The sequence below is a fragment of the Brachybacterium tyrofermentans genome (assembly GCF_039526165.1).
GTDB lineage: Bacteria > Actinomycetota > Actinomycetes > Actinomycetales > Dermabacteraceae > Brachybacterium > Brachybacterium tyrofermentans.
In genome coordinates this window covers 114,050-227,256 of record NZ_BAAAIR010000038.1, presented here as the reverse complement: position 1 = coordinate 227,256, position 113,207 = coordinate 114,050, and the positions used below count along the sequence as shown (strand labels likewise).

Sequence of the window (113,207 nt, the reverse complement as noted above, 5' to 3'; positions counted from 1 at the left end):
CTCGTCCTGGGCATGGTCATGTTCCTCGTGGTCCTCGCCCTGGATGCGGTGTTCTCCCTGAGCGGTCGCCGCTCCTTCTCGGTCTTCTACTGGACCTACAACATCGGCCTCGTGGTGACCGTGGCGATGCAGGCCGTGCGCGGGTTCCTCACCCTCGACGGCCAGGACCCCGCCACCACCAGCGCCGCCATCCCCGGCATCGCGGGCCTGGGGCACATGCTCCTGACCGTCGGACTCGTGGCCCTGTTCGTCGCCGTGCGCGCCGGCATCAAGGACCGCACCGCAGCCCTCGAGAAGACCGCCGCCACCGTCTGACCTCTCCACAACACAAGCCCGTGGCTCGTTCCGGTCATCCCGGGTCCGCGACTCGGCTGCTGCGTACCCACTGGCGCCATGTGTGCAGGCTCCGCCCTCTACGGCGAACCTGCACACATGGCGCCAGTGGATGCGTCGCCGTGAGCGCCACAGTGCCACAGGGGCATAGGGCGTTCCAGGGCATGACCACAGGTCCTGCACAGAGCATTCATCCGCAGTCCTCCCGGCGTCGACCGTGCGCCGGGTAGAGTCCGAAGCACCCGCACGGCATCGCCCGACCCGTCACGATCGGGCACCCGGATGCGCGGGATGGATCGACCCCGACGACGACGACGGAGGCCTTCATGACCAGCACTGCCAGCACCCCCACCGCCCCGGACCGCAACCTCGCCCTCGAACTGGTCCGCGTGACCGAGGCGGCCGCCATCGCCGGCGCCCGCTGGGTGGGCGCGGGGGACAAGAACCGAGCCGACGGCGCGGCCGTCGATGCCATGCGCACCTTCATGGACACCGTGCGGATGAACGGCACCGTCGTGATCGGCGAGGGCGAGAAGGACGAAGCGCCCATGCTGTTCAACGGCGAGAGCGTCGGCGACGGCACCGGTCCCGACGTGGACGTCGCGGTCGACCCGATCGACGGCACCCGGCTCACCGCACTCGGCTACAACAACGCGCTCGCCGTGTTCGCCGTCGCCGAGAAGGGCAGCATGTACGACCCCTCCGCCGTGTTCTACATGGAGAAGATGGTGGTGGGCCCCGAGGCCGCCGACTACGTCGACCTGCGCCTGCCGGTCGCGCAGAACATCACCCTGGTCGCGAAGGCTCTGAACAAGCCGGTCAGCCAGGTCACCGTGTGCGTGCTCGAGCGGCCGCGCCACGAGCCCCTGGTGCAGGAGATCCGCGACGCCGGCGCACGCGTCAAATTCATCATGGACGGCGACGTCGCCGGAGCGATCGCGGCCGCGCGCGGCGCCGGGGTGGACATGCTGCTGGGCACCGGCGGGACCCCCGAGGGGATCATCGCCGCCTGCGCCGTGAAGGCCACCGGCGGGATGCTCCAGGGCCGGCTCGCCCCGATCGACGACGCCGAGCGGCAGAAGGCGATCGATGCCGGGCATGACCTGGACCGGGTGCTCACCACATCGGACCTGGTCACCACCGACAACTGCTACTTCGCGGCCACCGGCATCACCGACGGCGACCTGCTGAAGGGCGTGCGTTTCCAGCAGGACCGCCTGATCACGGAGTCGATCGTGATGCGGGCCCAGTCCGGCACCGTGCGCATCGTCGAGGCGGAGCACCGTGTCGAGAAGTGGGACCGCTGGCTCTCGGAGTGAGCGAGGCCCGTCCAGCGGCCCCGTGGCGCAACGACCAGGGCGGGGCCCGCTGACCAGGGCGGGGACCGCTGACCAGGGCGGGGACCGCTGACCAGGGCAGCGCCCGCTGGCTCGGGCCGTGTGACGGCGGCTGAGATCATTCTGTGACACGCACTGCAGTAGCAGTCAACCTGACCATAACCACCCCTAAGGTGACCGTATGGCCTCCCCTGTTGAAGACATCCGCGTCGCCGTCGACCTCATCGTCCTGACCCTGCGGGCAGACGCCCTCAACGTCCTGCTGGTCCAGCGCGAGGACGACCCCCACCGGGGCGCCTGGGCGCTCCCAGGCGGTTTCATCGAGCTCGAGGAGGACCTCGACGACGCCGCCTACCGGGTGCTCGCCGACGAGGCCTCGCTGGGCAGCAGCGCCGTGCACCTCGAGCAGGTCCGCACCTTCGGCACCCCGCACCGCGACCCCCGCGCCCGCGTCATCTCGGTGGCCTTCATGGCCCTCGGCGCCGATCTGCCGGACCCCGAGCGCGGCGACGACGTGGCCGACGCCCGCTGGTGGCCCATCGCCGAGCTGGCCGACATCGACCTGGCCTTCGACCACGCCGAGGTGCTCGAGTGCTCCATCGAGCGCGCCCGCGCCAAGCTCGAGTACACGACGCTCGCGGTGACCTTCCTGCCCGAGGAGTTCACCATCTCCCAGCTGCGCGGGGTCTACGAGCACGTGTGGGGCACGACCCTGGACGCCGGCAACTTCCATCGCAAGGCCACCCGCACCGAGGGCTTCCTGGCCGAGCTCGACAGGCACGCCGCCCCCACAGGCGGCCGCCCCGCCCGCCTGTACTCCGCGGGCCCCGGCACCTCCCTGGTGCCGCCCCTGCTGCGCGCGGGGGAGTGAGCCGGCGGCGGGCCGCGATCGCCTCCGGGTGATCGCTCCGGGGTGATCACTCGGGGATCGACGCCGCAGACCATGGCAGGATCGACCCGTGACCCTCGACGCCGCCCTCACGCACCCCGACCCGCGCAAGACCGCGATCGCCGCCGCCTTCGCGGCCCGCCGGGAGGACGTGCTCACCGTCGCGCGGGCGATCCACGCCGACCCAGAGACCGCCTTCACCGAGCAGCGCGCGCACGACCGCTGCGCAGACCTGCTCGAGGGCGCCGGGTTCGCCGTCGAGCGCGGCATCGCGGAGCTGCCCACCGCCTTCCGCGCCACCCTCGGCACCGGCTCCCTCGTCGCAGCGCTGTGCGTGGAGTACGACGCCCTGCCGGAGATCGGCCACGGCTGCGGGCACAACCTCATCGCCGGCGCCTCGCTCGGCGCGGCCCTCGCCCTGGCCGACGTCGTCGACCAGCTGGACGTGACGCTCCTGGTCATCGGCACGCCAGCCGAGGAGCACGGCGGCGGCAAGCAGCTGCTGATCGACCGCGGCGTGTTCGACGGCGTGCACCTCGCGCTCATGTCCCACCCCACCCCGCACACGGACACCTATGACGTGCTGGGCTCCACGAGCCAGGCCGTCGGCCGCTGGCGCGCCACCTTCACGGGCCGCGGGGCGCACGCCGCCGCGAACCCGACCGACGGGATCAATGCGAACGACGCCGCCGTGGTCGCCCAGGTCGCGGCCGGCCTGCTGCGCCAGCGGGTGAAGGACGGCCAGCGCCTGGCCCTGGTGCCCCAGCAGGGCGGGGTCACGAACATCGTGCCGGAGACCGCCGTGGTCGATTTCGAGTGCCGGGCGCTGACGATGCCCGAGTTCGAGCAGCTGCGCACCCAGCTCATCGCCTGCTTCGAGGCCGGCGCGGTCGCCACCGGATGCACGCTGGAGATCGAGGCCTCCGAGCCCACCTACGAACCGCTCCAGCAGGACGAGGTGCTCGGCATCTCCTGGAACGAGGCGATGGCCGCCCTGGGGCGCCCGCTCGCCGGATCGCTCGGCGTCATGGCCGCCTCCACCGACATGGGCAATGTGTCCCAGCGGGTCCCTGGCCTGCATCCCTTCGTCGGCATCACCGGCGCGGGCGGCGCCCTGCACACCCGCGAGTTCGCCGCGCACGCCGCGAGCGAGGAGGGCTACCTCCTCCTGGACGACTGTGCGGTCGCGATGGCCTGGGTGATCCAGGACGTCGCCACCAGCCACACCCGGCGCCCCCTCGTGCTCGAGCGGGCGGCCCAGCTGGCAGAAGAGCACCGGGGGCGTGGCGCTGCCTCGGCCTGACGTCCCCGGACTTCGCACGGCCCGATCAGAGCCGGGTCAGCGCCTCTCGGCCAGCCCCTCGAGGAACTCCAGCTGGCGGCGCCTGTGCTGCCACTGACCGTGCTCATGCCCGTCGAACGGATAGCTGCGCAGGCTCTTCCGAGCTCCCGCGTAGGCCTCGTAGGCGACCAGCACGCCAGCCGGCGGGCACACCGGGTCCAGCATGCCGACCGCGAACAGGGCGGGGGCCTGCGCACGGGAGGCGAAGTGCACTCCGTCGAAGAACGACAGCGTGTGCAGAACGGCCTCCTCGTCTCCGCGCCTGGTGCGCAGGTAGTCACGGATCTGGGTGAACGGTCCGTCCGCGGCGGTCTGGACCGAGCGGGGGATGTCGCACAGCAGCGGCACCTCGACGAGCGCGCCCGCGATGCCGTCGCTCAGCGCCGCGGCGGCCAGGGCGGTGACGCCGCCCTGGCTCCCGCCCGAGACGACGAGCGGCCCGGCCCCGTGCCCCTGACGTGCACGCACGGCATCGACCGCGCACACGGCATCGGTGAACAGGCGGCGGTAGTAGTACGTCTCCGGCTGCTGGATCCCTGAGGTCATGCGGCCGACGATCTGCGGCCCGCTGCCCACGGGGTCCGGGGTATCGCCCGCCGAAGCGGGCCCGGTCTGCCCGCGGTTGTCCATCACGAACGTGGACCAGCTGGCGCTCGGCAGCAGCGTCCACTGCTCGGGGATCCCGCGGCCGGTGTTGTTGCCCAGGAACTGGATCACGGTCCCGCGCGATGCGCCGTGCGCGGGGGTCAGCATCCACCCCTTCACGGGATGTCCGTCGAACCCTGCGACGGTTACGTCCTCGACGTCGATGGTGCGCAGCGGCGACTCCACCGGGTCGAAGCGGGCTGCGTCGCGGCCCGCGTGCTCGACGAGAGTGGTCCGCCAGAACGCGTCGAATCCCTCCGGGCCGGTGCTGAGGGGGCTCGTGCCGGCGGGGCCGGTGCCGACGGGGCGGCCCGGACGGTGGGGAGGTGCCGGGGAGTCGCCCGTCGGCTCGGTCGGTGTCGCCATCGCCCCACGATAGATCTGCACAGAATGTGCATCAAGGGTTGACGTCGTTGAACTACAGTGCAAAAGTTGTGCACCGCCCCAGGATCTCGACCCACGCACCGCCGCGTCGGAAGGTTGTCGCATGCTCCCTGCATCCGGACTCTCCCTGAGCCGCCGGCAGTTCGCCGGCGCGATGGGCGCCGCGGCCGGCACGGCAGCCGTCGCCGGGTGCTCGTCCGGCTCGTCGAAGGACATGGACACCCTCCAGGTCTGGGGAGGCATCCCCGCCGAGAGCGGCCCGCAGGCCGTGATCGACCGCTTCCAGGAGGAGCACCCGGGCACCCACGTCACCTACACGCGATACGTCAACGACGATCGCGGGAACCTCACGGTGAACACCGCTCTGCAGGGCGGCGTCGACATCGACGTCTTCTTCACCTACGGCGTCCCGAACCTCACCATGCGCACGAACTCCGGCCTGGCCGCGGACGTCGGCGATCTCGTCCGCGCCACTCCCGAGCTGGAGATCTTCCTGGACACCGAGGACCCCAAGGCCCTCATCGACGGCGACCAGATCACCGCGCTCGCGACGACGCGGATCCCGCAGATGGTGCTGTTCAACGAGGACCTCCGGGAGAGCGCAGGGATCGAGCTGCCCACGCAGTGGACCGTCGAGGAGTACCTCGAGATCATCCGCGCGCTCGCCGACGACGGGAAGTACGGCACCTATGTGCTGCCGGACCTCGCCCGCATCGAGCTCGGCCCCAATTACCGGTTCACCGACAGCGGGGACTCCAACTTCTCCCACCCCGCCTTCCTGGAGCATTTCGAGCTGGCCGCGGAGCTGATCCGCGATGGCGTGCTCTATCCCTGGTCGCAGGCGCTGGCCCGGCAGCTCGAGGCGTATCAGCAGAACAACTTCATCGCCCAAGACTTCGGGCTGTGGACCACGGCTCCCTACTCGCTGCGGTTCCTCACCGACCAGGAGGAGTACCCCCACGACTTCAAGGTCGCCTGCGCGCCCGTGCCGACCCTGGACGGCAACGACTGGAACACCGGCGAGTACGGGGCCTTCATCCAGATCAACTCCAAGAGCCCCAAGCAGGAGCTGGCCTGGGAGTTCTGCAAGTTCTGGCTGCTGGAGAGCGCGCAGGACGTGGTCAAGGCCGGGTACATCTCCCTGCTGGGCGACGTGGGGGACGACGAGCTCCTGGACGGGATCCTCGGGGAGGGCGCCGAGGAGTTCTTCGACGTCGACTCCTTCCGCCGCACCCTGTTCGAGGACCAGCCGCGCATGCACCTGGACACCGAGTTGACCGCGTACACGGAGATCACGCAGAAGTACGAGCAGCAGCGCGACGTGTGCTGGCTCCTCGAGCGGTCACCGCAGCAGGCCATCGAGAACGTCGACACCAATGCCCAGGCGCTCATCGACCGGTTCGAGGGGGACTGACATGGCGATCGTCGACACCAGGATCGATGCGGCCGACGGGCCCGCCGCCGCAGCGGGCGGGCGACGCCGGCGACCCACGGGCCGCGCGCCCTCGGAGCCGAAGGCGTACGTGGGATGGCTCTTCATCGCCCCGAACCTGCTGGGGGTGCTGGCCTTCACCTTCGTGCCCCTGATCTCGGTGGTGCTGCTCTCCTTCACCCGCTGGAACCTCGTCTCGGGGTTCGGTGGCATCGAGTTCGTGGGCCTGGACAACTTCCTCGCGGTGTTCCAGGACCCCACCTTCTGGCGCAGCCTCGTGACCACGATCGTGTACGCCGGGGTCGCCGTGCCGCTGACCCTCGTCGTCGGCCTGGCGCTCGCGCTCGCCCTGAACCGGGACATCCCGGCGCGGGGCCTGCTGCGCGCCGCCTTCTTCGTCCCGTACATCGTGAACATCGTGGCGATCGGCATGACCTGGCAGATGCTGCTGGATCCTGAGGCAGGCCTGGTCAACCAGGTGCTCGGGGTGTTCGGGGCGGAGAACCTGCCGCAGTGGTTCGCGTCCTCGAACTGGGCGCTGCCCGCACTGATCCTGGTGACGATCTGGTCCCAGGCCGGCTACGCGAACCTCATCTACCTCTCGGCGCTGCAGGACGCCCCCACCCAGCTGTACGAGGCGGCCCGCATCGACGGGGCCGGGCGCTGGGCGTCGTTCCGGGCGATCACCTGGCCGTCCCTGCTGCCCACCACGGTGTTCCTGCTGGTCACGCTGTTCGTCGGGATCTCGCAGACCTTCGGCATGATCGCCCTGATCACCAACGGCGGCCCCGGGGACTCCACGACCACGCTGTCGTTCTACATGTACCAGACCAGTTTCCAGTTCTACCGGTTCGGCTATGCCTCCGCCGTGGGCCTGGTGACCTTCATCGGCATCTTCGCCATCATGCTCCTGATGTGGCGAGCCCAGCGAGGAAGGGCGCTCCATGACTGACTCGACGGCGACCACGACGACCACGCCCACCGGCGGTGGGCCGGGCCGCGGCCACGGCACCGGGGCAGGCGCCGACATGGCGAAGCGGCAGGCGCTGCGCACGCGCCGGGACCGCGTGCGCCGCTGGTCCTGGGGCATCCCGATGTGGATCCTCGCCCTGCTGTTCCTGCTGCCCTTCGCCTGGATGATCTCCACCTCGCTGAAGCCGGATGTGGAGGCCTTCAGGATCCCGATGCAGTGGATCCCGGACCAGCCGCGCTGGGAGAACTACACGGAGGTGCTGTTCGGGGAGAGCTCGATCCTCATCCCCTTCGGGAACTCGGTGTTCGTCGCGGCGCTGCGCGTGCTCGGCGAGCTGACCACCGCGACCCTGGCCGGCTACGCCTTCGCCAAGCTCCGCTTCCCCGGCCGCGGCAAGGTGTTCATCGCCTATCTCGCCACGTCGCTGATCCCGGCCCAGCTGCTGCTGGTGCCGCGCTTCGTGTACTTCGAGAAGCTCAGCCTGTACGACACCCTGTGGGCGCTGATCCTGCCGGGCATGTTCACGGTGCTGGGGACCTTCCTCATGCGCCAGTACTTCATCTCCCAGCCGGACGAGTTCGCGGAGGCCGCACGGCTCGACGGCGCGAACGAGTTCCAGATCTTTGTCCGGATCTACCTGCCCAATGCGATGTCGATGATCAGCGCACTGGCGATCCTCACGTTCGTCTGGTCCTGGAACGACTACGAGACCCCGCTGGTGTTCCTCTCCACCCCGGAGAACTACACCCTGCCCATGGGGCTGACCAGCTTCACCGATGAGAACGGGGCGATGGCGGCAGGCCTGTCGATGGCGGCGTCGGTCATCTCGATCGTCCCGATCCTGCTGGTGTTCCTGATCTTCCAGCGCCGGTTCGTGCGCGCCATGACCGAGAGCGCGCTGAAGTAGCAGGCGTGCTGAGGGAGCAGCCCTGTGCCGTCCTCGCCGAGCACACTGGGGGAGGGCCGTCGGCCACGACCGCTCCGGATCCTCCGTCGGCGGCCGGTCCGACGATCCGGCCCGATGTCCCTGCCCGACGACCCAGCTCGTCGGCCCTGCCCGACGACCCGGCCCGACGGCCCTGCCCCACGACCAGGCCCGTCGACCTCCTGCCTCCCGCGACTGCACAAGGACCACTGCCCATGAGTACCACCCCTGACCCCGCCGCCTCCCCGTCGGCGCTGCAGCGCCTCCGGGAGGAGCTGCCGCAGCTCAACCCCGGCAACCGGCGGATCGCCGAGGCGATCCTCGCCGATCCCCTTGCCGCGGGCGACTCCTCGATCACCGCGCTCGCGGAGTCCGCGGAGACCTTCCCCGGCGCGGTCTCCCGCTTCGCCCGCAAGCTCGGGTATGCGGGCTTCCCGGCTCTCCGCGCGGCGATCGCCCTCGACAACGGCCGGGCGGCGCAGTCAGGCTGGGAGCGCGACATCGGCACGGCGATCACGCCCGCCGATTCCCCCGGGGACGTCCTGGACATCCTCGCCGGGACCGCGGCCCGCGCGCTCCGCGACGCCGCCGCCGTGATCGACCAGGCCCAGGTCGAACGCGCGGCCGACGCCATCACCGCGGCCGAGCGCGTCCACCTGCACGGCGAATGGGGCGACTCCATCGCTGTGCGCGAGCTCTACCTGCGGCTCCAGCGGATCGGCGTCGCCGTCTGGTGCCATGAGTCCGGGCCGCGCACCCTCGATCTCGTCTCCCGCACCTTCACCGAGCGGGACGTCGTCCTGGTGCTCAACCGCTCCGGGAAGGACAGGACCGCGCTCGAGCTGCTCCGGAGCGCCGAACGCGCCGGGGCGACCACGATCGCGGTGCACGGCGTCCCCGGCTCCGCCCTCGAGCAGGCGGCCGACATCCCGCTCTACACCGGCATCCGCAACGGAACGGTATGGACACAGCACTTCGCGGGCCGCGCGAGCGACACCCTGCTCACCAGCATGCTCTGGCTGCTCGTCGCGCAGCGGCGCTCGGCCGACCCCACCATGCGCTTCGTGGACGACGGGACCCTGCAGCCGCACACCCCCGCCGCTCCCCATCGCGACCACAGCTGACGACCCCACCACCCCACCTGCTGGAAGGAACCCCATGCTCACCGAATCCGTCACCACCGACATCGTCGTGGTGGGAGGAGGCCTCGCCGGAGTTTGCGCCGCGATCGGAGCCGCCCGGCAGGGCAGCCGCGTCGCCCTCATCCAGAACCGGCCCGTGCTCGGCGGGAACTCCTCGAGCGAGGTGCGGGTGTGGGTCTGCGGTGCCACGGCACACGGCATCCACCTTTTCGCCCGCGAGACCGGGATCATGGGCGAGCTGTACGTCGAGAACCAGTTCCGCAACCCCGACGGCAACCCCTACTACTGGGACCTGCTGCTGCTGGAGAAGGTGCGCGCCGAGCCCGGCATCGAGCTGTTCCTCAACACCGATGTCACCGAGGTCGAGGCCGACGGGCCCGAGGACGCCCGGGTGATCCGGTCCGTCACCGGATGGATGAGCGGTTCCGAACGGCGGATCACCGTCACCGGTGCGTCGGTGATCGACTGCAGCGGGGACGGACTGGTCGGGCACCTCGCCGGCGCGGAGGTCATGCGGGGGAGCGAGCCGCGGGAGCAGTTCCAGGAGTCCTGGGCGCCCGAGCAGGCGGGGGAGGACATGCTCGGCTCGACGATCCTCTTCTACACCAAGGACGTCGGGCATCCGCAGAAGTTCGTCGCCCCTCCCTTCGCGATCGACATCGCGCAGACCGCGATCCCGCAGAACCGGGTGATCCGCCAGACGATGAGCGGCTGCGACTTCTGGTGGATCGAATGGGGCGGCCACCTCGACGTCGTCCACGACAACGAGCGGATCCGCGACGAGCTGCAGGCCGTCTGCTACGGGCTGTGGGACCACATCAAGAACTCCGGGCAGTACGACGCGGACACGCTCAGCCTCGAATGGGTGGGGGCCGTGCCGGGCAAGCGCGAATACCGGCGCTTCGTCGGCGATCACGTCCTCACCCAGCACGACGTGCTCGGGCAGACGGAGTTCGAGGATCGGGTCGCCTTCGGCGGCTGGTCGATCGACCTCCACCCCGTGGGCGGGGTGTACGCGAGCGAGAAGGGGTCGCGGCACTGGCACCCCGACGGGAACTATCACATCCCGCTGCGCTCGCTCTTCTCGCACAACGTCTCCAACCTGTGGATGGCCGGGCGCGACATCAGCGCCAGCCACGTCGCCTTCGGCAGCACCCGGGTGATGGCCACCTGCGCCATCCTCGGCGAGGCCGCCGGCATCGGCGCCGCGGTCGCCGGCCGCCTCGAGGTGAGCCCCCGCGACCTCGCCGCCGACCATGTGCCCGAGCTGCACCGGGCGATGGTGCGGGCCGACGCCTCGCTGCTGGGCGTCGTCGACGACGACCCGGCGAACCTGGCGCTCGGCGCCGCGGTGAGCGCGTCCTCCTCGAAGACGGTGCTCGGCTCGACGCGGAGCATCGGGCGGTTCACCCTGGATCACGACCTCGCCCTCGTGCTGCCGGTGGACCCGGAGCTCGGCGTGGTGGAGATCCTGGTCGACGCCGCCGAGGGCACCGAGCTGCACGTCGAGCTGCACAGCGTGGGCAGACCGCAGAACTATCTGCCGGCCGCCCGCGAGCGCAGCGTCGTGGTCCCCGTCCCGCAGGGGCGCTCCTGGGCGCGGGCGGATCTGGGGTGGGAGCCGGGCGAGGCGCAGAACGCCGTCGTGGTCCTGCGGCGGAACCCGCAGCTCGAGGTCCATCAGGCCGATCGGGTCGAGCCCGGCACCGTCACGATGCGGCACCGGGACCTGCCGGCGGATGAGGCGACCCCCGAGCAGTGGCGGTACTGGAAGGAGACCCTGCACGGGCACGGCATCTGCTTCCGCGCGACGTCCCCCACCCGCGTCTTCGACCCCGAGCAGGCGGTCGGCGGCTACGCACGGCCCTACGGCGGCCCCGCGATGTGGGTCTCGGCCGACGCCGCCGAGGACCCGCAGCCCTGGCTGCAGCTGGACTGGCCGGCCGCGCAGGAGATCACCACGGTCGACCTCGTGCTCGATGACGATGTCAACGAGGACCTCATCAACCTCCACCATCACCGCACCCCGGACGACACGATGCCGACCCTGGTGCACACCGCCCGCGTGGAGGCGCGTGTGGATGGGCAGTGGCAGGAGATCGCCCGGATGGAGGAGAACCGCGAACGCCATCGGACGTTCCCGCTCGCCCGCCCGGTGCGCACCGACTCCGTGCGCGTCGTGGTCGACGAGATGAACGGGGCTCCGACCGCGCGCATCGTCTCGCTGCGGGTCTACGGGGACTGAGGGCCGGCGGCGCAGGCCGGGAGGTGAGGGTCGGGGAACGAGGAGTGAGGAGCGCGGAGTGGAAGAGCGGGGAGTGAGGAGCGGAGGCTGACGGGCGAGCCATCGGGTGCCCGTCACATCATCATTGAAGTTTCATCTATTTGGGCGCATGATGGTCATGACACCATCGATCGGAAGGATCGCCCCATGAACTCCTCGCCCCTGACCATCCCCTCCACGACGACCGGCGCGGTCGACGGGCGGCACTTCTCCTCCGACCTCGCCATGGATGCCGTGACGCTGCGCGTCGGCGACCTCGAGCTCATGAGCTCCTACTACGAGAACGCCCTCGCCCTCACTCCGATCGAGGAGCAGGCCCGCGTGAACGGCGAGATCCATCGGGTCCTCGGCCGCGGCGCCGTCCCCTTCGTGCGCCTCGTCGCCACGCCCGGCCTGCCGGGCGTCGACCCCCGCCAGGCAGGCCTGTTCCATACCGCCTTCCTCTTCGAGGACCAGGCCGCGCTCGCCGGCACCGTGCTGCGGGCGGCCCAGGATCCGCGGTCCCGTTTCGCGGGCTCCAGCGACCACCTCGTCTCCGAGGCCTTCTACTTCGCCGATCCCGAGGGCAACGGCATCGAGCTGTACTGGGACCGCCCCCGCGACCAGTGGACCTGGACCGATGGCCAGGTCGCGATGGACACCTTGCACCTCGACCCCAGCGCCTACCTCCGCGAGCACCTGACCGACGAGGTCACCGCCGCGCCGAGCGTGCGCCCGGGCATCGTGGGCCACGTGCACCTGCAGGTCGGCGACGTCGACTCGGCCCGGGCTTTCTACGTCGACACCCTCGGCTTCGAGACCACCGTGGGCTCGCACCCCGGCGCGCTGTTCGCCGCAGCCGGCGGCTACCACCACCACGTCGCGATGAACACCTGGAACAGTCGCGGGGCCGGTCCCCGCGCCACCTCGCTCGGCCTGGCGGACGTCGCCATCACCGTCCCCGGCCGCGAGGACCTCGACGCCCTGACCGCTCGCCTTTCCGGCGCCAAGCTCTCCTTCGCGGACGACGGCCGCTCCGTGAACGTGCGGGACCCGTGGGGCACCCCCGTCACTGTCAGCCTGCCCGGGACCAGCACCGAGGAGCTCCTGGCCCGCTGAGCCGCCGACCCGCCCGTGTCGGGTGGGTCGAGCAGGCGCGGATTGGCCGGGGTGGGGGATGCCCGGGGAGGCCGCCGTTCGGTGGTGAGGGGGAGCAGTCGACGTATTCGTGGAGCGAGCGCCATAAACGGGTTCGTTGCACGAATAGGTCCCGTACTTCCGTGGGCCGCATGCTGCCGCATGCTGCCGCAGACTGCCGTGAGCCGTGAGCCGTGAGCCGTGAGCCGTGAGCCGTGAGCCGTGAGCCGTGAGCCGTGAGCCGTGAGCCGTGAGCTGTGAGCCGTGAGCCGTGAGCCGTGAGCCGTGAGCTGTGGGCTGTGGGCCTGTGCGGTCAGGGTCAGTCGCAGGTGCCGTCCGCAGCGCACGCGGCGCCGCCCTCGACCTCTACGCCGAGCAGTGAGGACAGCGAGAGCAGCGGAGTCGAGCCTTCTGAGGCGCTCGAAGTCCGACCGTCCGCTGCCGCTGCTGCTGCCGGTGTGACAGCCGTGCCGGCCGGGAGGGTCGTCGCCTCCGGCCCCGCCGTGCCGGCCCGACGATCCGTCGCGTCGGGTCGCTGGTCCGTCCCCTCGGGCCGCTGGCCCACGCCGGTCATGACTGCGCCGGCTCGGCCCGGGTCTCCTCGGCGATCTGCCGCAGCGCCTGGCGGAAGGCGTCCAGCGGCAGGGCTCCGGGTGCGGTGTACGTGTCGTTGAACAGGAAGAACGGGACGCCGCGGGCGCCCATCTGCACGGCCTCGCGCACATCCGCCTCGACCTCGGCATCGTGGGTCCCGCCGGCGAAGGCGGCCCGAGCGGCGTCCTCGGGCAGGCCGGCCTGGACCGCGCGCGCCACGACCGTCTCGACGTCGAAGGGGTTCGAGGCCCCAGTGAAGTAGCCGCGCTGCAGGTCCATGAAGTAGTCCGTCGCCGCGTCGACGCCGCTGGCCTCGCGGATCGCCTGCAGCACGCGATGCACGCCGCGGGTGTTGGCCATGGGTCGGCCGATCACGTACTCGCGGCCGAGCTCCTTGGCCATCTCCTGGATCTGCGCCTCCATCTCGCGCACCTTCTCCTCGGGCATGCCCTTGGCGGCGACCAGGTGGGCGATGTTGTCGCGCACGGTGTCGGCGGGGGAGGTGGGGTCCAGCTCGAAGGAGTGGGCGCGCACATGCACCTGGCCCTCGAGGCCTTCGGCGGCGATCGCGTCGTGCAGGCGGGACTCGCCGATGTAGCACCAGGGGCAGACGACGTCGGTCCACACGTCGACGGTGATCAGCGGCTCGGTGGCGCCCGTCGGGGTGCTCGGGCCGGTGGTGCTCTCGGTCATCGTGCCCTCCATGGTGGGGGTGGGTGCGCAGTGGTCCCGCGCCAATCCCTAGATGCTTGAAAACGGTACTACGAAGGCTGTGCTCCGGCGAGTGTCGAGATCACGTTTCGCGTCCGGCACAGCGCGGTCGACGCGATCAGCAGGCCGCGGTCTCTGGTCGGCGCGCTCTGAGAAGTTGACCTCCTCGGCCGACCATCGGACGCGGTCACCGGTCACACTGGGTGTGACCCGACGGACGGTGCCACACTGGACGGTGCCCGTCGCCGCACGGCGAGCCCGCCCCGATGATGACCAGGATGCTCATGTCCCCGCTGAACTCCCCTCTCGAACCCTCTGCGGGCGCCCCCGCGGCTACGGAGTCGGTCCTGCGAACCCTGGAGGTGCTGCGCTGATGAGCTCGCGCAAGAATCGGAATCAGAAGACGGGTCGCAAGAGCGCCGGCGGACCGACGAGCCCTGCCGCGCAGACGCCCGCCTCTCCGTCCATGTCGACCTCGGCGGAGGTTGACGAGCTGGACTTCGCGGACACCCCGGTCTCAGCAGTCGAGGCTGATGGCGCGGATCTCGCGAGCACCCCGGTCTCAGCTGTCGAGGCGGATGATGTCGACCTCGCCGAGACCACCCTGTCCGCTGTCGAGGCGGACGCCATGGACGCCCCGGTCGAGTCGGCGGATGGCGAGGCCAGCGCTCCTGTCCAGTCCCCGCGCTTCCCCTCGTGGGCGATGGAGACGGAACCTGATGCATGGTCCGCGTCGGACCCCTCGGACGAGACGGAGGTCCCGAGCGAGCCCCTGGCAGCCCCGATGGGCGGCGCCCCGGTGACGCCGGAGGCCGCGTGGTTGCAGGACGGCGCCGACGTCATCGACGCCCCGAACGCGACCGTCGCTGATGCTGATGCTGATGCTGATGCTGATGCTGATGCTGATGCTGATGCTGATGCCGGACCCGAGCTCGAGACTGAGGCCGAGACCGGCCAGGCGGACGAGCCCGAGGTCGAGTACCAGGTCGAGGGCGAGCAGTCCGGCAGCCCCGCGCCCGATCTCGAGCAGTCCGGCGCCCCTGGGCCCGACCTCGCCCCCGAACCCGAGTCGAGCGACGGGCCGGGTGCCCAGTCGGGACTGTTCGATCCGGAGGAGGGGAACCGCTGGACCGTCGTCGACGAATCCGCGGGCAGCGCCACGGACGAGCGCGACGAGCCGGGGGAGCAGGCGCCCCAGGGCGGCCCGTCCACAGAGGCGGACGCCGAGTACGACGACGAGGGCGCGACCAGCGATGCCCCGTTCGCGGCGGCCGGCAGCGCGTCCTCGGAGCTCCCGTCGGTCAACGACGAGGCGGCACCCGGATCCGTCCCGGGCACAGCGGATACGGCAGGCACGTCCCCGTCCCCGCACGGTGCGGACTCGGACGCCGCGGCCGACGCCAGCGTCGATCCGAACAGCTCGGCCGACGACACCCTGCCGGCCTTCCCCGTTCCGGTGACGATGTCCCCCAAGGCCAAGAAGTTCGGCTGGGCGCGGGAATCGCTCCTGACCGGTGAACCGGCACCGAGCGCGGACGGCGCCCCCGAATCGCGCTCGCCGAGAGCCGAGAAGGCCAAGAACCTGTGGCGCAGCGTGAGAGGGGCGACGGCCGGCAGGCCGGCGGTCGAGGGAACAGGCTCTGCCGACGTCGGGGAGCACGGCGGATCCACTGTGCTTGGAACCCCTGTCAGTCCGGCGTCCTCCGCGGTCTCCGGGACGTCCGCGAGCACCGCACCTCCGACCGGAACGCCGTCGCCGGCCGCTTCCTCATCGACCGCAGCTTCGGCGGCATCGACCGGCTACACGGGATCGACAGCGGCCACCACGGCTTCCGCGACGAACAGCACGGCCGGCACGCCGGGCACGGCCGCCGCGACCGGCACTCCAGGCACGACCGGCACTGCCGACGGGTTCTCCTCGGCGAGCACCCCCGAGGAGGACGGGCCCACCGGCCGGTTCCATCACGTCCTCCAGGTGCTCAGCCCGTACCTGCGCAGCCACCGCGCCGCTCTGCTCACCGGGGCGATCGCCCTGCTGCTGAGCGTGTGGCTGCTGGTCGCCCTGCCCTTCCCCCTGAAGTACGCGGTCGATGCCGCGGTCGCCTCCACCGGGGCCGATCTGCCGGCGCTGGCCGAGCTCACGGGTGATCCTGGACGCCGACTCACGGTCGGCGTGCTGCTCTTCGCCCTCCTGCTGATCCTGCAGGTCGCGACCCGGTTCACGGCAGTCGCCGCGCTCGGCCGGGTCGGGGTGCGGATCGCCACCAGTCTGCGTTCCCGGCTCCTGTCCCATCTGCACCGCCTGACACCGGGCGCCGAGGGGCGGCCCTCCTCGGGCGCGTCACCGGCCCGGCAGGGCGAGGCCGGCGAGGACGACGTCGTGCGGCCTCTGATCGAGGACGTCGCGACCCTGCGCGACCTGCTCTCGCACTCCGGTCCGCGGGCCGCCGCGAGCATCCTGACCCTGCTGACCCTGCTGGTGGTGACGGTCATCGTCGCGCCCCTGGGGGCGCTCGTGCTGCTCGTGACCGGGCTGCTGTACACGGCGGCGATCGGCCTGTCGATGCGCCGCAGCCGTTCCGCCGCGGCCAGCGCCCGCTCCGAGGCCCGCATGCTCGCCGACACCGCCGACGAGCTCGTCGCCGCCACGGGCACCGTGCAGACCTACGGCCTGGAGACCCGCTCCTCGCGCGGGCTGACCGAGGCGGGCCTCCGTGCCGGCCGAGCCCTGACCCGGTCCCGTCGCATCGACTCCCTGCAGAGTCTGCTCACACAGCTCGTGGCCGGGATCGGCGTGGTCGGGACCCTGCTCCTGTGCGGGTCGCGGGTCGCGGCCGACGCCATGACCCCCGGCGATCTCGTGCTGGTCCTCGTCGATGTGCTGATCCTGCTCGTCGTGCTGCGCGATCTGCTGGAGAACATCGGCTCCCTGCAGGGCGCCCCCGCCGCGGGAGATCGCATCGCCGACCTGCTCGACCGTGAGGCCGGGATCGCCGAGCCCCCGCGCACCCAGCCCGTGGACCGCGTGGGCGGCGAGATCGTCTTCTCCGCCGTGAACACGGCCCTCAGTACCTCCGACAGCACCGCCGTGAGCACCGCCGACAGCCCAGCCGCCGACGCAGCGGCGAGCACTGCGGGCGGGACCGGCGGTCACCTGTTCGACACGGTCTCCCTCGTGGTCCCCAGCGGCCAGCACGTGGCCCTCCTGGACCGGGAGGGTCGCGAATCCGCCGCCCTGATCGCGTACCTGCTGCGCTTCGACGAGCCCGACACCGGCCGCGTCCTGCTGGACCGCTACGACACCCGTGCCGTCTCCCTGGGCGATCTGCGTCGCCAGCTCGCCGTCGTCCAGCGCGAGCCGGTGCTGTTCACCGACACCGTGCGGGAGAACATCCGCATCGGCCGCCCCGATGCCACCGACGACGAGGTGCGCGAGGCCGCCCGCAAGGCCGGGATCGACGATGTGATCGCCCAGCTCAGCCGCGGCTTCGACACCGTGCTGGTGCGCCGCGGCGATGTCCTCACCGACGGTCAGCGACGCCGGGTCGCGATCGCTCGTGCCCTGCTGCGCGACGCCCCGATCGTGGTGCTGGATGCGGCCGACGCCGGGCTGTCGGGCGCCGAGCGACGCCCGGTCCTCGCCGCTCTGGCGGCTCTGACCGAGGGGCGCACGGCGATCGTGCGCAGCCGCGATCCCGAGACCGTGACCGCCATGGACCGCGTGCTGTGGTTCGAGGGTGGCGAGGTCCGCGAGGACGGCGGGCCGTCGGCCCTGGGGGCGGACCCCGACAGCCGCCTCGCGACCTGGCTGCGCGCCCAGGACGAGACCGTCAGCTGAACCGCGCTCGCGCCTGAGTCCTGCCTGCGACCTCGCGGATCTGTCGCCGGCACTCGTCGGCCCCGCTGCACGGTGCGCGCTGCCCGGCGCCCGGTGCCTGCGGGCGCTGCGGCGGCGACGATCTGTCGCAGGACCCTCGACTCCGCGCCACCGCGCGGCCACGTCCCTGACACCTGACGGGGCCACGCTGGATCCACTGTCCGGGCCCCGCGGGGTTCGTCGGCCGTACCGGAGATCCCCCGGGGCAGCGCGAGAAAGCGGGTCCGCGATGAAGATCTCCGTCATCGGTGTGGGGTACCTCGGCGCCGTCCACGCCGCCAGCATGGCCGAGCTCGGGCACGAGGTGATCGGCCTGGACGTCGACCTCCGGCGCCTCGAGAGGCTCTCCGCCGGCGAATCGCCCTTCCATGAACCAGGGTTCCCCGAGATCCTGCGTCGCGGTCTGGCCACCGGCCGGCTGCGCTTCACGGCCGACATCGACGAGCTGGCCGACGCCGATGTGCACTTCCTGGGTCTGGGCACCCCGCAGCGGGCCGACGGGTTCGGCGCGGACCTCACCGCCCTGGACGCCGCCGTCGGCTCCCTCGCCGCGGTGCTCCCGGCCCGCGCCGGGGTCAGCACCCTGGTGGTCGGGAAGTCGACCGTTCCCACCGGCACCGCCCGTCGCCTCGCAGGCCGTCTGGAGCAGATCGACGGCGTGCACCTGCTGTGGAACCCCGAGTTCCTGCGCGAGGGCTTCGCGGTGCGGGACACCCTCGAGCCCGACCGGATCGTCTACGGCGTGCGCGACCCCGAGGTCGCCGGCCCGGAGATCGCGATGCTCGACGCGGTCTACGCGCAGATCCTCGATGGGCCCGATAGGCCCGACAGGCCCGAGGGCGGAGTGCCGCGCCTGGTCATGGGCTACGAGGCCGCCGAGCTGGTGAAGGTCTCCGCGAACGCCTTCCTGGCCACCAAGATCTCGTTCATCAACGCGATGGCCGAGCTGTGCGAGGCGACCGGCGCCGACGTCACCGACATCTCCCGCGCGCTCGGCATGGACGACCGCATCGGGAACAAGTTCCTGCGCGCCGGCGTGGGCTTCGGCGGCGGCTGCCTGCCCAAGGACATCCGCGCCTTCATCGCCAGCGCCGAGGACCTCGGCGCCGGGCAGGCCCTGGGGTTCCTGCGCGAGGTCGACGCCATCAACCAGCGCCGACGGGTACGCGTGGTGGATCTGGCCCGCGAGATGCTCGGGACCCTGCGCGGCCGACGCATCACCGTGCTCGGCGCCGCCTTCAAGCCCGACAGCGACGACGTGCGCGACTCCCCGGCCCTCGAGGTCGTCTCGCGCCTGATGGCCGCCGGCGCGCACGTCACGGTGACTGATCCGGAGGCGCTCGAGAACGCCCGTCGCCGCGTCGAGGGGCTGGCCGCTGTGCAGGACACGGCCGAGGCGCTGCAGGACGCCGAGCTCGTGCTGCTGCTCACCGAGTGGCGCGAGTACCGCGACCTGGACCCGATCGCCGCCGCACAACTCGTCTCGACGCCGCGGATCATCGACGGCCGCACCGTGCTCACCCCGAGCGAGTGGCGTGCGGCTGGGTGGGAGTTCCAGGCGCTGGGCCGCCCCGACGCCCCGACCACGCTGCCCGCGGATGATCGGTCGGTCCCCGTTGCGGACGCCCTGATCGACGCCGCGGCGCAGGCATAGGGCCGAGGCCGCCGGCTCAGACGTCCTGAGCTGTCTCCGCCGGGAGCTCGGCGTCGTCGCCCTCGGCCTCGTCCTCCTGCAGTACACGACGCCGTTGGACGATCGCGCCGACCAGGCCCAGGACCACGCCGAACGCCAGCCAGCCGCTCAGCCACAGCAGGTCCCCGCGCGGATCGATCCAGCCGCCGCCGATCGCGGCGCGGAAGGCGTCCACGGCGTGTGTCATCGGCAGGTACGGGTGGATGGCCTGGAAGAACGGCGGCAGCGTGGCGACGGGATAGGTGCCCCCGGCGCCGGAGATCTGCAGGGCGATCAGCACCAGGGCCACGAACTTGCCGACCGGGCCGAACAGCGCCCCGAAGCCATGGTTCAGGGCCACGAACACCAGGCTCGTGAGGCCGGCCAGGCCGAACATCAGCGGCAGGTCCTGCACGGTGATCCCGACGCCCCAGTGCAGGGCGGTCACTGCGATCGCGGCCTGCACCAGGCCCAGCAGGAACGCGGGCACCAGCCCGCCGGCGAGCAGTCGGAGGGCGCCCACGCCGCGGGAGGCGGCCTCGGCGGAGAACGCCGGCATCATGAGGAAGATGGCCATGCCGCCCACCCACAGGCTGATCGCCAGGAACAGCGGGGCCAGGCCCTCGCCGAAGCGCGTCAGCTCGTGGTCTCGCTCGAAGCTCATCTGCACGGCATCCGAGGCGGTCCCGGCGAGCTCCTCGCTCTCCTCATCGGTGTAGGAGGGCACCTCGTCCTCGGCGTCGTCCAGCCCGTCGCGGAGCTCGACGGAGCCGTCCGCGAGCTGTCCTGCGCCGTCGTCCAGATCCACGGCGCCGTCCGCGAGGTCCCCGGCCCCGTCGTCGACCTTCCCGGCGCCCTCGGCGAGGGTCCCGGAGCCGTCCTCGAGGTCACCGGCCCCGGCGGCGAGCTGCTCGGCCCCGGACCGAGCATCTGAGGTGCCGCCGGCCAGCTGGTCCGCTCCGTCGGCGAGGGCGGCGGATCCGCTCGCCAGGTCGTCGGCGCCGGTGCGGGCGGTGCTCACGCCGTCGGTGTACCGGCCCACGCCGGAGGCCAGGTCCTGAGCCCCGGTGCTCGCGGTGTCGGTGGCCTCGGCGAGCTGCGTGGCGCCCGAGGCGACGTCCTGCGCGCCGGAGTTGAGCAGGTGCACGTCGTCGGCGCCCTGCTGGAGGGTCTCGTAGGCGTCGGGCAGGGCGACGGCCGCGGAGCGTGCCTGGTCCGTGAGGTCCGCGGCAAGATCGCTCGCGGAGGATCCCTCGGCGGGGTCCGGGACGGCCGCGCCGGCATCCTCGCGCAGCCCGCCCAGCGAGGTGCTCAGCGTGGAGGCGTCCTCGGCGAGCGTGCCGGTGGAGCCGGAGAGCCGGGCGGCGTCCTCGGCGAGGGTGCTGGTGGTCGTGGAGAGGTCATCGGTGTAGGTGACGATGCGGTCGGCCGCATCGGTCATCCCGGCGGCGGTGTCCGCGACGTCGGTCGTCTGCTGGGCGGCGGTCCCGGCGGCCTCGTCCGCGGTGCTCGCATCCGTCGCGGCCTGCGAGGCGTCGTCCCGGGCGCCCTGCGAGGACTCCGAGACGCCGGCGAGCTCGTCGCAGAAGGCGGCGTCGGCCCCGGATTCCTCGCAGCGGGCGGCGAGGTCGTCGACCGAGCCCGTGTAGGACTCGACGGAGCTCGAGGAGGTCGCGGCGCTGTCCGCCGCAGTCCCGGTGGAGGTCGCCGTGTCCTGCACGGAGGTGTCCAGGGCGGTGACGTCCTCCTGGATCGTGGCGGCGCCGTCCTGGAGGGTGCGGGCATCGCCGGCGCGGTCCGCGGTGTCCTCGCTGAGGGTCTGGGCGGCCCCCGCCACGTCGGTCGCGGTGCCGTCCAGGGAGCTCGCTGCATCAGAGAGGGTGCCAGCATCGGTCGCGGGCTGATCGAGCAGTCCGGACACGTCCGTGGCCGCGGCGGCGCTCTCGAGGTCGTCGATGGCCGTGACGAGGTCGTCGCTGGTCTGCTGCACGCTCTCGGGGGTCACCCCGATCTCGTCGGCCCGCTGCTGGGCGGCGGCGATGGTGTCGTCGAGCTGCTGGGTGCCGTCGGCCACCTGGCCCGCTCCGTCGGCGAGGTCGGAGGCCCCGGTGGCGAGCTGCTCCGTGCCCGTGGCGAGATCATCGGCTCCCGTGCGCAGCGGGCGCCCGTTCTCGTCGAGCTCGACCAGGCCGGAGCTGAGCTGCTGCGCCCCCGTGGTGAGGGTGGCGGTCCCGTCCTGCAGGTCGACGGCTCCGTCGGCGAGGTCGCCCAGGCCCACGACCAGGTCGAGGCTGCCGCCGTGGAGGGTGGTGGCGCCGTCGGCGAGCTCGCCCGCACCGCCGGCGAGCTCGGAGGTGCCGTTCTTGAGATCGCCGGTGCCGGTGACGAGGTCGTCGGTGCCGCCCTTGAGCTCGGAGGAGCCGTCGGCGAGGTCGCCGGCCCCGCCGGCCGCATCGGAGATGCCGTCGTGGATGGTCGTGAAGCCCACGTAGATGTTGTCGAGGTACTGCTCGAGCACGCTCGAGCGCAGGGAATCGGTCAGGGCGGTGCCCACCGACTTCGTGAAGTTGCCGCCCACGTAGTTGGCCGAATCGTTGGTGGTGACGGTCAGCAGGGCGGGCGCGGCCTTCTCGGCGTCGCCGCCCAGGGAGGAGACGTTCGCGGAGAAGTCCGCCGGGATCTCCACGGTGGCGCCGTAGGTGCCGTCCTCCAGGCCGCGGTGGGCCTCCTCCGGGGAGACCTCGACGAAGTGGAAGACGTTCTCCTTGTCCATGTCGAGCAGGGTGTCGGTGAACTCCTGGCCCACGTCGATCGTGGTCTCCTCGCCACCCGGAGGCGTCGTGGTCGCGCCCTCGTCCTCGTTGACCACAGCGGCGGTGACCTGGTTGAGGTTGTTGCTGGGGTCGAGGAAGGACCAGGTCATGTTGCCGGAGTAGATCAGCGGCACCAGGGCCAGGCCCACCACGAACAGTGCCGCGATCGGCTTCTTCCACTCCGACGGGAGCAGGGCCGTGGCACCGCGGCCGGTGGCGGCGATGCCGCGCCCGGTGGCGGAGAAGGCACGGCCGACGGCGCGTGCGGCGGAGCCGATGGCGGACGCGACGGCACGGACCGCCGTCGAGAGGGCGGTCAGGAGAGCTCGAAGAATTCCCATCACGGGAAGTACGATACAGAGGTGTATCGAGTTTGGATATCACCCAGAAGTAAGTGTGGTGGGGGAGACGTGGGGAGCGCTCAGGAGGGCAGCTCCACCACCCACGGCTCGTGCACGAGGGCTGACGGGTCCCAGCGTTCCAGGAAGTCCGCGGCGGTGCGACAGCCGGGCAGGCCCAGGGAATCACCGATCCGGCCGACGACATCCGCCGTGCTCTCGCCGCGCTCGAGGCGGTCGCGCAGGGTCACGGCCCCGTCGCGCTTGGCCAGGCGCGCCCCGTCGGTGTTCACCGCGAGCGGCACATGGGCGTACGTGGGTTCCTCCAGCCCCAGCAGCTGCGCCAGGTACGCCTGGCGGGGCGCCGAGCTGAGCAGGTCGTCGGCCCGCGTCACCTGGTCCACCCCGGCCGCCGCGTCGTCGACCACGACCGCCAGGTTGTAGGCGACCACGCCGTCGCCGCGGCGCAGCACCAGATCATCGACGGATCCGGTGACCGTTCCGGCCCAGAGGTCCTGGACCGTCCAGTCGCGCGTCCCGGCACGCAGGCGCAGCGCCGGTTCCCGCCGCAGCTCCCGCATCCGCGCCCGGCCGGCCTCGCGGGCGGCGGGCGAGAGCTCACGGCAGGTGCCCGGATAGGCCCCGGGCGGGGCGTGCGGAGCGCTCGGGGCGTCCTGGATCTCCCGCCGCGTGCAGTAGCACTCGAAGACCAGATCGCGCTCGACCAGGTGGGTGATCGCGGCGTCGTGCGCGGATCCGCGCTCGGACTGCCGCACCACCTCGCCGTCCCAGTCCAGGCCGAGGGCGGCGAGATCCTCGAGCTGTCGCGCCGCGGAGTCCTCCTGCACCCGGTCGAGGTCCTCGATGCGCAGATGGAAGGCCCGGCCGGTGCGTCGGGCGAGGGTCCACGCCAGGATCGCGGTGCGCAGGTTCCCCAGATGCAGATCGCCGCTGGGGGAGGGGGCGTAGCGCCCGGCCCCCGGTGTCGAGGAGGGGGTCGTTGCGGCCGGGGCATCCATGGCGCCCTAGTCTAGGGGTGCCGCGCCGTGTTCAGGGTGTGGCCGTGCCGTCCTCGGGGTCGCTCGGAAGCTCGATCCGTATCCGGCCCGTCTCGAGGAACGAGGCGTCGGGGCGGTCCTCCACGAGGCTCGTGTCCTCCTGCTCCGAGGCGATCTCGATCCCGGAGACCCTCTCGTTCGCGCCCGGGAAGTATTCCGGCAGCGAGGGCACGCCGCCGGGTCGAAGGGGATTCCTGCGCATCGTGACCACTCTTCCGTCGTCCGTCGTCCGCTGCTGGCCGCCGGGCGCCGCAGCCTGCCGGTCGCTGCAACCTTCTGGTCGCTGCTGGCCGTCGGGCGCTGCCGCCTGCGGGTGATCGCGACGCCGGCCTCTGCGAGCCTGTGGCTCAGAGGGTACGCGGCGGGGTCCGACCGGGAGGGCGGATCAGCAGGATGTCCCCCTCCCGGCCGCCGGGTGCAGCCCGACCCGGCGGGGCCGGGGCGAAACCGAGCCGTGCGGCGAGGGAGCGCGAGGGGCGGTTCGCCTCGGCGGTCACGGCGATCACCTCGTGGTCGGCGCCACCGAGACGGGGATCGGTGAGCACGGCGGCCATCGCCTCGGTGGCGATGCCGTGCCCGGTCGCCGCAGGGGTCAGCCGCCAGTAGGCGCTGAGGGACTGCTCGCCCTCGTGCTCGAGGTGCGTCAGGCCGACGACGCCCAGCAGGCCGGAGGGAATCGCCGCACCGCCCGTCTGCTGTATTGGTGCTGGTGCTGGTGCTGGTGCTGGTGCTGGTGCCTGTGCTCGCGCCCGCACCGTGAGGTAGCCGGTGCCGTGCTGCTGCCACGCCTGGATCCACCGGTCCAGCACCCAGCGCATCTGCTCACGGTCGGTGAGCGGCTCGGTGAGGTCGTCGGCGAAGGCGCGGGGATCGGCGTGCAGCGCGAGCAGCTCCTCGAGATCGTCCTCGCCCACGGGGGTCAGCCGCAGGCGCCGTGTCGTGAGGATCCCGCGCATGACGACGGCGCGACGACCGCCGTCGAAGGACGGGGTCGCCGCGCCGGGCACGGAATGCTCCGCGGTCAGGGTGCTGAGCCGGGACTCAGACGTCGCTGCGGTGGTTGCCGCGCTTCTCGTCGTCCGAGGCGCCGTTGCTCTGGTCGAGGTCGGAGTCGACCTTGACCTCCTTGGGGGTCGTGTCCGAGGAACGGTCGTCGCCCTTGAGCGCCTGCGCCACGTCGCCGGCGTCGGCCGAACCGACGGTGTCCGAGACGGTCGAGGAGTCGTCCTCGCTCGAGGCGGAGGCCGGGTAGTGCGCGCGGGCGAAGTCCGCGGGCGGAGCCCACGGGTCCTCGACCGGACGCGTCTTCTGCCAGGCGATGTAGCCTGCAGCGGCACCGGCGGCGGCCAGCCCGAGGACGAGCAGCACCTTGCCGGCGCGGTTCTTCTTTACAGCCGGGGTCGGGGCGAGCGCGGCCGACTTGATGTCGCCCTGGCCCTTCTCGAGCTCGCTGCGGGCCGCGTCGACGGCGGCCTTCAGCACGGAGCCGGTGGTCTCGGCGGTCTTGCGGGCGCGCGGGATGTAGTCGTCCTGCACGTCCTGCTTGAACTTGTCGGCACGCGGGCCGAGGTTCGAGGACAGCTCGGAGAACTTCTCGCCCTGCTGGCGGAAGCGCTCCTCGACGCCCGGGCCGTACTGGTCCACGAGGCCGGTGGCGCGCGAGCGGGCCTCGCGAGCGCCCTCGGACACGACCGGGCCGACGGTCGCGGCGAGCTTCTGGAGCTCCTCCACGGCCTTCTCGGCCCTCTGTGCGGTCGAGCCTGCGGCGGCCGCGGTCTTCTCGGCCTGCTTCTTGGCCTTCTTGGACTCACGCTTGGTGGTCAGCGCCATGAGGTTCCCCTTTCGGTCGAATCCGCCGGGTCGGGCCGACGGTGGTCCCTGGGCCATGGCGTCCGAGCGGACGTCATGACCCGTGTGGCACAACTCTAACGCGAGCGAGTATGTGCGGTCCTCGGGCAAAGGTCAGGTTTGCGCCCTGCCGAGCGGTCGGGCCTGGGCACAGCGGGTGTCCGCTGAGGGCGGACGCGTCCGGGGCCGGCTTCGGGAGGGGCTCCCGGTGCCCGGTGCGGGGTCTGTGGGAAGATGAGCGCATGTTCGCAACTCTTCACACCACCAACGGGGACATCCGTCTCGAGCTGTTCCCCGATCATGCCCCCAAGACCGTCGACAACTTCGTGGGCCTCGCCGAGGGCACCCGCGAGTTCACCGACGCCGAGTCCGGCGAGAAGGTGACCCGCCCCTTCTACGACGGCGTCGTCTTCCACCGCATCATCTCCGGCTTCATGCTGCAGGGCGGCGACCCGCTGGGCACCGGCACCGGCGGCCCCGGCTACACCTTCGATGACGAGATCTCGGAGAAGAACTTCAACGAGCCCTACGTGCTGGCCATGGCCAACGCCGGCAAGCGTCGCAACGCGATCACCGGTCAGCCCTCCGGCACCAACGGTTCGCAATTCTTCATCACCGTGGGCCCCACCCCGCACCTGCAGGGCAAGCACACCGTATTCGGCGTCGTGGCCGACGAGGACTCCAAGAAGGTCGTGGACGCGATCGAGGGCGTCAAGACCGACATGCGCGACCGTCCCCTCGAGGACGTCGTCATCAACTCGGTGACCATCGAGAAGTGATCCCGCCCGGGATCCCCCGCTGAGCGCAGGCTCGGCGCGGGCCCGTGACGACGAGAAGGCCCGACCCCGCTGAGGGTCGGGCCTTCTTGCTGTCGTGCTTCCCGAGTGGCTCGTCTGACTCGTGGGTCTCGTGCTGTTGTCGCGGCTCTGGCGTTCCGGGCCGATGGGTCGGGCCGATGAACCGGAGTGATGGTCCGGCCGATGGATGGGCCGACGATCAGCCGATGGCCACGCCCAGCGCTGCGCCGATCCCGTAGGTGACCAGCAGGGCGAGCAGGCCGCCGGCGATCGTGCGGAGCGTGGCCCGGCCGGCCTGCGCCTGACCGAGGCGGGCGCTGACCGCACCCAGCAGGCCGAGGGCGATCACCACGGCGGCCATCGTGATCGGCAGCCGCCAGACGGCGGGGGAGGCGAGGATCGCCAGCAGCGGGATCACGCCGCCGATCGCGAAGGAGACCAGCGAGGTGATCGCGGCGCCCCAGGGGGAGACCACGGCGTCGTCCTCCACGCCGTGCCGGAACCGGGTGTGGGCGCCGAGGGCGTCGTGCCGCTCGAGGGAGTCGGCGACCGACTCCACGACATCGTCCGGGATGCCGGTCTCGGTCAGGGCCTCGACGAGGTGATCGTGCTCGCGCAGCGGCTGCGCGGCGAGATCGGTGCGGGTGCGGGCGATCAGGGCGCGGTCGGTGTCGCGCTGGGTGGAGACGGAGACGTACTCGCCCATCGCCATGGACAGGGCGCCGGCGACCAGGGCGGCGAGGCCGGAGATCAGCAGCCAGCGGATGTCCGTGGTGGCTCCGGCGACACCGACCGCGAGGCCGGCGACGGAGACGATGCCGTCGTTCGCACCGAGCACGCCGGCGCGCAGCCGGTTCACCTGCTCGGTGCGGGAGGTCCGCTGCAGCTCCTGGTCCGACGGGACCCGGGTCGCGGGTGCGGACGGCGCGGACGGCGCGGACGGCGCGGAGGGTGCGAAGGGTGCTGCGAGGTGCGGCCGAGCGGTGGGGGAGAGCGAGTCGACGAGAGCCATACCGGCACTCTAATTGTTTGGACTCAGTCCAGACAAGCAAGGTGAGGCTACGCTGACCTGCACGAACGTAAGGCGAGGCTTGCCGAAGAAGGCAACTCCGTCGGGCCGTAAATCGCCGGACGGGGCCCGCGGGTCTCCCCGCGGACCCCGTCGATCCGGTGGTACTGCCGCTCAGGCGGTGGCGATGCTCAGGCGGTGGGCTTGGAGGGCCACCACATGCGGTCGCCGATCAGGGCGAACAGCGAGGGCACCAGCACGGTGCGCACCAGCAGGGTGTCCAGCAGCACGCCGAGGCCCACGATCAGGCCCAGCTGCCCCAGCACCACCAGCGGCAGCACGCCGAGGGCGGCGAACACGGCCGCGAGCACCACGCCCGCGCTGGTGATGACCACTCCGGTGGAGCCGACGGCCCGCACCATGCCGTTCTTCGTGCCGTGCTCGGCAGCCTCGTGCCGGGCACGGTGGACCAGGAAGATCGTGTAGTCCACGCCCAGGGCGACCAAGAACAGGAAGGCCAGCAGCGGGACCGTCACGTCGAGCGCCGGGATCTCGAACAGCAGACGTCCCGCCCACAGGCCCAGGCCGATCGCGGCGATGGAGCTGACCACGTTGACCGTGAGCAGCACCAGCGGAGCGACCACGGCCCGGAGCAGACCCATCAGCACGATCAGCACCACGGCGAGGATCATCGGGGCCACGACCAGCAGGTCGCGGGTGGAATCGGCGCGCACGTCCATGGCGCTCGCCGTGGTGCCGCCCACCAGGGCGTCGGCCCCGGAGAGGTCGTGCAGGGTGTCGCGCAGGCCCTCGGCCTCGTCGATCGCGGCGGGGGATTCGGGCTGAGCAGTGCCGACGGCGGAGAGCACGGCCCAGCCGTCCGGGGTGGTGCCGGTGACCGAGGCGCGGTCGATGCCGGGCACGGTCTCGGCGGCGGTCACTGCGGCCTCCGCAGAGTCCTCGTGGACCACGATCTGGTGCGGGGCGCTCTCGCCGGCGCCGTAGTGCTCTGCCATCGCGGCGAAGCCGGTGGAGGACTCGTTGGCGGAGGCGAACTGCTCATCCTGCGACAGGCCCACCCGGGTGCCGATCAGGCCCGTGGCCAGCACGGCCATGATCAGCACGGAGATCACTGCGGCGAAGGCCGGGCGCTTGGTGACGGTGCGGGCCACGGCGGCGAACGGGCCGTGCTCGGTATCGTCACGACGGGTCGCGGCATCCGCCGAGGTGTCGGCCTTGGGCACGAAGGGCCAGAAGACCTTTCGTCCCACGACGGCGAGCAGTGCGGTCAGCGGGAACAGCACGGCGACGAGGGCGACGAGCAGGCCGGCCGCGGCGGCGATGCCGAGCCCGCGGGTGGCGGGCATGACGGCGGCCAGCAGGGTCATCAGCGCGAGCACCACGGTCACGTTCGAGGCGATGATCGCGGGGGCGGTGCGGATCCAGGCCGTGCGCAGTGCGGCGCGATGATCCTCGTGCCCGCGCAGCTCCTCGCGATAGCGGGAGATCAGAAGCAGCGCGTAGTTCGTGCCGGCGCCGAACACGAGCACGCTGATCACGCCCGCGTCGAAGGCGAGGGCGAACTGCTCGCCGAGCATCGAGATCAGCGCGCCGGCGGCTCCATCGGCCAAGGCCACGATCGACAGCGGCACCAGCCACAGGATCGGGGAGCGGTAGGTGAGCAGGAGCAGCACGGCCACCACGGCGATGGTCACGGCCAGCAGCGTGAAGTTCGCACCGGAGAAGGCGCCCCGGATGTCGGAGCCGACGGCCGGACCGCCCGTGACGGACACGGTGAGCTGCTCGGGGGCGGACTCGTCGGCTGCGGCGCGGAGATCCGTGATCATCGCGTCGATCGCGTCCTTGTCCGCCTCGGAGTCGACCGTCGTCATGACGAGATCGGCCTCGCCGTCCTCGGCGGGCATGGGGCCCACGGCGTCGCGGCCGGAGACCTCGGCGAGGTCCGCCGTCAGCGTCTCGATCGCCGCGGTGTCCTCGGCCGTCAGAGCGGCGCCGTCGTCACGGGTGACCACGGCGAACACCGGCTGGTAGCGGTTGCCCTCCATGGTGTCGGCGATCGCGGCGGCGCGCGAGGACTCCGAGGTCTCCGGCAGCGCGTCCATGCCGGCGGCGGGGCCGGCACCGCGCAGGCCACCGGCCATGGCCACGAGGAGTGCGACGAACACCGCGAGCATCACCCAGGCGGAGCGGCGACCGGTGAGGGCCCCGGCGATCCGCGCGGCGAGACGGCCGACGGGGCCGGCGGGGCTGACGGGGCCGGTGGGGCCATCGCCGTCGGGCGCGGAGCCCGCGTCGGGGCCGAGGCATCCCGCCGCCGACGGATCGGACGGGACGGGGTCACCGGATCGGTGACGGTGGGTGAGTGGTGTGGAGGCAGGCACTGTGGGTCCTTCGTGAGAAAGCCGCTGGTGGCGGGAAGTATGCGGTCCCCGGATCGGGTGCTTCCCACGCTATGGACGGGGCGACGGAAGGGGATCAACCATTCGATGTATTCACCGGGCAGCCGGGCCAACGGTCGGGAGTGCTGTCAGCCGTCGGGTCGGGCATGAGGCCGGGCGTGGGAGGCGGCCGTTACGCTCGCCCCATGACGCAGCGACACCTCGCCGGTGCCCGGATCCTCGCGCAGGGGCTCGTGGGCCCTCAGCGCTTCGTCGGGCCGGCGCAGGCCGCCCACGCGTTCGGGGCCCATCAGGGGCAGGACCTGCCCGGGGTGATGGCCTCCCTCGCCCTGCGCACCGGCGGCGACGTCGACGCGGTGCTCGCCGCCTTCGATCGGGGCGAGATCGTGCGCGGCTACCCGATGCGCGGCACGGTGTTCGCGGTCGCCGCCGATACCCTCGCCTGGCTCACCGAGCTGTGCGTGGGCGGTCCGCTGCGGGCGGCGATGTCACGGCGCGGTCAGCTCGAGCTCGAGGACCACCACGTGGGCCGCGCGCAGGAGGTGCTCGAGGAGATCGCCGCGGAGCACTCGATACCCGGCGTCGGCCGCGGAGTGCTGCGCAAGGAGCTCGTCGCCGCCTGGGAGGCGGCCGGGATCCGCACCGATCAGGGGCGCGGCTACCACCTGCTCGGCGAGCTCATCTCCTTCGGCATCGCCGCCTACGGTCCCTGGCGGGATGGGGAGACGGCCGTCGTGCTCGCGAGGCCCTGGCTGCCCGCCGGCACAGATCTGGAGGGGGCCTTCGGGGGCGACGAGGTCGCGGCCGCCGCCGAGCTGGCTCATCGCTACTTCACGACTCACGGACCGGCAGGGGAGCGCGACCTCGCCTGGTGGTCCAAGCTGCCGCTGCGCACGATCCGTGCCGCGATCCCCCAGGTCGCCGAGCACCTCGAGAGCGGCTACGCCGACAAGAACGGCCGCCTGCACACCACGGCCGCAGCGGCCCGCGGGGGTGATGGAGAGCTGCTGTGGTGGCGTCCTGGCCTCGCCGAGGAGTACGCGGCCCGGGAGAAGGAGACGATGGCGGAGATCCTGCTGCCGGGCTTCGACGAGCTCGTGCTCGGCTACCGCGACCGGCTCTACCTCCTGGACGCCGAGCGCCATCACGCGCTCGTGCCCGGGAACAACGGGGTCTTCAGACGTGCGGCGGTCCGTCGCGGGGAGGTCGTCGGCACCTGGACCAGGAAGGGGCCCGCCGGGAAGCGGACGCTGGACCTCACCGAGCTGCGCCCGGTCAGCGCCCCGCAGCGGAAGCGGTTCTCGACGCTCTTCGCGGCGTTCCCCTACACGGCGCCCTGACCCGTCGGCCCCGGGAAGGGGCGGCCCTCCCACCCACCAGCCGCTGACCTTTCGGCCCATCGGCCGCTGACCTCTCGGCCCCTCGGCCGTCGACCTGCCCGCCCGTCGGCCCGCCGCCGCGTTCCCCGAACCCCGAGGCACCGCAACGGCCCAGGTGCCCGTGATGGAATGGCCCCATGGATCGCCCCAGCTACGGCTACAGCGCCGAGGACAACCCGGACCCTGCGCAGCAGACGGCCCCCGTCTGCCCTCGCCACCCCGACCGGGTGAGCTATGTGCGCTGCAAGCGCTGCGAGCGCCCGGCCTGCCCGGACTGCCAGCGACCCACAGCGGTCGGCGTGCTGTGCGTGGACTGCGAGCGCGAGCTCAGCAAGCAGCAGGCCTCCTCGCGGCCCCGCAATGCGATGGGCGGCGGCATGGGTCGCCGCACGCCCTATGTCACCTACACCGTGATGGCGCTGTGCATCCTGGCCTACCTCGGCCAGACCTTCGTCCCCGAGATCGTGTACCAGCTCGGGGTGTTCGCACCCTTCCGCATCCTGGTCATGCCGTGGACCTTCTTCACCGCCGGCTTCCTGCACGGCGGAGTGATGCACCTGCTGCTGAACATGTACGCCCTGTACATCGTGGGCCAGTACCTCGAGCCGACCATGGGGCACGCCCGGTTCGCCGCGGTGTACTTCGCCTCGATCCTCGGCGGGCACACCGCCGTCTACCTCCTGACCGACCCGATGAGCAACGCCTGGTACGGCGGCACCCTCGGGGCCAGCGGCGGCGTGTTCGGCCTCTTCGCAGCCATGTTCATCGTGAACCGTCGCCTCGGCGGGCAGACCGCACAGATCGTGGTGCTCATCGCGCTGAACCTCGTCATCACCTTCACCGTCGACAACATCTCTTGGCAGGGGCACCTGGGTGGGCTCGTGGTCGGCGGCGCGCTGACGGCGGCCCTTTTCGCCCTGCGTCCGAAGGCGACGCCCGGCGTGGACAGGCAGGCTCTGGCCCGGCAGTCGGCCCTGCTCCACGGCGCCTGCGTGGCCGGCGTCGTGCTGCTGTGCGTGGTGGCGATCATCGTGAGGACGCTGACGCTGCCCGTCTGAGCGGACACGAGGGAGAGACCTTACCGAGTACGGGCTGCTGCAGCGATCACGCTGCAGCAGCCCGTACTCCGTCCCATGTCTGGTCGCGTCCTTGTCCTTGTCCTTGTCCTTGTCGTCTGTCTGGTCGCGTCCTTGTCCTTGTCGTCGTCCTTGCTCTCGTCCCCGTCCCCGTCCTCGTTCGCTGTGCCGGTCCGTGGGGCCGGGCGAATGACAACGGTGTGACTATCCCCAGTTGTGGACAACATTGGGGACGGACTGCGATCCGGTGGGGAACTTCCGCCTCGAGATGTGGAAAACCAGGGATGAGCTGTGGACAGACAGTGGGGACAGCCTGTCCGGCACCAGATGGCTGCGGGGCCTCCGCCGGTGATCCACAGCGTGCAGGTCCCTCCCCGGGCCCGATCGGAACGTCTGCGACCGCACGAATCCCGGACTGTGCGAAAGATCGCCGATTCAGCCGTGACCTGCAGTGACGACCGACTCATCGAGGAAGGGTCAGGATCGGGAAAGGCGCGGATCGGGCCGACGAGAGGGTTATCCCCAACGCCTGGCGCGACACGCCGCATGCGACGCCCGTACCTGCGGAACTACAACTCTGTCATTCATCCACCACTGTGGAGAGCGTTGTGGATAACCTCTGGATTCAGGCGTGGCCTCGTGTGGATGGGGTGTGATCATCCACCACGTGAGCCACTGTCCACAGCCCGAGCACCCCGCCGAGGGTCGCTCTGTTCACCGCCGCCGGGGCGTGGTACAGCCGTCGGGACGTGGTAGGACGTCGGACCGTGGCACGGCCGCCGGAACGTGCCATGGCCGCCGGAACTCGGTGCGGCGTGGATCAGTGCTCGGCGCCGCCGGTCCGTGCGATGTCGCCGTCGGTCTCCCGGATCGTCCCGATCATGGCCGCCAGAGCGGAGGCCGCCGCCTCCGGGCTCACCACGTCCGCCGATGGGACATGCACGAAGCCGCCGCGCACATCCGCCAGCTCGGGGTCCGTCGCGAGCAGATGCTGGAGGCGGTAGAAGACGTCGTTGCACACGTAGGTTCCGGCGGTCTGCGAGACCGAGCCCGCGATCCCCGCCTCGTCGAGTGCGGCGACCATCGCCTTGACCGGCAACCTCGTGAAGCGGCCGACGGGTCCGCCGGGCACCACCGGCTCATCGACGGGGGAGGCGCCGGCGTTGTCGGGGATGCGGGCATCGCGCACGTTGATCGCGACCCGCTCGGGGGTGATCCCGCCGCGACCTGCCGCGAGTCCCACGGCGATCACCAGGGCAGGACGATGTGTGCGCACGGCCTGCTCGAGCAGGTCCCCGGCCCGCTCGAACTCGACGGGCAGCTCGAGGGCCTCGACCCGCAGGCCGCTCTCGCGCAGCGCAGGCAGGGCTCGCGAGACCGCCTGCCAGGACTCGTTCTCCTCCGCCCCGGCGAAGGGTTCGAATCCGCTCAGCAGCACGTCGATCGTCATGGGCACAGCCTACGGAGCACACAGGGTGGGCGGCGTCGATGGCGGCTGCGAGTATTCGGGTGGGCGACGGCGGGACCCGGCGCTACCCTGGGGCGATGTCGCCCACGCCCGACCTCGCTGCCCTGTATCCGCCCTTCGGCCTGCGCCTGCGCGCGGGAGACCTCACCCTGCGCATGATGCGTGACGACGACCTGCCCGAGTACGCCGAGCTGCTGCGTCGGCCGATCTTCGCGGACCCCGACTCTCCGGAGGTCTTCCCCTGGTACCGGACCGATCCCGACACCCGGGTGCGGCAGGCGCTGCGCTTCAACTGGCGCCTGCGCGCGGGAGTCTCCCCGGAGGAGTGGGAGCTGCCGCTGGGCATCTGGGCGGGCGACCGGATGATCGGCTGCCAGGACATCCGCGCGGCGCGGTTCGCGGAGCGACGCACCGTCAGCACCGGCTCCTGGCTGACCCTCGATGCGCACGGCAAGGGCTACGGGAAGCTCATGCGGCAGGCGATGCTGGTCTTCGCCTTCGACCATCTCGGCGCCCAGCGGGCGGAGTCCTCGGCAGCGCTCGGCAATGCGCCCTCGTTCGCGGTCTCGCACGCCTGCGGGTACGTCGACAACGGCACCACGATGGGCCCGCAGCCGGGGCCTGGGATCGTCGAGCAGCGCTTCCTGCTCATCCCGGACCGCTTCGTGCGGCCGGCCGTGCCCGTCGAGGTCGAGGGCGTCACCGACGCGCTGAGGGAGCTGCTCGGCGCCTGAGCGGCCCGAGAGGCTGCTCAGCGTGAAAGCGTCAGCAATAGGCGGTGGTCGTCGTGGTGCGCACCGTCTTCGTCGTGGCCTTCTTGTGGGTGCCGCCCTTGTACGCGCAGGACTCGATGAGCTTGCCCTTGTTCGTGTAGGTGCGGGCCTTGTCCCCGGTGTTGTTCCAGACGTACCCCTTGTTGTTCCAGTACACGGTGCTGGCAGTGTTCTTGCCCTTGCCGGTGCGGATGGTGAGGGTCTTGCCCGGCTTGAGCTTCGTGCCCTTGGGGAAGGTGAACTTCTTCGGCCCGCTGTCACGGATCGTGTAGCCGGTGAGCGTGAGGGTCTTCTTCCCGGTGTTCTTCACCTGGATGTACTCCTTGGTGAAGTACGAGTTCTTGGAGTAGTCCTTGCCCGGCGGGTCGTAGTAGACCTTCACGATGTCCAGCGGCTTCTTCACCGCGGCCTCGGCGGCAGGCGGAGCGATCCCCACCATGCCCACGACGAGCAGGGCGGCAAGGAGGACGGCCAGAAAACGGGCGCGCGACACAATAGAGGAGAGCATGGGTGCCTCTGAGGGTGAGGGCGATCCGCGGGTGGCCGATCGGGACGCGACGATGCGCCCGGGGCTCCTCAGGATCGAGGTGGTTGATGATGGAAGCAATGTAACCCGTCCGGTGCCCTCGCACCAGAGATTCTGCGCACCTGCCCAGCGATGCGCGTCACAGCGTGTACTTTCTGGTCAGCTCCTCGCTCAGCGACCGTGCATCGACCCGGCGCCGGGGTGGGAGCCGACGCGATCGCGTCGACCCCCCACTCCGGATCACATGGAGTCCTGCCACGCCTGGTAGAGCGCCGCGAAGCGACCGCCCTGGGCGACGAGCTCCTGCGGAGAGCCGTCCTCGACGACCTCGCCGCCGTGCACCACGAGCACCCTGTCGGCGATCATCACCGTGGTCAGACGGTGCGCGATGATCAGCGAGGTGCGGTGCCCGAGGAGCTTCGAGAGCCCCTCCTGCACCATGCGCTCGCTGGGGATGTCCAGCGAGCTGGTGGCCTCGTCGAGGATCAGCACGCGCGGATCCGCGAGGAAGGCGCGCGCGAAGGAGATCAGCTGACGCTGACCGGCCGAGACGCGCCCACCGCGCTTGTTCACGTCGGTGTCGTAGCCGTAGGGCAGCGACTCGATGAAGGAATCCGCACCGATCGCGCGGGCGGCGCCCTCGATCTCCTCGCGGCTCGCCCCGGGCTTGCCGAGCGCGATGTTGTCCGCGACGGTCCCGGAGAACAGGTACGCCTCCTGGGTGACCATGACGATGTTGCGGGTGAGGTCCTTCATGGAGATGTCCCGCAGGTCCACGTCGTCCAGGCGCACGCTGCCCTCGGTCGCGTCGTAGAAGCGCGAGATCAGCTTGGCGACCGTGGATTTGCCGGCGCCCGTCTGCCCCACCAGGGCGATCGTCTGCCCTGCCGGGATGTGCAAGTCCATGGGCTTGAGCACGAGCGGACCGGACTCGGTGTACCGGAAGGCCACGTCCACGAAGTCGACCTTGCCCGATGACGTCGGCAGCGGCGTCGGGTTCTCCTTCTCCTGCACGTGCGGCTGCACGGCCAGGAGGTTCGCGATCTTCTCGAGCGCGGCCACAGCGGACTGGAAGGCGTTGTAGAAGTTCGCGATCTCGTCGACCGGCTGGAAGAACCGGCGTGAGTACAGCACCAGCGCGACCAGCACACCGACCTGCAGATTTCCGTCGAGCACCCGGAAACCACCCACGACCAGCACGGCGGCGATGGTCACGTTCGCGAGCACGCGCAGCGCCGGCTGGTAGATGCCGAACACGTTGATCGAGCGCATCGAGGCGTCGCGGTAGTCCTGGGCGAGGGTGTCGAACTCCTTCTGGTTGCGCTCCTCCTTGCGGAAGGCTTTCACCGCGCGGACGCCGGCCATGGCCTCGACGAAGTGCACGATCAAGCGCGCTGAGTGCGTACGGATCGCGCGGTACTCGATGCGAGAGCGCTTCTGGAACCAGATGGTCAGCAGTACGCAGGGGATCAGCATCGCCAGCATCACGGCGCCGGTCACCCAGTCCATCTTCACGATCAGCACGATCGTGAACACCATGGACAGGAAGGCGCCCACCATGACGTTGACGCCCGAGTCCAGCAGCTCGCGCAGGGCCTCCATGTCGGAGGTCTGGCGGGAGACGATCCGGCCCGAGGTGTAGTTCTCGTGGAACTCGAGGTCCTGGCGCTGCGTGAAGCGAAAGACCCGACGGCGCAGGGACAGCAGCATCTTCTGGCCGACGACGACGGACTGGCGCACGTACCCGAAGGTCAGCACGCCGCCGATGATCGCGGCGGCGACGTTCAGCGCCGCCGCCTGGACGGCGGGGACGGGGTTGCCCTCCATCAGCTGTGGAAGCCCGGTGTCGATGCCCCAGGCGATGATCGCAGGTCCCGCGACCACGGCCAGCTGCGCGACGACCACCATCAGGGCCATCAGCAGGAACTGCTTCTTGACCGGGGCGATCAGTTCTCCCAGCAGGGCGAAGGAGCGCTGCCGGGAGGCCTTGTTCTCGGCGGCGGTGGGGGCATCCTGGTTGTCGTCGTCCTTGTCCTGGTCGACGGTCGTGGCGCTCATCGCTGCTCCCCCTCTCCGGCGGCATCGCGGATCGCGGACAGCTCGAGCTCCCCGGTGAGGGTCTCGATGTCCTGGTCGCGGCGGGCTTCCTCCTCCTGGTTGGCGATTACCCAGCGGTAGCGCGGGGAGGTCTTCAGCAGGTCGGTATGGGTGCCCACCTCGATCACGCGGCCGTGGTCGAGCATGGCCACCCGGTCGGCGAGGGCCACGGTGGAGGTGCGGTGGGCGACGATCAGCGTGGTCGTCCCGTCGAGCACCTCACGGAGACGGCCGGTCACGGTCTCCTCCGTCCTGGTGTCCAGGGCGGACAGCGGATCATCCAGCAGCAGCACGGCGGGCTTGGCCGCGATGGAGCGGGCCAGGGCGAGGCGCTGGCGCTGGCCACCGGAGAGGCTCATGCCCTCCTCGCCGATGGGCGTGTCCACCCCGTCGGGAAGGTCGAAGGCGAAGGTCGCGTCGGCCGTGCGCAGGGCGAGGTCGAGCAGCTGCTCGCGCTCGTCCTCGGGGAGCATCGGATCGGCGCCCAGCAGCACGTTATCGCGCACGGAGTCGGAGAACAGGGTGGCGTCCTCGAAGGCGAACGCGGTGAGGGAGCGCAGAGCGATCAGATCCATGTCACGGATGTCGACGCCGTCGATCGTGACGGTGCCTCCGGTGACGTCGTACAGGCGCGGGACCAGCTGCAGCAGCGTGGACTTGCCGCTGCCGGTCACGCCCACCAGAGCCATGGTCTCGCCGGGGCGGATCTCGAGATCCACGCCGTCGAGGACGTCGGGGACATGCTCCGGGGCGTCCTCGTAGCGGAAGTGCACACCCTCGAGACGCACCGCTCCGAGTGCCCGGGCCGGATCCACGCGAACTGGGTGCTCCGGGGAGGTGATCCGGTTCTCCTCGTCCATGACCTCGTAGTGACGGTCCAGGGCGGTGGTCGCGTTGACGGCCTGACCCAGGAGCATGCCGAGCTGCCGCACGGGACCTACGACCAGGGTGGCGGTTGCGAAGTACGAGGCCAGCTGACCGGTCGAGATCGAGCCGCCCGCCGTGAGGTACAGGCCCACGAGCAGGGCCACGCCGAGCGCGAGCTCCGGGAGCATGAACATGAACATGTCGAAGCGCGCGATGGCGGTCGCCTTGCGCACTTCCGTCTGGCGCAGCTCCTCGGCCTGCTCGGTGAAGCCCTCCAGCGCCGACGGGCCGCGCCCGAAGGCCTTGAGCACGCGGATGCCCTGCACCGACTGCTCGATGGTGGTGGCCAGGTCACCGTTCTGGTCCTGGGAGGTGCGCGAGAGCACCGAGAAGCTGCGGTTGAAGCGGTAGGCGATCACGGAGACCGGAACTGCCGCGAGGAAGAAGATGATCGCGAGGATCGCGGAGGAGCGCCACAGCAGCGCCATGCCCACGATGACCGTGACCGAGCTGGTCACCGCCATGATCATGCCGAACGCGATCCAGCGGCGGATCTGGTTGATGTCGGTCAGCATGCGCGAGAGCAGCTGCCCGGACCCCCAGCCGTCGTGGAAGGAGACCGGCATGTTCTGGATCTTCTCGTAGAAGTTCACGCGGATCTGCTTCTCGACCGTGGTCGAGGGGGCCACGGCGAAGGTGCGCCGCAGCCAGATCAGGGAAGCTTCGAGCAGGCCGAGGCCGAGCACGATCGCGCCACCGGTCCAGATGGTGGCGGCGACGGCGTCGGTCGCGAGCTGGTCGACGAGGTATTCGAGGACCTGGGGGATCATCAGCGCCACGAGGGACGCGGTGAGGGCGCTGAGCAGGCCCAGGTAGAGGCGGAATCGGATAGGGCGGACCGTCTGCCAGAGGCGGCTCATGGTGCCGAGCATGGGGAAAGGAGTCCTCAGGGATTGCGCTGTCCCGGCGGTCGGGACGAAGTCTTAGCCTAGTCAACTATCCCGACGATCGATAGCGCATTACGGGCGCGTTGTGCATCGATCGCCGTTTCGACCGAATCCCTGCGCATCGCCCCGGCCTCGTCATGACGATCACGAGGCGGGGCGAGACGTCACCCGTTGGAGGCTTCGCTCCGTTCGCTCCGTTCGCTCCGCTCGACCCGTCGGACCCTCAGGATCTCGAAGACGATGCCTACGAGGAGCACCGCGGCGAGGAGTAGTCGGATCACCGGGGTCTCACCACTGTCCAGGGAGTAGGCCGCGGCGCTGAGGAGAATCCCGAAGGCGAAGCCGAGGACAAGACCGTTCTTCAGATTGCTCATCCCTCCACTGTCGGCCATCTGGCCGAGTGGGGGTGGGGCTTCTCAGACCTCGTCGGCCGGCTCGACCGGGCTCCACTCGCTGTAGGCGGCGTCGGAGAGCACTGCGGACGCGCCAGCGGCTGCCGCGGTCACCGTGAGCACGGCGGGCCAGGAGCCGATCTTCTTCGCGAGCGGGTGCGAGAGGCCGAAGCCGAGCACATAGGTCGCGCCGAGTACGGCCGTGGTCCCGGGCCCGCGACGGGCCAGCCAGGTGCGCCCCGCGTAGATCCCGGCGGCGGCAAGCACCACTCCGCCCAGCGGACGGATCCCGGTCTCCCGGGCAGTCAGCCAGCCGCCGATCAGTCCGGCGGTGACGACGGAGGCGGTGTTGACGGATTCGGCAGGCTTGATCGTGATGCTCATGGCCGGGAGCCTACGCCGGGCTGGTGTGCGGTCTCTGAAGCAGCGCGTCCTGATGGGGACTTGCAGTCTGACCGTTCCGCCGTTGCGTCCGGACGGGTGGGATGCCTGATCAGCACGTTGTGCGCCACCTCTGGGGTGTGCCGCTCTTTGCGCGATGACGTACCGTGAAATGCGCAGGAGGCTCTCTGGTCTCCCGAAACTGGGATCGCTCTCGATGTGTGGCTATTTGTTGGCGGCGTATGGCTCTGGTGCCGCTGAGCAGAGCGTCGGCCCGAGCTCGGTGGACCGCTGGAGCGCCCGGCCATGCGGCGAATCGGGCTAGCGTGGCTGAATGCGCACGTACACGCACCAGGTCACGTTCGGCTCCAGCCGGGTCCGTAAGCGGTTCATCAGGTGGCAGGACGGCGAAGCTGATCGCGAGTGGATGTGTCTGACGCTGCTGGACGAACAGGCGCCAGGGCTCGCGCCTAGGCCGCTCGAGCGCACCGTGGAGAACGGTGCACCGGTGATTGTCATGGAGCGCATCCAGGGTACTCCGCTTGGTATCGTCCCGCTGACTGATGCGCAGAACAGCGAACTCGGAGCTAGCCTGCGGCGTCTCTACGATGTGCCCCTTTGGGCGATTCGCGAGACCGGGCTGGAGGAACGGCGACTCGGCCCGACTTCCCTGGAGGAGCACGTGCGTCGAGCACTCAAGCAAGAGACCTCCTTGTCCAGTTGTCTCGACCCTGGCCTCGTGGACGCAGCAGTCGAACTGTCTCGATGTTTTCTCGGTAACGCTTCGGGGCCATCGGACGTGTCCCTGCCGGTACTGGGAATCGCCGATCTGAATCCAGCGAATGTGCTGTGGGACGGCTCGACATGCAGGCTTGTGGACTTCGAAGATGGCGGTCGCACACGGCCCGGGTTCGAGCTAGCGGACCACCTCGAGCACATCGCTGTACGGCCTCGGCAAATCTACGATGCAGATCTCCTGTGTCGAGCGGTAGGGCTTGCCGATATCGAGCAGCGGGAGTTCCTGGCATACCGCAAGCTATGGGCCATGTTCTGGTTGCACGCCCTACTGCCCGGGAACGGCGCTTTCCTGCGGAACACCCGTGGATCGACGGAGTCGCAAGCTCATTACGTGCTCGACCTTCTCGCCAACGACTCGCGAGATGAGTAGTACGCGCCCCCGAGCATTCGATGCTCTCCGTGCGAAGCCGCGAGCGCGGCCCCGGCAATCAATCCTGTAGCGTCCGCCGGATCTCTTGACCTACTGTCCTGCCATGGACGACGTCGCTCGAGCACTGGAAATAGCTGCGTCTCTCGGCGTTGAGGGAATCCGTGCGGAGGCGCTTCCCGGCGGGAACCAGAACCACGTCGTTCGAGTGCGATCGGTCGACGACGACATCGTCGTGAGATTCGCCAGGGCTCCCGAACGATCCGGAGACCCTTTCGACGTCGAGGCGTGGTGCCTGCGCGCTACAGCCCGGTCAGGCGTGCGGACGTCGGATCTTGTCGCACGGGGCAGGCTGGAGGGGCTGTCGTATCTGGTGGCCTCGTACGTTCCTGGCGAGCCTGCTGCACCGGAGGACCTGCAGGGATGGGAGGCCATCGGCGAATTCACCTCCGCACTGCGCGGCATCTCGACCCGCGACGCACCGGACGCCCTATTCTCGCGCTTCGGCCGAGACCTCGATGCGGCGTGGGAGCAGCACCTCGTCTACAACCTGGCTTCGCTCGAGCCTGACGACCCTCTGATCTCACTCGGCGTGTATCCCAGGTCGCGCCGGTGCGAACTGCGGGACGTCGTCGTCTCGGTCTCGACACGGAAGCTGCCTCAGGGCGTGATCCACGGAGACGCCGCGCATCGGAACCTCCTGCGGGACGGCGGCATCTACACGGTCATCGACTGGGGCGCGGCCTCGGTCGGGCCGGTGATGTGGGGAGACCTCGAGCGCATTTTCCGCTGGCACCGCCTGGGTGACAAGGAGTCCCCCGTCAGCGACGCTGCGTGGGAGTGCGTTCTCGAGGGTGCAGGGCTGAGTCGCACCGAGGCGGAGCCGGTGGTGCGCGATCTCGCCGCCGTGCACGCATTGGATGTCGTCCGCTGGGCCATCGACATACGCCCGGATCGCCTCGATGAGATCGTTGCCGACTCTCGAGACGTACTCGCCGCCATGATTTTCACGCCCGAGCGAAGCAGGAGCTGAGATGCACCTGGTGAGGTTGAATCGCTGTCGTCGACCTGCCTCGGAGATGTCATGCGTCCTCTGATCCTGAGCGGCGGGCCCGCTGTCGGGAAGTCGACCTGCGCCAACGCGCTCGCGCGCGAGCGCGAACGTTGCGCCGCGATCGACGTCGACGATGTTCGCCAGCTCGTCGTCGCCGGGGCGCGGACCCTGTGGAGCGGCCAGGAAGGCGAGGAACAGCTGCTCCTCGCAGCACGCAATGCCGCGACGATGGCTCGCAACTTCGAAGAGGAGAGCTACGACGTGACGGTCGCCGACTTCGTCACGGCTTCTTCTCTCGAGGTCTACCGCGAAGAGTTGCCCGACTGCTTCGTGGTGCATCTGCAGATCTCGTTGCCTGGCGCCCAAGAGCGCGCCAGGACGCGGCCCGTGTACTTGGTCGATCACGAGTTCGTCCTGCTCCACGACATGATCGCGACGCCACCAGAGGCCGATCTCGTCATCGACGTCGAGGGAATGACCCGGGAGGTCCAACTCGAGCAGATCCGCGCCGCTTGGATCTCTGCCCAGTAGCGGTGGAAGGTAGCTCAATTGAACGGTGCAGGTTCCGGCGTCACCGCACCACGGCGATGCCGTGCGCGGGCACCACGCCCGGTGCAGCCGGGCCCACGGCGTCGAGCATGTCGGCGCCGCTGACGGACTCGACCACCTCGCCGGGGGCGGGCCGGTCCTCGTCGCCGAGGTTCAGCACGAGGGTGAGCGCTGAGTGCTCGCCGCCGTCGCTGTCACCGCCGCCGCGCGGGCTCAGCACGATCTCGGCATAGGTGTTCTCGAGGGTCTCCTCGCGCACCGCGACGGATGCCTGGGCGAGCCATGGCTCGCGCCGGCGCAGGGAGAGCAGCCGCTGGTGCACCTCGAGGATCCTCGGGGACGCCTCGGGGCGCAGCACTGCAGGATGGGTTCCGGCGGCGGACTCGGCAGGGTCCTCGGGGAACGACGGGCGCACCGCGTCGTCGCCGCCGGCGCGCTCCTCCTTGATCCCGGTGGCCCCGAACTCGTCCCCCGCGTAGACAGCAGGGATGCCGGGCAGCAGGGCCAGCAGTGCATAGGCGGCGGCGAGGTCTCGGCCGTCGGTGAGCTGGGAGGCGATGCGGGTGGTGTCGTGGTTGCCCACGAAGGTCAGCGGGTGCGCGCCCCCGTCAGCCTCGAGGAACTCCTGATGGCGACCCAGCGCGTGGGCCAGCTCGAAGAGGTTCTCGTCGCGCAGCGCGGACCAGATCGCCTTCCACAGCTCGTACTGGGTGACCGAGTCCGCGCCGGAGGCCGCGGCGAACGCGGGATAGTCGCCGTGGATGACCTCGCCGAGGATCCATGCGTCGGGGTGCGCGGCGCGCACGCGCTCGATGATCGTCGCCCAGGCGTCGGCCCCCGCGGCGTACATCGCATCCAGCCGCCAGCCGTCGACCCCGCGGTCCAGCCACAGGCACATGACGTCCACGATCGCGTCCTGCACCACGGAGTCACCGAGCTCCAGCTCCACCAGGTCGGCGTTGCCCTCGAACCCGTAGGGCTGGTCCCCGGACCAGCGAATATGGGCGCCCTCGGGGCTGCCCGGGCCGGTGGATATCGCCCGACGCGCCACCGGATGCTGATCGGAGACATGGTTGAACACGCCGTCGAGCACGAGGTGGATGCCCCGTTCCCGGCAGGCCGCGATCAGCGCCTCGAAGTCCGCGTCGTTCCCCAGGCGCGGATCGAGGCGGCGATGGTCGAGGGTGTCGTAGCCGTGGGAGACGGAGTCGAAGATCGGGTTGAGGACCAGCACGTTCGCGCCGAGGCCCACGAGATGGTCGAGCCACCCGGTCAGGCGTCGCAGCCGGTGCACGACGTTCTCGCCATCCGCGCCGCCGTAGCCCTCCCCGCCCAGGTCCTCGCGGTGCTGGGGCGCGCCGCAGAAGCCCAGCGGGTAGACCTGCCAGCAGATCGCGTCGCGGATCCAGCTCGGTGCGGACGGCGCAGTCGTGTTCATGCGCCCATCGTAGGCGGGACGTGGTCGAGGGGCACTGCTTCAATGGGCACTGCGCCGGATCCACCTCGCGGCGCCCCTCGACCCCTGGAGTGATCACCGATGATCCGCATGCGCACCGACTTCTTCGCCGAATCCCTCGGCATGGGCACCTCGATGGTGGTGCTGATGCCGCAGGCCGCCTCCGGGATCGGCATGGAGGGGGCCGACGGGGGCCAGGCCCCGGGCGACGCCGTGCCGGTGCTCTACCTCCTGCACGGACTCAGCGACGACTGCACGATCTGGGAGCGCCGCACCTCGATCGAGCGGTATGCGACCGAGAAGGGCATCGCTGTGGTGATGCCGGAGGTGCGGCGCTCCTTCTACTGCGACGAGGAGGCGGGGGAGAAGTACTGGACCTTTGTGGTCGAGGAGCTCCCGGAGCTGGTCGCGCGCACCTTCCACGTGTCCACCGCCCGCGAGGACACCTTCGTAGCGGGCCTGTCCATGGGAGGGTTCGGCGCGTTCAAGCTGGCTCTGAACCATCCGGATCGCTTCGCCGCCGCCGCGAGCCTCTCCGGCGCGATCGACCTGCTCTCGATGGACCTCAGCGCCCGTGATGCGGCCTTGGCGCCGCGCATCTGGGGAGATCGCGATCTCGCGGGCACCACCGATGACCTGCTCGGCCTGGTCGGCTCCGTCGACCCGCAGTCGCTGCCCGCGCTGTTCCTGGACTGCGGCACCGAGGACGGCCTGCTCGAGCAGAACCGGCGCTTCATCGACGCCGCCGAGCAGCACAGCGTGGACCTCACCTCGCGACTGCGCCCCGGCGACCACGCCTGGGAGTTCTGGGACCAGGGCATCCAGGACGTCCTGGACTGGCTGCCGATCCGCGGGTGAGAGGACCGGGCCCCGTGCGGACCAAGGTGGGGACGGAGCGGAGCAGTAACGGAGCGGGGCCGGTCACGTGCGGGCTGGGACGCGTCAGCGCCCGGGCCGGGCGTACAGCTGCTGCGCCTTCTCCCGGCTCACCGGCTTCGCGAGGCCGACGATTCCCATCACGATGGCCGTGATCGGCCCGGCGATCACGACCCACACTCCGAGTGGGGCCACGATGAACACGGGCCACACGGCATCGTCGGCGACGACGCCTGCATCGATCAGCGGCAGGAGGATCCCGAACACGAACGTGAAGAACAGGATCGTGGCGAGCAGCGAGATCCCGCCGAAGATCGCCGCGCGGGTCCCCACCGACCGCGCCACCGGATTCTTCCGACGCTGGAGCAGCCCGGTGATCAGCATCGCGAGCGAGGGGGCGAGGATCGAGAGCCCAGGGATCCCCAGCAGTCCGAGGAGCCCGAGCGACCAGGCGATCCGCCCGTCTCGGCCGACGGTGGTCGGGAAGTGCTCCGGGCGCATCTCGTGGGCCGCGGGGTGCACCGCCCAGGCCTGCGGCGGCACCGGCCCGACCTGCTGGGAGGCGTCGGACGAGTACGCGGGGTCCTGCGGGGCTCCGGGCACGGGGGGATTCGACATGCGGTCAGAGTAGACGGACCCGCGCGGACATCCCGCCACGCGATACGGGCGCCAGCGCTATTCCCCGGCTCGACGCTCAGCCGCCGACGACGGCGACCACTGCGGCGACCAGCCACACTGCCACATTGGCGACGAGGGATCGGGCGCCGACCGGATGGGCGTTGACCGCGGCCCGCCCGGTCAGGCCGTCGGCCGCCGGAGCCGGACGGTGCCAGGTGCGCCACGTCGCCACCCCCGCGCCGGCGGCGCACAGCGTCAGCACCGCCCACCAGGCGATCGCCATCCACCCCGTGATCGGGAGCACCAGCGAGGCGACGATGAGCAGTACTCCCGCGCCGCACGCCTCGAGCACCACCCGGCCCGGATGCGTCCAATGCCGCAGCTGGGCGACGGCCGCGGGGACCATCATCACCAGGAGGAACAGGGGGACGACAAGGGTGAGGAGCAGGTTCACAGCGAAACGCTCCCGTCGAGGATCCCGGCCCCGAGCTCGTCCGGGGAGAGCGCGGAATCCGTCATCAGCACCACCCCGCGGCCGGAGTCCTGGTTGAACCCGCAGAACGCTGCGAATCCACCGGTCATGCCGTTGTGCTGGACGAGGGACTCCCCGGCGTCGGTGGTGCGCAGGCTCCACACGATCCCGACCGCGCTGTCCTCGCCGCGCTCGACCAGGGGTTCCAGGCCCGCGGCCCCAGGATTGGAGCCGTCCTGCATCGACGCGAGGTAGAGCGCCATGTCGTGCCCGGTGGAGCGGATCCCGCCCGCCGGGCCGTAGCCGTGCATGGTCCAGGCGCCGGCGGAGAGCCCCGATCGGCCATGGCCCCGCGGGGCGTCGGTCCCGATCTCGTCGAGGCGGAACGGGGCCCTCGTCGACGTCATCCCCAGCGGGTCGAGCAGGCGGGAGCGCAGGAGTTCCTGCCAGCTGACGCCGGTCTGCGTGGCGAGCAGCTGGCCGAGGAAGGCGACCCCGAGATTCGAGTAGGCGTACTCCCCGCGATCGGAGAGCGACGCATCCAGAGCGGCGTCGATCACCCCGTCGACCGAGGAGCCGGAGTAGGGGTCCTTGCGCAGAAAGTTGATCGGCAAACTGGCAAGCACTCTCGTCAGAGGCAGCCGCGGCAGCCCCGAGGACTGCGAGGCGATCTCGGCGAGGGTCACGTCGGACGCCTCGGAGCCTGCGGCGCGCTCGCCGAGGATCTCGGCGACCGTGGTCTCCAGGGAGACGTCGCCGCGGTCGACGGCGTCCATCAGGAGCGCGCCGGTGAAGGTCTTGGTGACGGAGCCGATCTCGAACTCCGTGGTCTCGTCGGCCCCGAATCCGGCGAACCGCTGCTGGCCCCCGTCGGAGACCACGGCGGAGACGTGGCGATGGCCGCCGAGGTGCGGGCGCAGCGCAGCGGCGAGCTCCGCGTCGCCGTGGACGTCTCCGAGTCGGGCCGGGCGAGGGCCGGCGGCGAGCCCGGTGAGGGCGAGGATCGCGCCTGCTCCGGCGGCGCCGGCGAGCGCGGTGCGGCGCGTGGCGGCCCGGGTCGGCGGGGTCGTCGTCGGCGCGGGGTCGGCGAGGTGAGGGTCAGATGGCTGGTCGTCGAGCGGTGAGCTCATGGTCATCCTTTCTCGAGGGCGGTGATGATCGCCAGCAGCGGGACCACCCGGGAGGCGGGGATGCTCCAGCTGCCGCGGCGCGGGGACATCGCCCAGCCGCCGCTCTGCAGGGCGGAGAGGTGGTGGTAGGCGACGCCGGTGGAGCCGAGCTCGAGCTCGTCGACGATCTGCGCGACGGTGTGCTCGCCGTCCAGGAGACGGCGCAGGATCGCCAGGCGCAGCGGATGACCGAGCGCCGCGACGGGCTCGGCGTGCTCCGCCCAGTCGGCGGCCAGCAGGTGCTCGACGGGCCGGCCCCATTGGTACTCGAGGTGTCCGAGCCCGACGTCGATGGCGCCCGCGAACACCACGGCGCCGGGGGAGGGTTCGTGCTCCTTGAGGGCGGTCAGGGCCCAGAACGGATCCGCGACGTCGGTGCCTCCTGCGGCTCCGCTGTCTCCTGTGCTTCCAGCGGATCCAGCGGATCCCGAGGTTCCGGTGGCCCCAGTGCTCTCGGCGCCGGTCGACGCGGAGCTCGGGGCCGACAGGGGAGCGCTCGGGGCGCGGTCCTCGAGCTCGTGCACCCGCGACTCGAGGGCTTCGAGGCGGGCGAGCAACAGGTCGGCAGGTGAGTTCTGAGCCATGGTGTCCCTCTCCGGTGCGGATACTCCTTCAGGTTATCCGGAAATCCGGAGAAGTAAAGATCTGAGTTCGGAGGCGTGGACGTCTGTGCCGCGCAGAGCGTGCATGCGGCACGATGTCGAGCAGACCCGCGCCGATGTCGTCCGTCGTCGGCCGCCCCCTCGACCTCAGGAGCGACCATGGCCCTCTTCGCCGTGCAGTACACCTACACCGACGACGCCGAGAAGACGCAGGCCGTGCGGCCGGAGCATCGCGATCACCTGCGCGAGCTCCTCGCCGCTGGAACCCTGCTGCTGGCAGGGCCGTTCACCGGCACCCCCGGCGGTCTGCTGGTCGTGCGCGCCGACTCCGAGGAGGGTGCGCTGGCCGCCCTCGACGGCGACCCCTTCCTGCGCGAGGGCGTGATCATCGAGCGCAGCGCCCGCGAGTGGACCGTCTCGATCGGCGAGCTGCCCGGAGCCTGAGGCGAGGGCCGGCCCGGCGTCGGTCACCGTGGCGCATCAGGTGCTGTTCCGGCGTCGTGCCCACTGGCGAGTGGCGTGCAGCCTCGCCTCCATATACGCAGCCTGGACGCCAGGCGCCACTGGATGCGGCGTTCGCGAGTGGATCCAACGGTCGCGACGGGGATCGACGTTACGGTGTGGTGCCCCCGGGCTGGTCCCCGTTCTGAGCACGCTCCCGACCCTCGGCCTGGGCGTCCAGCAGCTGCACGACGCTCGCCGCGGGAGTGACCTCGTCCCCGACGATCACGAGCGGCACGGCGTCGGCCCCGCCGTGCTCCGCGAGCAGCACCTGCGCGGCGGGATCCTGATAGACGTTCACCCAGATCACGTCCTCCCGCGGGCTGCGGATCGCGGTCTGCAACCGGGCGGACAGCGGGTTCCCCGGCGCCCACAGCACGATCGTCACGTCGTCCCCGCGGCGGCGCAGGGCGGTGGCCAGCGGAGTGTGGGGGCCGGCATGCAGAGGGCTCGTCCAGTACGCCATGAACAGCGAGAACAGCACGACCGCCACGGCGGCGATCCGCTGCTGCGCCAGCACCAGCAGGCCAGCCGCGATCAGTCCGCCCACCAGCAGCAGGGCCGGCCGCCACCACGCCGAGAGCGGGGCACGGGTGCGGGGCGCGGGCGCAGGGCCGGAGGCGTCAGGGCTGGTCATCGGTCCAGGGTAGAGGGGCTCGCTGAGCGCAGCAGGAGCGCCGGGTGTGCAGAGCGACCTGCGTGGGCACGGAGCACTCAGATCATCGCCGCGGTCGACAGCCGGGTGTTGGTCTCGGCCACGAGCGCATCGCGCAGGGCGCCGACGGCGGGGATCGACAGGGCCCCACGACGGTTGATCAGGCCGATCATGCGGTCATCGAGGTCCGGCAGGTGGCGCACCACGACGTCGTCGGCCGGGGGAGCGGCCTCGAGCGCGGTCTCCGGCATCAGCGCGACGCCACCGCCGTGCACGACCAGGCGCTGCACCACGATCGAATCGTCGGTGGAGTGGCGGATCTTCGGCACGAAGCCCGCCCGACGGGCGCTGCTGAGCAGGTTCGCCCGGCAGCGTTCGCAGCCCGCGATCCACGGATCCTCAGCCAGGTCCGCCAGGGTCAGGTCCGGGTCCTCGGCTCGGGGATGCTCGCGCGGCAGCACGGCCATCACGCGGTCCTCCAGGAGCGGGGTCCACTCCAGGGTGCCCTCGTCGTCGATGTCGCTGCACGGGTAGCGGAACACCAGGGCGAGGTCGAGAGCGCCCTCGCGCACGGCCGGAATCGCGTCCGGCGGCTCCAGCTCGGAGAAGGTGACCTCGAGATCCGGGGCGGTCGCCGCCAGGTGCGCCAGCACCGGCGGAAGCAGCACGGCGGCGGCCGACGGGAACGTCCCGAACTTCACGGTGCCGCGGCGCAGCGCCGTGATGTCCGCGAGCTCCTCCTCGGCGGCGTGCAGCTGGGCCGCGATCGCCTCGGCGTGCGCGGCGAGGCGCCCGCCCGCCTCGGTGGGCGTGATCCCGGAGGAGGAGCGCAGAAGCAGCTGGGTGCCCACCTCCTTCTCGAGCGCCGCGAGGTGCTGGGAGACGGCAGGCTGGGTCCAGCCCAGCTCGCGCGCGCCGGCACCGATCGAGCCGTTGCGCACGACGGTGCGGAAGATGAGCAGGCGACGAGGGTCCATACCTCCATGGTAGGCCCGGGTGGCAAGCCCTGCTTATGGGTTGAGGCACACTGCTCAGCCCGACATGTACGCCTGAAACTCTGGCCGAGGTCTCCGTCCGCGGCCTCCAGCCGGACCTTCCGCTGGGCCGCCTGCCCAGCGTGACGAAGTTGGGGGAACGCAAGGTGCATTTCCCCAACTTCGTGACCCCCGTGACCCTCGTCAGGGCAAAGGTGGCGGCTTTTTGCACTGAGGCAGGCCCAGTTCTTCCTGCAGCGTGGAGCCCGTGCAGGCGGATGATCGAACTACCGGGCCTGCTCCTCCGTCACCCGCTCGCCGGACGCCTCGTTGGTCGAGCTGGGCCCTTCGTGTAGCTCGAAGATCCGACGGTCCGACGTTTCGGAGGCCAGGCCAGGCCCGGGGTCAGGCCTGGCCCGGGGTCGCGGCGCTCCGCAATTGTGCGCTGGGGACCTATGCGGGGCCGCAACATAGGTCTCCAGCGCACAATCGGTGATGCCAGCCTGCGGCGTCGGGCGCCAGCCTGCGGCGATGCCAGCCTGCGGCGTCGGGCGCCAGCCCGGGGCGACGCCTGCCCTCGAGGCCGTGGCGTGCCTGCGCCGGACACGCCCTCGGAGTGGAGGATCAGACCGGCGGCAGCCCCAGGTTCTCCCGCAGCGTGGAGCCGGCGTAGTCGGTCGGGTACACGCCGCGCTCCTGCAGGCGGGGGATGAGGTGGTCCACGATGTCGTCCAAGCCCGAGGGGATCAGCCACGGGGTGATGTTCAAGCCGTCGATCGCACCGAGCTGTGCGAACTCCACGAGACGATCGGCGACCGCCTCGTAGCTGCCGCTGAAGGTGCCGCGCCGGGATCCGGCCTTGACCCGGGCGAACTCGAGGATCGACTGGCCCTTCTCCGCGGCTTCCTCGCGCCAGGCGCGGGTGAGCTCCTCAGCCTTGGCGAACTGGAAGCCGGCACCACGGGTCACCCCGGACTCCGCGACCTCCGGCGCGACGTCCGGCAGCGGGCCCTCCGGATCGAAGTCCGAGAGGTCGCGGCCCCAGTACTGCTCCAGCAGGGCGATCGCCTGCTCGGGGCCCACCTGCAGGTCGCGCACCCAGCGGATCTTCTCGTCGGCCTCCTTCTCGGTGGGCGCGAGCACCACCTCTGCGCCTGGGAGGATCTTCACGCTGTTCGCCTCGCGACCCGCCGCGACGGTGCGCTCGGCGATACTGCGGCGGAAGTCGACCGCCGCCTCGAGAGTGCCGTGCGGGGAGAAGATGACGTCCGCCGTGCGGGCGGCGAAGTCCTGCCCGGCGGGGGAGGCCCCGGCCTGGAACAGCACCGGGCGGCCCTGTGCGGAGCGGGGCAGGTCGCCGTGGGCACGCACCGAGTAGTGGGCACCGTCGTGCTCGATCTGCTCGCCGCGCCAGAACTGCTGGGCGACCTCCACGAACGCCTCGGCGTGCACGTACCGATCCTCGTGGTCGAGGTAGCCGCCGCGCCGGAAGTTCTCCCCGGTCCAGGCGTTGTCCGTGGTCACGACATTCCAGCCGGCCCGGCCCCCGGAGAGCAGATCGAGGGTCTGGAACCGTCGGGCGAGGTCCACGGGGTCGTTGTAGGTGGTGTTCTGCGTGGCGACCAGACCGATCTGGTCCGTGATCGCGGCCAGCGCCGCGAGCAGGGTCTGCGCGTCGGGCCGACCGGCGACATCGAGTTCGAAGGGCACGCCGCGGTGCTCGCGCAGCCGCAGCCCCTCGCCCAGGAAGAACGCCGCGAACTTCCCGCGCTCGGCGGTGCGGACCAGCGCCTCGAAGGACTCCCAGGCCACCTGGTCGCCGCTGGCGGGCAGTCGCCAGATGGTCGAGGAGTTCACGCCCTGGAAGAACGCCCCGAAGGACAGCTGCCCGGTGGGGGTGTGCGCAGGATGGATCGGGTGCTCGGCCGGGCCGGTGGCCAGCGCCGCGGCCTCGGCGGACAGCTCGGTGTCGGCGGCGGGGCGGAACGGGGCGGTGGTGCTCATGCGAGGTCCTCGGAGTTCAGACGGGCGCGGTCGGAGCGACGCGCAGGATCGGCGGCACGGGCCGCGACGGGCAGGCCCAGCTGGTCACGCAGGCTCTGCCCGGCCGACGGGGCCGCGGCGAGCAGCCCGCGCTCCCGCAGAGCGGCGGAGAGCTCGACCACGGTGCCCAGCGGATCGGCCTCCAGGTCCAGACCCACCAGGCGCACCAGGCGCACGGCGGGACCGGCATCCTCGGCCAGCGCCCGCTCGACGGCGTCGACGACGGCATCGGGGCGGGCGCCCGTGGACACGTCGAGGTCGAGCACGCGGCCATCGGCCAGCTCGGTCGCGACGCGCTCGCCGACGGCGGCACGGTCCGCATCGGCGATCAGCACCGGGAGCAGGCCCTGCGGGGAGCGCGGGGTGATCGCCGGCCCGCGCACCGCGAAGGACTCGCCCTCGAAATCGGCGTACTGCAGGCGCGCGGCGTCCACGTACACGCCCGATGCGGTATCGCGCACCACGGCGTCCTCGGCCCAGGAATCCCACACCAGACGCGAGGCCTCGAGCACGTCGGCCGCCTCACGCGCCGTGTCCTCCAGGCCCAGCGTGGTGCGGCCGACGGTCGCGGCCACCGTCGGATCGGTCTCCGCCGTGAGCAGCCACCCGGCACGACCGTGGCTGATGTGGTCCAGGCTCATCAGCTGCGTGGCCAGGTGGAACGGCTCCACGTAGACGGCATCGGTGCGCGGCAGCAGCGCGATGGCGTCGGTGAGCGGAGCCAGGTAGGAGGCGACATGGATCGGGTGGAGCCCGCCGTCGCTGATCGTGAGGGCGCCGATGCCCGCGCGCTCGAGATCGTGGGCCAGAGCGGCGAACGAGCCCAGCAGGGCGGGATCGCTGACGAGGTCCACGGCGAGGACCGGCAGGCCCGGGCGCTGTTCCTGGGCGCTCGAGGTATCGGCGCTCTGGGTGTCGGCGCTGTGGGCGCCGAGGTGGGAGGCGGTGGTGGTCATGGCTTCTCCTTCGTGTGGACGCGTGCTTCGGGGAGCCCCACGTCGGCGAGGTTCCAGCGCTCGAGCACCTGGGCGTAGGTGCCGTCGGCGATCACGGCGTTGAGCGCCGCGGCATACGGTTCGGCGAGCCCGCTGCCGCGATCGAACGTCGCCGCGATGAGTGTCTTGTCCGGCCAGCCCTCCTCGACCCGGCCCTGCACCTCGACGTCGTCGCGGCGGGAGGCGATGAAGGTCTGGGTCGCATAGGGGGCGAACGAGGCCTCCACCCGGCCCGAGCCGAGGGCGAGCAGGGTGTCGGCGCCGGACGAGTAGTTCTTCAAGATCGCAGGCGCCTTCCCCGCGGCCTCGAGCTCGGCGTTCCAATCGATGAGGATCCGCTCCTGGTTGGTCGCGCCGCCGACGGCGATGATCCTCCCGCTGATCGAGTCGGCATCCTCGAGGCGGAGATCCGCGCCCTTCTGCACGAGGAAGGCGACGTACGCCGCGCGGTACGAGGCGAAGTCGAACTTCTCCAGGCGCTCGGCGTTCACGCCGACGTTGAAGTGGACCACGTCGAACTCGCCGGCCTCGAGCTTGAGCGGCCAGTTGTCCCAGCTGGTCAGCGCGATCTCGAGCTCGAGGCCGAGCGTGTCCGCGGCCAGCCGGGCGGTGTCCACCTCCGATCCGATGTAGGTCTCGTTGTCGTCCGCGAGGAAGGAGAGCGGGGCGAAGCTCTCGCTCCCGATGCCCACCCGGAGCACGCCGGACTCGGCGATCTCGGGCGGCAGGAGCGCGGCGATCGAGGCATCAGCGGTGGAGCGGATGAGCTCCTGCGTGCCCGAGGTGTCGATCTGTCCGGTCGCCGTGGCCCCTCCGCCGTCGGACGCCCCGGAGCCGGAACCGGCGGCGGAGCCGGAATCGGAGCCCGCACCCCCGGCCTGCGCCTCGGGGAGCGGATCGGAGCAGGCCGCGAGCAGACCTGCGGGCAGCAGCAGCCCGGCACTCGCGATGGTGCGCCGGGAGGGGAGCGCGCTCACGGGTTCTCCTGGGTGTGGGCGCGGGACGTGGTCACGGCTTCCTCGGTCAGCTGCCAGCGCTCGAGCACCTGGGCGTAGGTGCCGTCCTCGATGAGGGCGTTCAGCGCGGCCGCATAGGGCTCGGCGAGGCCGCTGCCGGTGGGGAAGGTGCCCGCGACCAGCGTCTCGTCGGGCCAACCGGCGTTGATCTTGCCCTGCAGCTCCATGTCGTCACGGCGCGAGGCCACGAAGGAGAGCGAGGCGAAGGGGGAGAGGTAGCCGTCGACCCGGCCGGAGCCGAGGGCCAGCAGGGTGTCGGCGTCGGTCGAGTAGTTCTTCAGCTCGGCCGGCTCCTTGCCGGCGGCCTCGAGCTCCGCATTCCAGTCGGTGAGGATCCGCTCCTGATTGGTCGCATTGCCCACGGCGATGATGCGCCCGCTGAGGGAGTCGGCGTCCTCGAGCCAGAAGTCGGCGCCCTTCTTCGCGAGGAAGGACATGTACGCCGCCCGGTAGGAGGCGAAGTCGAACTTCTGCAGCCGCTCGGCGTTGATGCCGATGTTGGCGTGCACCACGTCGAACTCCCCGGCCTCGAGCTTGAGCGGCCAGTTCTCCCAGGTGGTCAGCTTCAGCTCGAACTCGAGGCCGAGCTTGTCGGCGACGATCCGGGCGATGTCGATCTCGGAGCCGATGTAGGTCTGGTTGTCGTCGGCCAGGAAAGACAGCGGGGCGGCGCTGGTGCCGTTGATCCCCACGCGCAGCACACCGGACTCGGCGATCTCGGCGGGCAGCAGGGCGGCGGCCTCCGCATCGGCAGAAGCCCGGATCAGCTCCTGGCTGCCCGAGGTGTCGATGGGACCGGCGCCCGAGCCGCCCCCGTCGGACGCCCCGGAGCCGCCGTCGGAGGCGGTGCCCCCGGCGGACGCGGTGGGCACCGGATCGGAGCAGGCGGCGAGCAGGCCGACGGGCAGCAGCAGGCCCGCGGCCGTGACGGCGCGACGGGACGGGAGGCCGGAGAGCAGGCGGGAACGGGTCATGAGTGGTCCTCGGAGTGATGACGGGGGAGCGGGGTGCGGCTGGTGGCCTGGTCCGCGCCGATGACGGGGGGATGGGAGGAGCCGACGCCGGCGAGATCGCCGGGCGGGGCCGTCCGCTCGGGAGCGGCACCGGAGACGGGCTGCTGCACGGGGGACGCCGGGGCCGGTGCCGGGCGGGAGTCCGGATCCTCCGTGCCGGTGCGCACGCGCTGCAGGAAGGACCGGGTGCGTTCGTGGGCGGGATGGTCGATCACGCGGGACGGGGGCCCCTGCTCGACGACCAGCCCCTGATCCATGAACACGACCGTGTCCGCCACGTCCCGGGCGAAGGAGATCTCGTGGGTGACGATCACGAGCGTGGTGCCGGCCCGAGCGAGGGACCGGATCACCGCGAGCACCTCTTCGACCAGCTCGGGGTCCAGCGCGCTGGTGGGCTCGTCGAACAGCAGCACCTTCGGCTCCAGGGCCAGGGCCCGGGCGATCGCCACCCGCTGCTGCTGGCCGCCGGAGAGCTGGCGCGGATACACGTCCGCCTTGTCCGAGAGCCCCACCAGGGCGAGGAGCTCGCGGGCCCGCGCCTCGGCCTGACGGGCAGGCACGCCGAGCGCCCGACGCGGCGCCTCGGTGACGTTCTGCAGCGCCGTCATGTGCGCGAACAGGTTGAAGCTCTGGAACACCATGCCGATCGCGGTGCGCTGATGGAGCACCTCGCGCTCGGGCAGCTCGTGCAGCAGGTCGCCCTCGCGGCGGTACCCGATGACCTCGCCGTCCACGCTGATCAGGCCCTGATCCAGGGTCTCGAGGTGGTTGATCGTGCGCAGCAGGGTCGACTTGCCGGAACCGGAGGGGCCCAGCACCGCCGTGACCGACCCGGGAGCGATCTGCAGGTCGATGCCGCGCAGCACCTCGAGGTCCCCGAAGGATTTGTGCACGCCGCGGATCTCGACGAGCCCGCCGCGTGAGCGGGCAGCGGGGCGCGCTGAGGGTGCGTGAGCAGGAGGCTCCGGTGCGTGCCGATCCGCCTCGGCGAATCGGAGGGCCGGTTCGGAATCGGATCCGATCTCCGGGATGAGGTGAGGGCGTGAGATGCCGCGCCCCCGCAGGCGGTCGAGGATGCTCATGCGACAGCTCCCGTCGGGGTGGAACGGCGGGCGAACCGGGCGCGCAGGCTCTGCAGCGGCGTCGGCGGCAGGTTCCGCACGGCGCCCTTCGCGTAGTGGCGCTCGATGTAGTACTGCCCGATCGAGAGCAGCGAGGTGATCACCACGTACCAGAGGGTCGCGACCAGCAGCATCGGCAGCACCTCCTGGGTGCGTCCGTAGATCAGCTGGATCGTGAAGAACAGCTCGGCGTGGGCCAGCACGTAGACGATCGAGGTGCCCTTGACCAGGCCGATGATCTCGTTGAACGCGGTGGGCAGGATCGCCCGCATCGCCTGGGGCAGCACGATCCGCAGTGAGCGGTCGCGGGCCGGGATGCCGAGCGCGCTCGCCGCCTCCAGCTGCCCCTGGTCCACGGAGAGGATCCCGCCGCGGATGAGCTCCGCCGCATAGGCGGCCTGGTGCAGGCCCAGCCCCAGGATCGCGGCGAGCATCGGGGTCATGAGGTCGCTGGTGCGGGCGTCGACGAGGGTGATGTCCGTGAGCGGGATGCCCAGCGTCACGCGCTCGTAGAGATAGCCGAGGTTGTACCAGAGCAGCAGCTGAACCAGCAGCGGCGTGGACCGGAAGATCCACGAGAACGTCCAGGCCACCCCGGAGATCAGACCGGAGGGGGACAGGCGCATGAGGGCGAGCACGAGTCCCAGGGTGAACCCGACCGCGCCGGCGAGGACCGTGAGCTTCAGGGTCTCCAGCAGGCCGCGGAGGATCGATTCGGCGAGGAACCACTGGGCGACCACACCCCATTCCCAGCGCGGATTGGTCACGAAGGAGTACGCGACGAGGGCGACCAGGAGGCCGACGACGACCGCGAGGACCACACGGCCCGGATGGCGGGCCGGCACCACACGCAGGTGCGAGAGGTCCTCGGCAGGGACCGGCGAGGGCTGGCACGGCATGGACTCGGCTCCGGTCGCCGAGGCGTGCCCGGAGACGGCGGGAGCCGCTGCCTGGGGGACGTGGCGTGCGGTCTCTTCGGAGACGGCGGAGGAGGTCATGGTGTGCCTTCCGTGACGATGCATGAACGCGAGGGCGGACATGGCTTGCACTGCCCGACGGTATAAGCGAACCTAATGGACATGCAAGGCGGCGGCTATGGGTCGTCACAGTGCGACACAGAATCACCTCGGAAGGGATCTCCAGATGACCTCTCGGATCAGCGCGGCGAGCACCCGGCTCGTGATCGTCGGCGGCGGACCGCGAGCGATCGGCGTGCTCGAACGCCTCGGCGCGAGCGCTGCGCTGCCCGAGCAGGCCGCGCAGCTGGCGCGCACCGGGCTGCACGTGGACATCGTCGATCCGCACATGCCCGGCGCCGGGCGCATCTGGCGCGCCACCGAGAGCCCGCTGCTGCTGATGAACTCGCGCGCGGCCGATGTCTCGATCTTCACCGACGACACCGTGGACTGCGACGGTCCGATCGTCGCAGGGCCCTCGTTGGCCCAGTGGGCCGACGGGATCCGTCGTGGCACGATCGCCGCGCCCACCGCCGGCACGGATCGCCTCGCGGAGATCCACGCGCTCGAGACCACCAGCTTCGCCAGTCGCCGCGTGCAGGCGCTTTACCTCGAGTGGTTCTTCGGGCAGGTGCTCTCGGCCCTGCCGGCGACCGTCACGGTCGCGGTGCACCGCACCACCGCGACCGCCGTGCGCCGACGCGGGCCCGCGAGCTGGAGCGTCGAGCTCGAGGAGCGCGATCCGCTGCCTGCCGACCTGCTCGTGCTCGCCGCCGGCCACACCGACTCCCGCCCGTCGGCCGCGCGCCATGAGCTGGCCGCCTTCGCCCGGCGCCACGGCGGCGCCTATTTGGCACCCTCGCAGGCCGGCGATGCCCATCTCGACCAGCTCGCCGCCGGACAGGAGACGATCGTGCGCGGCATGGGCCTGGGCTTCATCGACCTCATGGCACTGCTCACCGAGGGTCGCGGCGGCCGGTTCGAGCCCTCCCCGCTGCCGGGGGACCCGGATCGCGTGGAGTACCGGCCCTCCGGTGGTGAGCCCCGGCTCTGGGTCGGCTCGCGTCGCGGCGTGCCGTATCACTCGAAGGTGCGCGGCGAGGGCGATCCTGCCGGGCCCGGCGACCTCGTGCACGTCACCGCCGAGAAGCTCCGGGAGCGGGAGGACGCCCAGGGGCGCCTCGACTTCCGGGCCGACGTGGTGCCCCTGATCGCCGCCGAGGTGGCGCGATGGGTGCCCGATGCCCCGCGCGCCCAGCCGAGGGAGGAGCCCCTGGCCTGGCTCGATGATCCGCTGGCCTGGCTCGGTGCGGATGCCTCGGGTCGGGCCGCCCGCGACGCCGTGGTCCGCCACATCGAGCACGACCTGCGCTCCCGCACCCAGGGCGACGTGAGCTCCGCCCGGGCGCTGTTCCAGCTGCTGCTGCGCCTGCACGGAGTGCTCGTAGACCAGCTGCCCGCCAGCCGATTGCGGGAGTCCTCGCGCGGCGTCTATCCGCACTGGTGGCACTCGCTGTTCAGCTTCGTGGACTCCGGCCCGCCCCCGCACCGCCTCCGCCAGCTGCTCGCCCTCGAGCGCGCAGGCGTCGTCCGGTTCCTCGGCCCGCGCACCCGCGTCTGCGCGGACGACGTCACCGGGCGCTTCGTGGCACGCGGCGGCGCCGGCGTGCAGGTCTCCGCCACCGCCCTGGTCGATGCATTCCTGCCCGAGCCGTCGCTCGTGGAGTCCACGAACCCTCTGCTGCGGGATCTGGTCGCGGGGGAGAGCGCTGTGGGGCGCGAATCCGCCGCGGCGGCCGGCAAGCTCGAGGTCGACGCGCGATACCGGGTCATCGCGCCCGACGGCACCGCGCACGAGGGGCTCTGGGCAGTGGGCCCCTGGACCTCCGAGCTGCCGATCGGCGCCTTTGCCCGCCCCCGCACCAACGCGCCCTGCCATCGCCGCAACGATGCCCTGGCCCGGGAGATCCTGGACGCGGCGCTCGCCCTGTCCGGGCGGACCGCGCGGCCCGGCGCGGTGCCCGCTGCCCCGAGCCGCGCGGGGCGAGCCGCTCCGGGCGGCCCGGCGCTGAGCGACCCTGCCCTGAGCGACCCGCTGCCCCGTGCCCTGACGGCGCCGCGCCTGGGGATCCTCGGTCCCGGCAAGATCGGCACGGCCCTGGCCCGCACCGCCCTGCGCGGCGGCCTCGAGGTCCAGGTCGCGGGCCGCGCCGCGGCCCCGGCGATCGCCGCGAAGCTCCCCGGCGCGCTCCCCGTGGACGCCGAAGCCCTCGCGATGACCTGCGACGTCGTGGCGCTCACGGTGCCTTTGCATGTGGCCCTGGCGATCGATCCGGAGGTGCTGCGCGGCGCGATCGTCATCGACGCCACCAACCCCTGGGGCGAGGCCGACGCCCTCGCGGTGGCCGCAGCTCGCCTCGGGGCCGGCGACCTGCGCGACGAGCTCTCGACGAGCGAGCTGCTCGCCACCCACCTGACCGGCTCCCGCGTCGTGAAGGCGCTGAACCACATCGGCTATCACGACGTCGAGGATCAGGGCAGGGAATCCGGGCATCCGCGACGCCGGGCGATCGCGGTCGCCGCGGATGACTCCCGCGCGGCCGACGTGGTCGCCGCTCTGCTGAACCGCCTGGGCTACGACGGGGTCGCGCTCGGCGCCCTCGCCGCCGGGCGCCACCTCGAGCCCGGAGCCGGGCTGTTCAGCGGCTGGAGCACCCGGGACGAGCTGCATCGTCGCCACCGCGAGCAGGTGCGCGTGGCCTGAGGAAGCAGCCCCGGCTGGCTTGCCCGGCAGCGCACAGCGCTGGTCCGGCACGTCCGGGCGACGACTCTCGTGACGCTCGGCCCATGTGATGTGTGCGCAACTGAGTTGTGCACAACCTGATGTGGTGCCACGATGGGCGCATGACGACGACGGACGAGATGGTGTGCTTCGCTCTCTACGCGGCCTCGCGCGCCACCACCCAGGCCTATCGGGCACTGCTCGAGCCCTGGGGCCTCACCTACGGCCAGTACCTCGTGCTGGTGGTGCTGTGGTCCGAGGGCGAGCAGAGCGTCTCGGCGCTCGGCGAGGCGCTCCAGCTGGACTCCGGGACCCTCTCGCCGATGCTGCGACGCATGGAGAAGGCCGGGGTGGTCACGCGCCGCCGCGGCGGCCCCGATGAGCGAGTGGTCACCGTGTCCCTCACCGAACACGGCGAGGTCCTGCGCGATCAGCTCTCCCACGTCCCCGCCTGCATCGCCGAGGGCACCGGGATCGGCAGCCTCCAGGAGGCGCAGGCGCTGATCTCCACGCTGCAGGACCTCACCCGGTCGATCCACGACGTCGTCCCGCCCCAGCTGCCCGGCGCACCCGCCGGGACCATCCGCCGACCCGCATCGGCACCAGAGGAGAAGGCACCATGAAGACTCTCTACACCGCAGAATCCCTGTCCACCGGCTCGGGTCGCGACGGCCATGTGCGCACCGTCGAGGGTGCCGTCGACCTCGACATGGCGACCCCGACCGCGATGGGCGGCTCCGGCAAGGGCGCGAATCCCGAGCAGCTGTTCGCCGCCGGCTACGCCGCCTGCTTCCACTCGGCGCTGACCCTGGTGGCCGGCAGGGCCAAGGCTGACGTCACCGACTCCACCGTCGGCGCCCGCGTGCACATCGGCCCCGACGAGAACGGCGGCTTCCAGCTCGCCGTCGAGCTCGAGGTCGTCATCCCGAACCTGCCCCACGAGCAGGCGCAGGAGCTCGCCGACACCGCCCACCAGGTGTGCCCGTACTCCAACGCCACCCGCGGCAACATCGAGGTCACGGTCTCCGTCTCGGACGACTGATCGCCTGCCGGTCGACGGGCTGCTCCGCTCGTCGACCGCCCTGCTGATCCCGTCGGCCCCGGGGCCCTGCTCCGGAACCCGAGCTCCGCATCGGGTCCGACGGGGTCAGCGGCGCTCGGTCCGAGCCGTCGGCTCCTCGGAGGTGGGCGCCGCCTGCGGCTCCGTCAGCTGCCGGGCCGCACGATCGCGCCGCACGTGCGAGCGGGCGTGCTCGAGAGCGGCGTCGAACTGCACGAACAGATGCTTCTGGTGGCGCAGCGCCCGCAGCACCCCGACCTTGCGGAACAGCGCGGAGTGGTCATCCTGCACACCCTTGAGGAGCACGGTGATCCCGCGCCGCTCGAGCCCGCGCACGATCTCCGAGAGGATCTTCGCACCGGAGGCGTCCACCGCCTCGAGGGCGGACATCCGCAGGATCACCACGCTCACGGGCCCCACCGCCATCACGGTGTCGAACACCCGCTCCGCGGAGACGAAGAACAGCTGCCCGTCGAAGCGCACTGCGAGGATCTCCTCGTCGCCCTCCTGCGGCTGGGCGGAACGGATCGGCTCGAGGGTGACCCCGCTGGAACGGGAGATCCCGCGCAGGGCGAAGATCGCCGCGAGCGTCACACCGATCAGCACGGCCGCGATGAGGTCGAAGGAGACCGTGATCAGAGCGGTGACGACGAAGGTGAGGGAATCCGCCCGGGTCGAGCGCAGGATCGTGCGCACCGTCGCCAGATGGACCATGCGCACCGCCGTCATGAACAGCACGCCCGCGAGCGCCGCCAGCGGGATCGCCCCCACCGGGCCGGACGCCGCATAGACCACGGCGAGCAGCACGAGCGCATGCACCACCGAAGCCAGGCGGCTCCGCGCACCGGCCCGCACGTTCACCGAGGTGCGGGCGATCGCGCCGGTGGCCGGCATGCCGCCGAACAGGGAGGCGCCGACCGAGGCGACGCCCTGCCCCACCAGCTCCCGATCCGGGTCGTACACGCCGGTGTCGGCGAGCCCGGCAGCCACCCGCGCCGAGAGCAGCGATTCGATGGCGGCCAGCGCCGCGACCGTCGCCGCAGCAGGCAGCAGCACCTGGAGCAGCGCCGGATCCAGGGCGGGCAGGGACGGGGAGGGGAGCGTCGCGGGGATCGTCCCGATCCGTGCCAGCGGACCGGGCAGCACGGCGCACAGCACGGTCACCAGGGCGATGCCGATCAGGGAGCCCGGGACCGAGGGGTGGATTCGCGGGGCGATCAGCATGCAGGCCACGACCACGGCGACCGCACCGAGAGCCTGGAGCAGGTATCCGGGATCGGCTGCGGAGAGGGCCTGGGCAGCGGCGACCAGGGCGTTCGAGCTGTGCTCGCCGGGGGCCGCCTGCACGGGCGAGGTCACCAGGGGGATCTGCTGCATGAAGATGATGCAGGCGATGCCGAGGGTGAACCCCTCGATGACGGGCCAGGGGATGATCCCGACGACCCGGCCCAGGCGCAGCACCCCGGCGGCCAGCACGAGCAGGCCGGCCAGCAGGGTCACGGACGCGACGGCGGCTGCGCCGTAGCTCGCGACGATCGGCACGAGCACCACGACCATCGCCCCGGTGGGGCCGGAGACCTGCACGTTCGACCCGCCGAAGACGGCCGCCAGCAGGCCCGCGATGATCGCGGTGATGAGGCCCTGCTCGGCGGTGAGCCCGGAGCTGACCCCGAAGCCGAGGGCGAGCGGGAGGGCCACGATGCCCACCGTGACGCCCGCCAGCAGGTCGCCCTTCCAGGTGCGACGGAGGCCGCGGTAGTCCGACGGGCCGGGCAGCAGCGACGTCGCACGTCGCAGCGACGTGCGCCAGCGGGCCGACGGGGCGGCAGGGGCGTTCTCGGCCTGAGTGCGTGGGGGAGCGGGGATCCGCGCAGAGCTGGTCATCGGCCGGTCAGCGTCCCGCGCCGGGCAGGGCGGGGAGCCCCTCGGCGTCGCTGAGCCGGTCGCTGTCCGCGGCGAGGATGCCCAGCAGCAGCGCGCGCGCCACGGCGAGCAGCTCCGCGGTGCTGGGGTCGGCGAGGCGGTAGTAGACGTGGCTCGCCCGTCGCTCGGAGACCACCAGGTGGTGGCGACGCAGCACGGACAGGTGCTGGGAGAGGTGGGACGCCTCGAGACCCGTCTCCTGCTGCAGCGCGGTGACGCTGACCTCGTCGGCGGCGGAGAGCAGCTCGAGGATGCGGATCCGGAACGGGTGGGCGAGGCCCTTGAAGAGGTTGGCCTTCACCTCGTAGAGGGGGCGCTGCGACTGGCTGAACGGCATGATGAAATCATCATATGGGATGTCATCGGGGGCCGCACCCCTCTGTGGGCACGGCGATATCACGATGTCCCGGCGACGCGCGCTGCGTCGCCGGAGGTGCCGTCGGCGTCCGCGCAACGGCTCACGAACGACGCTCAGGAGGGCCGGTGGGCCGTCGTCGCCGCGGGAGTGACATCTCGAGAGAGGAACGACAGCCCGACCATGACGAGAGCGATGACGAAGTACGCCCAGTCGTCGACGGTGTTCAGCGGCAGGAAGTTGGAGTACGAATCCCGGTCGACGAGCAGGCCGAAGATCCACAGCACCACAGCGACACCACCGCCGACCCGCAGGTACCAGCGCGCCGAGTCCGAGAACCTCGACAGGGAGAGACCGGCCAGGCCGGCGAGCAGATGGATGATGTTGTGCAGCACGGACACCTGGAAGATGCCCAGCACCATCGCCTCGGAGCCGTAGCCCATCTCGATGGTGTGCAGATTCCATGTCATAGCTGGGACGAAGCCGGCGAAGCCGATCATGAGGAAGAAGATCCTGCACATGATCGCGGCCCATCGCACGGGAGCGCGTGCGGGGTCGTCGTTCGCCCGTGTCAGGGGTGAAGACACCGACGTGCACGGCTGCGAAGCGGACATTCCGCCCGACGCTGTGTGATCCAGGCTACGCCCGCAGCGGCGGCCGCGAAAGAGGCCGACGGATCGGGCGTGCCAGGGCCGGCGCCTCGGAGTCTGAGCCGTCGGCCGATGCCCTGCTCAGGCCCCGGCCGCCCGGGCGACGACGTCGGCGAGCACCACGTCGCCGAGGCCCGAACCGATGTTCTGCACCACGAGCAGGCCCTCCGGACGGCCTGTGCGCAGCAGGTCACCGGTGCTGCCGCTCGCGAGCGGGTAGTCCGCGCCGTGCTTGAGGACGCGCAGCGCTTCGAACTGCACGGGATCATCGGCCACCACGGTGCCGGTGCGGGAGAGCTCAGCGCCGGCCACCGAGGCGTAGTCCAGGGGGAGGAGCGTCACGTCGGAACGGATCTCGCGCCGAGGCAGCTCCGAGCCGGTGAGGCCGATGGGCAGTCCGCTGATCACCACCCCCGTGCCGGCAAGTGCCCCGGCGCGGTCCGTGGTCAGGTGCAGCTCCAGGTCAGGGGTGTGCCGCGCGCACCAGGCCGCGAGCTCGTCGAGGGCGTCGCGGCGCCTACCCCATACCGTCAGCGGGCCCGGCCCAGCGCCTCGATCACCCGGGCGTGCGACCGAGCCTGGACCCCGGTGCCGAAGAACGTCACGGGGCGGTCGTCCAGGGCGAGCGATGCGCCGGTGACGGCGGCCGTGCGCTGGGCGGTGAGCTCGGCGGCGTCCATCGTGGCGCGCGTCGTGCCGTCGGCCCCCGAGAGCACCATGAGCCCGCCGATCATCGGCAGGCCGTGATCGCGGTTCGAGGGCGTGAGGGTCACCCACTTCATGCCCAGCAGGCCGCGCTCCGGCCACGCCGCCGGCATGGCATTGGCGAACCCGCCCTCCTCGTGCACGACCTGGCTCTTCGGGGTCACCGAGGCGGCGCCGTCGGCCAGCGCCAGGAGGGTCTCCCGCATCAGCTCGACGGCGCGGACGGGATCGGGCAGGAGGTCGCGGACCTGGTCATCGCTGAGATGGAGCATGCCTGCACGGTAGTCGCAGCGCAGCGGCGGGGCAGGCCACTGGGCCGTGGTGCCGCGGCGATGATCCGGCACGTACGCCCGGCGGGTCCCTCTAGGGTGGAGGCATGAATACTGCATGGGGGAACAACGATCAAGGGCCCGGCGAAGACCAGTCCTGGCTCGGCGGTGGGGATCGCGGCGGGCAGGGGGATGCTCTGGGTCAGAACCGTTCGGGAGCCCGGAACGGCGCTGGATCCTCGGAGGATGGATGGTCATCGGACTTCGGCGAGGGCGGGCAGGGGTCCGAGCCGCCCACCTATCAGGGACCCGAGTTCGGGGATAGATCGGGCCAGGACGGCTCGAGCAGGCCTGAGGGCGACGGATCAGGCTGGGCCTCGAGCTTCACGGGCGCGAACGGGTCCGGACGCAGCGGCTCCGGCTCGCAGAAGTCATTCCTGCCGATGCTGCTCGGAGGGCTGGCTTCCCTGGTGGGCGTGGTGATCTTCGCCGTCATCGCCTACCGGATGGGCATGGACATCTGGTGGGCCGTGCTGTTCATCGGGATTCCGCTCATCAGTCGCGTGGCCCGGCTGCTGCGGAGGAATAACCGGAACTGACGTCACCCAGCGGTCAGGTGCTCTCGGCGAGGCGGTAGCTGGCACCATCCGCCGTGCGGGTTAGCACCCCGGAATCCACTGCGTCTCGCCGCACCAGCGCGACGTCGCTCACGAACATCGCGATCGCGGCGTTGAGCTCGGACTCGCTCAGCACGCGGTCGCGGCCGACGCGCTCGAAGACCAGTTGCGCGATCCGCCCGCTGACCTCACGGCTCTCCTCGGTCTTCACCGGGATGCCGTCCAGAGGCGGGACCTCGAGGATCGCCCGATCGGACCGCATCAGGGTGAGGGCGTCGGCCACCTCGCGGACCGCGGCGAGATCGACCTCGCCCTGCGCATCCAGCCAGTCGATGCGGGACAACGGCCCGCTCACGCTCGGGCCCTCGGATGCCACGGTGGCCGATGCCGCGGCGCCCGAGAGCCTCGCGCCCAGACCGACGCGCAGCTTCGGGGTCGCGAGCAGCGAGAAGAGCATGCGGGCTCGGCCCAACGGGGTCTGGAGGTCACGGGCTGCAGGCATGGTGGTCATCGTCTCCATCGAGAGGGCGGGCGTCGCGCTCAGCATGCCATGGGGCAGCGGCGCAGGTCCCGAGGGGTGCACCGGCAGTCACTCCCACGCCTCTGGTACGGCGGGGATGATGGATCTCGACGGGCGACGCAGCCCGGAGTCGACCACAGAAGGAGCACCTCATGGACTACGTGAAGCTGGGCAATACCGGGCTGGATGTCTCGCGCCTGTGCCTGGGCACGATGGGCTTTGGCGATCCCGAACGCTGGATCCACCCCTGGGTCCTCGGGGAGGACGCCGCCCGCCCCGTCATCCAGCACGCGCTGGACGCCGGCATCAACTTCTTCGACACCGCGAACGTCTACTCGATCGGGCGCAGCGAGGAGATCCTCGGCAAGGCGCTGGTCGACTTTGCGAACCGGGACGAGATCGTGCTGGCCACGAAGGTGAACGGACGCATGCATGAGGGACCGAACGGACAAGGGCTCTCCCGGAAGGCGATCCTTTCCGAGGTCGACAAGAGCCTCGAGCGGCTGGGCACGGACTACATCGATCTGTACATCATCCATCGCTGGGACTACACGGTCCCGATCGAGGAGACGATGCGGGCGCTGGACGACGTGGTGCGCTCCGGGAAGGTCCGCCACATCGGGGCCTCCGCGATGTTCGCGTGGCAGTTCCTGCAGGCCCAGCACGTCGCCGAGGTGAACGGGTGGACGAAGTTCATCTCCATGCAGAACCACTACAACCTCCTGTACCGCGAGGAGGAGCGGGAGATGATGCCGCTGCTGCGCGAGCTCGGCGTCGCCTCCACGCCGTACAGCCCGCTCGCCGCCGGGCGCCTGACCCGTGACTGGGACGCGGATACCGATCGCGCCCGCACCGATGCCACCGCGAAGACGAAGTACGACTCCACGCAGGCGACCGACCGGGCGATCGTGGAGCAGGTCGCGACGATCGCGGACGAGCGCGGCGTGGGTCGGGTCCATGTCGCGCTGGCCTGGCTGCTCGCGAAGAGTCCGGTGGTCTCGCCGATCATCGGCGCCACGAAGACCAGCCACCTCGACGGTGCACTCGGTGCTCTGGACCTGGATCTGACCAGCGACGAGATCGCGACCCTCGAGGCCCCGTACGTCCCCCACGAGGTCGTCGGCGCCCAGTGACCCATGGTGCCTAGAGACCTGTGGCGCGCAGAGACGTTCCCGCGGGAACGTCTCCGGGCACGATCTGCGCACGGGAGCTGGGGTCAGCGGCGCCGTGCCCGGATCAGGTGCCGCGTCGAGTGGGCCACGAAGGAGCCGTCGCGCCGGATGATCTCGTCCATCGTGAGCAGCCGGTCGCGGTAGCGGTCGACGTCGAAGTCCGGCACCCACCACACGCACTTGCGCAGGATCCACACCACCGCACCCACGTCGAAGAACTCCATGCGCAGCCGGGCCGTGCGCAGGTCCAGGACCTCGAGGCCGGCGGCCTCCGCGGCCCCCACCTCGTCGTCGGGGTGGCGGCCGCGGCGCTGCTGCGCGGTGGTGGGACCCACGAAGAACTCGATCAGCTCGAAGGCCGAGCTCGGGCCGACGTGCTGGGCGAGGTAGCGGCCGCCCGGGGTCAGCACGCGGGCGATCTCCGGCCAGTCCGGTCGGACCGGGTGCCGGGACGTGACGAGGTCCGCGGCACCGTCGGGCAGGGGGATCGGGGCACCGGATGCGGTCTCATGCACCTCCACCCCGCGGGGGAGCAGCAGAGCCCTGGCCTGCGCAGCATTCGGTGGCCAGCTCTCGGTCACGTGCTGCTGCGCGGCGAGGCGCGGGCACTGGCCGAGCACCTCACCGCCGCCGGTGTCCAGATCGATCGCCACCTCCACCGTGGCCACGGCGTCAGCGAGGAGGCCGGCATAACCCCAGGCCGGGCGCTCCTCGGTGGCCCGGCCCTCCAGCGGGGCGAAGCCCCAGCCGTCCACATCGGCCCGCATGGCCTGGGCGATCAGCGTCTCGGCAGTGCTCATAGGGACCATGGTGCCGGGGTCGTCCCGAAAGCGTCGATAGATTAACCGTATGGAGAACCACGGCGTGAACCGCGCAGCGGGGGAGGCCCGGCGGGCGGAGCTGCTCCGTGCTCGCTACGGCACCCCGCGCGGAGCCCGGGCCCAGCTCCTCGCCCCGATCCTGATCATCGTCGCTGCGCTCGTGGGCATGCTCCTGACCTTCGTGGCCGGGATCGGCGCGATCGGGGCGGTCGCCATCCTGCTCTGGGCGGTGATCCTGCTGGCGGCGGAGCGGTTCGCGCGCCGCATGCGCGTGTTCGTCCCGGTCGTCCTGCTCGCCGTGCTGCTGGCCCTCTCGGCGCCCGGCTGGGCCGACGTGCTCACGGGGGTCGCGCCGGTCAGCGCCCTGCTGGGCTGGGCGGTGGTGCTCGCGATCCATCCCTTCCACGGTGTGGTCCCGGGGGTCACCACGCTCGTGGTCGTCTACCTCTGGTGCGTTCGCACGGGCCGCATCCGCTGAGCCGAGCAGATCTCCAGGACGCTCTTCGCGAGCGCCCCTCAGCTCCTCGACACCTCGTCGCGAGGTCGCCGCGTGCTGCTTGGAAGGAGCCTGCCTCTGAACCGCTTTTGTGCCGCTGACCGGCTATGATGCTACTTCACGAGACATAGTGACCGAGCCCGCTCCGGGAAGCGATCACGCCGCCGCCAACGCAGTGCCGAGGGAGAGGACAGCAGGTGCCCTTCACACCCACGACGGACGGGGCCGCCGCGTGAGCGGCCTCACCCTCGCCCTGACCATCGCCGCGGGCCTGCTGTGGTTCGCGGCGGTCATCTCCGTGTACCTCACGAACGTGACCGCTCGGCCCGGGGCGATCCCACGCTGGGTGGTCGTCCTGGGGTGCGTCGCCCTCGTCGTCTCGATCGCCGCGGTGCTGTCCACCTTCTGACCGCAGGTTGTCGCTCCGGCTCTCTGGCGCTCCGGCGCAGCACGTCAGCAAGCCAGCAGGTCGGCGGCACTGCTGTCCAGCAGGAGTGCAGCTCGGTGGCTCAGCCCTCGGCGCGGGGCCGGGTCGAGGCCTCCGCCAGGATCTCCGAGAGGGCTGCATGGATTCGCGACACGCTCTCCTCGAGGCTCGTCGCCCCGGTCTCCAGCTCGACATCGGCGCTGATCATCTCGCTCTCGCGAGCCCATCGCGCGTGGGCCTCGCGCAGGAACTCGGGGTCCCGGGAGATGCCGCGGGTGGGGTCCGCCAGCGCCCGTTCGAGCGCGATGTCCGCGGGGCACTCGACGACGACGGTCAGCACAGGCGTTCCCGCGGGAACGTCCAGGAGCACCTGATCCAGCTCCTGGCGACTGCTGACAGATTCGGCGATCACCGTGTCCAGGCCCGCCCGCAGCCACTGCCCGGTGACGAGGGCGAAGATCCGGTGCGCATCCGCCCAGTCGGGCAACGTCGGCCGTGCCATGTCAGCGAGGGCATCGAGCTCGACCAGCGCGATCTGTCGGCCCTCGCGGCGAAGGTCCTCGGCCAGGCGCCGGGACACGGCACTCTTCCCGGCGGCGATCGGACCGGCGATCAGCACGAGCACGGCAGGGGAGGGGAGGGGAGGTCGAGGTCGGAGCGGCGCATGGTGACCATGATGCCGGGGCATGGTGATCACCGTGCTCCGTCGGCCGACTTCAGGGCCTCGGCAGCGGGTATTCTGCTGGCTTCGCCGTCAGAGTCAGTCCGGTCGACGCCCTGGCCGCTCACGCCGCCACCTGGATCGCCGACGGATCGATTGCCGCCCCAGCGCAGACGCCAGGAACCCGAGAAGGAGCACAGATGGAGCCGTCACGACCCTCCGTTGTCGGAGGGACCCGATGAGCACCCTCGCGCTTCTGCTCGCGGCCCTCGCGGGCATCCTGTTCCTGGCCACGGTGATCTCCATCCACCTCTCCTGCGTGACAGCCAGGAACAAGGACATCCCCCGCTGGATCTTCGCCCTCGGAGGTGCTTGTCTCGTGGTCGCGACCGCCGCCGTGCTCACCTTCTTCTGAGATGTCCGGCCCGACCTGCACCACCAGGGCCCGACGCGGCAAGGCCATGTCCAGGCGCGTGACGCCGAGCCACGAGGGGTGCCGTATCCTCTGACGCAGCAGAGCGCGGCCGCGGGGGTGGCCGTCGCAGGGGGAGCGCTACGGCGCCGCGACACAGGAGCGACCGCGATGGCGAACAGCACCGGACCGGACGGGATGCCCCAGGGCCCCTTCGACCAGGACCCGGCACGGCACGACCAGGGCTCGCACTCCGCGCTGCCGTTCCGCGAGGACCGTGACGGGGACACGCAGTGGAACGCGGACTTCGACGCCACCGTGTCCGAGCACGAGACGGCCACGGGTGATCGGGCCAACCTCGTGCGCAGCATCGGGAAGGCCGTGTTCTTCCTCGTGGTCGTGGCCTTCATAGGCGGTACCTGGCTGTTCATCTCCCGCCAGCGTGCCGAGATCGGTGCGGATTTCGCCGGCTCCACGGATGACTCCGGCGGAGGCCTGCTCGACTCCCTGCCGTTCACCCCGATGGGCCTGGTCTTTGGACTGTTCATCGTGGTTATCGTGCTCACGCCCGTCGTGAAAGCAGTGCGGCGGTCCCTCAAGAAGTGACGCCTCGGTCCTGACGAGCCGCACGTCCAGTCCGTCAGGCAGCCACCTCGACGATCTGGCCCTCGAGGTCACTCGGCCAGGCGTACTCGGCCAGGCTCAGCCGCCCAGCCTCAGCCGCCCAGCTCGAGCACCCGGATCGCGAGCTGCACCCGGTTCGTGACCTGCAGCTTGTGATAAAGCCTGCCCAGGTGGGTCTTCACCGTCGCGACGGACATGAACAGCGCCTCGCCGACCTCCGGGTTCGCGAGTCCCTGCGCGACGAGCCGACCCACCTCCCACTCGCGGTCCGTGATCCCGGAGGGGGCCGCCGCGGCAGCGCTGGTCGCCCCACCGGCGCCAGAACCGCCAGCGCCGCCAGTACCCACAGCTCCGGCTGCTCCGGATGCCCCGGCGGCGTCGGCACTCTCGGTGTCGACCGGGACGTCGGACGCGAGTCGCACCAGGCGGGTGAGCACATCGGGTGAGAAGCGCGGGCGGTCCCCGGCCGCATCGAGCACCGCTTGCACGACCTCGTCGGGCGGGGAGTCCTTGAGCAGGAACGAGACCGCGCCGGCACGCAGCGCCTCCAGCAGGAACTCGTCGGTGTCGAACGCGGTGAGCATGACGACGCGCGTCGCGCTGCCCTGGGCGCGCAAGGTGCGCAGGGCCTCGAGACCCGTCATGCGGGGCATGCGGATATCCATCAGCACCACGTCCGGGTCCAGGGCATCGATCTGCTCCAGCGCCGTGTTCCCGTCGGCCGCCTCGCCGATCACGTCGATGCCGTGTGTGCCGTGGATCATCAGCCGCAGACCGGCACGCATCAGCGCCTCGTCGTCCACCAGCAGCACCCGTACCGAGCCCATCCCTGTGGTCTCTGATTCCGTCTCGTTCACCATGGCGTCCATGCTTCCACCTCGAAGGAGTCCTCCCGCACGTGGTGCTCCGCGTCGCCGCCCAGCAGACGGGCCCGTTCCTGGACGCCGAGCAGCCCGTGGCCGGTGGAGGTCGGCGCGCGGGAGGCGTTCTCCGGCAACGGGTTGCGGGAGTTCAGCTGCACGGAGTCGCCGGTGCGCGAGAGCATGACCCGCAGCGGAGCGCCCGGGGCGTGCTTGGCGGCGTTCGTCGTGATCTCGGCGAGGATCCGGGCGAGCGTCACCACCGTGCTGCGATCGGCCCCCTCGAGGTCCTCCGGAGTGAGCCCGTCCCAGGTCAGCTCCACGTCCTGGCCCTCCTCGCGGCACCGCTCCACGATGTCGGTGAGAGTGGGGACGGTGGCGAGCGGAGTGTCGCCGCCGCTGGTGCGCAGGGTCATCAGCACGGTGCGCAGCTCGCGGTTGGCCTGCTGGGCGGCGTCGCGCACCGTGCCGGCGCTGCGGCGCAGCTCGGCGACGGGGAGGTCGTCGCGGTAGGACATGGCCCCGGCGTGCATCGCGATCGTGGCCAGGTGGTGGGAGATGCTGTCGTGCATGTCGCGGGCCAGGGCGGAGCGCTCCTCGGCGCGCACCCGCGCGTCGTCCGCATCGCGCTCGCGCACCAGTGCGGCGGCCTCGCGCTCGGCGGCCTCGCGTGCGTGCTGCGCGGCCTCCCGCTCCCTGTCCGCGGAGGCGGCGTGCTCGCGCAGGGAGGTCAGGAGCTCGGCGCGGGTGCCGACCACGTGACCCATCAGCAGCGGGATCAGGACGAGGACCACGATGATGCCCATGGTGGTGAGCTCGAGCATTCCCGGCTCGATCCCGCGGGTCCGGGCGTCGAGGACCATCGCGGTCAGCGACATCCCGGCGACCAGCAGCACCGCCACGCCGTCGAGCAGCAGACGGCGCCGGACCCCCAGGCGGTACAGCCCGATCGCCGCGGCCACCCACGCCCAGCCGCTGATCCCGGCAGCGGCGGCCACCAGCAGGTGCACCACGCTGTGCCACGGGCCGGGAGGCACGAAGCGCAAGGGACCGATCGCGAGCGTCGCCGCCACGCCCACCAGAGCGTCGACGCCGTACATCGCCAGCAGACCCTCGGGAGGGTTGTCGGAGAATTCCTCGAGCAGCATGCCGAAGTTGATGAGGAAGAACAGGAAGCCCAGCGCCGTGCACGCCAGGGACTGCGCGATCGCGATCGCCCACTGGCGCACGCTGCGCACGGACGGCGCGGCGGGAGCAGGGGGCGCGGTGACGGTCATGGCACCAGCGTAGAGATCGATCTGCGGCCGACGGATCGGCCACGCGGCTGATGATCAGCGCCGTTCCATCAGCCGAACGACAGGTCCGAATGGGGGACCTGCGGAGCGTGGACGGGGACGGACGGCGGATGCCCGCAGCCCGGAGGGACGAGAGGATCGGGTCATGACCTCGCACCACCCCCTTCCCCAGCCTCCGCTCCATGCCGAGTCGGCGCCGACGACGGCTCTGTCATCCCCGTCCCTGCCCGTGTCCCCGTCGCCGACAGAGCCCTACCATCGCGCCGCCCGAGCGATCCCGCATCGCGGCTACTGGTGGCGCCCGCTGGTCGCGGTCGCCGTGGCGGGATTCGTGTGGATCGTCATGAACCTGCAGGTCATGACACCGTTGATGATCCTCGGCGAGATCTGGCCGGCGGCCGCCACCAGTCCCTCCCTGATGGACCCGTTGAATCCCGTCGATCAGTTCCTGGGCCTGGGCATGCTCGCGCTGCTGGTCCCCGCGGTGCTGGTGGGATCGCTGGCGGGCTACGGCCGTGCCGGGATCGCGCTCTCTGTGCTGGGGCGTTTCCGCTGGGCGCTGATGGGACGCGCGGCGCTCATCGTGGTTCCCGTCTATCTGCTGATCAACACGGTGCTGAACCTGGTCCTGGAGCGCGAGGCGATCGTGGTGCCCGAGTTCGGACCGGGCGTGATCCTGGCCTGGCTGGTCGTGCTCGTGCTCGCCCCGCTGCAGTGCGCGGGTGAGGAGTTCGCCTTCCGGGCGCTGCCGATGCAGGTCTTCGGCACCTGGCTGCGCTGGCCGCTGATCGGGATCCTCGTGCCCGTGCCGCTGTTCGTGCTGGGCCACGGCTACAACTGGGTGGGCCAGATCGACATCGCCCTCTTCGCGATCGTGATGGGCCTGCTGGCCTGGAAGACAGGCGGCCTCGAGATCCCGATCCTGCTGCACACCGCCAACAACTGGACCCTGTTCGCGATCTCCCCGCTGATCCCCGGATTCACCGAACAGGGCGAGGTGGGCTTCCTGGGCCTCGCCCTCGCGCTGGTGCCGATGCTCGGGCTGAGTGCCGGGATCTGGTGGTGGTACTCCAGGCGAGCGGGCCTGGGGCTGTGGGAGCCGCAGCGCGGCCGGGTTCAGACCCTCTCATCGGTCAGCTTGTCGGACGGCCCGTCGGCGCCTGTGGAGGCGCCCTCGCCGAGCGCCGCGAGCACCTCGCGTCCCCTGTCGGTCTGAGGGAAGCGGTCCACGATCTCCCGCAGCGCGTCAGCATCGACGCCCGCACCGAAGGCCTCCGCGAAAGGCTGCAGACGCACCCCCTCGGCGAGGGAGCCGATCACCACCGGGTCGAAGCCCAGTTCGTCGACCAGCTCGGCGACGACGCCCGCCGCCGGGGCGGGTCCGGCGATCGCGATGGCGGCGCGCGGACTCGGATCTTTATGGGCGACGCGGCGGGCGAGGTCCTCGAGGTCGTGGTACCCCATGTGGTTGAAGGCCTTCACGACGGTGACGCCAGGCAGCTGCTGCTGCACGAACTCGCTGGTCGACGCCCCTGCGTGGGAGAACTGCTCGAGGTGCCCGTCGGTCTCCCACCAGTAGTTCATGGCATCGACGACGATCTTGCCGGCCAGAGCGTCGGCCGGGATCGAAGCGTGCTTGCCCAGCGGCAGCGCGAGGATCACCAGGTCGGCCCTCTCAGCGGCCTCCCGGCTGGTCACCGGCTGCGCCCCGGGGGCGAGGACCTGGGTGATCAGCTCGATCTTCTCGGGATCACCGGAGCCCGAGATCAGCACGTCGTGCCCGGCGGCGACGGCGAGGCGGGCCAGCACAGTGCCGACCTTGCCGGCGCCGAGGATCCCGAGGGTGCGATGGAGGGAGGAGCTCATGCCGGAGGCAACGCGGAGGGCCGGCGACGTCTTCCCGGACGTGACCGGTTCCGCGCCCGCCGTCCGCGGACAGGCGCGCACCGGATGATGGCGACCGGAAGTGCGACACCGTGTCGATGCGATCGAGATCGTCCTTTGCGGTGCCTCGGCGCCCCCGAAGGCGACGCGAAGGGCGTTCTCGGGTGGCTCAGGGCGTGGGTTGCGGGGCGGTGCGGTGCGGGGTGCGGCTCGCGAGTTGTGGGGCGTGGGGCGCCGGCCACAGACCTTCCGGAGCAGGGAGAATCTAGCCGTCAGCCGTCAGCCCGCCCATCCTTGAGAGTGCAGCGCTGCTCGCACCCGGTTGACAGCGGACGCGCAGCCCGCGGCGAGATCGGCGGCGACCATGGGCAGGTCGATCCAGCCCGCCAGCTTCCGGCGCTCATCGCGCGCGGCGTCCTTCTGTCGCTGCTCCGGGCTGCGATGTCTGGGGCCCTCGTATTCGACGATGACCCGCCACTGCGGCCACTGCAGATCCGGCTCCCCGAGATCGGATCCAGCATGTGCCGCCCGCCCATTGGCCAGCGGCTCAGGGAGGCCCGCACGCACGAACGCCAGGCGGAGCGAGGTCTCGGGAGGGGAATCAGCACTCCTCCTCACGAGCTCGACCGCCTCACGGAGCCGGGCCGCGCCGCGCCCGGTGAAGTGTCCTGCCGCGTCCTTCAGCTCGTCGATAGTGGCGAACGGTCTGTTCCGGCCCTCGTACCTCGGTCGGGGGATGCGTACGAGGTGGTCCCCGATCGCGACGAGCGAATCGAGTCCGACACTTGTGCCGAGCTGCAGATAGGTGTGCAGGCGGCTGGTCCGCACGAGGTCGTCAGCGGTAGCCAGGGGCATGGCGTCGAGTCGAGGGCAGCTCCATCGCACCAGTGACGTGGACCGATGCGAGCCATCCGGCGCACCGAGATGGATCCGGCGATCCGGTCCTGAGCGTTGAACCGGATAGGCGGTTCGCGCCTGGCGCCGCCGGAGCTGCCTGGACGCCTCGACGACTGGTATGTCCAAGACTCCCGGAAGCGGGAATCCCCAGAGCCGTGCAGCTGTCGTGCCCATGGCGAAGGCCCCCGGCACCTGCCGTTGGTAGGCCGCGACGATTTCGCTCTCGCTAGCCATCACCTCCTCCCTCCGGTACAGCCCGCGGACGATCTGCACCAGATCGCCTCGCCGCAGCCGCTCGCGCCCCACCCCAGCCGCGAGCGCCTCCGAGGTGGTGAAGACGGAGGGGAGTGCCGGTGGCAGGGCAGCTGGCGAGACGGGCATCTCCACAGCATGGGCCCGGCTCCCTGGCTGCTCATGGTTCATCCCCAATGCGCTGGTCCCGTGCGCTGACGATGCTTCCTCCACGGTGTGACCACTCCTGCCGATGGGTGCCATTCCTGCCAGACAGTGAGTCGTCGCTGTCCCGTCAGCCATGACCCGCCGTGGCGTTGGCCCTGGCCCCGTGGCGTCCGCCCTGATCTGCCGTGGCGTCGTCCGATAGCGTCGTTCGCGTCGCCTCGGAGGAGTGCAAGACGACGCAAACGACGTTGTCGGACGAGGATGGTGCGGAAAGGTGAGGTGCCAGTGCCAGTGCCAGTGCCAGTGCCAGTGCCAGTGCCGGTGCCGGTGCTCGGGACCCGGGGCGAGGCCCCACCTCATGGTGAGCGGTGGATCAATTCCGTGGCGGTGAACGGTGGCGTCACTCACTGCGTCCCCAGCCAGGAAGTTCTACAGTGGACAGGCCATGTGCCGACTCTTCGCTCTTCATTCCGACCGCCCCGCCACCGCCGATCTCTGGCTGCTCGATGCGCCGTACTCCCTGCTGAACCAGTCGCGTTTCAACGCCGACGGCACGGGCCTGGGGTGGATCGACGGGGAGGGCCGGCCGCGGATCCGCAAGCGTCCCGTCGCCGCGTACGAATCCGAGGCGTTCACCGACTTCGCGACCACTCTGCGCTCGCGGGCGATGCTCGCCCATCTGCGCCTCTCCTCCGGCTCCGGGCACTGCGACGAGAACACCCATCCGTTCCTGCAGGACGGCATCATCAGCGCCCACAACGGGGTCCTGGAGGTCACCGAGGAGATGCGGCGGCGGGTCGCCGAGCTCGGCGCCGCCGATCACGTCCTGGGCTCCACCGACAGCGAGTGGATGGCCGCACTGATCACCGGCGAGGTGGCAGCTCACGGCGGAGACCTGCACGACGGGGCGACCGCCGCGCTGAGCTGGATCGCCGCCCATGTCCCCGTCTACTCCGTGAACGTCCTGGTGATGAAGGGGGAGGAGCTCATCGCGGTGCGTCTGCCGGCGACCAATGAGCTGTGGATCCTCGAGCGCCCCGCCGCCGTCGACTCTCCGAGCGATGGCTTCGAGCAGTCCTCGGACTCGCTCGCCGTGCGGGCTCGCAGCGAGGACCCGCACGGCGCGAGCTCCGTCGTCATCGCGAGCGAGCCCCTGGACGACGACCCCGCCTGGCGCCTCCTGGACTCCGGCGAACTCGTGCACCTCACCGCTGACGGCGCACTGACCAGCGAGCATCCCTTCGGCCCGCTCGCCCGGGCGCTCAGCATCGAGGATCTCGGCCTGTCGGCCGCAGCCTCCCAGGCGCATGCGGCGCAGGTCCGCGCCCAGCAGGACCGCCGCCGGCAGATCACGGAGACGGGTGCAAGGTCGACTGCTTCGGAACGCGCCAGCAGCGCTGACCACGACGACACCGCGGAGCACGCCGCATGAGCGCAGTCTCTCCGGTCGGCGGCACGCCCGACCTCGACGCGCGGCCCACGCCCTATCACCGGCTGGCGACTCTGCGCCCGGCGTGGTCCGCGTGGGGCCGGCCGCTGCTGACCGTCGTCGCCGCCGTCATCGCCTACGTCGTCCTGGCGTCCGTGCTGCTGGTGCTCACGATCCTCGTGCTCGCCCTCGCCCCCGGCGTGAACGTCGCGATCGGCGTGACCAGCGGCGACCCCACCAGTCCTCTGGACGTCGGCATCGCCCTGGCGATGGGGGCTCTGTGGTGGCCCGCCGCCATGGTCGGTGTGCGGATCGGCGGCTGGCGTCCGCTCGGCCCGACCTGGTCCGTCGCCGCTCGGCTGCGGCGCGAACGCCTGCGCTTCACAGGCGCGCTCGCCGTGCTCGCCGCTCTCGTGGTGGTCGCGGCTGCGGCGCTCGCCGGCGGCCTGGCGGGCGCCGGGGCCGACGGTGCGTCGGCCGGGGCCGGATCTTCTGCGGCCGGCGGGGGAGCGTCGGTCCTCCAGATGCTCCTGGTGGTGCTGCTCGTGCTGGTCCTGGTCCCGCTGCAGGCCCTCGGTCTCGAGCTGGCTCTGCGCGGCATGGTGCTGCAGGCCGTCGGCACCTGGCTGCGCAGCCCGGTGATCGGGATCCTCGTGGTCGCCGCACTGGCCTTCATCGGCCGCGAGGCGACCGCTGCCGTGATGGTGCCCGCCCTGGCCGCAGCGCTCGCCGCGGCGGTGCTCGCGTGGAAGACCGGGGGTCTCGAGCTCCCGATCGTGCTCACCGCCACCACGACGGGCACCGCGCTGATCGTCTCCGCCCTGGCCGCCGGGAGCGGCACCGGCGCCGGGGTGGCGGCGCTCGGTGCAGCCGTCGCGGCCCCCGGCACCTCCGCCGCAGCACTCGCCGGCACAGGGACCGGACCGGTCCACGCTGACGCCGCCCTGGCCGGCGGTGTCGCCGCGGCGGTCGCCCTGCTGGTCCTCGCCGCCGTGATCGTCGTGGTGGTGAGCCGACGAGAGGGCCTGCGCCTGCTCGAGCCCGTCGGCCGCGCCGCCGACGAACCTGTGCCGGATCCCGTGCTGATCTGACGCGAGCCGGCCGTCTGCATGGGCCGATGGGGTGGGGTGGGCCGGATCGAATCGTCCGCGAAACCTGGACACCTTGGAAATTCTCACGTAGGAATACTGGTGGTCGGGCACCGCCGCCCGTCCGCCATCCCACAAAGGACGACGACGATGACGCCACTCGCCCGCTTCTCCCGCCGCACCCTCCTGGCCACCGGAACCCTCACCGCGACCGCAGTCGGGGCCGGCCTCCCCGCCGCCAGCGCCGCCTCGGGATACTCCAACCCGGTGATCGACACCAATCAGCCCGACCCCGGCATCCTGCGCGTCGACCAGGGGTATTACCTGTACTCGACGGCCGGCTCAGCCGGGAACATGCCGGTGCTGCGATCCCCGGACCTCGTGCACTGGCGCCGGGTGGGCGACGGGCAGCCCGTGATCGCCTCGTGGGCGAACAGCGGCCGACACTGGGCTCCGGAGGTCATCGATGTGGACGGCAAGTACCACGCCTACTACACCGCCTGGGAGCGGGCCACGGACCGGCAGTCGATCGGGGTCGCCGTCGCGCAACGGCCCGAGGGCCCCTTCGTCGACTCGGCGGACGCACCGCTGCTGTCCACCCCTGAAGAGGGCGGGTGCATCGACGCCTCGCCGTTCCGGGACGAGGACGGCTCGCTGTGGCTGCTGTGGAAGAACGACGGCAATGCCGCAGACCAGGATTCGTTCCTCTTCGCCCAGCGCCTCGCGGACGACGGGCTGTCCCTCGAGGGCGAGCGCAGCCGCATCCTCGAGCGCGACCTGGCCTGGGAGATCTACACGATCGAAGGGCCCGCGATCATCACGCACGAGGGCCGCTACTACCTCTTCTACTCCGCCGGGGAGTACTGGAACGAGACCTACGGGGTGGGTGTGGCGGTCGCCGACGCGATCGACGGGCCGTGGATGAAGCTCTCCGACCAGCCCGTGCTCTCCGCCAACGACGTGGCCGCGGGGCCGGGGCACGGCATGCCGGTGAGCACCTCGGACGGCATCTGGTACGTCTACCACGCCTGGCATCCCGACCACATCGGCCAGGATCCCGGCCGCCAGATCTGGATCTCGAAGGTGCGCTTCGACGGCGGAGACGTGAGCATCGACGGTCCCTCGATCAGCAACCCGCAGCGTCCCAGGATCGACTACCGGCCCTGAGTCGGCGGATGCCGAGCCCCCGGTGCCCTCCTGCGGTCCCGCTGTCCTGTTGCTCGGGCCCTCGCGGTCACCACGTGTCCCTCCCGGCTCGGGCCGTGCCTGTCACACTCGTCGTCCTCGACGCGTCGACGAAGCAGAAGCCGTCGGCAGCACGGCCGGTGGCGCACAGGGAAGGATGGGGCCATGGACGCGAACAGGAATGAGCCGACGCCAGCCCGGCACAGCGGCGATGGCGGCGACGACGCGGATTCCGGTGCAGCTGCCGAGGCGTCGGGCACGGGAGCAGAAGCGGTCGCCGGCACCCGGGCTGACGAGCTCGCACAGCGCTTCGAGCGGGAGCGCTCGCGTCTCGTCTCCCTGGCGAGCAGGGTGCTCGGGGACCCGAACGAAGCGCAGGACATCGTCCAGCAGGCCTGGCTGCGGCTGGATCGCACCGAGCAGGACATCGACAACCTGCCCGCCTGGCTGACCACCGTCACCACTCGGCTGTGCCTGGACCGCCTGCGGCGCCGCACCCCGGTGCCCGAGGAGGATCACGAGCTGCCCGAACCCGCCCCGGATCCTGCCGAGGACGTGGCGCTCGCCGATACCGTGGGCGTCGCGCTGCAGCTGGTCCTGGACCGGCTGAGTCCGAACGAGCGCGTCGCCTTCGTGATGCACGACAGCTTCGGCTTCGAGTTCACGACGATCGCCGCGGCGCTGGACACGACGCCCCAGGCGGCACGCAAGCTCGCCTCGCGCGCCCGGGCGAAGGTCACGCAGCCCCGCGCCGAGGACGCGCTCGCCGACTGGGAGGTGGTCGATGCCTTCATGGCCGCCGCCCGCGAGGGCAACTTCACCCGTCTCGTGCAGCTCCTGGCGCCGGATGCCGTGGTGCGCGGCGACCAGCAGGCGATCGAGACGGGCACCCCCGCTGCCATCGACGGCCGGGAGGACGTGGCGAGCTTCTTCAACGGCTCCGCCCACGCCGCGCTGCCGACCAGCATCGACGGGCGTGCGGGCTCGGCCTGGTACCACCGGGGCCAGGCGATGGTCCTGTTCGACTTCACCATCGTCGACGGGCAGGTCTCGCGCATCGACTTCCGCGCGGACCCCGACATCATCGGGCGCGTTGTGCGTCGCGACGGCGCCGATCCGCGATGACCTCCAACGGAGATCGCCACGACCGGTCACACTCCCGGCACGGCGCACGTCAACACCACGAGAGCAGCACCGGCAGCGGCATCCACCGCCTGCCGACCTCGGAGAGAAGGACACCACGATGAAGACCATGACCTGCCAGCAGCTCGGCGGCCCCTGCGACCTCGCCCACCGGGGCGAGAGCGCGGACGACGTCATCAACGCCCAGGACAAGCACCTCAAGGAGGTCGTCAAGGCCGGCGACGAGACCCATCAGGCGGCCCGCAAGGAGATGAAGTTCCGCTGGCTGCACCCCAAGCAGTCGCTGGGTTGGTACAACGACATGAAGGCGGCGTTCGCAGCCCTTCCCGAGGACTGACCTGCCGCGTATGGCCCGAGAACGGGACGTCGTCGAGGAGTCGTCGCCATCGAGGCCGACCTCCTCCGACGACGTCCCGTCCCCGCGCTCAGCTGCGGATCGCGTCGATCACCTTGATGCGGGTCGCGATGAGGGCGGGCAGGGCGCCGGCGAGCACGCCCACCGCGGTCGCGGCCAGCAGACCCACGACCACGGCGTCCACCGGGAACGGCGGGATGTCCACGAGACCCTGCTCCCGGAAGAAGTCGGTCACGAAGGGTGCCTTGACCAGGGCGACCGCTGCTCCCACGCCGACGACGCCGGCCAGCACGGTGGCGACCACGGACTCCATGAGCACCCCGAAGAACACGCGGCCGCCGGTGGCGCCGTAGGACCGACGGATGCCGATCTCCCGCACCCGGTAGCGCACGGTGACCAGCGAGATGTTCACGAGCCCCATCGCGCCCAGCAGCAGGATCACCACGGCGACCCCGGCGATCGCGTAGCCGAAGACCTTGTAGATCGACATCTCCTCGACGCCGAACGAGGTCGGATACACGTCGAAACTGCCGGCACCACCGCCCGAGAGGGCGCGGGCGAGCTGACTGCGCACGACATCGGCCTGCTCCGGGGGCACCCACACGAGGTACTCCGACGCGGCCGGAGCGTTCTCGTCATAGCCGGGCACTGCGGCCAGGCCGTCGGTCGCGATGTACGCCTGCGGGGCATAGTCGGTCGAGGCGTCCGGGGGGAGCACGCCGATGATGATCGCCTGCGCGGCCTCCTGTGCACCCGTGGGCCCGTACAGGGTGACGGGCTCGGTGCCCAGCTCCGGGCTGCCGAGGGTCTCGTACAGGGGCTGGTTCACCACCAGCGCCGGTGCCAGACGGTGCTGGTCGGAATCGGAGATCCACCGGCCCCGCTCGACCTGCATCCGGTACATCGTCGCGTAGGAGGGATCCACGCCGTTGAGTGCAGACGTCTGCACTCCTTGCGTGGTCTGGATCCGCACGTCCGAATAGGCGCGGCGGGTGCGATGCTCGATGCCGAGCCGATCGATCTGCTCGAACACGAACTCATCGAGCTCCGGGCCGGTGACCTCGTCCTGCTGGCCGGAGGACGTGATGTTCTCGTTGCCGAACTCGTCCATCTCGTAGGTCATGTCGCCCATCGACTGGATCGAGAGCACGGTATCGCGACCGCCGCTCTTCTCCATCGACTGCTGCAGGGCGCCGCCGAGCATGCCGCCGGCCCCCATGACCGCCGTCAGGGCGAACACGGAGAAGGCCACACCGATGAGGGACAGCAGGATGCGGCCCTTGTTCACGCGCAGTTCGCCATAGGCCTCGACGATCGAGGCGAGGAACCCGGTCATGCCTGGACCTCCTGGTGGGAGGCGCCGGCAGCGGCGACCGCCTCGCGCCCGGCGCGGATGCCGACGGTCGCCGAGAGCGCATCCTGCGCCCCGGTGCTGCCGACGTCGTTCAGCACCCCCTCGTCCAGCAGGTAGGAGCGCCGCGAGAGGGCGGCGACCTGGAGGTCGTGGGTGATGGTCACGAGCGCGGCGTCGGACTCCCGCGCGATCTCGTCCAGCAGCGCCATGACGGCCTCGCCCGTGGTGACGTCGAGGGCCCCGGTGGGCTCGTCGGCGAGGATCAGCCGCGGCCTGCGCACCAGGGCGCGGGCCACGGCGACCCGCTGCTGCTCACCGCCGGAGAGGCGGCTGGGCTGCTGGTCCGCGCGGTCGGCCAGACCCACCCGGTCGAGCATCTCCCGGGCGAGGCGCTCCCGACGCCAGAACTGCCCGGCGCTGCCGTACATCAGCGGCATCATCACGTTCTCCAGGGCGGTGCGGCGATCCAGCAGGTTGAACTGCTGGAACACGAAGCCGATGGAGGCTCCCCGCAGGCGGGCCCGTCGGCGGTCGCCGAGGCGGGACACGTCGGCGCCGTCGAACAGCAGCTCGCCGCTGGTCTGACGGTCGATCAGGCCCAGCAGGTTCAGCAGGGTGGACTTGCCCGATCCGGAGCGGCCGACGACGGCGACGTGGTCACCGGCATGCACCGTCAGGTCGATGCCGCGCAGGATGTGGAGGTCCTCCCGGCTGGGCAGGCGCACCGAGCGGCGCAGCTCGCGCAGCTCGAGCAGGGGAGCTGGCGTGCTCACCACATCTCACCGCCGCCCATGCCGTCATCGGGGTTGTCCACGCCGGGCACGAACTGGAGGATCTCCTGGCCCTCCTCGAGGCCCTCGGTGATCTCGACGACCCCGTCGCCGCGCAGGCCGAGGGTGACCTCGACGGGGGTCGGCTCGCCGGTGGCCTCGTCGAGCATGTACACGGTGCCGGTCTCTCCCGTGCCCTCGGCAGCGGTGGTGGGAACGGTGAGGACATCGGTCGCGGAGCCGAGCTTCACGGTCACCTCGACGCTCAGGCCGGGGACGATCCGGGTTCCCTCGGGGACGGGGCACTCCAGCTGGGCGGAGGAGACGCTCGAGGTGGTCTCCTCGCCGGTCATCGGATCGATCTGGGGGGCTTCGGGCTTGGCGACCTCGGCGTCCTCGGTGATGCCGGGGGCCTTGCAGTGCACCGGATCGGCGGCGGTGGGGAGGATCGCGGAGGCGTCGATGTCCACGTCGAGCAGGGAGAGCTGCTGCTCCGGGGTCAGCTCGGCGACGATCGAGTAGGTCCCGGGAGAGATCGTGGCCACGACGTCACCGGTGGCGATGGACTCCCACTCCTCGAGGGTGAGGCCCGTGATCTTCCCGGGGGCGTTGGCGTACAGGGTGAGGTACCGGTACTGCTGCTCGGTCTGCTCCGGCTGCGGCGCCGGCTGCTCGACGGGCTCCGGGCCTCCCTCGTCGGTCCCGTCCCCGCCGGTCGCCCCGTCGGTCGTCCCCTCGGCGGGCATCTCGGGCGGGACGTCGACCGGTGCGGGCTCCTCGGGGACACGCACCTGCAGGATGCGCTGCCCCTTCACGACGGTGTCGCCCTCACGGGCCCAGATCTTGTTGATCTCGCCCTCGTCGGTCGCCTTCAGCTCGGTGCCCTCATCGGGCTGGACCGTGGCGGGGAGCGCCAGCTCCGAGGCGATGTCCGACGTCTCGACGGACACCACCGCGTACTGGTCGAACTCGGCGGTGGGGACGTCGGGATCCTCCGCTGCGCCGGAGGCATCGGCGGGGAAGAATGCCATGCGGGCGAGGGCCAGGGCGATGACCGCGAGGATCAGCATCCAGATCAGGGGGAAGACATAGCGACGGAGGGCGTCCATGGGCGCCTTTCGTTCGGGTCGGCGACGGCGCCGAGAGGAGGTTCGGGGAAGGTGCGTCGTCTGCGGGCCGAGCCGGCGGGCCGACGACTTTTCCTATTCTTGCCTGATTTCGTGGCCCCAGTATCCGCCTCAGGTATCGATCTGCCGCTGTACTGCGGATTCTGGACCACCGATGACGGCGAGCCCAGCGCGCCATAGGGTCGACGCATGAGCCCCGCCGATGCCGCCAGCCCCGTGACCCCTCCTGCGAAGACCGCTCCTGCAGCTCCCGCCGCGCAGGCGGTGAACCCCGCGGGGATCGGCGACGAGATGCTGCTGCTCCCGCTGCGCCAGCGGATCATCGAGCGGGACCTCGGCGTGCGGGCGATCCACGTGCACCGCGCCGGCCGCGAGGACGTCTCGCACCGCTTCATGGACGACACGGTCGAGAACATCTACTCCTGCTCCAAGACGGTCACCGCGCTCGCTGTGGGCATCGCCGCCGGGGAGGGGCTGCTCGACGTCGAGGACCTCGTGGTGGACCACCTCCCCGCCCCGGCAGGCGGCTACGGCCGCGGCATGGACCAGGTGCGCCTTCGGCATCTGCTGACGATGACCTCCGGCTCCCCGATCCTCGGCTTCCTCGACGAGCACCGCGACCACGAGGACCTCACCGCCCTGTTCCTCGGGACCGACCTGATCGCGGAACCGGGGGAGCGCTGGGAGTACTCCAACGGTTCGATCTTCCTGCTCTCCCGCGTCATCAGCGAACGCACGGGGCAGAGCATGCGCGACTGGCTGATGCCGCGGCTGTTCGAGCCGCTGGGCCTGCCCAACCCGCAGTGGCACACCACTCGCGACGGGCACAGCTGGGGCGCGACGGGCCTGCACCTCAAGAGCTGGCAGCTGGCGCGGATCGGCCGAGTGCTGCTGCAGCGCGGCGAGCACGACGGTGCTCAGCTCGTTCCGGCGGCGTGGATCGACGCGATGCACGCCGACGACGCCTGGGTCACCACCGGGGACGCCGAGCCCGAGAGCGTCCACTACGGCTACGGGATCTGGCAGTGCACGCCCGACGGCGCCTGGCGGGCCGACGGCGCCTACGGCCAGCTGATCCTGGTGCTCCCGCAGCAGGACGCCGTCATCACGATCACCTCGCACCTGGAGGGTCGGGGCGCCGCAGAGATCATGCGCGCCGTCTGGCAGGACCTGCTGCCCCTGCTCTGAGCCGCCGGTCGCCCCGCTGGGAGCCGGTGGCCGTCAACGGGAAGCCGCCGACGCTGCGCGCCGCGGGTCGCCAGCTGCGCGCCGCGGGCCGTCCAGCTGTACGAACTTTCGGTCCCCAGCGTTGGCTCAGCGGCTATGTGGACGTGAGCCCACGCCCAGCGACAAATGTTCGTACTCGGATCGGCGGATCGGTAGATCACCGGAGCACTGGGCCGGCGGATGACCGAGGCACTGTAGCGCCGGAGCACCGGGCTGGCGGATCGCCGGGGCTGGCGGATCGCCGGGGCGACGGGTGGCGTCCGGATGCTCGCAGGCGCGACCGGTAGTTTTGAGCCATGGATCCTTCCGTTCTGCTGAACGTCGCCCTCGTGCTGCTCTTCGTGCTCATCGGCGGCGTGTTCGCGGGCACCGAGATGGCGATCGTCAACCTGCGGGAATCGCAGATCAAGCAGCTGGAGGAGGAGGGGCCCCGCGGCGAGCGCACCGCGACGCTGGTGCGCGACCCCAACCAGTTCCTCTCGGCCGTGCAGATCGGCGTGACGGTCGCGGGCTTCTTCTCCTCCGCCTACGGCGCCTCCACGATCGCCCCCTCCCTGGCCCCGGTCCTGGTGGGCTTCGGCCTGCCGGAATCGACGGCGAGCACCGCTGCCCTGATCGGGATGACCCTGGTGATCGCGTACCTCTCGCTGGTGCTGGGCGAGCTCGCCCCCAAGCGTCTGGCCATGCAGAACGCGATGGGCGTGGCCAAGGTCGTGGGCCCGCCGCTGAGCCTGTTCGGCACGGCCATGCGCCCGGTGATCTGGCTGCTGTCCACCTCCACCAATGTGGTGGTGCGCCTGCTGGGCGGTGATCCGCACGCGAACCGCGAGTCCGTCTCCGCCGAGGAGATCCGGTCGATGGTGCGCAGCTCCGAGGCGCTCGACCATGCGGAGTCCCGCGTGCTGGCCGACGTCTTCGACGCCTCCGAGCGCACGGTCGTGGAGGTCATGCGCCCCCGGCATCAGGTGCACTTCCTCGCGGGCACCGACACCGTGGCCGAGGTGCGCGCCGAGATCCGCGACACCGGCTACTCCCGCTATCCCGTCACCGGTGAGGACGTCGACGACATCCTCGGCTTCGTCCACGTGCGCGACCTGCTGCTGGTCGACGACCTCACGGCCACCCGGATGGCGGATCTCGCGCGTCCGATCGAGCACATCCCCGGAACCGTCGAGGTGCTCCAGGCGCTGAACAGGATGCGCGCCCATGCCGACCAGATCGCCGTGGTGGTCGACGAGTACGGCGGCACCGACGGCATCGTCACCCTCGAGGACCTGCTGGAGGAGCTGGTGGGCGAGATCTACGACGAGTTCGACCTCGAGTCCTGGCCGGAACCCGGCGGGCTCGACCGGATCGTCGAGGGCGACGGCACCCTCGACGGCGGGCTGATCCTGCAGGAGTTCGAGGCGGCGACGGAGATCGAGCTGCCGGACACTGGCGGCTACGAGACCGTCGGCGGATTCATCATGGCGAGCCTGGGCAGGATCCCCGTGGCCGGAGACGTGGTCCAGGTCGACGGCGGCCGCCTCGACGTGGTGGAGGTCGACGAGCGCCGCGTGCAGCGGGTGCGCCTGGTGCGCGACGCCCCGGCGACGGAGGCACCTTCCGAGACGGCCTGATCGACCGGGGCGCCCACCGCTGTTCTGGCGGTGGACGCCCCATCCCGGCTTGCTCGTCACTCCGTCGGCGCCTCCGCCTCGGCGCACTCGGGGGCGGAACCCGCCTCGTCGGCCGCACCGAGGTCCTCGACCCGCAGGTTGTCGAGCACGAGGTCGTTCTGCGGGCCGCTGCCCACGTTCTCGATCCCGATCCAGGTCGCATCGCAGGCCCCGGCGGTGAACTCGTGCTCGAAGCGGGCGTCGACGCCGCGCGCCTGCGGGATCGCTGCGCGCTCCAGGGTGGTGACGGCGGGCTCCTCGCCCGGCGCGGCGAGGGAGTCCCCGCCCACGATCAGGTTGTAGGAGCCGTCGAAGCTGGTCTGGTGGTCGAAGGAGACCCGGTAGCGGTGACCGGCCTCGAGCGGCAGCGAGCCCGTGGTGGTGCGCAGGATCAGGCCCTCGTTCTCCTCGTGGGCCATCAGCGACCAGTCGCCGTCCAGCACGTTGTCCAGCAGCTTGCCGCCCTCGACCACGTCCCCGTCGGCGTTCGGGCCGTACCAGCCGGCCTGCGAGTACGGGGCGTGCAGCTCGGCGAGCTGGGTGCGGGCGTCGCCGCCCAGCTCCGCGGTGCCGGTCACGAACGGCCAGTAGCCGGTGTCCACGTTCTCGAAGTCCTCGAACAGCACGGTCTCCTCCGTGGCGTCCGCATCCTCTGGGGCCACGAAGGGCACCACGCGGGCGTCGTCCACCCGCACGGCGTTCTCGCCCGCGCCGGCGGTGACCGCGAGCGTCACGGGGGAGCCGTCGGTGGTGAAGGTGACGCGCACGCGCTGGAAGTACTGCCCGTGCTTGTCGTCGGACGCCGTGGCGTTGACCGCCATCGAGGAGTCGACGGCGGTGGTCGCCGACCCGTCCTCACCGGCCTGGTGGGCGGTGGGGACGACCCCGTCACCGGTGGCCGAGACGGTCACGTCGCGGGTGTCCGTGGGGTCGATCTGCACCGATGCCCACGCGCTGTAGGTCCCGGCGGGAAGATCCTGCGTCGCATCGGCCGGATCGTGGAGCTGCTGGGAGATTCCCGCCGCACCCGAGCCGAGCACGGCCTGGAGGTTGCGGTTCTCGTCAGTCTCGATCTCGACAGCGCCCTCGGGCGACCAGGCGTCGAGGGTGCCTGAGAAGAAGCCCGGGTCGGAGACGGGCGTGCCCTGGCCCCATTGCGGGGCGGCCTTCTCGGGCATGTCCGAGGTCGGGTGCAGCACGTAGGCGGTGCCCGCCTCCGCCTCGAGGGTGACCTGGCCCTTCCGGACCGGCACGGTGATGCGACCGCCGCGGCCGGTGTCCGTGAGCGGGTACATGACCAGGGAGCCCTGGTCGGCCCACTCGGGCGTGAGGGTCCAGGTGGTCCTCCCGCCGTCGGGGTTGTAGTGGTAGAGCCGGTCCCCGCTTCCGCCGGTGCCCGCTGCGGCGGCACCGTCCTGCGAGCTGCCGCCGTCGGCGGCCGCCCCATCGGACCAGGGCAGCAGGTACGTCCCGCCCTCGTAGACGGTCGCGCCGCCGTGGGTGATGGTGCGGTCGGTGGGGATCTCGGTGCCGCCGACGGAGTCGACGTCCGACGTGGCGACGGTGCCGTTGGCGAGCACCACCTCGCCGTCTCCCCACTGCATGATCGGTGCCTGCTGCATGTACTTGGTGGGCAGGTTCCGCTGCCACACCGTGTCGAAGAAGGCGTTCGCATCGTGATGCCCGGTCCAGCCCTCGAACTCCTGCACGTTCGCGTTGGACAGCAGCGGGTCCGGGTTCCAGATGTCCTTGCGGTCGTTGTCGAGGAACCGGATCACCTGGGAGTTGATGCCCTTGTTGGTGGAGCCGCCGTAGTTCTCGTCGTTCGCCCAGTGCGACCAGGTCGAGGCACGCGGCATCTTGTCGGCCCACTCGGTGGAGACCGACCAGCCCTGCGCCTGCAGCTCCTGCGCGAGGCGCTGGCCCTCCCAGCCGTTGGGGTAGTACACGTCCATGTACAGGAAGGTCAGGTTCTCGGGAGCCTCGTCGCGGAGATCCTGGAAGCGGTCCAGCACGTTCCCGGTGCCGAGGTCCTTCGGGCCGTCGATCGCATAGGACTGGTTCATCCAGCCCCAGCCCTTCTTCAGCGGCTGCTGGAGCAGGTCGTCGGAGAAGGCGTAGGCCTCGGAGTACGACTCGGTGGCGTTGACGTGCACGCCGAAGGTCGCGTTCCAGTCCTCGCCCGCCGCGGCGAGGGTCTCGAGGTCCGCGAGGCCGCCGGCGCGCTCGTTGTAGTGGCCGGCGTAGTCGGGATGCGCGGAGTCGTGGCCCTCGGCCTGGTAGCCCTTGAGCATGACCGACTGGCCCAGGCCCTCGGTGGCCAGCGCCACCCTTTTGGTGTCGTCCAGCGTGCGCAGGAACGGGTGCGTGGCCTGGGAGACGATGTTGAATGGGATCCGCTTGATGACCTCGTTCTTCACGGCATCTCCGCCCACGACACCCTCCTGCACGCCGCGGGCGGCGATCGCGGCGTCCTGCCAGTCCAGCGCGGCGTCATCGTTCGCATCGGCGGTCAGCGCCACGCGCACGAACGGGTCCGCGTCGGCGCCGAGGCCGAGGTCAGCGGTGGAGCCGCGCACCACGAAGGTGCCCGGCGAGACGGTGCCGTAGGAGGCGCCGTCGCCCTGGGCGAGCGCGACGATGTAGCGGGAGTTGTCGGTCTGCACGCGGCCCGCCGTCGCGCCGCCGGCCGTGTTGTCCTCGACCGCGTTGGTCTCGAACCCGGCGGCGAGCTGGTCACCGGCGATCAGCGCCACGTGCGAGGGGTCCTCGAGCGCGGTGCCCTCGTCGAGGGAGGCGAGATCGTAGATGTGGTCGCCGCTGCGGTCACGGTCCGCGGAGAGATCCGCGCCCACCACCTGGGCGCCGGCCTCGGTGCCGTTGGCGGAGGCGAGGTCCAGGCGCGGGATGGAGAGGCGGTGGATCGCGCCGGCGGGATCGACGAAGTTCGTGAGCTTCCACGTCATGGTGCTGTCCTCGACGGAGATCACCGCATCGAAGCTCGTGCCCTCGAGCGCGGGGACCGTGAGGTGGTAGGTGGCGCTGAGGTCGTCCTCGGAGACCTCGGGAGCGGTGACCTCGACGTCGTAGGGGACGTCGTCGATCACCACGGAGGTGCGGGCGTCGCCGTAGCGGCCGGCGAGGCTGCCCTCGCCGAGCGTGTAGTCCACGACCTGCGGGAAGTCGGGGTGCAGGCGCACCGTGAGGTCCGCGTCCGTGATCTCGACGGTGCCCTCCGGCGGGTCCACGACGATCGGGTCCGGATCGGCCGCCTCGCCGATCACGTCGACGTTGAGCTCGGCGAGGGAGGCGACCTCCTCCGGCGGGGACGTCTCGGGATCAGCGGCCTTCCCGCCCCAGGAGCTGATCCACACCACCTTCACGCAGCTGGCCTCGACGGGCGAGTCCAGGGTGATGGTGCGCTCCGTGGTGGCGTCGGCCAGGGCGCCGTCGAAGCTGCCCTCGGCGGCCTTGGTGTAGGCGGTGTCCGCGCACTCCGGATCGGTGGAGGTGTGGATCTCGTAGTCGCCGATGCGGCCGGAGCCGTTCGAGTCCTGACGGGGCTGCAGGCGCACGCGCGCCACCTCGACCGGCGATTCGGAGACCTGCACCGAGAGGTGGTGGGGCAGCTCGTCGACGCTCTCGCTCCACGCGGTGTGCCACATCGTGGAGTCGTCGCCGTCCAGCACGTTCGAGGCGGGGTTCCCCTCCTCGACGGAATCCGCATCCATCACCGACATCGCACTCTGCGGCAGCGGCACATAGGTGGGGTCGGCGCCCGCCGGAGCGGCGAGGGAGAACGGGGCGAGGAGCGTGACGGCGGCGCCGAGGACGAGCGTTCGCACCGGCCGACGGGGGCCGCGCGGGGGAGCGGTCCGACGCGAGGAGAGCGAGGAGGGCGGAGAGGAGAAGGACGGGGGATCCTGCTGGGGATCGGTCGCGGGGACGGAGGACGATCGGCGCGTCATCGGAGCCTTTCGGGGGCGGAACGGGCGGGGGCGGACCGCTCGGACGACTCCGGGATGTGATCGACTCTGAGCGTTTCCAGGTGCTTCCGCTGACCACTATGCATGCTCCGGGGTCACGAGGGGCCGGTTCCCGCACATCAGGCTAAACGTTTTTCGTCGGACCGCTGTCCCGCTGCCCCGTCGTAGGGTGGCTCCATGGACCGGCGCACGCTCAGCAGCCTCGCTGTGGGACTGGGCGGCGTCGTCGTGGTCGCCGTGGTGCTCGGACTCGAGGACCTGCGGGCGGGCGTGCTGACCGGGGTGGTCGCGGTGGTCGTGGTCCTCGGACTGACCTTCTGGTCCGCTCGGCGCGGCCGCCACACACCATGGCCCCGGGCCGCGGAGGACCTCGCCGCGGGATGCGCGGTGGTGCTGTGGAAGCCGGGGTGCGTCTACTGTGAGCGGCTGCTGCTGCAGATCCGCTCGGACCCTCGCGTGACCTGGGTGAACGTGTGGCGGGACGAGCAGGCCAACGCCCAGGTGCGGGCCGTGAACGGCGGCGACGAGCTCACGCCCACCGTGCTGCTCGGCGAGGACGTGCTGCGCAATCCGTCCGCTCACGAGCTGCGCGCGGCCCTGAATGCGGCTGCAGCCGTGGAGCGCCCCGGGCGGCGGTGAGAAGGCTCCTGCCTCGAAGCCCGTCGCCGCGCCCACCTGTAGGGCTACGCTCGAGGGGACTGGCCCGTGCCGGGTGCCGCCCGGCTGACTCATCTCCAGGAGGTCCCCGATGCCCCGCATGTCCTTCGCCCAGCTCCTCGTCACCCAGCTCCGTGACCTCGGTGTCGAACGGATCTACGGGGTGGTCGGCGATTCCCTGAACCCCGTCGTCGACGCCGTGCGCACCACCGAAGGCATCGAGTGGGTGCATGTGCGCAATGAGGAGGCCGGGGCCTTCGCCGCCGGCGCCGAGGCTCGGCTCACCGGGAAGCTCGCCGTGTGCGCGGGCTCCTGCGGCCCTGGCAACACCCACATGATCCAGGGCCTGTACGACGCGCACCGCGATGGGGCTCCGGTGCTCGCCATCGCCTCCCACATCCCCTCGGCCAAGATCGGCACCGGCTTCTTCCAGGAGACCCACCCCGAGATCCTGTTCCAGGAGTGCTCCCACTTCTGCGAGATGGTCAACTCCGGAGCCCATGGCACCACCATGCTCCACATCGCCGTGCAGACCGCGATCGCCAAGAGCGGCGTCTCCGTGCTCGTGCTGCCGGGCGACGTCGCCGACGAGGAGGTCGACGGCCCGCTCACCAAGGACCTCGCCACCGACCTCGGCCGCGTCCAGCCCGCAGCGGCCCCCGTCGGCCGGCTCGCCGAGCTGATCGACGCGGCCGAGAGCGTCACCCTGTTCACGGGGGCCGGGGTGCGCGATGCGCGCGAGGAGGTGCTCGAGCTCGCCGAGCGGGCCAAGGCGCCGATCGGGCACGCCTTCGGCGGCAAGGAGTTCATGCAGTACGACAACCCGTACGACGTGGGCATGAGCGGCCTGCTCGGCTACGGCGCCTGCTACGACGCGATGCACGAGGCCGATCTGGTGATCCTGCTGGGCACCGACTTCCCGTACAGCGAGTTCCTGCCCGGGCCCGACGGGAAGAACCCCCCGAAGATCGTGCAGATCGATGCCGAGGCGTCCCGGCTGGGCCGGCGGGTGCCGCTGGACCTCGCGATCCACGGCGACGTGGCGCTCACCCTGCAGGCCGTGCTGCCCCTGCTGACCAGCACCAAGAGCCACCGCTTCCTGCACAGGATGCTCAAGGCGCACCACAAGGCGCTCACCGGCGTGGTCTCCGCCTACACGAAGAACGTGGAGCGCATGAAGCCCATCCATCCCGAGTTCGTGGCCGCGACGCTGGATTCCCTGGCCGATGACGACGCCGTGTTCACCGTGGACACGGGCATGTGCAACGTGTGGGGCGCCCGCTACATCACCCCCAACGGGAGGCGCCGCCTGTTCGGCTCCTGGCACCACGGCACCATGGCCAACGCCCTCCCGCAGGCCATCGGTGCCTCGAAGGCGTTCCCGCAGCGCCAGGTGATCTCGATGAGCGGCGACGGCGGCCTCGGCATGCTGATGGGCGAGCTGCTGACCGTGAAGCTGCACGACCTGAATACCAAGATCGTCGTCTTCAACAACTCCAGCCTCGGCATGGTCAAGCTCGAGATGCTCGTGGAGGGCCTGCCGGACTACGGCACCGACCACGAGCAGGTGGACTTCGCGGCGATCGCGAAGGGCGTGGGCATCGGCTCCGTGCGCATCACCGACCCCAAGAAGCTCAGGAAGCAGCTGGCCGACGCCCTCGCCACCCCGGGCCCGATGCTGATCGACGTGGTCACCGACCCCGACGCGCTCTCGATGCCCCCGAAGATCACCGCCCAGCAGATCCGCGGCTTCGCCCAGGCGTCGACGAAGATCGTGCTCGGCGGCGGCGTGGGCAAGATGCTGGACATGGCGGCGACGAACCTCCGCAACATGCCCCGGTGAGGCTGCCCCGGTTATGGGCTCATGCTGTGGAATGCTGGACGCTCGGGGTCGTTCGTCCACGAAAGGGTGCCGCACCATGGCGTTGATCCATCCGCGCAGCCTGGAGCGCTGGCAGGAGTGGAGGTCCACCCGGCGGCGTGCCCCGGGGGTCCATGAGGAGGGTCGTCGGGCTCTGCGCCTGTTGCGCCCGCTGGCGGCTCAGAGCGGGTACGTCCTGCACACCCGTGACGGTGAGGCCGACGCGACCGGTCGTGTGCTGCTCGGCGTCGATCTCCCCGCGGGCGCCACCCCGGAGGGCCTGGTCGCCGCCCTGCCCTATATGCATGGACCGGCGATGGTGCTGACGCGCGCCGGGACCGATCTGGACGAGGTCGCCGGCCCCGAGTGGCGGCATGAGTCCGTCCTGGACCCGGCCGTCGCGCTCGAGGGCGCCGGCATCACCTCCGTGATCACGCTGGGCTGGCACCTCGGCGTGGGCCATCTGGTCCACGAATGGGCCCTGGAGGCAGGCGTCCCGGCGGCGGTCGTCCAGGACGACGTGCTCACCCCCTACGCCGCCCCGCTGCCCCCGGAGACCGCGGCCGTGCTGGGGGGTGTTGAAGCTGTCTTGCGCGGGGCCGATGATCCCGAACACGCCTGACCGAAGAGCACGATGTGCATGGGTGAGGGCGTCGTCCTCGAAACGGATGTCATCGTTGATGATCGCCAGAAACTCCCCTTGTGCCTCACGTGCGCCGAGGTTCCACGCCGGGTTCACGAAGATGTTCCCGCCCTGGTCCAGGACGCGCACTCTGGGAGAGTCCCAGGAGAGCGGCTCGACCGCATTGTTGATCACCAGCACTTCGAGCACGAGAGGGTGACGGGTGCACTGGTCGACGATGGAGTGCAGGTCGTCCGAGCGCTGCAACGTCGGGATGACGACGGAGAAAAGCCGGGGGCTGTCCATGTCCGTGATCCTATGGTCGAGACGCGGGTGGCCGAGCCCGGAGGCAGCACGGGGTCGCCGGTGGCCGGGGAGGGGACCCGCCGCCGCTTACCCGTGAGTAGCGGCTCAGCTCCTGAACATATGCCCAAGTCGTGACCCTGCGCGCAGGACAATCCGGGCAAACGTCTGCGACGCTCGCCTACGATGACAGGGACCCCCTCCTGCGTCGTGAACGGTGTGTGCTGGTGACGATCGAAGACTTCCTCAGGCTGCTCCTGCGCAACCTGTTCCTGCTCATTCTCGGCGTCGCGCTCGGCGCAGCTGCGGGCTTCGGGTTCTCCTTCAGCAAGCCTGAGGTGTACTCCGCCAGCGCGCTCGGGTACGTCTCCGCGAGTTCGCAGACCGACGAGGCCGGCAACCCGATCCAGCAGGCCAGCGGGAACATGCAGTTCCAGTACAGCAAGGCGCAGTCCTACCTGCCGCTGTTCAACACCCGTGCGGTGGGGCAGTCCATCGTGGATGATCTCGGGCTGCAGGCAAGCCCGGATGCCGTCGCCGGTTCCCTGCAGACGCAGCTGGACCCGAATGCCCCGATCATCACGGTGACCGCTTTTGCCGGCTCCGCCCAGGAGGCCTCCGACATCGCGAACGCCGCAGTCGAAGCCACCGCTGACGAGGCTCGCACGTTGGAGACCGGTGGCAACGAGGACGCCGCGGTCAGCGTGCAGCTGGCCACGTACCAGAACGCGGTGCTGCCGGGTGCGCCGGAGTCCCCGGATCGCCTCCGGTTCCTGGCCGCAGGGGCCGCTGCCGGTCTTCTGATCGCGCTCGCCGTGGCCTGGCTGCGTGACCGCAACGATTCGCGGATCCGTACGGCGGACGACATCGCCGAGGCAGTGGATCTTCCGCTGCTGGGCACCCTGCCGGACGTCAAGGAGCTGGGCCGAGCGAAGAACGGCACGCTGCCGGACCCCAAGACGTTCGGGGCCCGCGAGGCCATCCGCAAGCTCCGCACGAACCTGCGCTACGTCGATGTGGACGCACCTCCGCATTCGATCGTGGTCACCTCGAGCGCCCCCGGCGAGGGCAAGTCCATCGTGGCCGGCAACCTCGCCCGCGTGATGGCTCGCGCCGGGCAGCCCACCCTGCTGATCGATGCCGACCTGCGCCGCCCGATGGTGGCCGACCAGTTCGGGGTGGACGGTGCGGTGGGCCTGTCCCAGCTGCTCGCCGCCTCGGTGAGCCTCGAGGACGCGGTGCAGCCGTCCTCCACGCAGCTGCTGTCGCTGCTCCCGGCCGGGCAGGTGCCGCCGAACCCGTCCGAGCTGCTCGGTTCGCGCCGCATGAAGGAGCTCATCGAGGAGCTCTCCCGGTCCTACTTCGTGATCATCGATGCCCCGCCGGTGCTCGCCGTGACCGACGCTCAGCTGCTGGCCCGCCATGCCGACGGCGCGATCCTGGTCGCTGTGCCCGGGCAGACCCGCTCCTTCGGCCTGACCCGATCGGTCGAGGCGATCCGGGGGGTCAGTGCCAAGGTGTACGGCGTGGTCATGAACCGCGCCTCCAGCAGCCGTTTCACCCGCCTCGCCTATGGCGACGCCGAGTACGGGTACGCCTCCTATGGCAAGTACGGCTACGGAGCCGCCACCGGCTATGACACGGCGACAGTGGTGCCGGACAGCGACGACGAGGTGGACGTCGAACAGGCAGGCGGTCCTGCTGAGCCCCTCACCTCCGTCGGGGCGGCGCATGTGGTCACCGATTCCGGTTCCGACGCGAACCTCGAGGACACCGGCGAGCTGCGCAGCGCCCGAGGGCGTCGCGCAGCCCCGAACCGGGATGCGGAGTGAGCCTCGGGCAGCTCGGGGTCGTGATCCCCGTGCACGGAAGCATCCGGCCCGTGCTCCCGCTGCTCGAGTCCCTGCGCGGTGACCAGGCCCCGGCCGCGGACCGGCCCGCCCGAGTGATCGTCGTCGACGACGCCACGCCCGTGCCGGTGGCCGCTGATGATCTGCCCGTTGGCACCGAGCTGATCCGGCGAGAGACCAACGGCGGGTTCGGTGCCGCGGTCAACACCGGGCTCGCGGCGCTCGCCGAGACGGTCCTCGCCGACGAGCCCTTCGCCCACGAGGCCCCCGCCCATGGAGTCGAGAGGGGCCGCATCGAGCACGCCCTCGTGCTGAACTCCGACCTCGAGATCCCGCGCGGCTTCTGCCGCAGGCTCGTCGAGCACGCCCGGCCCTGGATGCCCGCCGTGGTGGGCTGTCGGAACGTCGGCGAGAGCGGCGGCTCCGGCTACGCGGCCCGCAGGTTCCCGACCATCGGGCATCAGGTGACCGAGTGGCTCGTGCCCTTGGCCTCCCAGCGACACCGTGATCTGCTGCATCGCGCCGTGGGGCACGACCTCGACGCCGAGCGTGGCACCGGCATGATCCCCGTGGACTGGGTCTCCGGCGCGGTGCTGCTGCTTCCGCTCGCCGAGGTGCGGGGCGCCGGTGGCTTCGACGAGGGCTACTTCATGTACACCGAGGAGGTCGACCTCCAGCTGCGTCTGCGCCGGGAGGGGATCCCGTCGCTGCTCGACGCCGATCTGGAGGTGCGCCACGTGGGTGGCGCCTCCTCCGGCGGCGAGGCCCGCCGCCGCGGCTGGCTGGTGGGCGCCAGGATGCGCTACGCCCGCAAGCACAGCAGCGTGCATCTGCTGCGGGCGGGGATGTCCCTGGCCACGGGCGTGAACCTGGTGTGGAATGCCGGCCGCCGGGCAGCCGGGCGGGACGTGCATCCCCTTGCCGTGGCCCGCGAGGAGCTGCACCTGATCCACCGGTCCGGGAGGGAGCTGCCGCGATGAGTGGCTCCCCTGAGCGCCTGCTGCTGATCTCCCCCTCCTTCCACGGCTATTGGAAGAGCATCGGGGACGCCCTGGCCCGCCGCGGCTACGAGGTGCACACCGCCCGCTACGACGCCTACGACACCGCTGGCGAGAAGCTGCGGCTGAAAGCCACGGTGGAGCTGCCCGAGCGTCTGCGCGTGCGCGGGGACCGACGCACCGCGGAGACGGCACGGCTCACCGACCGCGTGATCGCGATGCTGCGCGAGGTGCGACCGCACCGGGTGATCATCATCAAGGGCGACGGCCTGGATGCCCGCTTCTGGGACGCCCTCGGGGACATCCCGCGCATCCTCTGGCTCTACGACGACCTCCACCGCCATGACTACACCGACGCCTTCCTGCGCGAGATCGGCCCCGTGGTGGACTACGCCCGCTCGGAGACCGACATGCTGCGCGAGCGCGGTGTGGACGCCCACTTCGTGCCCAATGCGTTCGACCCCCATCGCGTGGAGCCCACCTCGACGCGCACAGGCGAGATCGTGTTCATCGGCTCCGGGTACCAGAACCGGTACGAGACCCTCGCCGAGCTCGGCGGACGGGGCCTTCCGGTGCACGCCTGGGGCCGGGACTTCTCCCGCCATCCGATGGATCGTGCCCGCACCTTCTCCTGGCGCCGCCCGCCGATCGCCGCGTCCCGCGAGGTGCCGCTCGAGCGTGCCTACCAGATCCATGCGGAGGGCGCCGCTGCGGTCGCGATCCATGGTCTGCAGAACGGTCACGCGATGCGCACCTTCGAGATCCCCGGCATGGGCGGCGTGCAGCTCGTGGATCGCGACGACGTGGACCAGTTCTACGACGTGGGCACCGAAGTCGCCGTCTGGCACGACCTCGACGAGCTTGAGGAGCTCTCCCGTCGTGCCCTCTCCGATCCCGTCTGGGCCGAGGGACTGCGTGCGGCAGGTCGCCGTCGCACCCTGGCCGAGCACACCTTCGATCATCGCCTCGAGGAGGTCGACTCGCTATGGCACTGATCCACCCGCGCAGTCTGGAGCGCTGGCAGGAATGGCAGAACTCGCGTCACCGGGCCCGGCAGATCAAGCACACCGTCACGGGCGTATTCCGGCGCCGCGGTGATGAGGCCGCGTCCTCGGCGCCCGGTTTCGTGCTGCACTCGCGCGAGGGGGACGCGGGCCCTCGCCTGCTGATCGGCCTGGACTCCACCTCGCCGACCTCCCGCGCGAGCCTGCTCACCGCACTGCCGTACGTGCGCAGGGGCGTCGACGTGCTCGCCCCCGCCGGCGTGGACCTTCCCGAGCTGTCCGGGTCGGACTGGACCCATCAGAACGTCGCGATTCCGCAGGCGGTGCTCCGAGGCCTGGGCATCGGCTCCGTGATCACGCTGGGATGGCATCTCGAGGTGGGCCGGATCGTGCACGAGTGGGCGCTCGCCGAGGAGATCAGCGGCGCCGTCGTGCAGCACGGCGCTCTCACCCCCTTCGCGCCGCCGCTGCCGCCGCGGATCACCCTGCTCGCGTGGAGCGACGCCGACGCGGAGTTCTACCGCTCCGGCCGGCAGGACATCGAGACCCGCGCGGTCGGCTCTCAGCTGCTGTGGCAGGCCGCCCACGAGTCGGAGGACACCCCTGCGGATCTCGAGGAGCGACCGGTGTTCCTCGGCCAGATGCACGGCGCGGAGCTGTCACGGCGGATCACCGCGGGCGCCGCGACCACCTTCTGCCGCGCGGAGAACGCCCTGTACCGCCCGCATCCCGCGGAGACCGACGCGCTCTCCCGCGTCGCCCACTCCGTGATGGCGCGGCGCGGCATCGAGTTCCAGGACTCCGCGATCCCGCTGCACGAGCTGCGCGGCCCGGTCGTCGGCGTCTTCTCCACCGGTGTGCTGGAGGCGGCCGTGCGCGGCCTGCCCGCCTGGGTGTACGGCCCACGCACCCCCACCTGGGTGCACGAGTTCTGGGACCGCTACGGGATGCGCACCTGGGGAGGGGATCCGACACCCGCTCCCGTGCAGCCGGCCGACGAGCCCTCACGGCTGATCGCCCAGATCCTCGAGGGCGCGGGATGACCGCGCTCGCCGTGATCCCTGCGAGAGGCGGCTCCAAGGGCATCCCTCGCAAGAACCTGCTTCCCGTCGGCGGGAAGCCGCTGATCGCCTGGACGATCGCACAGGCCCTCGAAGCGCGCGGCGACGGGGACGTGATCGTCGCCGTCTCCACGGAGGACGCGGAGATCGCCGCCGTGGCCCGTGAGCACGGGGCCAGCGTGATCGAGCGTCCTGCCGAGCTCGCCACCGACACCGCGCCCACCGAGCCGACGGTCCTGCACGCCATGGACGTGGTCGAGGCCGACGGGACGGAGCTCGATGCGGTGGTGCTGCTGCAGGCCACCTCTCCGGTGCGCCGCCCGGACACGATCCGTCGGGCGATCGCCCAGTTCCGCAGCACCGGGGTGGATTCGCTGGTGGGCGTGGTGCCTGAGTCGCCGTTCTTCTGGAGGCTCCCCACCGCCCCCGGGCAGAACGCACAGGCGGCGTACGACGTGACCGCTCGGCCGCGCCGCCAGGAGCTCACCGCCCAGCAGATGCACTACTTCGAGAACGGGAGCCTGTACGTGACGGCTCCGCACATCTATCGCACACGGCACAACCGCATCGGCGGCCGCACGGACCTGTTCGTGCTCGACGAGGTGGAGGGCGTGGACATCGACACGCTCACCGACGTCGCCGCCGCCGAGAGCATGCTGACCCGACTTGGTTGGAGGACCTCGTGATCCTGGATCGCCACACCGCACCGTTCGCGGTCGACGTGCAGGCCACCGTGCTGGAAGCGCTGCGCCGCATCAGCGAGAACCAGGCCCGCGTGGCCTTCCTCGTGGACGAGCACGGCACCGTGCGCGGCACCTTGAGCGACGGCGACGTGCGCCGTTGGCTGGTCGCCCAGCCCTCCCCGGATCTCGGCGCGCTCGCGCTCGACGCCGCGAACACGGACTTCGTCTCGGTCGCCGAGGGGACCCCGGTCGCGGAGATCGCCGAGCTGTTCGGTCGCGGCATCGACCGGATCCCGGTGGTGGACGACCGCGGCCGCCTGGTGGCCGTGGCGACCCCCGGCGCCCGCACCCTCACGATCGGGTCGCGCACCGTGGGCGAGGGCAGCCCGTCACTGATCATCGGCGAGATCGGCAACAACCATCAGGGCGATGTGGACCTCGCCAAGCGCCTCGTGGACGAGTGCGTGAGCGCCGGGGTGGACACCGTGAAGTTCCAGCTGCGGGACATGGCCGCGCTGTACCGCTCCGGCAGCTCCGCGAGCGCGGGGGAGGACCTCGGCGCCCAGTACACGATGAACCTCCTGGCCAAGTACTCGCTGTCGGTCGAGGACATGTACCGCGTGTTCGATCACTGCGCGGCGCGCGAGGTGAACGTGATCTGCACGCCGTGGGACCTTCCCTCGGCCGATGCGCTGAACAGCTACGGGATGCCCGGCTACAAGATCGCCTCGGCGGATCTCACCCATCACGACCTGCTGACCCGGGTGGCCGGGTTCGGCGCGCCGATGATCGTCTCCACCGGCATGAGCACCGAGCAGGAGATCACCGGCGCCGTGGACGTGCTGCGCAGCCAGGGTGCTCCCTTCGCGCTGCTGCAGACGCAGTCCACCTATCCCGCGCCCTACAAGGACGTGAACCTGCGGTACATGGACCGGCTCGCCGAGCTCGGCGACTGCCTGGTGGGCTACTCCGGCCACGAGCGCGGCTGGCACGTGCCGGTCGCGGCGGTGGCCCGCGGCGCGCGCATCATCGAGAAGCACGTGACGCTCGACAAGACCCTCGAGGGGAACGACCACAAGGTGTCGCTGCTGCCCGAGGAGCTCAGCGCCATGGTGCGGCAGATCCGTGAGGTCGAGGAGGCCCTCGGGAGCGATCGTCCGCGCGAGCTGTCCACCGGGGAGCTCATGAACCGCGTCAATCTCGCGAAGTCCCTCGTGGCCACTCGCGATCTGCGTTCCGGGGAGACGGTGACCGCGGCGGACGTCGAGGTCAAGAGCCCGGGCCGCGGCCTGCAGCCCCACCAGCGCGATGCCCTTCTCGGGGTCACCCTGCATCGCGACGTGCCCAGCGGAGACTTCTTCTACGCCGGGGACCTCGCCGGACGCCCCCAGGCCCGCAGCGACTACAGCTTCCATCGCCCCTGGGGGCTGCCGGTGCGGTTCCATGACTTCCGGGCGCTGCTGGAGGTCTCCGAGCCGGACTTCCTCGAGTTCCATCAGAGCGCGAAGGACATGGAGCTCGATCTGGGCCAGTTCTTCGACTCCGGTGAGAAGCTCGACCAGTTCTTCACCGTGCACGCCCCGGACCTCTATCCCGGGGATTTCCTCATCGACCTCGCCTCCCCGGACGAGGAGATCTGGGAGCGCTCGATCCGTGAGGTGCAGCGCGTGGTGGACCTTACCCGCGACCTGCGCAAGCACTTCACCTGCGACGAGGACCCGATCGTCATCATCACCATGGGCGGCTTCCTGCCGGACCGGCACCTGCGGCCCGAGGAGCGCTACCCGCTGTACGAGCGGGTGCAGCAGGGCTTGGAGCGCGTGGACGAGGAGGGCGTGCGCCTGACCGCGCAGACCCTGCCGCCGTTCCCGTGGCTGATGGGCGGCCAGCAGTTCCACAACCTGTTCGTGGAGCCCGAGGACACGGTGTGGTTCTGCGAGACCTACGACCGCCGGCTCACCCTCGACGTCTCCCACTCCAAGCTCGCCGCGAACTTCTACCAGCGCCCCTTCAGCGAGTATCTCGAGGCGATGGGCTCGCACACCGAGCACCTGCACATCGTGGACTCCGTGGGTGTGGACGGCGAGGGCGTGCAGGTGGGGGAGGGAGAGGTCGACTTCAAGGACCTCGCCGAGCGCATGGACCGCCTCGCACCGACCGCTCCGTTCATCCCCGAGATCTGGATGGGCCACGTCAACAACGGCGAAGGGTTCTTCACGGCCCTGGATCGGCTGCGGGAATGGTTCTGACAGGGGCCGACGCGGCGGAGCGGGCGCTGCCGCGGCTCGTGCTGTGGTGCGTCCCCGTCGCCGACCTCGGCGGCGTGGCACGCCACGTTCTCGACGCGCTGCGTCACGGAATAACCGGGTGGCGCATCGTCGTGCTCTGCCCGGAGGGGGCGCTCGCCGAGCAGTTGCGAGCGCAGGGTGCACCAGTACTCACGGGCCCGGTCTCCCCGACCGACGGTGCGGCAGCGGCGACGCGGGCGATACGGCGCACGCTCAAGCGCCTGCGACCGGACGTGCTGCACACCCACCTCGCCTTCGCAGACCTCGCCGGGATCGCAGCGGTGACCGGACTGCGCTCCGGGGCAGGGCGTCGCATCCGTGTGGTCTCCACCGAGCACGGGATCTCCGGGGTGCGCGGGTACTACCAGGCCGACGCTCTCCGAGCTCAGGTCAAAGCGGCTGCCCACCGCACTCGACTGCTGCGCACCGACCGCGTGATCGCCGTCAGCGCCTCCACCGCGCAGCAGGTCGCGGCGCAATGGGGGAGCGGGAGGAAGGTCACCGTGATCCGCAATGGGGTCGATGACGTGGACCCGGCGCAGCGCCCGACGACAGGGCTGCGCGTGCTGTCCCTGTCCCGCCTCGCACCGGAGAAGAGGATCGACCAGCTGGTGCGGGCGTTCGCTCTGGTCGCCGCCGAGCATCCCGCGGCCAGCCTGACGATCGCCGGCACCGGGCCGGAGGGCCACTCGCTGCGCCGGCTGGTGGCGAGCCTCGACCTGACCGGCCGTGTGGACTTCCCCGGCCACATCGACGCGGGGAGCGCGCTGCGCGGTCACGACGTGGTGGTGCAGCTGTCGGTGTGGGAGAACCTCTCGTACACCCTCCTCGACGCCGTGGCCCACCGGGTGGGCGTCGTCGCGACGGACGTGGGCGGGAACCGCGAGATCGTCCCGCAGCAGTGCCTGGTGCCGGCGGAGGACCTGCCTGCCGTGGCCCGCGCGATCACTGCGCAGGGCACCGAGGTGGCCGCACGTCCCCCTGCCTCAGGGCGCATGGACGTCGCCGGCATGTGCAGCGCCATCGCGAACGTCTACGGGGAGGTGACGGCGTGAGCGCACGCACCACGGACCGGACCGCGGATCCTGCCGCCGTCGCGACGGCGATGGGTGCGCGTGTGCGCACGGAGACCGCAGACGTGTTCTCTGCGATCGGGCGCTGGCGGATCCCCGAGCTGATCCTCTTCTTCGGTCTGATCTTCGAGGGAGCGCTGTTCGGTCTGCCTCTGCCGTTCAACCAGCTGGTGATGATGGCGATCATCGGGCTCGGTCTGACGCGCCGCCCGCAGGCCGACCTCGGCCGCCTCCAGCTCATCGTGCCGATCTTCGCGATCGCTCTGTTCTACATCGCGATGATCTCGATGTTCGCGGACCCGACCGACCTGGCCTCGGATTGGAAACGCCGTCTGATCAGGCTCACCCTGACCGCCGTACTGGTCCTGATCCTGGCCACCGGCCGCATCGACTTCCGTTCGGCGATCGCCGGCCTCGGCATCGGTATGCTCTTCAACGCCGTTGCCTTCTACGTGGGCCTGGCACCGGACAACTATGGTGGCGCCCTCTCCGGCTACTTCATGGACAAGAACGTGGCCGGCATGGCCTATGCGGTGTTCGGCGTCCTGATGCTGGCCGTGATCGACAAACGATGGCTGAAGGTCGTCCTGCTCCTCGCGTTCGCAGTCCTCGTCTGGAAGACCGGATCACGTACCTCGATCTCGGCGCTCAGTGCCGGAGTGCTCTGGGTCGTGCTCGCGCCGCGGCTGGCCGTCGTCGGGCGCTGGGCTCTCGGCCTGGCGGTCTATCTCGGCGTCAGACTGCTCGCCGAGGATTTCTCCCAGATCGGCATGTTCTCCGATCGTGATGGCTCAGATGCTCTGCGCAGTCGGATCGATGCGGCCTCGGAGATCAAGGTGGACGGTGCGGGGTTCTTCGGCTCCGGCCTCGGTGAGGCCTACATCGTTTTCCCGGATGCCCCGATGAAGGTGTGGTTCTTCCACAACTCCTACTGGAGTGCTTTGGTCGAGGGCGGGTGGCCCTGGCTCTTGCTGGTCCTCGGTATCACGGTCGTGTTCGCGCTGCGACCCTTCACGCGAGACCTCAACCGCCAGGAGATCGCGGTCCAAGCCGCCACGATCGCACTCCTGGTCTGTGCGTGGCGCCTCGGCGAGGTGCTCTTCACGATTCAGTGGGGGGTGGTGATCGCCTTCGCCATCTACTTGCGGGCGAGTCGAGCTGCTTCTTCCGACGACGACACTGAATCTACTGGCACACGCAGTGCGAGAAGTCCTGCATGAGCGCCCCGACGAGTGCGATCGCCACCAACAACGGCGACATCGGTGGCGGCGAGGTCATGCTGCTCAACATCGCTGGAGCACTCCGGGACCTTGGCCATGAAGTGATGGTCATCGGACCAGCCAGCCCGGGAGAGCTCGTCCGTCTAGCGCAGAAGAGCGGTTTTCAGACGACCACGCTTCGTGCCACGAATCGTCGTGAGTACATCGTCTCGCTCTGCCTCTGGAGGCTTCGACACCGACGCATCCCGCTATGGTGCAACGGTCTCGTCCCTTCCTTTGCGACGGCCGGGATAGGCCCCCGAATCGTTCATTTCCACATTCTGCCGGTGGGTCTGAACGCAGTTGCCGCACGGGTCGGCAAACTGGCGGCACGTCGAGTGCTCGTACCCTCACAATTCATGGCTGATCGGATTCCAGGGTCCAAGGTGCTCGTGAACTGGACCGAGGAGATCCCCTTCCGACCTCGAAGCATCAGTGTCGATCAGCCGTTGCGCATAGGGTTCCTCGGGCGCCTGACGCGCGACAAGGGCGTTGATGTTCTGGCCCGAGCCGTCCGCAGTATCATTCGAGAAACGGACCGAGACGTCCAGCTCATCCTGGCGGGTGAGAACAGGTTCGGGAGCGACGCGGACGATCGCGAGATCGTAGCGGCGCTGGCCCCTATAGCCGACCGTGTGATCGAACGTGGCTGGGTCGCGCGGGACATGTTCTTTGACGACATCGACCTGGCCGTCTTCCCCTCAGTCTGGGAAGAGCCTTTCGGGCTCGTCGCCGCAGAAGCGATGGCGGCAGGCGTCCCGTTCATCATCTCCGACTCCGGCGCACTTCCTGAAGTGGCAGGGTCTCGTCATCCATGGATCGCAGAACGTGGCGACAGCGAGGACTTGGCTCGGGTGCTCAGTGCGGCGGTGGATGATTTGTCGAGCTCCGAGAAGGTGGTCGCCGCGTCTCGGAGTAGGTGGGAACGGGAGTTTTCGCCTCGGGCCGGAAAGGTGGCTCTGGTCTCGCTCCTGTCCGGCATGGCCCATGAAACGCCGGAGAATCGCCGGAAGGGCGTGAAATCAGCATGAATGCACTCGATATATGCGTGGTGTCCGGAGGAGACGAGATTCGACTGAGGTCCTACGTGAATCATGCGATATATGCGCGAGAGCATGGGCTGGACTACCGTCTGGAGTGTGGTGTCGACACGGGGATCATGAACAAGTTCTTCTATAAGACGTCGATTATCCGACGGGTGTTAGGGCGATACGACTGGATTGCGTGGATCGATGATGATGCGTACTTCACGAATTTTGAGCGCGACACTATCGGGAGCTTGGTGGCCGCAGCGGAGGGGGACGGACTCTTTCTGGTCGTCGCCAACGGCCCTGAGGAGCCGAACGGATTCTGGTCCCGGATCAATACAGGAGTCGTCCTGCTCAGGAATGATGTGCGGAGCAGGCAGCTGCTGGATCTGATGCACCGTGCCTCGCTCGACGACGTGCGGGAGTGGTGGGATGACTCGCGCGACGGGCTCTTCACCGGGGGAGATCAGGACCAGATGTGGTGGGCGCTGCAGTACTCGGAACTCGTGAACGAGGCCCGAATCGTCGACCACCGGGAGCTCAACTCGCGCGGCCATTTCTATGACGACTCGCTGTCGGATGCCGCCGTGATGCACTTCTGCGGGCACCGTGACAAGCCGCTGGGAGTCGCACGTTTCGCGGATCGCTTCGGCGTCGGCCACGAATTGGTCCCTGAGGAGCTCCTCGACAAGTACAGCGTGCGAGTGCGCAGTCCGATGAGCCACCTGGAGCAGGGCATCCGTGCGTTTCGACAGGAACTCATCGGACGGCTCAAGCCGTATGTGAGACCGCTGGTCGTCCAAGCGCGAGTGCGTAAGTCTCGGAGAAGGAGAAGCGCCCGTGAGTGAGCCTTCACAGCGACCTGTCGCCAGCATCGTGATTCCGTCGTTCCGTGGAGCTGAGCGCCTGCCTCTGCTGCTTGACGCCCTGGCGGACCAGCAGCAGGGGACGCCGGAGTTCGAGGTGATCGTCGTGATCGACGGTGTGGACGACGGGTCTGTCGCGCTGCTCGCACGAGAGCGTCGCCTCACTCTCCGAACCATCCAGTTTCCCGAGAACCGGGGGCGGGTGGCCGCGCTCAATGCTGGCTTCGAGGCGGCCTGGGGGCAGGTGCTGATCCGGTGCGACGACGACCTGGTGCCACGTCCGGACTACGTCGCGGGTCATGTGACACGTCATGAGGGCGCACTCTGCGGTGTTGTCGGTCTCTATCTGAACGTCTATGAGAGCTCTCGCTATTCCGAGGTGTATGGGTATGACGCGGACGAACGATTTCGTCGGGACGCCTATGCCGGCAACCCGACACTCGGGTGGCGCTACTGGGCGGGGAACTGTTCCGTTACGCGGGAGACCTGGCAACGAATCGGCGGATACGACCCTCGGTACCAGCTGTACGGGTGGGAAGACATCGACTTCGGCTATCGACTGTTTCTCGCGGGCATCCCGGTGGTGCTCCTGGCTGAGCTCGAGACCCCGCACCGGGTCGCAGCCGTCACGACGCACATCCGGGCGAAGCGCGCGGCGCATTCTGCCGCAGCACGACGACTGTTCGAGGCAAAGTTCGACGACCATCCGCTCCCGCCAGCAGTTCCACCCTGGTCGGCGTGGAATGCTCTTGTGAGGGGCATGGCGATCACGCTCCGGCGTAATCCGGCCCGTGCTGGACATCTGGCAGATCGTGTCATTCCGGCACTGCCCAGGCCGTTGGCGAAGAAGATCGTCGCTCTGGTCGTCGAGAGTGCCGCGGTGGCCGGGTATCGGTACCCGCATCTTGCGATAGAAAGGTTCTGATGGCACCCCGCATCGCGATCGCTCATGACTACCTGACTCAGCGCGGCGGAGCCGAGAGGCTCGTCCTATCGATCTGCCGCGCCTTCCCGGACGCCGAGATCCACACCCTCTTCTACGAGCCCGACCAGACCTACCCCGAATACCGGGACAAGGTGATCCACACCAGCGGCCTGAACCGCATCGGGGCCTTTCGGAGGGATCCGCGCAAGGCGCTGCCGCTGCTCGCGGCCGCCGCCTCCCGGCAGCGGATCGATGCGGACGTCGTGATCGCCAGCTCGTCCGGATGGGCGCACGCTTTCCCCACGCAAGGGAAGAAAATCGTCTACTGCCACTCCCCGGCGCGGTGGTTGTACCTCCCGGAGGACTACCTGGGCGAGGCCGGACGCTTGGACCCGAAGCGACTCGCGCTCGCCGGTCTCACTCCGTTCCTCAAGCACTGGGATCGCCGCGCGGCAATGACCGCGCACCACTACCTGGGCAACTCCACGGTGGTGAGCAAGCGGATCCGCCGGGTGTACGGGATCGACGCCCCGACGTTGTTCCCGCCGTTCAGCCCGGATGTTGCAGAGGGCCCTCAGGAGTCGATCCCCGAACTCGCCGGCTGGGCGGGGGCAGACGGTTCCGAGGGTGGCCACTACCTCGTGGTCTCGCGTCTGCAGCCGTACAAGCACGTGGACCGGGTGATCGAGGCCTTCCGTGAGCTGCCGGACCGTCGCCTGCTGGTCATCGGCAAGGGACCGGAGAGGGAGCGCCTGCTCGCGAGCGCACCGAGCAATGTACGGCTCGTCGAGGGGCTGACCGATGCCCAGATGCGCTGGGCCTACGCCAACGCCGCGGCATTGATCGCCGCCAGCCATGAAGACTTCGGCCTCACGCCCCTCGAAGCAGGGGCGCACGGGGTGCCGACGCTCGCGCTCCGGGCCGGAGGCTATATGGATACGATCGAGGACCAGACCAACGGGGCGTTCTTCGAGGAGGCGACCGCGGAATCGATCCGGGCAGGGGTGGGCGTGATGGACGATCACGGGCCGTGGGACACGACGTCGGTCACGCACCGAGCCGGGCAGTTCTCCGAGGAGATATTCATCGCGGACCTGCACCAGATCGTCGGCCGCATCGCGGGGTCCCGGTGAGCGCACGCACGTCGGAGGGCGCTCTCACCACGTGGCAGCTGCTCCGGGACGTCCTCGACCGGCGCACCAAGGTGAAGCTGCTGATGGCTGCTGTGGTCTCCGGCATCCTCGCGCTGCTCGAAACGGCTGCGATCATCACCGTGCTGCCGCTCGTCAGCATCGCGACCGGAGCCCCGCTCGATGAGGGCGCGCTCGGCACCGTCTGGCGAGCGACCGGATCACTAGATCGCTCGACGTTCGGCCTCGCCCTCGTGCTCGCGGTCGTCCTGCTGTTCATCGTCAAGGACGTCTGCACGATGGCGTTCACCTGGTGGCAGACGGGTTTCGTGGCGCGGGAGCGCGTGCGGCTGTCCGTGCGCATCTTCCGCAACGTCATGCAATCGCCGTACGTCGAGTTCCGACGGCGCTCGACCGGGGAGACCTTCCGGACCATGACCGCTGCCGTGGGTCAGACGTTCAACGCGATGGTCAGCGGTCTCATCACCATGATCAGCGGTGGGCTCACGGTGATCGCGATCGTGATCGCGCTGCTGGTCGCCACGCCCGTCCAGGCTCTCCTGGCGCTGTTGTACTTCGTGGCAGCATCCCTCGCCTATCTGCGGATCGTGCGGCCCCGCATCGCTCGTGCCGGCGACCTGATGATGTCCGGTTCCGTCGAGTCGACGATCGCTGGGCTCCAGGGGCTCAATGGTTTCAAGGAGACGAAGATCCGGCATTCCGCGGAGCATTTCGTGCGTCGCTTCGAAGCCGGCATCACCGACACGGAGCAGGCGGCTCGCGAGGGGAACTTCTACAGCGGGATCACCAAGTATCTTCTCGAGATCCTGTTCATCCTCGGTATCGGAGCGTTGCTCGCAGTCAGCTTCTCGACCGGATCGGCGCAGTCGGCCGTGGGATCGCTGGCCCTGTTCGTGGCCGCCGGGTTCCGGCTGCTGCCCAACATCTCCATGCTCGTCGGGGCCGTCAACGGATTCCGGATGGGCCGGAAGTCGCTCGAGATCGTGCACGCGGAACTGCTGGATTCGGATACCGGCACCGCGACCGAACCCGAGGCAGAGGCTCTGCCCTTCAGGCACAATGTCCGACTGGAGGGACTGCACTTCCGGTACCCGGGGGCGGAGGAGGAGGTGCTGCGCGGGATCGACCTCGACATCCCGTTCGGCCGGTCGATCGCCCTGGTGGGCGGCTCCGGTGCCGGCAAGACGACGCTCGTGGACGTCGTGCTCGGCCTGCTTTCGCCGTCTGCCGGGCGCGTGCTGATCGATGGCACGGAGATGACGGGGAAAGAGCGCGCCTGGCAGGCGAATGTCTCGATGGTCGCCCAGGACGTCTTCCTCACCGAGGACTCCATCGTCCAGAACATCCTCATGGACCTCTCGCCGGACCAGGCGGACCAGGAGCGCCTGGGAAGAGCGATCGAACAGGCGCAGCTCACCGACGTCATCTCGGAGATGCCTGAAGGGCTGGGAACGAGCGCGGGCGAGTGGGGCGCCAGGCTCTCCGGTGGTCAGCGGCAGCGGGTGGGTATCGCCCGGGCGCTGTACCGGGAGCCCAAGCTGCTGGTCCTCGACGAGGCGACCTCCGCTCTGGACAACGAGACCGAACGGAAGATCACGGAGACCATCAGCGCCCTCAGCGGTGATGTGACCGTGATCGTCGTCGCGCACAGGCTCTCCACCGTGAAGAACGTCGACGAGATCGTCTATCTGCAGGACGGGACGGTCGCCGGCCGAGGCACCTTCGCCGAGCTGCAGCGCACCAACGAGGACTTCGCGCACCTGGTGCGATTGGGGGACCTCGGTGGGCGACCGGTAGCCACCGACGACACGATCCGCGAGGAGCCCCTCGGGCACGGGCTCGACGGGGACCCTGATGAGTGACGAGCCGGTCCTGCTGCTCGTCCAATCCGATCCCGTCGGCGTGGACGGCCGCACGCGCTGGTTCGACCGCAAGACGATCAGCGGCCTGAGGATGTTCGCGCTGGGGTGGCCCGGGCGGATCGTCGTCTCCGCTCCGTCGTCCTCCGGCGGTGGAACGGCCCTGGGCGAAGCGGTCCCGAGCGACGAGTTGGAGTTCGACCTGCTCCTGGACCGTGCGCCCTCGGACGCCGCGGCCCTGGTGGACCCGGCCGTCGTCCTGGCGCTGCACGCTCCGGCGAACTACGCGTTGAGCGCCTGGGACCCGACCAGAACGGTCTTCACGCTCGAGAACGGATTGCGTCAGCGGTTGCGCGTCGAACTGCTCCAGGCACGCTCGGCCCTGTCCCGCGCCCGGATCACGGCGGGCATCGTGCGCCGAGCCCCGGCCTTCCACCGGTCCATCCGTCGAGCGGCAGGGGTCCAGTGCAACGGCTACGCCTCCTGGTCGGCGCACCGGCACCTCAGCGGCTCCCCGATGCTCTTCTTCGATCACCGTGTCCCCGGGGAGGTGATCGCTGCTTCACGGGCCGTCGAGCCCTCCACGGAGGCGCCGATCCGTCTGGGGTTCTCCGGACGACACATCCCGATCAAGGGGCCGCATCACGCCGTACGGCTGGTCGCGGAACTGCGTGCTCGCGGCCTCGACGCCACGATGACGATGTACGGCGACGGCGCCCTCCGGCCGGAGATCGAGCGCGCCGCGGGACCCGGCGTCACCTTCGCCGGAGCCCTGCCTTTCGCGGAGGAATGGATCCCCTCGGTGCGGGAGAACGTCGACCTGATGGTGCTGCCCTATCCCCAGGCGGATCCGGCCGGCACCTACCTGGAGTCTTTCGCGCTGGGCGTTCCCGTGCTCGGATTCGCGCACGAGGCGTTCTCCCCGTTCGCTCGCGATCACGGAGCCGGCTGGGAGGTCCCGGTCGGCGACACGGCGGCCCTCGCCGATACCGTGCAGGAGCTGGGCGCGACTCCTCAGATGCTCACAGCGGCGGGCACGAAAGCGCTCGACTTCATGCGCTGCCACGCGTCGGAGGACGAGTTCGCCGCCCGGGTCGCCCACCTCCGGGACGTGGCGCAGGTCTGAGGGCTCACCGGACGCTCACCTCGAGCCCGACCCCGAGGCGGGCGCGGGGGACGCGACGGAACACGCGGTAGCGCAGCACTCCCGTCCAGAAGCCCTGGACGCCTGCAGCCCGGGCGAGGAACCCGTCGAGGTCGCGCGGCCCGGGCTTCAGCAGCATCGTCAGAGCGGCCGCCGGAAGCTTGACGGTCGCGATCAGCAGGCGTCCGCGGCCCACGAACGCAGAGGAACGATAGACGCCGTACCGCTGGCAGAGCAGCACATGGGTCGAGGCCGCACGGCGGGCGATGAGGCGACGGGCTCGTCCTGTCTCCCGAGTCCGGTAGGCGATGCGCATGGCGTACGAGTCCAGCACGGGGTGCCCCGCAGCGCGGAGGCGGATGGCGAGATCGTTGTCCTCGCCGGCGGACGGCAACGCCTGGTCGAACCCGCCGAGCTGCAGATAGAGGGACCGACGCATCCCGAAATCACCACCCATGAGGATCGGGATCGCGAGCTCCTGCTGATGCCGCACCTCCGGTGCCGGGAGGGCCGCCGGCGCGATCCGATCACGGAGCGCGCTGATGTCCGTCCCGAACTCCGGGTCAGGGATCGGCAGCGCGCTGCCCGAGAAGGCGTCGGCCTGTTCGAAGAGAGCCAAGGCATCGGCGAGCCACCTCGCCGACACACAATCGTCCGCGTCGCAGAACACCAGGAAGTCGGTGGACGCATGGGAGGCACCCACGTTGCGCGCATAGGACGCGCCGGACTCGACATGGGCGTCGAGAAGACGGACCGCCGTGGCACCCGCAGCCAGAAGCGCGGATCGATGCTCTTCGACCACTGCGGCCAGTCCGTCGGTCGAGCGATTGTCGACGATGAGCAGCTCGAACGGCGGAGCATCCAGCTGAGAGGCGAGTGCGCGCAGCTGGAGCGGAAGAGTCCCCGCGGCCTGGTGGCACGGGATGATCACGCTGATCTCAGGAGCGGAGGACATCACGCGGGCCCCTCCGAATCGGCGGGGAGCGACGTGCGCTCCCACCGTGGGTCGAACAGATCATCCACCGGCGGCCCGGCCGCGACGCGTTGATGGTAGGGCGGAGCCACCGCCACGTGGTCGTCGCGCAGCGCGGCAGCGAGATGGCTCCCCCAGTAGGAGAACGTCGAATTGGCGAGCACCAGCGTGCGGGACGCGACAAGTGCGGCGAGGTCGTCGAACAGGCTCGTCCGGTGCGGGAGGGAGCGGAATCCACCCGGGAGCGTGTCCTGGAGATTGTCGCGGCACCACCCCAGGTCGTCGGAGACGATCAGCACGCCCTCCGGGGCTCGGCCGGATCGTACGAGGATCTCGACTGCTTGCGACACGTGGGCGCGGATGTCCAGGCC

General features: G+C 70.6%; 99 protein-coding genes and 3 pseudogenes (2 of these 102 running past the window's edge). 55 read left to right on the top strand and 47 right to left on the bottom strand.

Annotated features, from left to right (window positions below):
• The 4 genes from ABD093_RS10620 to ABD093_RS10605 form a co-directional block, all read left to right on the top strand.
• Positions 1–315: the 3' portion of a DUF2871 domain-containing protein gene (locus ABD093_RS10620; protein ID WP_193115876.1), read on the top strand. Its footprint begins 135 nt before the window's first position; the window shows 315 of its 450 coding nt (coding positions 136–450); the start codon falls outside the window, past its left edge; it ends in the stop codon at positions 313–315.
• Positions 316–659: 344 nt separating this feature from the next.
• A complete protein-coding gene (glpX, locus tag ABD093_RS10615) occupies positions 660–1,652 on the top strand; it encodes a class II fructose-bisphosphatase (protein ID WP_193115875.1) in 993 nt (330 codons plus the stop codon).
• A 199-nt stretch (positions 1,653–1,851) separates the two neighbouring features.
• On the top strand, positions 1,852–2,541 hold the full coding sequence (locus tag ABD093_RS10610; protein WP_343924356.1) for an NUDIX hydrolase: 690 nt from the start codon (positions 1,852–1,854) through the stop codon (positions 2,539–2,541).
• A gap of 88 nt (positions 2,542–2,629) precedes the next feature.
• Positions 2,630–3,862, top strand: a complete 1,233-nt coding sequence (locus ABD093_RS10605) for an amidohydrolase (RefSeq protein ID WP_343924354.1) — start codon at positions 2,630–2,632, stop codon at positions 3,860–3,862.
• A 36-nt stretch (positions 3,863–3,898) separates the two neighbouring features.
• Here ABD093_RS10605 and ABD093_RS10600 read toward each other — a convergent pair whose 3' ends face one another.
• Positions 3,899–4,912 carry an acetylxylan esterase gene (locus ABD093_RS10600; protein ID WP_343924352.1) on the bottom strand — a complete coding sequence of 338 codons (1,014 nt, stop codon included), beginning with the start codon at positions 4,910–4,912 and terminating at the stop codon, positions 3,899–3,901.
• Positions 4,913–5,033: 121 nt separating this feature from the next.
• Between ABD093_RS10600 and ABD093_RS10595 the strand changes: the two genes are divergently transcribed.
• The 6 genes from ABD093_RS10595 to ABD093_RS10570 all read left to right on the top strand — a co-directional run bounded on the left by ABD093_RS10595 (position 5,034) and on the right by ABD093_RS10570 (position 12,784).
• Complete coding sequence (locus ABD093_RS10595; RefSeq protein WP_343924350.1) at positions 5,034–6,344, top strand: ABC transporter substrate-binding protein; 1,311 nt, start codon at positions 5,034–5,036, stop codon at positions 6,342–6,344.
• Between the two features lies 1 nt (position 6,345).
• Entirely contained in the window at positions 6,346–7,314 is a 969-nt protein-coding gene (locus tag ABD093_RS10590; protein WP_343924348.1) for a carbohydrate ABC transporter permease, read from the top strand.
• A complete protein-coding gene (locus ABD093_RS10585; RefSeq protein ID WP_343924346.1) occupies positions 7,307–8,242 on the top strand; it encodes a carbohydrate ABC transporter permease in 936 nt (311 codons plus the stop codon). Before ABD093_RS10590 ends, ABD093_RS10585 begins: the two co-directional genes overlap by 8 nt.
• A gap of 233 nt (positions 8,243–8,475) precedes the next feature.
• Positions 8,476–9,384: a MurR/RpiR family transcriptional regulator gene (locus tag ABD093_RS10580; protein WP_343924344.1), complete on the top strand. Its 909-nt coding sequence runs from the start codon at positions 8,476–8,478 to the stop codon at positions 9,382–9,384.
• A 34-nt stretch (positions 9,385–9,418) separates the two neighbouring features.
• A complete protein-coding gene (locus ABD093_RS10575) occupies positions 9,419–11,647 on the top strand; it encodes an FAD-dependent oxidoreductase (protein WP_343924342.1) in 2,229 nt (742 codons plus the stop codon).
• Between the two features lie 186 nt (positions 11,648–11,833).
• The gene (locus ABD093_RS10570; protein WP_343924340.1) at positions 11,834–12,784 is read left to right on the top strand and encodes a VOC family protein; all 951 of its coding nucleotides are present in this window, start codon (positions 11,834–11,836) and stop codon (positions 12,782–12,784) included.
• Positions 12,785–13,372: 588 nt separating this feature from the next.
• Here ABD093_RS10570 and ABD093_RS10565 read toward each other — a convergent pair.
• Positions 13,373–14,089, bottom strand: coding sequence for a DsbA family oxidoreductase (locus tag ABD093_RS10565; protein ID WP_343924338.1), 717 nt, complete (start codon positions 14,087–14,089; stop codon positions 13,373–13,375).
• 391 nt (positions 14,090–14,480) lie between these two features.
• Between ABD093_RS10565 and ABD093_RS10560 the strand changes: the two genes are divergently transcribed.
• The gene (locus tag ABD093_RS10560; RefSeq protein WP_343924336.1) at positions 14,481–17,945 is read left to right on the top strand and encodes an ABC transporter transmembrane domain-containing protein; all 3,465 of its coding nucleotides are present in this window, start codon (positions 14,481–14,483) and stop codon (positions 17,943–17,945) included.
• Between the two features lie 268 nt (positions 17,946–18,213).
• On the top strand, positions 18,214–19,638 hold the full coding sequence (locus tag ABD093_RS10555) for a UDP-glucose dehydrogenase family protein (RefSeq protein WP_343924334.1): 1,425 nt from the start codon (positions 18,214–18,216) through the stop codon (positions 19,636–19,638).
• 16 nt (positions 19,639–19,654) lie between these two features.
• Here ABD093_RS10555 and ABD093_RS10550 read toward each other — a convergent pair whose 3' ends face one another.
• The 5 genes from ABD093_RS10550 to ABD093_RS10530 all read right to left on the bottom strand — a co-directional run bounded on the left by ABD093_RS10550 (position 19,655) and on the right by ABD093_RS10530 (position 25,695).
• Entirely contained in the window at positions 19,655–22,810 is a 3,156-nt protein-coding gene (locus ABD093_RS10550) for a YhgE/Pip family protein (RefSeq protein ID WP_343924456.1), read from the bottom strand.
• An 80-nt stretch (positions 22,811–22,890) separates the two neighbouring features.
• Entirely contained in the window at positions 22,891–23,826 is a 936-nt protein-coding gene (gluQRS, locus tag ABD093_RS10545; protein ID WP_343924332.1) for a tRNA glutamyl-Q(34) synthetase GluQRS, read from the bottom strand.
• A 31-nt stretch (positions 23,827–23,857) separates the two neighbouring features.
• Positions 23,858–24,067 carry a hypothetical protein gene (locus tag ABD093_RS10540; protein ID WP_343924330.1) on the bottom strand — a complete coding sequence of 70 codons (210 nt, stop codon included), beginning with the start codon at positions 24,065–24,067 and terminating at the stop codon, positions 23,858–23,860.
• A gap of 145 nt (positions 24,068–24,212) precedes the next feature.
• The gene (locus ABD093_RS10535) at positions 24,213–24,872 is read right to left on the bottom strand and encodes a GNAT family N-acetyltransferase (RefSeq protein WP_343924328.1); all 660 of its coding nucleotides are present in this window, start codon (positions 24,870–24,872) and stop codon (positions 24,213–24,215) included.
• Positions 24,873–24,906: 34 nt separating this feature from the next.
• Complete coding sequence (locus ABD093_RS10530; protein WP_343924326.1) at positions 24,907–25,695, bottom strand: hypothetical protein; 789 nt, start codon at positions 25,693–25,695, stop codon at positions 24,907–24,909.
• A 260-nt stretch (positions 25,696–25,955) separates the two neighbouring features.
• On the opposite strand from ABD093_RS10530, the gene ABD093_RS10525 reads away from it, so the two are divergent.
• Complete coding sequence (locus ABD093_RS10525) at positions 25,956–26,492, top strand: peptidylprolyl isomerase (protein WP_343924324.1); 537 nt, start codon at positions 25,956–25,958, stop codon at positions 26,490–26,492.
• Positions 26,493–26,709: 217 nt separating this feature from the next.
• Here the strand turns inward: ABD093_RS10525 and ABD093_RS10520 are convergent, their stop codons facing one another.
• Together ABD093_RS10520 and ABD093_RS10515 are read right to left on the bottom strand one after the other, a co-directional pair.
• Positions 26,710–27,522 carry a VIT1/CCC1 transporter family protein gene (locus ABD093_RS10520; protein WP_343924322.1) on the bottom strand — a complete coding sequence of 271 codons (813 nt, stop codon included), beginning with the start codon at positions 27,520–27,522 and terminating at the stop codon, positions 26,710–26,712.
• Positions 27,523–27,710: 188 nt separating this feature from the next.
• The gene (locus tag ABD093_RS10515) at positions 27,711–29,921 is read right to left on the bottom strand and encodes an MMPL family transporter (protein ID WP_343924320.1); all 2,211 of its coding nucleotides are present in this window, start codon (positions 29,919–29,921) and stop codon (positions 27,711–27,713) included.
• Positions 29,922–30,124: 203 nt separating this feature from the next.
• Between ABD093_RS10515 and ABD093_RS10510 the strand changes: the two genes are divergently transcribed.
• Entirely contained in the window at positions 30,125–31,279 is a 1,155-nt protein-coding gene (locus ABD093_RS10510; RefSeq protein WP_343924319.1) for a DNA glycosylase AlkZ-like family protein, read from the top strand.
• A 176-nt stretch (positions 31,280–31,455) separates the two neighbouring features.
• A complete protein-coding gene (locus tag ABD093_RS10505) occupies positions 31,456–32,376 on the top strand; it encodes a rhomboid family intramembrane serine protease (RefSeq protein WP_343924318.1) in 921 nt (306 codons plus the stop codon).
• A gap of 838 nt (positions 32,377–33,214) precedes the next feature.
• Here ABD093_RS10505 and ABD093_RS10500 read toward each other — a convergent pair.
• Positions 33,215–33,844, bottom strand: coding sequence for a pyroglutamyl-peptidase I (locus ABD093_RS10500; protein ID WP_343924317.1), 630 nt, complete (start codon positions 33,842–33,844; stop codon positions 33,215–33,217).
• A gap of 95 nt (positions 33,845–33,939) precedes the next feature.
• Here ABD093_RS10500 and ABD093_RS10495 point away from each other — a divergent pair, with 95 nt between their 5' ends.
• Positions 33,940–34,596, top strand: a complete 657-nt coding sequence (locus tag ABD093_RS10495) for a GNAT family N-acetyltransferase (protein WP_343924315.1) — start codon at positions 33,940–33,942, stop codon at positions 34,594–34,596.
• A gap of 31 nt (positions 34,597–34,627) precedes the next feature.
• Here ABD093_RS10495 and ABD093_RS10490 read toward each other — a convergent pair whose 3' ends face one another.
• The 5 genes from ABD093_RS10490 to ABD093_RS10470 all read right to left on the bottom strand — a co-directional run bounded on the left by ABD093_RS10490 (position 34,628) and on the right by ABD093_RS10470 (position 39,848).
• A complete protein-coding gene (locus ABD093_RS10490) occupies positions 34,628–35,143 on the bottom strand; it encodes a lamin tail domain-containing protein (RefSeq protein WP_343924313.1) in 516 nt (171 codons plus the stop codon).
• A 258-nt stretch (positions 35,144–35,401) separates the two neighbouring features.
• Positions 35,402–37,219, bottom strand: a complete 1,818-nt coding sequence (locus ABD093_RS10485; RefSeq protein ID WP_343924311.1) for an ABC transporter ATP-binding protein — start codon at positions 37,217–37,219, stop codon at positions 35,402–35,404.
• The gene (locus ABD093_RS10480) at positions 37,216–39,057 is read right to left on the bottom strand and encodes an ABC transporter ATP-binding protein (protein WP_343924309.1); all 1,842 of its coding nucleotides are present in this window, start codon (positions 39,055–39,057) and stop codon (positions 37,216–37,218) included. The genes ABD093_RS10485 and ABD093_RS10480 overlap by 4 nt, the downstream gene beginning before the upstream one ends.
• A 179-nt stretch (positions 39,058–39,236) precedes the next feature.
• Positions 39,237–39,446 carry a hypothetical protein gene (locus ABD093_RS10475; RefSeq protein ID WP_343924307.1) on the bottom strand — a complete coding sequence of 70 codons (210 nt, stop codon included), beginning with the start codon at positions 39,444–39,446 and terminating at the stop codon, positions 39,237–39,239.
• Between the two features lie 42 nt (positions 39,447–39,488).
• Entirely contained in the window at positions 39,489–39,848 is a 360-nt protein-coding gene (locus tag ABD093_RS10470; protein WP_343924305.1) for a hypothetical protein, read from the bottom strand.
• Between the two features lie 331 nt (positions 39,849–40,179).
• On the opposite strand from ABD093_RS10470, the gene ABD093_RS10465 reads away from it, so the two are divergent.
• The 3 genes from ABD093_RS10465 to ABD093_RS10455 all read left to right on the top strand — a co-directional run bounded on the left by ABD093_RS10465 (position 40,180) and on the right by ABD093_RS10455 (position 42,595).
• Positions 40,180–41,013 (top strand): aminoglycoside phosphotransferase family protein, encoded by an 834-nt coding sequence (locus ABD093_RS10465; protein WP_343924303.1) that lies wholly within the window; start codon positions 40,180–40,182, stop codon positions 41,011–41,013.
• A 103-nt stretch (positions 41,014–41,116) separates the two neighbouring features.
• Positions 41,117–42,043, top strand: a complete 927-nt coding sequence (locus ABD093_RS10460; RefSeq protein WP_343924301.1) for a phosphotransferase — start codon at positions 41,117–41,119, stop codon at positions 42,041–42,043.
• A 51-nt stretch (positions 42,044–42,094) separates the two neighbouring features.
• Entirely contained in the window at positions 42,095–42,595 is a 501-nt protein-coding gene (locus tag ABD093_RS10455; RefSeq protein WP_343924300.1) for a hypothetical protein, read from the top strand.
• A 40-nt stretch (positions 42,596–42,635) separates the two neighbouring features.
• Here ABD093_RS10455 and ABD093_RS10450 read toward each other — a convergent pair whose 3' ends face one another.
• A complete protein-coding gene (locus tag ABD093_RS10450) occupies positions 42,636–44,051 on the bottom strand; it encodes an alpha-amylase family glycosyl hydrolase (RefSeq protein WP_343924299.1) in 1,416 nt (471 codons plus the stop codon).
• Between the two features lie 99 nt (positions 44,052–44,150).
• On the opposite strand from ABD093_RS10450, the gene ABD093_RS10445 reads away from it, so the two are divergent.
• Positions 44,151–44,927, top strand: a complete 777-nt coding sequence (locus ABD093_RS10445) for an alpha/beta hydrolase (RefSeq protein ID WP_343924297.1) — start codon at positions 44,151–44,153, stop codon at positions 44,925–44,927.
• A gap of 84 nt (positions 44,928–45,011) precedes the next feature.
• Here ABD093_RS10445 and ABD093_RS10440 read toward each other — a convergent pair whose 3' ends face one another.
• The 4 genes from ABD093_RS10440 to ABD093_RS10425 form a co-directional block, all read right to left on the bottom strand.
• Positions 45,012–45,563 carry a hypothetical protein gene (locus tag ABD093_RS10440; protein WP_343924295.1) on the bottom strand — a complete coding sequence of 184 codons (552 nt, stop codon included), beginning with the start codon at positions 45,561–45,563 and terminating at the stop codon, positions 45,012–45,014.
• Positions 45,564–45,639: 76 nt separating this feature from the next.
• Positions 45,640–46,017, bottom strand: coding sequence for a hypothetical protein (locus ABD093_RS10435; protein ID WP_343924293.1), 378 nt, complete (start codon positions 46,015–46,017; stop codon positions 45,640–45,642).
• Positions 46,014–47,165 (bottom strand): serine hydrolase domain-containing protein, encoded by a 1,152-nt coding sequence (locus ABD093_RS10430; protein WP_343924291.1) that lies wholly within the window; start codon positions 47,163–47,165, stop codon positions 46,014–46,016. The genes ABD093_RS10435 and ABD093_RS10430 overlap by 4 nt, the downstream gene beginning before the upstream one ends.
• Before the next feature lie 2 nt (positions 47,166–47,167).
• Positions 47,168–47,788, bottom strand: a complete 621-nt coding sequence (locus ABD093_RS10425) for a helix-turn-helix domain-containing protein (protein ID WP_343924289.1) — start codon at positions 47,786–47,788, stop codon at positions 47,168–47,170.
• A gap of 177 nt (positions 47,789–47,965) precedes the next feature.
• Between ABD093_RS10425 and ABD093_RS10420 the strand changes: the two genes are divergently transcribed.
• Complete coding sequence (locus tag ABD093_RS10420; RefSeq protein WP_193115837.1) at positions 47,966–48,250, top strand: YciI family protein; 285 nt, start codon at positions 47,966–47,968, stop codon at positions 48,248–48,250.
• Between the two features lie 169 nt (positions 48,251–48,419).
• Here the strand turns inward: ABD093_RS10420 and ABD093_RS10415 are convergent, their stop codons facing one another.
• From ABD093_RS10415 to ABD093_RS10380, 8 genes and pseudogenes are all read right to left on the bottom strand, one after another.
• Entirely contained in the window at positions 48,420–48,944 is a 525-nt protein-coding gene (locus ABD093_RS10415; RefSeq protein ID WP_343924287.1) for a hypothetical protein, read from the bottom strand.
• Between the two features lie 77 nt (positions 48,945–49,021).
• Positions 49,022–49,939 carry a LysR family transcriptional regulator gene (locus ABD093_RS10410; RefSeq protein ID WP_193115836.1) on the bottom strand — a complete coding sequence of 306 codons (918 nt, stop codon included), beginning with the start codon at positions 49,937–49,939 and terminating at the stop codon, positions 49,022–49,024.
• 621 nt (positions 49,940–50,560) lie between these two features.
• Entirely contained in the window at positions 50,561–51,940 is a 1,380-nt protein-coding gene (locus ABD093_RS10405) for an LLM class flavin-dependent oxidoreductase (RefSeq protein ID WP_343924285.1), read from the bottom strand.
• A complete protein-coding gene (locus tag ABD093_RS10400; RefSeq protein WP_343924283.1) occupies positions 51,937–52,935 on the bottom strand; it encodes an LLM class flavin-dependent oxidoreductase in 999 nt (332 codons plus the stop codon). The genes ABD093_RS10405 and ABD093_RS10400 overlap by 4 nt, the downstream gene beginning before the upstream one ends.
• Positions 52,932–53,951, bottom strand: coding sequence for a transporter substrate-binding domain-containing protein (locus tag ABD093_RS10395; protein WP_343924281.1), 1,020 nt, complete (start codon positions 53,949–53,951; stop codon positions 52,932–52,934). Before ABD093_RS10395 ends, ABD093_RS10400 begins: the two co-directional genes overlap by 4 nt.
• Positions 53,948–54,964 (bottom strand): transporter substrate-binding domain-containing protein, encoded by a 1,017-nt coding sequence (locus tag ABD093_RS10390; RefSeq protein ID WP_343924279.1) that lies wholly within the window; start codon positions 54,962–54,964, stop codon positions 53,948–53,950. Before ABD093_RS10390 ends, ABD093_RS10395 begins: the two co-directional genes overlap by 4 nt.
• A 203-nt stretch (positions 54,965–55,167) precedes the next feature.
• A pseudogene (locus ABD093_RS10385) lies at positions 55,168–55,905 on the bottom strand (amino acid ABC transporter ATP-binding protein); the annotation flags it as partial.
• A gap of 176 nt (positions 55,906–56,081) precedes the next feature.
• Positions 56,082–57,122, bottom strand: coding sequence for an amino acid ABC transporter permease (locus ABD093_RS10380; protein ID WP_193115830.1), 1,041 nt, complete (start codon positions 57,120–57,122; stop codon positions 56,082–56,084).
• Between the two features lie 145 nt (positions 57,123–57,267).
• Between ABD093_RS10380 and ABD093_RS10375 the strand changes: the two genes are divergently transcribed.
• The 3 genes from ABD093_RS10375 (at position 57,268) to ABD093_RS10365 (ending at position 60,904) form a co-directional block, all read left to right on the top strand.
• On the top strand, positions 57,268–59,844 hold the full coding sequence (locus ABD093_RS10375) for an FAD/NAD(P)-binding protein (RefSeq protein ID WP_343924277.1): 2,577 nt from the start codon (positions 57,268–57,270) through the stop codon (positions 59,842–59,844).
• A 140-nt stretch (positions 59,845–59,984) separates the two neighbouring features.
• Positions 59,985–60,485, top strand: coding sequence for a MarR family winged helix-turn-helix transcriptional regulator (locus ABD093_RS10370; protein ID WP_193115828.1), 501 nt, complete (start codon positions 59,985–59,987; stop codon positions 60,483–60,485).
• On the top strand, positions 60,482–60,904 hold the full coding sequence (locus ABD093_RS10365; RefSeq protein ID WP_193115827.1) for an organic hydroperoxide resistance protein: 423 nt from the start codon (positions 60,482–60,484) through the stop codon (positions 60,902–60,904). The genes ABD093_RS10370 and ABD093_RS10365 overlap by 4 nt, the downstream gene beginning before the upstream one ends.
• 105 nt (positions 60,905–61,009) lie before the next feature.
• Here the strand turns inward: ABD093_RS10365 and ABD093_RS10360 are convergent, their stop codons facing one another.
• The 5 genes from ABD093_RS10360 to ABD093_RS10340 form a co-directional block, all read right to left on the bottom strand.
• A complete protein-coding gene (locus ABD093_RS10360; protein ID WP_193115826.1) occupies positions 61,010–62,806 on the bottom strand; it encodes a SulP family inorganic anion transporter in 1,797 nt (598 codons plus the stop codon).
• A gap of 7 nt (positions 62,807–62,813) precedes the next feature.
• Positions 62,814–63,182 carry an ArsR/SmtB family transcription factor gene (locus ABD093_RS10355; RefSeq protein WP_193115825.1) on the bottom strand — a complete coding sequence of 123 codons (369 nt, stop codon included), beginning with the start codon at positions 63,180–63,182 and terminating at the stop codon, positions 62,814–62,816.
• Positions 63,183–63,316: 134 nt separating this feature from the next.
• Positions 63,317–63,814: a DUF4383 domain-containing protein gene (locus ABD093_RS10350; protein WP_193115824.1), complete on the bottom strand. Its 498-nt coding sequence runs from the start codon at positions 63,812–63,814 to the stop codon at positions 63,317–63,319.
• A 117-nt stretch (positions 63,815–63,931) separates the two neighbouring features.
• Positions 63,932–64,258 carry a hypothetical protein gene (locus tag ABD093_RS10345; RefSeq protein WP_343924274.1) on the bottom strand — a complete coding sequence of 109 codons (327 nt, stop codon included), beginning with the start codon at positions 64,256–64,258 and terminating at the stop codon, positions 63,932–63,934.
• 122 nt (positions 64,259–64,380) lie between these two features.
• On the bottom strand, positions 64,381–64,827 hold the full coding sequence (locus tag ABD093_RS10340; protein WP_343924272.1) for a hypothetical protein: 447 nt from the start codon (positions 64,825–64,827) through the stop codon (positions 64,381–64,383).
• A 104-nt stretch (positions 64,828–64,931) separates the two neighbouring features.
• Here ABD093_RS10340 and ABD093_RS10335 point away from each other — a divergent pair, with 104 nt between their 5' ends.
• Positions 64,932–65,423 carry a hypothetical protein gene (locus ABD093_RS10335; protein ID WP_193115822.1) on the top strand — a complete coding sequence of 164 codons (492 nt, stop codon included), beginning with the start codon at positions 64,932–64,934 and terminating at the stop codon, positions 65,421–65,423.
• Positions 65,424–65,436: 13 nt separating this feature from the next.
• Here ABD093_RS10335 and ABD093_RS10330 read toward each other — a convergent pair whose 3' ends face one another.
• Positions 65,437–65,943, bottom strand: coding sequence for a DUF2087 domain-containing protein (locus tag ABD093_RS10330; RefSeq protein ID WP_193115895.1), 507 nt, complete (start codon positions 65,941–65,943; stop codon positions 65,437–65,439).
• A gap of 170 nt (positions 65,944–66,113) precedes the next feature.
• Between ABD093_RS10330 and ABD093_RS10325 the strand changes: the two genes are divergently transcribed.
• Positions 66,114–67,094 (top strand): aldo/keto reductase, encoded by a 981-nt coding sequence (locus ABD093_RS10325; RefSeq protein WP_193115821.1) that lies wholly within the window; start codon positions 66,114–66,116, stop codon positions 67,092–67,094.
• A gap of 83 nt (positions 67,095–67,177) precedes the next feature.
• Here the strand turns inward: ABD093_RS10325 and ABD093_RS10320 are convergent, their stop codons facing one another.
• Entirely contained in the window at positions 67,178–67,933 is a 756-nt protein-coding gene (locus ABD093_RS10320) for a class I SAM-dependent methyltransferase (RefSeq protein ID WP_193115820.1), read from the bottom strand.
• 49 nt (positions 67,934–67,982) lie between these two features.
• On the opposite strand from ABD093_RS10320, the gene ABD093_RS10315 reads away from it, so the two are divergent.
• Both ABD093_RS10315 and ABD093_RS10310 read left to right on the top strand, forming a co-directional pair.
• Positions 67,983–68,432, top strand: coding sequence for a hypothetical protein (locus ABD093_RS10315; protein ID WP_193115819.1), 450 nt, complete (start codon positions 67,983–67,985; stop codon positions 68,430–68,432).
• A 250-nt stretch (positions 68,433–68,682) separates the two neighbouring features.
• Positions 68,683–68,859, top strand: coding sequence for a hypothetical protein (locus ABD093_RS10310; RefSeq protein WP_343924268.1), 177 nt, complete (start codon positions 68,683–68,685; stop codon positions 68,857–68,859).
• Positions 68,860–68,959: 100 nt separating this feature from the next.
• On the opposite strand, the gene ABD093_RS10305 is transcribed toward ABD093_RS10310, so the two are convergent.
• Positions 68,960–69,502, bottom strand: coding sequence for an AAA family ATPase (locus ABD093_RS10305; protein ID WP_193115817.1), 543 nt, complete (start codon positions 69,500–69,502; stop codon positions 68,960–68,962).
• A gap of 274 nt (positions 69,503–69,776) precedes the next feature.
• Between ABD093_RS10305 and ABD093_RS10300 the strand changes: the two genes are divergently transcribed.
• Positions 69,777–69,953 carry a hypothetical protein gene (locus ABD093_RS10300; protein ID WP_193115816.1) on the top strand — a complete coding sequence of 59 codons (177 nt, stop codon included), beginning with the start codon at positions 69,777–69,779 and terminating at the stop codon, positions 69,951–69,953.
• 168 nt (positions 69,954–70,121) lie between these two features.
• On the top strand, positions 70,122–70,556 hold the full coding sequence (locus ABD093_RS10295; RefSeq protein WP_193115815.1) for a hypothetical protein: 435 nt from the start codon (positions 70,122–70,124) through the stop codon (positions 70,554–70,556).
• A 110-nt stretch (positions 70,557–70,666) separates the two neighbouring features.
• Here the strand turns inward: ABD093_RS10295 and ABD093_RS10290 are convergent, their stop codons facing one another.
• Both ABD093_RS10290 and ABD093_RS10285 read right to left on the bottom strand, forming a co-directional pair.
• Entirely contained in the window at positions 70,667–71,443 is a 777-nt protein-coding gene (locus tag ABD093_RS10290) for a response regulator transcription factor (protein ID WP_193115814.1), read from the bottom strand.
• Positions 71,428–72,711, bottom strand: a complete 1,284-nt coding sequence (locus ABD093_RS10285) for a sensor histidine kinase (protein ID WP_193115813.1) — start codon at positions 72,709–72,711, stop codon at positions 71,428–71,430. Before ABD093_RS10285 ends, ABD093_RS10290 begins: the two co-directional genes overlap by 16 nt.
• A gap of 163 nt (positions 72,712–72,874) precedes the next feature.
• On the opposite strand from ABD093_RS10285, the gene ABD093_RS10280 reads away from it, so the two are divergent.
• Positions 72,875–73,945, top strand: a complete 1,071-nt coding sequence (locus tag ABD093_RS10280; RefSeq protein WP_193115812.1) for a CPBP family intramembrane glutamic endopeptidase — start codon at positions 72,875–72,877, stop codon at positions 73,943–73,945.
• Here ABD093_RS10280 and ABD093_RS10275 read toward each other — a convergent pair.
• Both ABD093_RS10275 and ABD093_RS10270 read right to left on the bottom strand, forming a co-directional pair.
• On the bottom strand, positions 73,846–74,595 hold the full coding sequence (locus ABD093_RS10275; RefSeq protein WP_343924264.1) for an NADPH-dependent F420 reductase: 750 nt from the start codon (positions 74,593–74,595) through the stop codon (positions 73,846–73,848). The genes ABD093_RS10280 and ABD093_RS10275 overlap by 100 nt on opposite strands.
• Positions 74,596–74,892: 297 nt before the next feature.
• Positions 74,893–75,891 carry a type IV toxin-antitoxin system AbiEi family antitoxin domain-containing protein gene (locus ABD093_RS10270; protein ID WP_343924262.1) on the bottom strand — a complete coding sequence of 333 codons (999 nt, stop codon included), beginning with the start codon at positions 75,889–75,891 and terminating at the stop codon, positions 74,893–74,895.
• A gap of 463 nt (positions 75,892–76,354) precedes the next feature.
• On the opposite strand from ABD093_RS10270, the gene ABD093_RS10265 reads away from it, so the two are divergent.
• The 5 genes from ABD093_RS10265 to ABD093_RS10245 all read left to right on the top strand — a co-directional run bounded on the left by ABD093_RS10265 (position 76,355) and on the right by ABD093_RS10245 (position 81,091).
• A complete protein-coding gene (locus ABD093_RS10265) occupies positions 76,355–77,341 on the top strand; it encodes a class II glutamine amidotransferase (protein WP_343924260.1) in 987 nt (328 codons plus the stop codon).
• Positions 77,338–78,429, top strand: coding sequence for a CAAX protease (locus tag ABD093_RS10260; RefSeq protein ID WP_343924258.1), 1,092 nt, complete (start codon positions 77,338–77,340; stop codon positions 78,427–78,429). The genes ABD093_RS10265 and ABD093_RS10260 overlap by 4 nt, the downstream gene beginning before the upstream one ends.
• Positions 78,430–78,576: 147 nt before the next feature.
• Positions 78,577–79,593 (top strand): glycoside hydrolase family 43 protein, encoded by a 1,017-nt coding sequence (locus ABD093_RS10255; RefSeq protein WP_343924256.1) that lies wholly within the window; start codon positions 78,577–78,579, stop codon positions 79,591–79,593.
• Between the two features lie 183 nt (positions 79,594–79,776).
• Positions 79,777–80,736 (top strand): sigma-70 family RNA polymerase sigma factor, encoded by a 960-nt coding sequence (locus ABD093_RS10250; protein ID WP_343924254.1) that lies wholly within the window; start codon positions 79,777–79,779, stop codon positions 80,734–80,736.
• Between the two features lie 118 nt (positions 80,737–80,854).
• Positions 80,855–81,091 carry a hypothetical protein gene (locus tag ABD093_RS10245; RefSeq protein WP_343924252.1) on the top strand — a complete coding sequence of 79 codons (237 nt, stop codon included), beginning with the start codon at positions 80,855–80,857 and terminating at the stop codon, positions 81,089–81,091.
• An 88-nt stretch (positions 81,092–81,179) separates the two neighbouring features.
• On the opposite strand, the gene ABD093_RS10240 is transcribed toward ABD093_RS10245, so the two are convergent.
• Genes ABD093_RS10240 through ABD093_RS10230 form a run of 3 tightly spaced genes read right to left on the bottom strand, consistent with a single transcriptional unit; the run spans position 81,180 to position 84,342 of the window.
• A complete protein-coding gene (locus ABD093_RS10240; RefSeq protein WP_343924250.1) occupies positions 81,180–82,445 on the bottom strand; it encodes an ABC transporter permease in 1,266 nt (421 codons plus the stop codon).
• Complete coding sequence (locus ABD093_RS10235; protein ID WP_404801940.1) at positions 82,442–83,239, bottom strand: ABC transporter ATP-binding protein; 798 nt, start codon at positions 83,237–83,239, stop codon at positions 82,442–82,444. The genes ABD093_RS10240 and ABD093_RS10235 overlap by 4 nt, the downstream gene beginning before the upstream one ends.
• Positions 83,233–84,342, bottom strand: coding sequence for an efflux RND transporter periplasmic adaptor subunit (locus tag ABD093_RS10230; protein WP_343924248.1), 1,110 nt, complete (start codon positions 84,340–84,342; stop codon positions 83,233–83,235). Before ABD093_RS10230 ends, ABD093_RS10235 begins: the two co-directional genes overlap by 7 nt.
• A 207-nt stretch (positions 84,343–84,549) precedes the next feature.
• On the opposite strand from ABD093_RS10230, the gene ABD093_RS10225 reads away from it, so the two are divergent.
• Together ABD093_RS10225 and ABD093_RS10220 are read left to right on the top strand one after the other, a co-directional pair.
• Positions 84,550–85,548 carry a serine hydrolase domain-containing protein gene (locus ABD093_RS10225; RefSeq protein WP_343924246.1) on the top strand — a complete coding sequence of 333 codons (999 nt, stop codon included), beginning with the start codon at positions 84,550–84,552 and terminating at the stop codon, positions 85,546–85,548.
• Between the two features lie 335 nt (positions 85,549–85,883).
• Complete coding sequence (locus ABD093_RS10220) at positions 85,884–87,206, top strand: hemolysin family protein (protein WP_343924244.1); 1,323 nt, start codon at positions 85,884–85,886, stop codon at positions 87,204–87,206.
• A 56-nt stretch (positions 87,207–87,262) separates the two neighbouring features.
• Here ABD093_RS10220 and ABD093_RS10215 read toward each other — a convergent pair whose 3' ends face one another.
• Positions 87,263–91,213, bottom strand: a complete 3,951-nt coding sequence (locus ABD093_RS10215; RefSeq protein WP_343924242.1) for an endo-alpha-N-acetylgalactosaminidase family protein — start codon at positions 91,211–91,213, stop codon at positions 87,263–87,265.
• 195 nt (positions 91,214–91,408) lie between these two features.
• On the opposite strand from ABD093_RS10215, the gene ABD093_RS10210 reads away from it, so the two are divergent.
• The 3 genes from ABD093_RS10210 to ABD093_RS10200 all read left to right on the top strand — a co-directional run bounded on the left by ABD093_RS10210 (position 91,409) and on the right by ABD093_RS10200 (position 94,371).
• The gene (locus ABD093_RS10210) at positions 91,409–91,870 is read left to right on the top strand and encodes a glutaredoxin family protein (RefSeq protein ID WP_343924240.1); all 462 of its coding nucleotides are present in this window, start codon (positions 91,409–91,411) and stop codon (positions 91,868–91,870) included.
• A 109-nt stretch (positions 91,871–91,979) separates the two neighbouring features.
• Entirely contained in the window at positions 91,980–93,731 is a 1,752-nt protein-coding gene (locus ABD093_RS10205) for a pyruvate dehydrogenase (protein ID WP_343924238.1), read from the top strand.
• A 76-nt stretch (positions 93,732–93,807) separates the two neighbouring features.
• Positions 93,808–94,371, top strand: a complete 564-nt coding sequence (locus ABD093_RS10200) for a hypothetical protein (protein WP_343924236.1) — start codon at positions 93,808–93,810, stop codon at positions 94,369–94,371.
• A gap of 15 nt (positions 94,372–94,386) precedes the next feature.
• On the opposite strand, the pseudogene ABD093_RS19725 reads toward ABD093_RS10200, so the two are convergent.
• Positions 94,387–94,677 (bottom strand): annotated as a pseudogene (locus ABD093_RS19725) (glycosyltransferase family 2 protein); the annotation flags it as partial.
• Between the two features lie 224 nt (positions 94,678–94,901).
• On the opposite strand from ABD093_RS19725, the gene ABD093_RS10195 reads away from it, so the two are divergent.
• The 14 genes and pseudogenes from ABD093_RS10195 to ABD093_RS10130 all read left to right on the top strand — a co-directional run bounded on the left by ABD093_RS10195 (position 94,902) and on the right by ABD093_RS10130 (position 111,845).
• Complete coding sequence (locus ABD093_RS10195; RefSeq protein ID WP_343924234.1) at positions 94,902–96,506, top strand: tyrosine-protein kinase domain-containing protein; 1,605 nt, start codon at positions 94,902–94,904, stop codon at positions 96,504–96,506.
• Positions 96,503–96,685, top strand: a pseudogene (locus tag ABD093_RS19720) (glycosyltransferase family 2 protein); the annotation flags it as partial. The gene ABD093_RS10195 and the pseudogene ABD093_RS19720, both read left to right, overlap by 4 nt.
• 815 nt (positions 96,686–97,500) lie before the next feature.
• Complete coding sequence (locus tag ABD093_RS10185) at positions 97,501–98,517, top strand: CgeB family protein (RefSeq protein ID WP_096196829.1); 1,017 nt, start codon at positions 97,501–97,503, stop codon at positions 98,515–98,517.
• Positions 98,508–99,569 carry a hypothetical protein gene (locus tag ABD093_RS10180; protein ID WP_096196830.1) on the top strand — a complete coding sequence of 354 codons (1,062 nt, stop codon included), beginning with the start codon at positions 98,508–98,510 and terminating at the stop codon, positions 99,567–99,569. The genes ABD093_RS10185 and ABD093_RS10180 overlap by 10 nt, the downstream gene beginning before the upstream one ends.
• A complete protein-coding gene (locus tag ABD093_RS10175; RefSeq protein ID WP_114306137.1) occupies positions 99,566–100,273 on the top strand; it encodes an acylneuraminate cytidylyltransferase family protein in 708 nt (235 codons plus the stop codon). Before ABD093_RS10180 ends, ABD093_RS10175 begins: the two co-directional genes overlap by 4 nt.
• Positions 100,270–102,519 carry an N-acetylneuraminate synthase family protein gene (locus ABD093_RS10170; RefSeq protein ID WP_114306138.1) on the top strand — a complete coding sequence of 750 codons (2,250 nt, stop codon included), beginning with the start codon at positions 100,270–100,272 and terminating at the stop codon, positions 102,517–102,519. The genes ABD093_RS10175 and ABD093_RS10170 overlap by 4 nt, the downstream gene beginning before the upstream one ends.
• Positions 102,510–103,613: a glycosyltransferase gene (locus ABD093_RS10165; RefSeq protein WP_114306139.1), complete on the top strand. Its 1,104-nt coding sequence runs from the start codon at positions 102,510–102,512 to the stop codon at positions 103,611–103,613. Before ABD093_RS10170 ends, ABD093_RS10165 begins: the two co-directional genes overlap by 10 nt.
• Positions 103,610–104,851 carry an ABC transporter permease gene (locus ABD093_RS10160; protein WP_343924229.1) on the top strand — a complete coding sequence of 414 codons (1,242 nt, stop codon included), beginning with the start codon at positions 103,610–103,612 and terminating at the stop codon, positions 104,849–104,851. The genes ABD093_RS10165 and ABD093_RS10160 overlap by 4 nt, the downstream gene beginning before the upstream one ends.
• Positions 104,848–105,921 carry a glycosyltransferase family 4 protein gene (locus tag ABD093_RS10155; protein ID WP_343924227.1) on the top strand — a complete coding sequence of 358 codons (1,074 nt, stop codon included), beginning with the start codon at positions 104,848–104,850 and terminating at the stop codon, positions 105,919–105,921. Before ABD093_RS10160 ends, ABD093_RS10155 begins: the two co-directional genes overlap by 4 nt.
• Positions 105,918–106,766 carry a glycosyltransferase family protein gene (locus ABD093_RS10150; RefSeq protein WP_343924225.1) on the top strand — a complete coding sequence of 283 codons (849 nt, stop codon included), beginning with the start codon at positions 105,918–105,920 and terminating at the stop codon, positions 106,764–106,766. Before ABD093_RS10155 ends, ABD093_RS10150 begins: the two co-directional genes overlap by 4 nt.
• Positions 106,759–107,709, top strand: coding sequence for a glycosyltransferase family 2 protein (locus ABD093_RS10145; RefSeq protein ID WP_343924223.1), 951 nt, complete (start codon positions 106,759–106,761; stop codon positions 107,707–107,709). The genes ABD093_RS10150 and ABD093_RS10145 overlap by 8 nt, the downstream gene beginning before the upstream one ends.
• Positions 107,709–108,842 (top strand): glycosyltransferase, encoded by a 1,134-nt coding sequence (locus ABD093_RS10140; protein ID WP_343924221.1) that lies wholly within the window; start codon positions 107,709–107,711, stop codon positions 108,840–108,842. Before ABD093_RS10145 ends, ABD093_RS10140 begins: the two co-directional genes overlap by 1 nt.
• Entirely contained in the window at positions 108,839–110,722 is a 1,884-nt protein-coding gene (locus ABD093_RS10135; RefSeq protein ID WP_343924219.1) for an ABC transporter ATP-binding protein, read from the top strand. Before ABD093_RS10140 ends, ABD093_RS10135 begins: the two co-directional genes overlap by 4 nt.
• Complete coding sequence (locus ABD093_RS10130; RefSeq protein ID WP_343924217.1) at positions 110,715–111,845, top strand: glycosyltransferase; 1,131 nt, start codon at positions 110,715–110,717, stop codon at positions 111,843–111,845. The genes ABD093_RS10135 and ABD093_RS10130 overlap by 8 nt, the downstream gene beginning before the upstream one ends.
• A 4-nt stretch (positions 111,846–111,849) precedes the next feature.
• On the opposite strand, the gene ABD093_RS10125 is transcribed toward ABD093_RS10130, so the two are convergent.
• Both ABD093_RS10125 and ABD093_RS10120 read right to left on the bottom strand, forming a co-directional pair.
• On the bottom strand, positions 111,850–112,818 hold the full coding sequence (locus ABD093_RS10125) for a glycosyltransferase family 2 protein (protein WP_343924215.1): 969 nt from the start codon (positions 112,816–112,818) through the stop codon (positions 111,850–111,852).
• Positions 112,818–113,207 carry the final stretch of an alpha-1,2-fucosyltransferase gene (locus ABD093_RS10120; RefSeq protein WP_343924213.1) on the bottom strand. It continues 390 nt past the right edge of the window, so the window shows 390 of its 780 coding nt (coding positions 391–780); its start codon lies off the right edge, out of view; its stop codon occupies positions 112,818–112,820. Before ABD093_RS10120 ends, ABD093_RS10125 begins: the two co-directional genes overlap by 1 nt.

Bases quoted from the DNA above. Each gene is read 5' to 3' on its own strand.
- ABD093_RS10210 (WP_343924240.1), top strand. From the start codon at position 91,409: ATGGACCGGCGCACGCTCAGCAGCCTCGCTGTGGGACTGGGCGGCGTC.
- ABD093_RS10325 (WP_193115821.1), top strand. From the start codon at position 66,114: ATGGACTACGTGAAGCTGGGCAATACCGGGCTGGATGTCTCGCGCCTG.
- ABD093_RS10150 (WP_343924225.1), top strand. From the start codon at position 105,918: ATGAATGCACTCGATATATGCGTGGTGTCCGGAGGAGACGAGATTCGA.
- ABD093_RS10320 (WP_193115820.1), bottom strand. From the start codon at position 67,933: ATGAGCACTGCCGAGACGCTGATCGCCCAGGCCATGCGGGCCGATGTG.
- ABD093_RS10415 (WP_343924287.1), bottom strand. From the start codon at position 48,944: ATGACCAGCCCTGACGCCTCCGGCCCTGCGCCCGCGCCCCGCACCCGT.
- ABD093_RS10295 (WP_193115815.1), top strand. From the start codon at position 70,122: ATGGCGAACAGCACCGGACCGGACGGGATGCCCCAGGGCCCCTTCGAC.
- ABD093_RS10275 (WP_343924264.1), bottom strand. From the start codon at position 74,595: ATGAGCTCCTCCCTCCATCGCACCCTCGGGATCCTCGGCGCCGGCAAG.
- ABD093_RS10355 (WP_193115825.1), bottom strand. From the start codon at position 63,182: ATGCCGTTCAGCCAGTCGCAGCGCCCCCTCTACGAGGTGAAGGCCAAC.
- ABD093_RS10585 (WP_343924346.1), top strand. From the start codon at position 7,307: ATGACTGACTCGACGGCGACCACGACGACCACGCCCACCGGCGGTGGG.
- ABD093_RS10440 (WP_343924295.1), bottom strand. From the start codon at position 45,563: ATGTCGAATCCCCCCGTGCCCGGAGCCCCGCAGGACCCCGCGTACTCG.
- ABD093_RS10375 (WP_343924277.1), top strand. From the start codon at position 57,268: ATGACCTCTCGGATCAGCGCGGCGAGCACCCGGCTCGTGATCGTCGGC.
- ABD093_RS10570 (WP_343924340.1), top strand. From the start codon at position 11,834: ATGAACTCCTCGCCCCTGACCATCCCCTCCACGACGACCGGCGCGGTC.
- ABD093_RS10480 (WP_343924309.1), bottom strand. From the start codon at position 39,057: ATGCTCGGCACCATGAGCCGCCTCTGGCAGACGGTCCGCCCTATCCGA.
- ABD093_RS10290 (WP_193115814.1), bottom strand. From the start codon at position 71,443: ATGGACGCCATGGTGAACGAGACGGAATCAGAGACCACAGGGATGGGC.
- gluQRS (WP_343924332.1), bottom strand. From the start codon at position 23,826: ATGGATGCCCCGGCCGCAACGACCCCCTCCTCGACACCGGGGGCCGGG.
- ABD093_RS10495 (WP_343924315.1), top strand. From the start codon at position 33,940: ATGTCGCCCACGCCCGACCTCGCTGCCCTGTATCCGCCCTTCGGCCTG.
- ABD093_RS10610 (WP_343924356.1), top strand. From the start codon at position 1,852: ATGGCCTCCCCTGTTGAAGACATCCGCGTCGCCGTCGACCTCATCGTC.
- ABD093_RS10285 (WP_193115813.1), bottom strand. From the start codon at position 72,711: ATGACCGTCACCGCGCCCCCTGCTCCCGCCGCGCCGTCCGTGCGCAGC.
- ABD093_RS10490 (WP_343924313.1), bottom strand. From the start codon at position 35,143: ATGCTCTCCTCTATTGTGTCGCGCGCCCGTTTTCTGGCCGTCCTCCTT.
- ABD093_RS10590 (WP_343924348.1), top strand. From the start codon at position 6,346: ATGGCGATCGTCGACACCAGGATCGATGCGGCCGACGGGCCCGCCGCC.
- ABD093_RS10475 (WP_343924307.1), bottom strand. From the start codon at position 39,446: ATGAGCAATCTGAAGAACGGTCTTGTCCTCGGCTTCGCCTTCGGGATT.
- ABD093_RS10540 (WP_343924330.1), bottom strand. From the start codon at position 24,067: ATGCGCAGGAATCCCCTTCGACCCGGCGGCGTGCCCTCGCTGCCGGAA.
- ABD093_RS10595 (WP_343924350.1), top strand. From the start codon at position 5,034: ATGCTCCCTGCATCCGGACTCTCCCTGAGCCGCCGGCAGTTCGCCGGC.
- ABD093_RS10370 (WP_193115828.1), top strand. From the start codon at position 59,985: ATGACGACGACGGACGAGATGGTGTGCTTCGCTCTCTACGCGGCCTCG.
- ABD093_RS10485 (WP_343924311.1), bottom strand. From the start codon at position 37,219: ATGAGCGCCACGACCGTCGACCAGGACAAGGACGACGACAACCAGGAT.
- ABD093_RS10525 (WP_343924324.1), top strand. From the start codon at position 25,956: ATGTTCGCAACTCTTCACACCACCAACGGGGACATCCGTCTCGAGCTG.
- ABD093_RS10255 (WP_343924256.1), top strand. From the start codon at position 78,577: ATGACGCCACTCGCCCGCTTCTCCCGCCGCACCCTCCTGGCCACCGGA.
- glpX (WP_193115875.1), top strand. From the start codon at position 660: ATGACCAGCACTGCCAGCACCCCCACCGCCCCGGACCGCAACCTCGCC.
- ABD093_RS10340 (WP_343924272.1), bottom strand. From the start codon at position 64,827: ATGCTCCATCTCAGCGATGACCAGGTCCGCGACCTCCTGCCCGATCCC.
- ABD093_RS10300 (WP_193115816.1), top strand. From the start codon at position 69,777: ATGAGCACCCTCGCGCTTCTGCTCGCGGCCCTCGCGGGCATCCTGTTC.
- ABD093_RS10280 (WP_193115812.1), top strand. From the start codon at position 72,875: ATGACCTCGCACCACCCCCTTCCCCAGCCTCCGCTCCATGCCGAGTCG.
- ABD093_RS10530 (WP_343924326.1), bottom strand. From the start codon at position 25,695: ATGGCGCTGACCACCAAGCGTGAGTCCAAGAAGGCCAAGAAGCAGGCC.
- ABD093_RS10205 (WP_343924238.1), top strand. From the start codon at position 91,980: ATGCCCCGCATGTCCTTCGCCCAGCTCCTCGTCACCCAGCTCCGTGAC.
- ABD093_RS10215 (WP_343924242.1), bottom strand. From the start codon at position 91,213: ATGACGCGCCGATCGTCCTCCGTCCCCGCGACCGATCCCCAGCAGGAT.
- ABD093_RS10270 (WP_343924262.1), bottom strand. From the start codon at position 75,891: ATGCCCGTCTCGCCAGCTGCCCTGCCACCGGCACTCCCCTCCGTCTTC.
- ABD093_RS10550 (WP_343924456.1), bottom strand. From the start codon at position 22,810: ATGGGAATTCTTCGAGCTCTCCTGACCGCCCTCTCGACGGCGGTCCGT.
- ABD093_RS10220 (WP_343924244.1), top strand. From the start codon at position 85,884: ATGGATCCTTCCGTTCTGCTGAACGTCGCCCTCGTGCTGCTCTTCGTG.
- ABD093_RS10225 (WP_343924246.1), top strand. From the start codon at position 84,550: ATGAGCCCCGCCGATGCCGCCAGCCCCGTGACCCCTCCTGCGAAGACC.
- ABD093_RS10155 (WP_343924227.1), top strand. From the start codon at position 104,848: ATGAGCGCCCCGACGAGTGCGATCGCCACCAACAACGGCGACATCGGT.
- ABD093_RS10505 (WP_343924318.1), top strand. From the start codon at position 31,456: ATGGATCGCCCCAGCTACGGCTACAGCGCCGAGGACAACCCGGACCCT.
- ABD093_RS10185 (WP_096196829.1), top strand. From the start codon at position 97,501: ATGAGTGGCTCCCCTGAGCGCCTGCTGCTGATCTCCCCCTCCTTCCAC.
- ABD093_RS10180 (WP_096196830.1), top strand. From the start codon at position 98,508: ATGGCACTGATCCACCCGCGCAGTCTGGAGCGCTGGCAGGAATGGCAG.
- ABD093_RS10230 (WP_343924248.1), bottom strand. From the start codon at position 84,342: ATGGACGCCCTCCGTCGCTATGTCTTCCCCCTGATCTGGATGCTGATC.
- ABD093_RS10335 (WP_193115822.1), top strand. From the start codon at position 64,932: ATGAATACTGCATGGGGGAACAACGATCAAGGGCCCGGCGAAGACCAG.
- ABD093_RS10140 (WP_343924221.1), top strand. From the start codon at position 107,709: ATGGCACCCCGCATCGCGATCGCTCATGACTACCTGACTCAGCGCGGC.
- ABD093_RS10500 (WP_343924317.1), bottom strand. From the start codon at position 33,844: ATGACGATCGACGTGCTGCTGAGCGGATTCGAACCCTTCGCCGGGGCG.
- ABD093_RS10130 (WP_343924217.1), top strand. From the start codon at position 110,715: ATGAGTGACGAGCCGGTCCTGCTGCTCGTCCAATCCGATCCCGTCGGC.
- ABD093_RS10510 (WP_343924319.1), top strand. From the start codon at position 30,125: ATGACGCAGCGACACCTCGCCGGTGCCCGGATCCTCGCGCAGGGGCTC.
- ABD093_RS10360 (WP_193115826.1), bottom strand. From the start codon at position 62,806: ATGACCAGCTCTGCGCGGATCCCCGCTCCCCCACGCACTCAGGCCGAG.
- ABD093_RS10365 (WP_193115827.1), top strand. From the start codon at position 60,482: ATGAAGACTCTCTACACCGCAGAATCCCTGTCCACCGGCTCGGGTCGC.
- ABD093_RS10165 (WP_114306139.1), top strand. From the start codon at position 102,510: ATGGTTCTGACAGGGGCCGACGCGGCGGAGCGGGCGCTGCCGCGGCTC.
- ABD093_RS10575 (WP_343924342.1), top strand. From the start codon at position 9,419: ATGCTCACCGAATCCGTCACCACCGACATCGTCGTGGTGGGAGGAGGC.
- ABD093_RS10560 (WP_343924336.1), top strand. From the start codon at position 14,481: ATGAGCTCGCGCAAGAATCGGAATCAGAAGACGGGTCGCAAGAGCGCC.
- ABD093_RS10265 (WP_343924260.1), top strand. From the start codon at position 76,355: ATGTGCCGACTCTTCGCTCTTCATTCCGACCGCCCCGCCACCGCCGAT.
- ABD093_RS10420 (WP_193115837.1), top strand. From the start codon at position 47,966: ATGGCCCTCTTCGCCGTGCAGTACACCTACACCGACGACGCCGAGAAG.
- ABD093_RS10425 (WP_343924289.1), bottom strand. From the start codon at position 47,788: ATGGCTCAGAACTCACCTGCCGACCTGTTGCTCGCCCGCCTCGAAGCC.
- ABD093_RS10430 (WP_343924291.1), bottom strand. From the start codon at position 47,165: ATGAGCTCACCGCTCGACGACCAGCCATCTGACCCTCACCTCGCCGAC.
- ABD093_RS10315 (WP_193115819.1), top strand. From the start codon at position 67,983: ATGGAGAACCACGGCGTGAACCGCGCAGCGGGGGAGGCCCGGCGGGCG.
- ABD093_RS10450 (WP_343924299.1), bottom strand. From the start codon at position 44,051: ATGAACACGACTGCGCCGTCCGCACCGAGCTGGATCCGCGACGCGATC.
- ABD093_RS10555 (WP_343924334.1), top strand. From the start codon at position 18,214: ATGAAGATCTCCGTCATCGGTGTGGGGTACCTCGGCGCCGTCCACGCC.
- ABD093_RS10470 (WP_343924305.1), bottom strand. From the start codon at position 39,848: ATGAGCATCACGATCAAGCCTGCCGAATCCGTCAACACCGCCTCCGTC.
- ABD093_RS10245 (WP_343924252.1), top strand. From the start codon at position 80,855: ATGAAGACCATGACCTGCCAGCAGCTCGGCGGCCCCTGCGACCTCGCC.
- ABD093_RS10455 (WP_343924300.1), top strand. From the start codon at position 42,095: ATGCGTCCTCTGATCCTGAGCGGCGGGCCCGCTGTCGGGAAGTCGACC.
- ABD093_RS10175 (WP_114306137.1), top strand. From the start codon at position 99,566: ATGACCGCGCTCGCCGTGATCCCTGCGAGAGGCGGCTCCAAGGGCATC.
- ABD093_RS10390 (WP_343924279.1), bottom strand. From the start codon at position 54,964: ATGACCCGTTCCCGCCTGCTCTCCGGCCTCCCGTCCCGTCGCGCCGTC.
- ABD093_RS10380 (WP_193115830.1), bottom strand. From the start codon at position 57,122: ATGACCTCCTCCGCCGTCTCCGAAGAGACCGCACGCCACGTCCCCCAG.
- ABD093_RS10240 (WP_343924250.1), bottom strand. From the start codon at position 82,445: ATGACCGGGTTCCTCGCCTCGATCGTCGAGGCCTATGGCGAACTGCGC.
- ABD093_RS10260 (WP_343924258.1), top strand. From the start codon at position 77,338: ATGAGCGCAGTCTCTCCGGTCGGCGGCACGCCCGACCTCGACGCGCGG.
- ABD093_RS10330 (WP_193115895.1), bottom strand. From the start codon at position 65,943: ATGCCTGCAGCCCGTGACCTCCAGACCCCGTTGGGCCGAGCCCGCATG.
- ABD093_RS10350 (WP_193115824.1), bottom strand. From the start codon at position 63,814: ATGTCCGCTTCGCAGCCGTGCACGTCGGTGTCTTCACCCCTGACACGG.
- ABD093_RS10400 (WP_343924283.1), bottom strand. From the start codon at position 52,935: ATGACCACCACCGCCTCCCACCTCGGCGCCCACAGCGCCGACACCCAG.
- ABD093_RS10460 (WP_343924301.1), top strand. From the start codon at position 41,117: ATGGACGACGTCGCTCGAGCACTGGAAATAGCTGCGTCTCTCGGCGTT.
- ABD093_RS10600 (WP_343924352.1), bottom strand. From the start codon at position 4,912: ATGGCGACACCGACCGAGCCGACGGGCGACTCCCCGGCACCTCCCCAC.
- ABD093_RS10410 (WP_193115836.1), bottom strand. From the start codon at position 49,939: ATGGACCCTCGTCGCCTGCTCATCTTCCGCACCGTCGTGCGCAACGGC.
- ABD093_RS10405 (WP_343924285.1), bottom strand. From the start codon at position 51,940: ATGAGCACCACCGCCCCGTTCCGCCCCGCCGCCGACACCGAGCTGTCC.
- ABD093_RS10200 (WP_343924236.1), top strand. From the start codon at position 93,808: ATGGCGTTGATCCATCCGCGCAGCCTGGAGCGCTGGCAGGAGTGGAGG.
- ABD093_RS10580 (WP_343924344.1), top strand. From the start codon at position 8,476: ATGAGTACCACCCCTGACCCCGCCGCCTCCCCGTCGGCGCTGCAGCGC.
- ABD093_RS10250 (WP_343924254.1), top strand. From the start codon at position 79,777: ATGGACGCGAACAGGAATGAGCCGACGCCAGCCCGGCACAGCGGCGAT.
- ABD093_RS10520 (WP_343924322.1), bottom strand. From the start codon at position 27,522: ATGGCTCTCGTCGACTCGCTCTCCCCCACCGCTCGGCCGCACCTCGCA.
- ABD093_RS10465 (WP_343924303.1), top strand. From the start codon at position 40,180: ATGCGCACGTACACGCACCAGGTCACGTTCGGCTCCAGCCGGGTCCGT.
- ABD093_RS10445 (WP_343924297.1), top strand. From the start codon at position 44,151: ATGATCCGCATGCGCACCGACTTCTTCGCCGAATCCCTCGGCATGGGC.
- ABD093_RS10565 (WP_343924338.1), bottom strand. From the start codon at position 14,089: ATGACCGAGAGCACCACCGGCCCGAGCACCCCGACGGGCGCCACCGAG.
- ABD093_RS10125 (WP_343924215.1), bottom strand. From the start codon at position 112,818: ATGTCCTCCGCTCCTGAGATCAGCGTGATCATCCCGTGCCACCAGGCC.